The organism is Caballeronia sp. A2-2 (assembly GCF_057612605.2).
This window is the reverse complement of sequence record NZ_CM172587.1, coordinates 3,362,357-3,455,682: the sequence shown is the minus strand read 5'-3', so window position 1 is coordinate 3,455,682 and position 93,326 is coordinate 3,362,357. Positions and strand designations below refer to the sequence as shown.

Genomic DNA, 93,326 nt, shown 5'->3' with positions numbered 1-93,326 from the left:
AAACAAAAACCCCACCTGAACAGGTGGGGTTTTTGCATTGGGCGACAAGAAAACGAAGTCAAAGCGCCAGAAATCTTTCCGCCAAACGTACCCAATACGTCGAGCCCACGGACAACAACGCGTCATTGAAGTCATAGTTCGAGTTATGGAGCATGCAGGGCCCCGCGCCATGCCCGTGTTCGCGATGCCCTCCATCACCGTTACCGAGGAACGCGTAGCAGCCCGGTTTTTCGAGCAACATGAACGAGAAATCCTCGGCGCCCATGGTTGGCTCGACCGAGCTATCGACTTTTTCTACACCCACGACTTCCGCCATCACCTTGGCTGCAAAAGCTACTTGCGACGCATCGTTGATTGTCGGCAGATAGTTGCGGTCAAGTTGAAGCACGGCTTCGCAGTCATACGCTGCCGCTGTCGCTTCGACAATTCTGCGCATGCGCGATTCAATTAAATCAAGCGTCTCAACGGTGAACGTACGCACCGTGCCGCCCAGCCATGCACGATCCAGCACGACGTTCGGAGCATCGCCAGCGTGGATCTGCGTGATCGAGAGCACCGCCGTATCGATCGGTTTCTTGCTGCGCGTGATAATGCTCTGAAGCCCATTCGCAATTTGCGCGGCCGCGAACACCGGATCACGTCCGTTATGCGGCAACGCCGCGTGCGACCCGGTGCCCTTCAAGTCAATGCGAAAGACATTGCTCGACGCCATAATCGGCCCGTCGGTTACCCCAAAGTGGCCTGCGGGCATACCCGGCCAGTTGTGGATACCGAAAACCGCATCGACGGGAAAGCGAGTGAAGAGCCCGTCCTCGATCATGGCTTTCGCGCCCGCGCCACCTTTCTCGGCAGGCTGGAAAATGAACACGACGGTGCCATCGAAATGTCCGTGTTCTGCAGGATGTTTCGCGGCGCCGAACAGCATCGCCGTATGGCCGTCGTGGCCGCAGGCGTGCATGCTGCCTGCGTGCGTCGAACGATGTTCAAAGGAGTTGAGCTCTTGAATGGGCAACGCGTCCATATCTGCACGCAGGCCGATGCATTGTCCGCCGGAGCCCCGCTTCAAAACGCCGACCACACCCGTCTTCCCCACAGCCCGATGCACTTCAATACCCCATCGTTCGAGACTGTCGGCGACTAGCCTCGCCGTGCCCACCTCCTCATAACGCAACTCCGGATGAGCATGGATCGTTCGTCGCAGCGCTTTGATTTCGTCGTGTGATGCTTCGATTTCAGGGATCAGGTGCATTTGAACTGCGCTCTCGTCTCAATTCGGATCGCGCGCATTGACAATGCGCTAAGTCATTACATTCCACGCCGCGAGTATTTAGCGGATCGAACGGTTGGGCAGGTGGCGCACGTAATAGAATTTCGTCATCTGCCGCCATTATCTGGACTGACCGGACCGCCCCATGAACGCCCCCGCCGAATTTGCACGAGCCGTTTGCCCGCACGATTGTCCCGATACTTGCGCGATGCGCGTCACGGTGAAAGACGGCAAGGCGGTGAAGATCAGCGGCGACCCGGACCATCCGCCGACGCAGGGAGTTCTCTGTACAAAAGTCACGCGCTACGCCGAACGCACGCATCACAAGGATCGGTTGTTGACGCCGATGCGACGCGTCGGCCGAAAAGGCGAGGGCCGTTTCGAGCCGATCGGCTGGGACGAGGCGTTGCAACTCGCTGCCGACCGCCTCGCGCCGATTGCCAAACGCGCGCCCGAAGCGATCGTCCCGTACAGCTATGCGGGCACGATGGGTCTGATCCAGGGCGAAAGCATCGCGGCGCGATTTTGCAACGTGCTCGGCGCGTCGCGGCTGGATCGCACGATTTGCGCGGCGGCCGGAGCAGCCGGGCTTCGCTATACCTATGGCGCGAGTCTCGGCATGCACGTCGAGTTTTTCGAGGAAAGCGAGCTGATTCTGATCTGGGGCGCGAATCCGATCGCATCGAGCCTGCATTTCTGGACTCGCGCGCAAGAGGCGAAGCGGCGCGGTGCGAAACTCATCGCGATCGATCCTTATAAGTCGTTGACCGCTGAGAAGTGTCATCAGCATATCGCGTTGAAACCCGGCACCGATGCAGCGCTCGCGCTCGGCATGATCCACGTGCTGATTAACGAAAACTTGATCGACCGCGCGTATATCGACGCCCACACGCTCGGCTTCGATCAACTGGCGACGCGCGCGGCACAGTATCCGCCGGCGCGCGCCGCGCAGATTTGCGGCATCGACGAACAAACCATAGTCGAACTGGCGCGAGCGTTTGGTTCGACGAAGAAAGCATCGATCCGCTTGAACTACGGCATGCAAAGAACACGCGGCGGCGGCAACGCCGTGCGCGCGGTTGCGTGTCTGCCGTCGCTGACCGGCGCGTGGCGCGATCGCGCGGGCGGATTGCTGTTGTCGTCGTCGGGCTGGGCACCCATCGACAACGCCGCGCTCGAACGCCCGGACTTGCTGCCGGGCTGGCCGACGAAACTACCGCGCATCATCAATATGAACGCCATCGGCGATGCGCTCCTTCATCCCGGCGACGAAGCCTTCGGCCCGAAGGTCGAAGCGCTGATCGTCTACAACTCGAATCCGGTGGCGGTGGCGCCGGACTCCGAGAAGGTCGCAGCAGGATTCGCGCGCGAAGATCTGTTCACCATCGTTCTCGAACACTTCCAGACAGACACCGCCGACTATGCCGATCTGATTCTTCCGGCCACCACACAGCTCGAACACCTCGACGTACACAAGTCCTACGGGCACACGCACGTGATGGCGAATCTTCCAGCGATCCCGCCCGTCGGCGAAGCGCGGTCGAACACGGAGATTTTTCGCGGCATGGCGCACGCGATGGGCCTCACCGAACCGGCGCTGTTCGAAAGCGACGAACAACTCGCGTCCAACTCGCTGCGCTGGAACGACCCGGCGCTGGCCGGACGCGACTGGGAAGCGCTGAAAACATCCGGCTGGCTTCAACTCGATGTCGCGCAGGCACCGCTTGCCGAAGGCGGTTTTCGCACGCCGTCCGGCAAATGCGAGTTCTACAGTGAGCGTCTCGAACGCGAAGGCCTCGATCCGCTGCCGGACTATCTTCCACCTTACGAGTCCTTAGATGGCGCGCCCGATCTGGCAAAGCGCTATCCGCTCGCCATGATCTCGCCGCCCGCCCGCAATTTCCTGAACAGCAGTTTCGTCAATGTCGAGAGTTTGCGTTCGACGGAAGGCCAGCCGCATCTCGACATTCATCCGGCAGATGCCGGAACGCGCGGCATCATCGAAGGCATGTTGGTGCGTATCTTCAACGATCGCGGTTCCATGCAAGCGCGTGCTCGCGTGACCGAGCGTGCGCGCGAAGGCGTGGTGGTCGGCCTGTCGATCTGGTGGAAAAAGCTCTCTCCCGATGGCCGCAACGCGAACCAGGTCACGAGCCAGGCGCTGACAGATCTCGGAGGATCGGCGACGTTCTATGACTGCCTGGTCGAAGTGGAGCCAATGCATTGATGATCGAAGGCAAAACGCCTGCTTGGTGGCGTCTAACCCAGTTGTCGGAAACAGAGCAAGCAGCTAGCATCTCGTTTTCGCACGACCATTCTAAAATCCTATAAAGGAGACGCCCTATGGATAAACCGTGGGTGAAGTCTTATCCGGCGGGTGTGCCGGCGGAAATCGATGCATCGGAATATCGGTCCGTTTCTGCGCTGCTCGAAGACAGTTTCCGCAAGAACCGCGACCGGCGCGCGTTTCTTTGCATGGGCCAGTCGATCACGTATGCCGAACTCGACGAGAAATCGAAAAATCTCGCCGCGTTTCTACAGAACAAGGGCCTCAAGCCTGGCGCGCGCGTCGCGCTGATGATGCCCAACGTGCTGCAATATCCCATCGCGATTGCGGCGGTGTTGCGCGCGGGGTTCATCGTCGTCAATGTGAATCCGCTTTATACGCCGCGCGAGCTGGAGCATCAGATCAGGGACAGCGGCGCGGAAGCCATCGTCATTCTCGAAAACTTCGCGCATACCTTGCAGGCGGTGATTGCGAACACGGCGATCAAGCATGTGGTCGTCGGCGCGATGGGCGATCTCATGGGCCTCAAAGGCCTGCTCGTGAATTTTGTCGTGCGTCGCGTGAAGAAGATGGTGCCCGAATGGCACCTGTCCACGTACACGCGTTTCAACGATGCACTCGCCGAAGGCGCGCGTCACACGCTCACGCCGGTCGATCAAAAACCGGATGACGTCGCGTTCCTGCAATACACCGGCGGCACGACGGGCGTGGCCAAGGGCGCGACGCTCACGCACCGCAATCTGATCGCGAACGTGCTGCAGTCCGAAGTGTGGCTCGATCCGGCGCGCAAACGCCGGCCCGACATCGACCAGTTCGTTTGCGTGGTCGCGCTGCCGCTGTATCACATCTTCGCGTTGACGGTGTGCGGCATGCTCACCATCCGCACGGGCGGTTTGGGCGTGCTGATTCCGAATCCGCGCGACATCGCGGGAACGATTGCGCAGCTCAAGGGCGTTCAGATCAACACGTTCCCGGCGGTGAATACGCTCTACAACGCGCTGCTGAATCACCCGGATTTCGCCAAGCTCGATGTATCGAAGCTCATCGCGGCCAATGGTGGCGGCATGGCGGTGCAGGAAGTCGTCGCCAAGCGTTGGTTCGCGGCGACGGGCGTGCCGATCATCGAAGGATACGGCCTGTCGGAAACGTCGCCGTGCGTGACGTGCAATCCCGTGACCGCCAGCGAATACACCGGCACCATCGGGCTGCCGTTGCCATCGACGGAAATCTCGATTCGCGACGATGAAGACAACGAAGTACCGCTCGGCCAGCCGGGCGAAATCTGCATTCGCGGACCGCAAGTCATGGCTGGCTACTGGAACCGTCCCGACGAAACGGCCAAGGTCATGACGCCGGACGGTTTCTTCCGTTCGGGCGACATCGGCGTGCTGGACGCGCGCGGCTTCGTGAAGATCGTCGATCGCAAGAAGGACATGATTCTCGTGTCCGGCTTCAACGTGTATCCGAACGAAATCGAAGATGTCGTCGCCATGCTTCCGGGCGTGTTCGAAGTCGCCGCCGTCGGCGTGCAGGATCAGAATTCGGGCGAGGCGGTGAAGCTGTTCATCGTGCGCAAGGATCAGAGTCTGACCGAGGCGGATGTCATCGCGTATTGCAAGGAGCGGCTCACGGGTTACAAACGTCCGCGCGCGATCGAGTTCCGTAATGATCTGCCGAAGAGCAACGTCGGCAAGATTCTGCGACGGGAACTGCGCGACGGCGCGGCCTCACCTTTGAAAAGCTAAGAACGAAAAAAAGGCGCCCGAAGGCGCCTTTAATCGATACCGCGTTTTTACGACTTATTAGAACTTGTGGCGGATGCCGACCAGCGCAGCCACTTGATTCGACGTCGTCGACGGCGCGAGACCGTTGATGTTCGCGACAGCCGTGCGGTTCGTCGAGTCCGTGCCGCTGGCGTGTTGGTACAGGCCATCGACATAAACGTCGGTGCGCTTCGACAGGAAGTAGTCCACGCCAACCGTGCCTTGATGGTACTTGGCGTTGCCGAGGCTGTAGCCCTTCGTGTAGTCGTACGCCGCGCCGAGCAACAGCGCCGGGGTCAACTGATACTTGAAGTTGACTTCGGCGTTGTGGAACTTGCCCGTGCCGCCCGTGAAGCCGCCTGCCGGGATCAGGCCAGCGCCTGCGTCCTGACCGACATCCTTGAACTGCGTGTTGCTGTAGGTCGCGCCGACAGTCGCCGCGCCGAACGTGTAAGCGCCGCCTGCCGAGATCACTTGCAGCGTGTGAGCCGAGGCGTAGCCCGAGATCACGCGGCTGTTCGGCAGGTTGTTTGCCGACGGCGTCGTTGCTGCGGTACGCGAGGTGGCGTTGTTGCCCCAGAACGAGAAGTTCGGGTCCTTGACGTTCAAGTACGCCGCGCCCAACTGCAACGGACCTTGCGAGTAGCCCACGCCCGCCGACCAGATCTGGTTGCGGTTGAACTGGCCTGCGTTGCCGCCGAGGCTATACAAACCGCCGAACGTGAAGCCTGCGTAGTTCGCGCTCGTGAACTTGATCGAGTTGTTCACGCGGTTCGAGTTGTTCATGTTGTCGAGGTCGCCGGGGTGCGCACCGTAGAACGTGCCCCACTGGCTACCGACTTCGAACGCGCCGGTGTAGTCGACCACGGAGTCGTACTGACGACCCAACGTGACCGTGCCGAACTGCGCCGTCGACAGACCGACGTATGCCTGACGGCCGAACTCGTCGCCGCCTTGACCCAGCGTGCCGTTGAACACGTTGAAGCCGTTTTCCAACACGAAGATGGCCTTCAGACCGCCACCGAGATCTTCCGTACCACGCAGGCCCCAGCGGCTGCCCTGCACGTTACCGCTGCTGGTGAAGAAGTTGTGATGACCGCCAACGTTGTTCGCGTAAGCGATACCTGCGTCGATGATGCCGTACAGCGTCACGCTGCTCTGCGCATGTGCGGCGCCAGCGAAGACGCCCAATGCAGCCAGAGCGAGAAGCGACTTTTTCATTAATGGATCTCCAAGGAGTGTTTGCGACTTGCGGCAAGGTCACTGTTCTAGCGCCAGTGTGTTGACGGTCCTTGCCTTACTTCGTAACGAAGTTGAGACGTAATGTAACAAAGAGGTCTTGACGCACAAAGGAAAAGGGGGCGGTGTGCGCGGCTCGTGTGACGTTTACGCAACATGCGCTAAAATCTTGGTTTTGCAGGATTTTCGCGACTCGCGTTTGCCCTAATTACCAAAAACGCGTTCGTTGCCGGGCGAAAAGTCGCATTTTCAGCGCCGAGCATAGGGATTGCTAACTATCGGCAAGCGTCCGTTTGCAAGCGCATGAACCACGTCTGAGAGGGAAGAACATGACACTCGATGAAGTCATCAGCGAGTTCGACCGGGGCCTTCGTTCCATGGCTGGCATCAGTCGCATGTCGCGGCCGGTTCCGGAGTCGGACATCGCGGGCAATCTTCAGGAAGACGGCCTGCTCATGAACGAAGCGCAACTCAGCGAAGAAGAACGCGCGCATTCGGCGGGACTCATGCGCGTGAATCACGTCGGCGAGGTTTGCGCGCAGGCGCTTTATCAGGCGCAAAAACTCGCGACACAATCGCCGGAACTCAAGGCGAGTTTCGAGCACGCCGCGCGCGAAGAAGAAGATCATCTCGCGTGGACTTCGCGGCGTCTGAGAGATCTGGATTCGCGTCCGAGTTTGTTGAATCCGATCTGGTATGCGGGCGCGCTCGCCATTGGTTTCGCGGCGGGTCGGCTGGGAGATCGTGCGAGCCTCGGCTTCATGGCCGAAACCGAACGTCAGGTGGAGCAGCATCTCGACGGCCACATGAAGACGCTGCCTGCGAACGATCACGCATCGCGCGCGATCGTCGAACAGATGCGCCATGACGAAGCCTCGCATGCGGCGGCGGCCATCGGCGCGGGCGCGAGCGAAATGCCGTTTCCCGTTCGCATGCTGATGCGCGCGGCATCGAAGGTCATGACGCGCACGGCTTATTACATATAGAGCAATCGCGCTTCACCATTATCCGAACGACGCGCTTTGCATCTGAGAGATCGGCCTGAAAAACGGTTACATTTACGCCGTTAGCCGGGCCGATTTCATCTTTTACCTTCACATCCCGCACTAGCTTCATAATTCATATAGCTTTTCTTCTTTTACGACACTTCAAGCCCGCTCGCTAAGTCCTTGTTCTAGCGGATAAAAACACGTTGAAAAAATCTTACGCGTCTTGACCGACCAATAGGCTTCCTCTAAAGTGGGAATTGGTGTGAGAAAGTGGTCTTTTGTGTGATGCGGAGGTCATTTTCAACCCAAATCGCGGCGGGACGGACGCCATCGTGGGCGTCGAAGTTTGCAACGGGGAGAAGGGCGAGTGTTCCAAGGAGCGTCGGCGCTGACGCTCGATGCGAAAGGCCGGCTGTCGGTTCCTTCTCGCCATCGGGATGCGCTGCAAATTCAGGCAGAAGGCCGGGTGACGCTCACAAAGAGCCCGGATGGATGCCTGTTGCTCTTTCCCCGCCCCGAGTGGGAACGCTTTCGCGAAAAGGTCGCCGCGCTTCCCATGGACGCCATGATGTGGCGGCGCATCTTCCTTGGCAATGCAATGGACATGGAGCTGGACGGCTCCGGGCGCGTGCTGGTCTCGCCCGAGCTTCGTTCGTTCGCCGTCATGGAAAAGGACGTAATGCTGCTCGGAATGGGCGCGCACTTCGAGTTATGGGATTCAAAGCTGTACGCGGCGAAGGAAGCTGAAGCCATGGCGCAGGGCATGCCCGAGTCGCTCAAGAACTTCACCTTCTGACGCGGTGGCTTAACAAATGGCACCTGCGATGAGAAACGAACTGCAGCATCGCACGGTGTTGCTGAAGGAAGCGGTAGACGGACTGATCACGCGCACGGACGGCATCTATATGGATGGCACCTTCGGGCGCGGCGGTCACAGCCGGGCAATCCTGCAGCGGTTGGGCGAAGCGGGGCAACTCATCGCTTTCGACAAAGACCCGCTGGCCATTGCCACGGCGCAACAGATTCAGGATTCGCGCTTTTCGATCGTGCACGACAGCTTCGCGTCCATGCGCGAAGCCGCGGCCGAACGTGGAGTGCAAAAGGTGTCGGGCGTATTGCTGGACCTTGGCGTGTCGTCGCCGCAAGTGGACGACCCGGAGCGCGGCTTCAGCTTCCGCGCGCAAGGACCGCTCGATATGCGGATGGACCCGACTCGCGGCGAGTCGGCGGCTGAGTGGCTCGCCCGGGCCACGGTGCAGGAAATGACGGAGGTGATCAGAGATTATGGGGAAGAACGGTTTGCTTTTCAGATTGCAAAGGCGCTTGCTGCTCGCAGGGCAGAGTCCGACCGTCTTGGGCCTCTCGACAGCACGCGCGAGCTTGCCGAAATCGTGGGTCACGTCGTCAAAACCCGTGAGAAGGGCAAGGATCCGGCAACCCGCACCTTTCAGGCTATACGGATTCACATCAATCAAGAGCTTGCGGAGCTGCAAGTAGTTCTCGAATCGGCATTATCGATGTTGGAGCAAGGGGGGCGGCTGGTCGTGATCAGCTTTCATTCGCTCGAAGACCGGATCGTCAAACGGTTCATGCAGGCGCAGTCCAGCGCGCCGGCCTTGGACCGGCGTTTGCCGATCCGCGCGGTCGATATTCCCAGCGCGCCGTTGCGCGTGGTGGGCCGCGTGTTTCCGAGCGATGCTGAAGTGGCCGACAACCCCCGCGCCCGTTCCGCCGTGATGCGCGTCGCCGAGCGGGTCGCGGCATGAACCGGCTCAACATCCTTTTGCTGATCGTCGTGCTGGGGTGCGCGCTGTCGGTCGTCAGCGCCACCAACAAGCAGCGGCAGGTTTTCATCGACGTGCAGCGGGCGCAGTCGCAGGAACGCCAGCTTCAGCAGGATTACGCACAGTTGCAGTATCAGCAGAGCGCGTTGTCGAAGACTTCGCGCATCGAGCAGTTGGCCACTAACTCATTGAAGATGCAGCCCGTGACCACCGGCCGCACGCAATACCTCACCTACGACCCGGCGACCGCCAAGGCCGCCGATGCACCCATGCCGCCGCCGCTCCCGGCGTCGGCGCCGCCTGCACGCGGAGTGAAGCGATGAAAAAATCCGCGAAGCAAAAAGACATCGCTCACACGCCGAATCCGCTGCTCGCCGTGCGCCTGCCCATGTGGCGCTCGAAGTTCGTCGTGTTCCTGTTGTTCATGGCGTTCGTCGCGCTCGCGGGCCGCGCCTTCTGGATTCAGGGTCCGGGCAACGCGTTCTTCAAGAAGCAGGGCGAAAGCCGCTATCAGCGCACGCTCGAAATGCCCGCCACGCGCGGGCAGATTCGCGACCGCAACGGCCTCGTGCTGGCAACGAGTTTGCCGGTGAAAGCCATCTGGGCCATTCCCGAAGCCGTGCCGAACGACCTCGACGCCGACAAGTTCGCGCAACTCGCGAAGCTGCTCGACATGCCGCCCAAAGAGTTGCACGCCAAGCTCTCGATGGACAAGACCTTCGTCTACGTGAAACGTCAGGTGCCGGTCGAAGTCGCGCAGAAAGTCGCGGCGCTCGATATTCCCGGCATCTATGCACGCGGCGAATACAAACGCTTCTATCCCGAAGGCGAAATCACCGCGCATCTGATCGGCTTTACTAATATTGAGGACAGGGGTCAGGAAGGCGTCGAACTGGGCGACCAGAACGTGCTCGCCGGAACGCCGGGCATGCGTCGCGTCATCAAGGACCGCATGGGCCATATCGTCGAGGATGTCGACGAACAGGTCGTGCCGCACAACGGCTCGGACGTCGAGCTCTCGATCGACAGCAAGATTCAGTACATCGCGTACACGAACCTCAAGGCCGCCGTCGAGAAGTCGAAGGCGAAGGCGGGCGCGGCGATCGTCATCGATACGAAAACCGGCGAAGTGCTCGCGCTCGTCAACTATCCGACCTACAACCCGAACGACCGCTCGCGCATGACCGGCGAGCAACTGCGTAACCGCATTCTCACGGACACCTTCGAGCCGGGCTCGATCATGAAGCCGTTCACCGTTTCACTCGCGCTGGATCTGCACCGCGTGACGCCCAATACGCTCGTCGAAACAGGCGGTGGCGTTTTTGTGCTCGACGGCGCGCGCATCACGGACGATTCTGGCTTCGGTACGTTGACGGTTGGCGGCGTCATTCAGAAGTCGAGCAACATCGGCGCGACCAAGATCGCCATGCAGTTGCGCGCCGAGGAAATGTGGAACATGTACACGAGTCTGGGTTTGGGTCAGGCGCCGAAGGTGGGCTTTCCGGGTGCGGTGACAGGCCGTTTGCGGCCTTGGAAAAGCTGGCGGCGCATCGAGCAGGCGACCATGTCGTATGGCTATGGTTTGTCGGCGTCGCTGTTCCAGCTTGCGCGCGCGTACACGGCCATCGCGAACGACGGCACCATCCTGCCGGTTTCGATTTTCCGCACGCCGGGCGATCAGCCGCCGCTCGGTCAGCAAGTGTTCTCGCCGACTACCGCGCGTGAAGTGCGCACCATGCTCGAAGCGGTCGTGTCGAAGCAGGGCACGTCGCCGGATGCCGCGGTGCCGGGTTATCGCGTCGGCGGCAAATCGGGCACGGCGTACAAGCACGCGGGCCGTGGCTACGATCATTCGAAGTACCGCGCGTCGTTCGTGGGCATGGCGCCGATGCCGAATCCGCGCATCGTCGTGGCCGTGTCGGTCGATGAACCCACGGCGGGCAGCCACTTCGGCGGACAGGTTTCGGGACCGGTGTTTTCGAGCATTGCGGGCGATACGTTGCGCGCGCTGAATGTGCCGCCCGATATGCCGGTGAAGCAAATGGTCGTGAACGACGATTCGAACTCCGCAACGCAGCCGGGCAACACGAACGGCGCGAACGGCGCGAACGCCACGAACGGCAACAACAACACGAACACGGCGAAGAAAGTCGCTGTGTCGGGCAATGCGGCCACGGCGAAGAAAGTGGCCGTATCGAGCAACACGAAGACGCACCCGGGAGTCGTGCGATGAGCGCGCGTCCCGGTCAGGACGAGATGCAGAAAGACGTTTCAGACGCCGTGGACTGGCTGCGCGTGCACGCGCCGCCCGAGGCGCAATTGCACGCGGACACGCGCTCGCTGAAAAGCGGCGACGTGTTTCTCGCGTATGCCGTCGATGGCGCGGACAACCGTCCGTACCTCGAAGCCGCGCTCGCGAGCGGCGCGGCATGCGCGCTCTATCAGCCGGAAAATTTCGCAGCGCAGCCGGATGCCACGAAGGCACGCGCGGTCAAGTCGCTCAACGAACTCGCTGGTCCAATTGCCGCCGCGTGGTACGGCGAGCCCACGGCATCGATGCTGACCATCGGCGTGACCGGCACGAACGGCAAGACTTCGTGCAGCACGTGGATCGCGACCGCGCTTTCGGCGTTGGGCCGTCCGTGCGCGATCGTCGGGACGCTCGGCATCGGCATGCCGGGCAAGCTCATGCATAGCGGCTTCACCACGCCGGACGCACCGCAACTCCAGCGCAATCTCGCGCAGTTGAAGGCACAAGGCGCGGAAGGCGTGGTTATGGAAGTTTCGTCGCACGCGCTGCATCAGGGGCGCGTGAACGGCGTGGATTTCGACATCGCCGTGTTCACGAATCTCACGCAGGATCATCTGGATTATCACGGCACGTTCGAAGCCTACGAAGCCGCGAAAGCGCGCTTATTCGCGTGGCCGACGCTCAAGACCGCCATCGTCAATCGTGACGATCCGGCCGGTCAGCGTTTGATCGAATCGCTGCGCGGCAAGATGCGAACGATTGCGTTCGGCGTCGAAATGCCCGTTAACGTCACGCCCAGCGCGGATGCCATGCTGCTCGCCACGCAGGTTCGCGCGACCGCGACCGGCACGGCGTTTCATCTGTCGTCGGATTGGGGCGAAGCGGAAGTCGAAGTGAGCACGCTCGGCAGCTTCAACGTGAGCAATCTGCTCGCGGTGCTCGGCGTGTTGCTCGAAGTCGGCGTGCCGTTCGAGACTGCCATCGCGCGTATCGAAAAACTCGAATCGGTCAATGGCCGCATGGAGCGTCTCGGCGGGCGTCTTGCGAACGACGAACCGCTCGTCGTGATCGACTACGCGCACACGCCCGACGCGCTCGACAAGACCCTTGCCGCGCTGCGCCCGATGGCGACCGCACGCGGTGGCGCCCTCATCTGCATGTTCGGTTGCGGCGGTGATCGTGATGCCACCAAGCGTCCGCTCATGGGCGCAATTGCCGAACGCGTCGCCGATCAAGTGGTCATCACCAGCGACAACCCGCGCAGCGAAGAACCGATGTCGATCATCGATCAGATCGCGCTCGGCATGACAGATTCCGCGAAGGCGCGCCGTATCGAAGATCGTGCGAGCGCCATTTTGCAGGCCATCCGTTGCGCGGCGCGTGAAGACGTCGTCGTGCTGGCGGGAAAGGGCCACGAAGCCACGCAGGAAATCATGGGCAAGAAGCGCGCGTTCTCGGATCAGGATCACGCGCGTCTCGCCCTTGCCGCGCGCGCCACGCAGCCCGTGCAACACGCTCGCGGAGGCGGCGAATGACCATGTTCACTTTGCGCGAAGCCAGCGCGCTCATCCCCGGCGCCACATTCAGCGGCGACGGCGAGATCGAGATCGAACGCATCGTGACGGACAGCCGCGGCATACAGGCCGGCGATCTGTTCGTCGCGGTGAAGGGCGATCGTTTCGACGCGCATGACTTCCTCGATCAAGTTGCGAAAAGCGGCGCGGCCGCAGCGCTCGTGTCCCGTGAACCGAGCAACGGCAATGCCTGGCCGCTGCCGGTCATCAAGGTAAAGGACACGCGCGCGGGTCTCGGTGCGTTGGCGCACGGCTGGCGCAAGCGTTTCGGCATGCCGATCGTTGCCGTGACGGGCAGCAACGGCAAGACCACCGTCAAGGAAATGATCGCGTCGATCTTTGCTGCTGCGGTTGGCGAAAGCGCGCGGCTCGCGACGGCGGGCAACTTCAACAATGACATCGGCTTGCCGCTCACGCTGTTTCGTCTGAGCGCCGCGCACAAGCTCGCGGTCGTCGAACTCGGCATGAATCATCCGGGCGAAACGGAAGTGCTCGGCAAGATCGCCGCGCCCACGGTTTCGGTCGTGAACAACGCGCAGCGCGAGCATCAGGAATTCATGGCGACGGTCGAAGCGGTCGCGCTCGAACACGCGTCGGTCATTCACGCGCTGGGCGACACCGGCACCGCCGTTTTCCCCGCCGACGATCACTACGCGAGCATCTGGCGCGTCGCTGCCACGGGCAATCCGATCATGGATTTCGCCCTCACCGACGACCCCACGAAAGCCGCCGTCACCGGCACATTGCAAGGCACGACGGTCCACATGCACACGCCGCAAGGCCAGGTCGATGTCGCGCTGAACGTGCTCGGCGAGCACAACGCGCGCAATGCGCTGGCGGCGGCATCGGCGGCGCTGGCAGCGGGTGTTTCGCTCGACGCCATCAAGCGCGGTCTCGAAGCGTTCCAGCCAGTGAAGGGCCGCCTGCAAGTGAAGCGCGCGCTGCTCGGCACGCTGAACGGCGCGACCGTCATCGACGACACGTACAACTCGAATCCCGATTCCATGCGCGCGGCCATCGATGTGCTCGCCTCGCAACCGCAACCGCGCGTGCTCGTGATGGGCGACATGGGCGAAGTCGGCGAGGAAGGTCCGGCGTTTCATCGCGAAGTGGGCGCGTATGCAGCGGAGCGCGGCATCGATGCGCTGTTCGCCCTGGGCGATGCCAGCGCCGATTCCGTGAACGCATTCAACGCGAAGTCATCGAAGCAGGCCGGCGTGCATTTCGCCGATGTCGGCACATTGATCGCAGCACTCGATAACGCGGCTTATGGAAACCGCGCCACGTATCTCGCAAAAGGTTCGCGCTTCATGAAGATGGAGCGCGTGGTGGACGCCTTGACGAGTCCACAACCAACCGCTGCGGGCGCATCGCCCGCCGCACACTGAAGACGAAAGAGAAGGACCAGCATGCTACTCGCACTCGCGCAATGGCTCCAGAATGACGCCAGCTTCATGCGCGTGTTTACCTACATCACGTTCCGCGCCGTGGGCGCCACGGCGACGGCGCTGTTCATCGGCCTCGTCTGCGGACCGTGGGTCATTCGCAAACTGACGCTGTTGAAGGTCGGTCAGGCCGTGCGCAAGGACGGCCCGCAGACGCACCTCGTCAAATCCGGCACGCCGACCATGGGCGGCGTCCTCATTCTGATCGGCATCGCGGTGTCCACGTTGTTGTGGGCCGATCTGAGCAATCGTTTCGTGTGGATCGTCATGCTCGTGACGTTCGGCTTCGGCGTGATCGGCTGGGTCGACGATTACCGCAAGGTGGTCTACAAGGACCCGCGCGGCATGTCGTCGCGCGAGAAGTATTTCTGGCAATCGGTGATCGGTCTGTTCGCGGCGGTGTATCTCGCGTTCAGCGTGTCGGAAGCGAGCAATACGCGCGTGTTCGACCTGTTCATGGCGTGGGTGCGCAGCGGCTTGTCGATGGGCCTGCCCGCGCGCGCCGACCTGATGCTGCCGTTCCTCAAGTCGATCAGCTATCCGCTCGGCGTGTGGGGTTTCATCGCGCTGACCTATCTGGTGATCGTGGGCGCGAGCAACGCGGTGAATCTCACCGATGGTCTCGATGGCCTCGTCATCATGCCGGTGGTGCTGGTGGGTGCGTCGCTCGGCGCGTTTGCCTATGTCATGGGCAGTTCTGTGTATTCGAAGTATCTGCTGTTCCCGCATATCGCCGGTGCGGGCGAGCTTTTGATCTTTTGTTCCGCAATGGGGGGCGCGGGACTCGCGTTCCTCTGGTACAACACGCACCCCGCGCAAGTCTTCATGGGCGATGTCGGCGCGCTGGCGCTCGGCGGCGCGCTCGGGACCATCGCGGTGATCGTTAGGCAGGAAGTGGTGCTGTTCATCATGGGCGGTGTGTTCGTCGCGGAAACGCTGTCGGTCATGCTCCAGGTGTTCTGGTTCAAGTTCACCAAGCGGCGTTACGGCGAAGGCCGGCGCTTCTTCAAGATGGCGCCGCTGCATCACCACTACGAGTTGTCTGGGTGGACCGAGACGCAAGTGGTGGTGCGCTTCTGGATCATCACGTTGATGCTGTGCCTGTTCGGTTTGTCGACGCTCAAGTTGCGTTGATTCTCGTAGGTCTGCTCCGCAGTTTTTTTGGGTTTAGGGAAAGGTAAAGCGATGTTCGGCGAGAAGTTTTCCGGTCGGCAAAGTCCGATGGTGCTGGTGCTTGGACTGGGTGAATCCGGTCTGGCGATGGCGCGCTGGTGCGCCAGGCACGGCTGCCGCCTGCGCATCGCCGATACGCGCGAGACTCCGCCGAATCTGTCCGAACTCGCCATCCACAAGATCGATGCGGATTTCGTCGGCGGCGCGTTTTCGCCTGCGTTGCTGGATGATGGAATCGAACTCGTGGCGATCAGTCCGGGTTTGTCGCCGCTCGCGCCGGAACTGGCACCGCTGATTGCATCGGCGAAAGAACGCGGCATTCCGGTTTGGGGCGAACTCGAACTGTTCGCGCAGGCGCTCGCGGGGCTCGGCGCGAACGGTTACATGCCGAAGGTCATCGCGATCACCGGCACGAACGGCAAGACCACGACGACCGCGCTCACCGGCTTGCTTTGCGAACGCGCGGGCAAGACGGTGGCGGTCGCGGGCAACATCAGCCCGGCCATGCTCGACAAGCTCACCGAAGCCATCGATCAAACCGCGCTGCCGGATGTCTGGGTGCTCGAACTTTCCAGCTTCCAGCTCGAAACCGCGCACAGCTTCGCGCCGGATGCAGCCGCGGTGCTGAACATCACGCAGGATCATCTCGACTGGCACGGCGGACTGGATGCCTACGCCGCCGCGAAGGGCCGCATCTTCGGGCCGCGTACCGCGCGCGTCGTGAACCGCGACGACAACCGCACGATGAAACTCGCGCAAAACGTCGCGCAGGATCGCGTCGTGACGTTCGGGCTGAACGAGCCGCTGCATGTCGGCGATTACGGCCTGCTGCGCGACAACGGCATGCAATGGCTGGTCGAAGGCATCGATCAGGATGCGTCGCACGAACCCGCACCTTCGCGTCGCCGCAAAGTGGAAGTGGGTGAACCGAACGTCGTGTCGAAGCGCCTGATGCCCGTCGATGCCTTGCGCATCCGTGGCCTGCACAACGCGGCGAACGCGCTGGCGGCGCTCGCGCTTTCGCGTGCCATCGGGCTGCCGCTGGCGGCATTGCTGCACGGTTTGCGCGAGTATCGCGGCGAGCCGCATCGCGTGGAAGTGATCGCGCAGATCGAAGGCGTGGACTACGTGGATGACAGCAAGGGCACGAATGTCGGCGCGACCGTCGCCGCACTCGATGGCCTCGCGCAACGCGTCGTGCTGATCGCCGGTGGCGATGGCAAAGGTCAGGACTTCTCGCCGCTCGCCGCGCCTGTTTCGCGTTGGGCGCGCGCGGTCATGCTGATCGGCCGCGACGCAGCGCGCATTCGCGAGACGCTGGCATCGACGGGCGTCGCGCTCGAAGACCACGCCACGCTCGAAGAAGCCACGAGCGCCGCCGCCCGTATCGCCGAACCGGGCGATGCCGTGTTGCTCTCGCCCGCGTGCGCGAGTCTCGACATGTTCAAGAACTATGCACATCGCGCCGACGTGTTTCGCGGCGCGGTCGAAGAAATCGCCGCCGCGCGGGGAGTGATGCTATGAGCTGGCTGGATCGCATGGGATCGAAGCTGACCGGGAAGCAGAACATCGTGCCGCACGACTCGCTCGCCGGCCGCACCGATGCCAACGCGCGCATGCGTCGCGGGGAACGCGCGGGCGGCATTTCGAGCGCGGTGAACGGCGTGCGTCCGGCGCGCTCGCGCATGCTCGATTACGACTATTCGCTGCTGTGGGTGACCGTCGCGCTGCTGGGTCTGGGCGTGGTGATGGTGTATTCCGCGTCCATCGCCATGCCGGATTCGCCGAAGTACGCGTCGTATCGCGATTACCACTTTCTGGTGCGTCATCTTATTTCCATCGCCACCGCGCTGGTTGGCGCGGTCATCGCGTTCAAGATTCCGATCAAGACGTGGGAGAAGTGGGCGCCAAAGCTCTTTCTCGCGGCGCTTCTGTTGCTGATCGTGGTGCTGATTCCGCATATCGGCAAGGGCGTGAACGGCGCGCGGCGCTGGATTCCGCTTGGCATCACGAACATGCAGCCGTCGGAAATCATGAAGCTCGCGGTGACCATCTACGCGGCGAACTACACCGTGCGCAAGCAGGAATTCATGCACAGCTTCGGCAAGGGCTTTCTGCCGATGGCGGTCGCGGTCGGCGCGGTCGGCGCGCTCTTGCTGCTCGAACCGGACATGGGCGCGTTCATGGTGATCGCGGCTATCGCCATGGGCGTGCTGTTCCTCGGCGGCGTGAACGGCAAGCTGTTCGGCGGGCTGGTGGCGACGGCGGTCGGCACCTTCGCGCTGCTCGTGTGGGCGTCGCCGTGGCGTCGTGAGCGGATCTTCGCTTACCTTGATCCGTGGGACGACCGTTACGCGCAGGGCAAGGCGTATCAGTTGACGCACTCGCTGATCGCGTTCGGGCGCGGCGAGTGGTTCGGCGTCGGGCTCGGTGGCAGCGTCGAGAAGCTTAACTATTTGCCGGAAGCGCATACCGACTTCATCCTCGCGGTGATCGGCGAGGAACTCGGTTTCGTCGGCGTGATCTGCGTGATTTTGCTGTTTTACTGGATCGTGCGCCGCGCGTTCGAGATCGGCCGTCAGGCGCTCGCGCTCGATCGCACGTTCGCGGGGTTGATGGCGAAGGGCGTGGGCATTTGGTTTGGCGCGCAGACTTTTATCAACATGGGCGTGAATCTCGGGCTGTTGCCGACCAAGGGTCTTACGTTGCCGCTGGTCAGTTATGGCGGCTCGGGCATCTTGCTGAATTGTGTCGCGCTGGCCGTGTTGCTGCGCGTGGATTATGAGAATCGCGTCTTGATGCGCGGAGGAAAAGTATGAGCGCGCAAGGCAACCGCACGCTGATGGTCATGGCGGGAGGCACCGGAGGGCATGTCTTTCCGGGGCTGGCGGTCGCCCATTGGATGCAGGCGCGCGGCTGGCGCGTGGTGTGGCTCGGCAACGCGGCGGGCATGGAAGCCACGCTCGTGCCGAAGCACGGCATTCCGATGGAGTACGTACGCTTCGGCGGCGTGCGCGGCAAGGGCATCAAAACCAAGCTGATGCTGCCGGTCAACTTGCTGCGCGCGTGCTCGCAAAGTCTCGCCGCGTTGCGTCGCGTGAAGCCGGACGTGGTGCTCGGCATGGGCGGATACATCACGTTTCCGGCGGGCATCATGACGAAGCTGGCGGGTTGCCCGCTCGTGCTGCACGAACAGAATTCGATTGCGGGACTCGCGAACAAGGTGCTCGCGCATCTCGCGAAGCGTGTGTTGGTCGCGTTCCCGAATGCTCTGCCGAATGCCGAATGGACCGGCAATCCGATTCGTGCGGAACTAACCAGCGCATTGCCACCCAAAGAACGCTACGCCGCGCGCATGGGCAAGTTGAACGTGCTCGTGGTCGGCGGCAGTCTGGGCGCGGCGGCGTTGAACGAAACCGTGCCGAAGGCGCTTGCCATGCTCTCGATGGATGAGCGGCCGCGCATCGTGCATCAGGCGGGCGCGAAGCATATCGATGCGCTTCAGGCGAATTACGCGGCGGCGGGTCTCAACGTCGGCGATGACTTGCAACTCGTGCCGTTCATCGACGACATGGCGAAAGCGTACGCCGCCGCCGATCTCGTCATTTGCCGCTCGGGCGCGATGACCGTCTCGGAAATCGCGGCGGTCGGCGTGGCCGCGCTTTTCGTGCCGTTTCCGTTCGCCGTCGACGATCACCAGACGACCAACGGCGCGTTCCTCGCGAAGAACGGCGCGGCTGAATTGATACAACAAAAGGATCTATCGGCGCCAAAGCTCGCCGACTGGTTGCGCGCTCAGTCGCGCGCGTCGCTCGCCGAGATGGCCGAGCGTTCGCGCGCACTCGCGAAGCCGGACGCAACGGAACGCGTTGCGAGCATTTGCGCCGATGTGGCCGGCGCGCGTTTCGATGCGCAAGCCAGGGAGGCACATTAATCATGAAACACATCGTCAAGCATATTCATTTCGTCGGGATCGGCGGCGCGGGCATGAGCGGCATCGCCGAAGTGCTGTTGAATCTCGGCTATCACGTGAGCGGTTCGGACCTCGCCAACAACGCGGTCACGGAGCGCCTCAAGGCGCTCGGGGCGCGCGTGGAGGTCGGGCATCACGAGCACAACATCGAAGGCGCGAACGCGGTGGTGGTTTCGACCGCCGTGCGTCCGGATAACCCCGAAGTGCTGGCCGCGCGTCAACGGCGTGTGCCGATCGTGCCGCGCGCGGTCATGCTCGCGGAACTCATGCGGCTCAAGCAGGGCATCGCCATTGCAGGGACGCACGGCAAGACCACGACGACTTCGCTCGTCGCGAGCGTGCTGGCGGCGGGCGGGCTCGATCCGACCTTCGTGATCGGCGGACGGCTGAACAGCGCGGGCGCGAATGCGCGGCTCGGCACGGGCGATTTCATCGTCGCGGAAGCGGATGAATCGGATGCGTCGTTCCTCAATCTGTTTCCGGTGATCGAAGTCATCACGAACATCGATGCCGATCACATGGACACCTACGGCCACGACTTCGCGCGGCTCAAGCAGGCGTTCATCGAGTTCACGCATCGGTTGCCGTTCTATGGCATCGCGGTGCTGTGCGTGGACGATCCGAACGTGCGCGAAATCCTGCCGTTCGTGTCGAAGCCGATCATCCGCTACGGGCTGGGCGCGGAAGCGCAAGTCCGCGCGGTGAACGTCGAACCGCGCAACGGCCGCATGCACTTCACGACGCTGCGTGAAGATGCGCCGCCGCTCGATATCGTGCTGAACCTGCCGGGCACGCACAACGTGCAGAACGCGCTCGCGGCAATCGCGATTGCCACCGAACTTGAAGTGGCCGATGCCGATATTCAACGCGCGCTCGCCGAATTCAACGGCGTGGGCCGCCGCTTCCAGCGTTATGGCGAAGTCACGCCGGGCAATGGCGATGGCGCGTACACGCTGATCGACGATTACGGGCATCACCCGGTGGAAATGGCGGCGACCATCGCGGCGGCGCGTGGCGCGTTTCCGGACCGTCGGCTTGTGCTGGCGTTCCAGCCGCATCGCTTCACGCGCACGCGCGACTGCTTCGAAGATTTCGTGAAGGTGCTGTCCACGGTCGATGCGCTCGTCCTCACCGAAGTCTATGCAGCGGGCGAAGCGCCCATCGTCGCGGCAGATGGCCGGGCGCTGGCACGCGCGATCCGCGTGGCGGGCAAGGTCGAGCCGGTGTTCGTCGAAACGGTCGATGAAGTCCCCGAAGCCGTCACCACGCTTGCGCGCAATGGCGATGTGGTGATCGCGATGGGCGCAGGTTCCATTGGCGGCGTATGCGGAAAGCTGGCGAACAGCCAGCCTCAGTAAGAGCAGAACATGAGCAATCAGGTGAAACAAATCGATCCTAAAGTCTTCGGCAAGGTCGCGGTGCTGCTGGGCGGTCATTCCGCCGAGCGCGAGGTGTCGCTCAATTCCGGGCGGCTCGTGCTCGAAGGTCTGCGCGAAGCGGGCATCGACGCGCATCCGTTCGATCCGGCCGAGCGGCCGTTGTCGGATCTGAAGGCGGAAGGGTATGAGCGCGTGTTCATCGCGCTGCATGGCGGGTATGGCGAGAACGGGCAATTGCAAGGCGCGCTCGATTTCTACGGCATTCGTTATACGGGCAGCGGTGTGCTCGGCTCGGCGCTCGGCATGGACAAGCTGCGCACCAAGCTCGTGTGGCAGCAGACCGGCATTCCGACGCCGCCGTTCGAGACCGTCTATCGCGGCGAGGATTACGACGCGCGGGCGCAGGGCATCGTGGCGAAGCTCGGGTTGCCGTTGTTCGTGAAACCGGCGACGGAAGGATCGAGCGTCGCGGTCATCAAGGTGAAAAGCGCGGATGCACTCGTGCCCGCGCTCGAAGAAGCGGCGAAGTTCGACAAGATCGTGATCGTCGAGAAAAGCATCGAAGGCGGCGGAGAGTACACGTGCTGTATCGCGGGCGAGCTTGATTTGCCGGTCATCAAGATCGTGCCGGCGGGCGAGTTCTACGACTACCACGCGAAGTACGTCGCCAACGACACGCAATACCTGATTCCGTGCGGCCTGCCGGCAGCCGAAGAAGCGCGCCTGAAGCAACTGACGCAACGCGCGTTCGACATGCTCGGCTGCACCGATTGGGGCCGCGCCGATTTCATGATGGACGCAGACGGCAACCCGTACTTCCTCGAAGTGAACACGGCGCCGGGCATGACGGATCACTCGCTGCCGCCGAAGGCCGCGCGGGCGGTGGGCATCAGCTACAAGGACTTGGTAGTGCAAGTGTTGGCGCTGACGCTGAAAGACCAGGGCAAGAACTAACGCAAGCACGTCACAACAGGACACGACGATACGATCTATGTGGAACAACGTTCGCCAGATGAACCTCGCCTCGAGCGCGCTGCACGCCATCTTCGTGCTGGCGCTCCTCGGCGCCGCAGGTGTCTATGCGATCCAGCGTCCCGAGTTTCGTCTGCGTCAGATTCAGATCGACGGCGACACGCAACACATCAACACGCCGACGGTGCGCGCGGGCGTCGTCGGACATTTGAAGGGCAACTTCTTCACGGTCGATCTCGACGCGGCGCGCGCCTCGTTCGAGCAGATGCCGTGGGTGCGTCATGCGAGCGTGCGCCGCGTCTGGCCGAACGCGCTGGCGGTCACGCTCGAAGAGTACAAACCGCTCGGCACGTGGGGCAACGATCAACTGGTGAGCGTGGAAGGCGAACTGTTCACGGCCAATCAAGGCGAACTGGACGACGACCTGCCCGCGTTCGACGGCCCTGAAGGCACCGCGAAGGAAGTCGTCGCGCGTTATCACGATTTCGAGAAATGGTTCGCGCCGCTCGACGCGAAGCCGGAGGAAGTCACGTTGTCGCCACGTTTCGCGTGGACCGTGAAGCTTTCCAACGGCACGCAGATCGAACTGGGCCGCGACCGCGATCAGGACACGCTTTTCGACCGGACCAAACGCTTCGTCGCGTCATGGCCGTCGGTCACCGGGCGGTGGGGGAAAGACATCGAATATGCGGATTTGCGTTACCCGAACGGCTTTGCCATACGAGCCGCGAACATGCGGTTCATCAACGACACCGATAAGGCCAAGAAGTAAGCAGACATCACGGGCATGAGCACGCTATGAGCAAAGACTACAAAGACCTGCTGGTTTCCCTCGACATCGGAACGTCGAAGGTGGTCGCGATCGTCGCCGAACTGAAGGGCGAGGGCCACTACGAGGTGATCGGACTCGGTCAGGCCGATTCGAAGGGGCTTAAGAAAGGCGTCGTGGTGAATATCGAGGCCACGGTGCAGTCCATCCAGCGCGCGCTCGAGGAAGCCGAGCTGATGGCGGACTGCAAGATCACGAACGTCTTCACGGGCATCGCGGGCAGCCATATCCGCAGCTTCAATTCGAGCGGGATGGTCGCGATCAAGGACAAGGAAGTCACGCAGACGGACGTGGCGCGCGTGATCGAGACCGCGAAGGCGATCAACATTCCGACCGATCAGCAAGTGCTGCATATCCTGACGCAGGAATTCATCATCGACGGTCAGGAGGATGTGCGCGAGCCGATCGGCATGAGCGGTATCCGGCTGGAAGTGAAGGTGCATATCGTCACGGGCGCGGTGAGCGCGGCGCAGAACATCGTCAAGTGCGTGCGGCGCTGCGGGCTCGAAGTGAACGATCTGATTCTGCAACCGCTGGCGTCGTCGCTGGCGGTGCTCACGGAAGACGAGAAGGAACTCGGCGTGGTGCTCGTCGATATCGGCGGCGGCACGACGGACATCGCCATCTTCAGCGAAGGCGCGATTCGTCACACGGCCGTGATCCCGATTGCCGGCGATCAGATCACGAGCGATGTCGCCATGGCGCTGCGCACGCCAACGCCGGATGCGGAAGACATCAAGGTGAGTTATGGCATCGCCAAGCAAGGGTTGGCCGATCCGGACGAGATGATCGAAGTGCCGGGGCTCGGCGAACGCGGTCCGCGCACGTTGTCTCGGCAAGCGTTGGCGGCGGTGATCGAGCCGCGCGTGGAAGAACTGTTTTCGCTGGTGCAGCAGGTCGTGCGCGAGTCGGGCTACGAAGAACTGCTGTCGAGCGGCGTCGTGCTCACCGGGGGCGCGGCGATGATGCCCGGCATGGTCGAACTGGGGGAGGACATCTTCTTGAAGCCGGTGCGCATTGGCGTGCCGGAGTATGCAGGCGGTCTCGCGGACGTAGTACGTAACCCGCGCTATTCGACTGCAATGGGACTGCTTGCAGAAGGGCGGTCCCAAAGAATGCGCGGCCGAAAGGTCGCCGTGCAGAACGGTTCCATGGGACAAGTTTTTTCTCGCATGAAAGACTGGTTTCTTGGAAACTTCTGAAGCAGCAAAGTGACACAAGCAGTACGAACTAAAAAAACAACGCGCTCAAATATAATTCGCACCGGTAACGGCGGCTGGTGGGCGATGAGGGGTTGCCCGATCTTTCATCGAATAACGCCGATCTTCATTCTTGACGGAGGCAACATGGATTTCGAAATGCTGGAAACGGAAACCAACGGCACGATCATCAAGGTCGTGGGTGTTGGTGGCGCAGGCGGTAACGCTGTTCAGCACATGATCAACCGGGGGGTGCAGGGTGTCGACTTCATCGTGATGAACACGGACGCGCAAGCGCTCGCCCGTTCACGCGCGCCGGCAGTTCTGCAGTTGGGGATGAGCGGTCTTGGTGCTGGTGCCAAGCCGGAGAAGGGTAAGGAAGCAGCGGAAGATGCGCGCGAGCGTATTGCCGATGCATTGCGTGGCGCGCACATGGTGTTCATCACCGCGGGCATGGGCGGCGGCACGGGCACGGGCGCGGCGCCGGTGGTCGCGCAGATTGCCAAGGAAATGGGCATTCTCACGGTCGGCGTGGTGAGCAAGCCGTTCGAGTTCGAAGGCGGCCGCCGCATGCGCGTGGCCGAAGCCGGTTCGCAACAACTGGAAGATCATGTCGATTCGCTGATCGTCGTGCTGAACGACAAGCTGTTCGACGTGATGGGCGACGACGCCGAGATGGACAAGTGTTTCCAGTGCGCGGACGACGTGCTGAACAACGCTGTCGCGGGCATCGCTGAAATCATCAATGTGGATGGTCTGGTCAACGTCGACTTCGAAGACGTGAAGACCGTGATGGGCGAGCAAGGCAAGGCGATGATGGGCACGGCGACGGTGGCCGGTGTCGATCGCGCGCGTCTGGCGGCTGAACAGGCGGTGGCAAGTCCGTTGCTCGAAGGCGTGGATCTGTCGGGTGCGCGTGGCGTGCTGGTGAACATCACGTCGAGCCGTTCGCTGCGTCTGTCGGAAACGCGTGAAGTGATGAACACCATCAAGTCGTATGCAGCCGACGATGCAACCGTGATCTTCGGCGCCGTGTACGACGACGCAATGGGCGATGCCCTGCGCGTGACGGTGGTGGCAACGGGTCTGGGCCGCGCGGCGAAGAAGCAGCAGCAAACGCCGATGACTCTGCTGCGCACGGGCACCGACAATCAGCCGGTTGCACACGCGCATGCACACGCTCATCACGCGTCGCACAATACGTATGCTTCGCAGCATGGTCAGGCGACCACGGACTACAACCAGCTCGATACGCCGGCAGTGTGGCGCTCGACGCGCGAGACCGCGGCATCGCATGTGCAGGCGTTGCAAGAGAAGGGCGTGGATACGTATGACATTCCGGCGTTCCTGCGCAAGCAAGCGGACTGAGGGCATCGCGCGCTATTTGGTGTTGAAATAGCGACAGGCGATGCTCACCGTGAGCGAACGCTGAACGCCTGACGCGACGAACCAGGTTTCGCGTGGGGCGACTGTCCAAGGCCGCGTCCGATGAAGTCGAAGAACGGACGCCAGGCCGTGGCCAGCCGACCCCCACGAATTTGCTCCTGACGTCGAGGAAGGCAAAGTGAAACCAGCTCGTCGGGTTGCGCGCCGTGAAGTTCACGGGACAATGCAATCGCAAGGATGCCGCGAGCGCTGACAGGGAAGGACCGAGCATGATCAAAGTGGGTGACACGTTGCCGGACGTGCGTCTCTTCGAGTTCATCGAAGAGGCCACCGAAGGCTGCGCCGTGGGACCGAACGGGTTCTCGGCGCGCGAGCGAACAGCAGGCAAGCGCGTGGTGATCTTCGGATTGCCGGGCGCGTTCACGCCGACCTGTTCCGCCAGACACGTGCCGGGCTTTGTCGAGGCGGCAGCGGATTTGTCCGCCGCCGGCATCGATGAAGTCTGGTGCGTTTCCGTCAACGACGCGTTCGTCATGAGCGCGTGGGGACGCGATCTTCAAACCGCGGGCAAGGTGAAGATGATCGCGGATGGCAGCGCGCGTTTCGCCCAGGCACTCGGACTGGATCAGGATTTGACCGAGCGCGGCATGGGAATCCGTTCCCAGCGCTACGCGATGGTGGTCGATAACGGCGTGGTCAAGACGCTGAACGTCGAAGCACCCGGCAAGTTCGAAGTCAGCGATGCGCGAAGTATTCTGGCGACGTTGAGCTGATTGCAGCGGCGTTCCGTTGCCTCGTTGCAACGGTTCAGGCGCCCTCGTTTTCAGCGGCAACTTTGGGCCGATGACCGGAAATGCCTCCATTCCGGCCATCGGCCCGTTCTGCTTCATTTTTCTGTCACGGCCGCGTAACACCGGGAAACAGTTGATACGTCCCGGTTCACGACGTGCTGCAACGAATGGAGTATACTTTGGCCTATTAGGATATATTGCACGATTGATTTCCTTTATAGGGAAGCTTAATCGGAAAAACAAAATCATGTTGAAGCAGCGAACAATCAAGACCATCGTCAAAACCGTGGGAATCGGGCTCCACTCAGGCCGCAAGGTCGAGTTGACGCTGCGTCCTGCGCCGGCGGGCACGGGCATCGTGTTTTCGCGTGTCGATCTGCCGACGCCGGTGGATATCCCCGCATCGGCCATGGCGATCGGCGATACGCGGCTCGCATCCGTCCTGCAGAAGGACGGCGCGCGCGTGTCCACCATCGAGCACTTGATGTCGGCTTGCGCTGGCCTGGGCGTCGACAATCTGTATGTCGATGTAACGGCCGAAGAAATCCCCATCATGGATGGCAGCGCGGCTTCGTTCGTGTTTCTGATTCAATCGGCGGGTATCGAAGAGCAGAACGCGCCGAAGAAATTCATCAAGGTGACGAAGCCGGTCGAAGTGCGCGATGGCGACAAGTTCGCGCGGCTCGATCCGTATTTCGGCTTCAAACTTAGTTTCACCATCGATTTCCGTCATCCGGCGGTCGACAAGACCGGCCAGGCGCTGGAAGTCGATTTCGCGTCCACGTCGTATGTGCGTGACATCGCGCGTGCGCGCACGTTCGGTTTTGCGCATGAAGTCGAGATGATGCGTGAACTGGGTCTCGCGCGCGGCGGCAGCATGGATAACGCCATCGTGCTGGACGAATACCGCATTCTGAACAACGACGGCCTGCGCTACGACGACGAATTCGTGAAGCACAAAATGCTCGACGCAATCGGCGATCTTTACGTCGTCGGTCATCCGCTGCTGGCGTCGTACAAGGCGTACAAGGGCGGCCACGCGATGAACAACATGCTTCTGCGCGAGTTGTTGGCGCATGAAGAATCGTACGAGATCGTCACGTTCGACGACACGCAGAAAGCGCCACGCGGTTTTGGTTTCGACACGCAGACGGCGTTTGCCTGATTGCTGAAAAGCGATACGCAGTAAAAAATGAGCGGCCCGCGCCGCTCATTTTTTTTGCGTCTTCGTTTGATGACGCGCAGCCATTTTTGCAAGCGCTTCCTGAAGCGGCGATGGCGCGAGCGTTTCCGCCAGATCGTGCAGCGCCGATGCACCCGCCGCCGACATGCGCGCCTGTTTGGGCGGCAGTTCTTCCTTCATCGGCTGCGGCCGCACGCGGATTCTCAGCGAATCCACAGCCCAGCCGCGCTGCTGAAGATCGGCAAGCAGGCGCGGCTCGATATGCCGCAAACGCGCCGCGAGCGCGTTATGCGCGGCGAACAGCGCCAGTACGCCGTCCTTGATGAACCCCGGCTCCACGTTCGTCGCCAGATAATCCGGCAGCAGCTTGTTCAGATCGCGCTGCAACGCCGCCACTTGCTCCACGCCCGAACGCAACGCCTGATACGCGTCCGTCCGATCGAGCACGTCCGCGACGGCCTGCGGGCGGCGCGGATCGAACTTCTGCGGCGAGTATCTTGAATTAGAGAAAAAGCGGCTCATTTTTTTACGTGGCGAACGCCTGACGTGACCGGCCGATTGTATCGCGCGCTCGCTGCATTCCGAGCGGAGAAACGCTTTCCTTTCAACCGTTTGACTGTCGCGCTGCGCCGACGCGCTCGGGCCCATGACGACGTAAGGCCTGCCGGGCTTGCGTGCTAAAATTCCCGATTCGATTTCACCCAAATGGACTTAAGTCGCCGAGGTTCTCCGACTGCGGTTGCATCGAAAAATGCACCCCGCCGAAGCCGCGACGCAGACACTGATCCGATGACGACCGGTTTCCTTCAGAAGATTTTTGGCAGCCGCAATCAGCGGCTGGTCAAGCAGTACCAAAAGACCGTTGTGGCGATCAACGCCCTCGAGCCGACCGTCGAGAAGTACTCGGACGATCAGTTGCGCGCGAAGACGGATGAGTTCCGTCAGCGCGTCGCCGGCGGCGAATCGCTCGACGTGATCCTGCCTGAGGCTTTCGCCGTCTGCCGCGAAGCAAGCAAGCGCGTCTTGAAAATGCGTCACTTCGACGTGCAGCTAATCGGCGGCATGGTGCTGCATTACGGGAAGATCGCGGAAATGCGCACGGGCGAGGGCAAGACCCTCGTCGCCACGCTCGCCGCGTATCTGAACGCGCTGTCGGGCCGCGGCGTGCATGTGGTCACGGTGAACGATTACCTTGCGCAGCGCGATGCCGAATGGATGGCGCGTCTCTACAACTTCCTGGGTCTGTCCTGCGGCGTGAATCTCTCGCAGATGGGCCACGAGCAGAAGCAGGAAGCCTACGCTGCCGACATCACCTACGGCACGAACAACGAGTTCGGCTTCGACTATCTGCGCGACAACATGGTCTACGAGCCGACCGCGCGCGTGCAGCGGCCGCTCAACTTCGCGGTCGTCGACGAGGTGGACTCCATTCTTATCGACGAAGCGCGTACGCCGCTCATCATCTCCGGTCAGGCCGAGGATCACACCGATCTCTACGTGCGCATGAACGCGCTGCCGCCGCTGCTCGAACAGCAGATCGGCGAGGAAAAGGCGGACGGCACGGGCGTCGAAAAGCCGGGCGATTACACGCTGGACGAGAAAGCGCGTCAGGTGTTTCTCACCGAATCGGGTCACGAGAAGGCCGAGCGTTTGCTCGCCGAGTGGGGCTTGATCGGCGAGGGCGAAAGTCTTTACGCGCCGCAAAACATCACGCTGATGCACCACGTGTATGCCGCGCTGCGCGGGCATACGTTGTTCCATCGCGATCAGCATTACGTCGTGCAGAACGGCGAAGTCGTCATCGTCGATGAATTCACGGGCCGCATGATGACCGGCCGCCGCTGGTCGGATGGCTTGCATCAGGCCGTCGAAGCGAAAGAGCACGTGCAGATTCAGAGCGAGAATCAGACGCTCGCTTCCATCACGCTGCAAAACTATTTCCGCATGTACGCGAAGCTGTCCGGCATGACCGGCACGGCGGATACCGAAGCCTACGAATTCAACGAAATTTACGGGCTGGAAACGGTCGTTATTCCGACCAACCGGCCGCCGAAGCGCGTGGACAAGCAGGATCAGATCTACAAGACGTCGAAGGAACGGTATGACGCGGTGATCCGCGATATCCGCGAATGCGTGGAACGCGGCCAGCCGACGCTCGTCGGCACGACATCGATCGAAGCGTCCGAACTGCTGTCGGGCTTGTTGACGAAAGAAGGCGTGCGTCACGAAGTGCTGAACGCGAAACAGCACGCGCGCGAAGCGGCCATCGTCGCCGAAGCGGGACGGCCGAGCGCCGTGACCATCGCGACGAACATGGCCGGTCGCGGCACGGACATCGTGCTCGGCGGCAACGTCGAGAAGCAGGCGTCGTTCATCGAAGCGGACACGGCGCTGTCGGATGCCGACAAGGCCACGCGCATCCAGAAGCTGCACGACGAATGGCAGACGCTGCACGATCACGTCAAGGCGGCGGGCGGGCTGCATATCATCGGCACCGAACGGCACGAGTCGCGCCGGATCGACAACCAGTTGCGTGGACGCGCGGGCCGTCAGGGCGATCCGGGTTCGTCGCGTTTCTATCTGTCGCTGGACGATCCTTTGCTGCGCATTTTCGCGGGCGATCGCGTGCGCGCGATCATGGACCGTCTGCGCATGCCGGAAGGCGAGCCGATCGAAGCGGGCATGGTCACGCGTTCGATCGAAGGCGCGCAACGCAAGGTGGAAGCGCGCAACTTCGATATTCGTAAGCAATTGCTCGAATACGACGATGTCTCCAACGATCAGCGTCGCGTGATCTATCAGCAGCGCAACGAGTTGCTGGAAGCGAACGACGTGCAGGAAACCATCGCGGCGATGCGCCAGAGCGTGATCGGCGACGTGGTGCGCACGTTCGTGCCGGCGGGCAGCATCGAGGAGCAGTGGGAAGCGCCGGAGCTTGAAGAAGTGCTGCGTAACGACTGGTCGCTCGATCTCGCCGTGCAGGAGATGATCAACGAGTCGAACTCCATCGACGCCGAGGAAATTTGCGAAGCCGTGCTTGCCGCCGCCGACGAAGCGTACGAGGCGAAGGTCGCGCTCGTGGGCCGCGATTCGTTCAGCGCATTCGAGCGCTCGATCATGCTGCAAACGCTCGACACGCGCTGGCGCGAGCATTTGGCCGCGCTGGATCATTTGCGTCAGGGCATCCATTTGCGCGGCTATGCGCAGAAGAATCCGAAGCAGGAATACAAGCGTGAAGCGTTCGAACTGTTCGCTGCCATGCTCGATTCGATCAAGCAGGAAGTCACGCGCGTCGTGATGAACGTGCAGATCCAGTCGCCGGAACAGCTCGAACAGGCCGCCGAGGAGTACGAGGAAAAGGGCAGTCACCTCGAAAACGTCTCCTTCACGCACGCGGACTTCAGCGCGCCAGCCGCCGCGCCCACGCCGCAAGTCGCGGCCGCCACCGCCGCCGCGCAGATGGTCAGTCAGGCGATGGCCACGGCAGGCGACGATATCGGCGTCGCCACGCACGCCGGCGAAGACGTGCCGAAGGTCGGCCGCAACGACCCGTGCCCGTGCGGCAGCGGGAAGAAGTACAAAAACTGTCACGGCAAGCTGTCTTAATACGTATGCCGGCATGAACGACGAGCGACGCAGCAATGCGTCGTTTGTCTTTGCAGGTCTCATTTCCACGATGTGCCGGCCCGTCCGGCACGCGCCACCTCTAGCTGAGTCGCTACCATGGCCGTCAATTTTCCCTCCATCGATCCCGCGAAACTCCATCCCGTTGCCGGCGTCACGCTGGGCTGGGCCGAGGCGAACATCCGCAAGCCGAACCGCAAAGACGTGCTCGTGATTCGCGTCGATGAAGGCGCGACGGTCGCGGGCGTGTTCACGCAAAACCGTTTTTGCGCCGCGCCGGTCACGGTCTGCCGCGAGCATCTCGCGGCGGCGGGCAGGGGCGGGAAGGGCATCCGCGCGCTCGTCGTGAATACGGGTAACGCGAACGCGGGCACCGGCGAGCCGGGCATGGCGCACGCGCGTGAAACGTGCGTGGAACTGGCGCGTCTCATGAGTTTGGATGCGCAGCAAATCCTGCCGTTTTCGACCGGCGTGATTCTCGAACCGTTGCCGGTCGATCGTCTGAAAGCGGGTTTGCCTGCCGCGCTCGCAAATCAGCAGGCTGCGCACTGGTTCGACGCCGCGCAGGCCATCATGACCACGGATACGCTGCCTAAAGCCGTGTCGCGTCAGGTGACCATTGACGGGCACGTCGTCACGATGTCCGGCATCAGCAAAGGCGCGGGCATGATCCGCCCGAACATGGCGACCATGCTCGGCTTCCTCGCCTTCGATGCGAAGGTCGCGCAACCGGTGCTCGACGAACTGGTAAAACACGTCGCGGACCGCTCGTTCAACTGCATCACCATCGATGGCGATACGTCGACGAACGATTCATTCATCCTGATCGCGTCGGGCAAATCCAGCCTGCCCGCGATCACTTCGACGGATTCGCCCGGCTACACCGCATTGCGCGATGCCGTCACCGAAGCCGCGCAAGAACTCGCCCAACTGATCGTGCGCGACGGCGAAGGCGCGACCAAGTTTATGACCGTGACGGTAGAAGGCGGCAAGAACGCGGCGGAATGCCGTCAGATCGCGTATGCAATCGGTCATTCGCCGCTCGTGAAGACGGCGTTCTACGCTTCGGACCCGAACCTCGGGCGCATTCTCGCGGCAATCGGCTATGCGGGCGTGACGGACCTCGACGTCAACAAGATCGATCTCTATCTCGACGATGTGCTGGTCGCGAAAGCGGGCGGGCGCAACCCCGACTACAAGGAAGAAGACGGCCAGCGCGTGATGAAGAAAAGCGAAATCGCGATCCGCGTGCTGCTCGGACGCGGCGACGCGCAAGCGACCATCTGGACCTGCGACCTCTCGCACGACTACGTGAGCATCAACGCCGACTATCGTTCGTGATGGCGGCGCGCATCGGAATGGACATGGATAAGCTCGAACAATTTCTTACGCGCGCCGAAGCGGTGCTCGCGCGCGTCGAAGGTATGTTGCCGCCCGCTGCGCCGGAAATCGACTGGAACGCGGCCGTTGCGTTTCGCTGGCGCAAGCGTCAGGGGCGCGGCTTTCTTCAGCCGGTGCCGGCCATTTCGCAGATTGGGCTGGACGATCTGCAGAACATCGAGCGGCAGAAGGGTTTGATCGAACAGAACACGAAGCAATTCGTAAGGAAGCTGCCCGCGAACAATGTTCTGTTGACGGGTGCTCGCGGCACGGGCAAGTCGTCGCTCATCAAGGCGTGTCTGAACGCGTATGCGAAGGATGGCCTGCGGCTCATCGAAGTCGATAAGGACGATCTTCACGACCTCGGCGATATCGTCGATCTCATTTCGGCGCGGCCGGAACGCTTCATCGTGTTTTGCGACGATCTTTCCTTCGAGGAAGGCGAGTCGGGCTACAAGGCGCTGAAGGTCGCGCTCGATGGTTCCGTCGCGGCGCAGTCGGACAACGTGCTGATTTACGCGACATCGAACCGGCGTCATCTTTTGCCGGAATACATGAGCGACAACGAAACCTACAAACACACGTCCGATGGCGAGATTCATCCGGGCGAAGTGGTTGAGGAAAAGATTTCGCTGTCCGAACGCTTCGGTCTGTGGGTGAGCTTCTATCCGTTCAAGCAGGACGATTATTTGTCGATCGTCGGCCACTGGCTCAAGCATTTCGGCTGCGATCAGGCCGAAATCGAAGGCGCGCGCGGCGATGCGCTCGTCTGGGCGCTGGAGCGCGGTTCGCGTTCGGGGCGGGTTGCGTGGCAGTTCGCGCGTGACTGGTCGGGCCGCAAAACGGGACCGGCAGCATGACGGACGCCAAAACCGACCGCGCGCCCGATGGCCGCAAAGTAACCGAAGTGGCCGTCGGCGTGATGGTGCAGAACGATGGCCGATATCTGCTCGCGCAGCGTCCCGATGGCAAGCCGTACGAAGGTTATTGGGAGTTTCCGGGCGGCAAGCTGGAAGCGGGCGAGAGCGTCGATGCCGCGTTGTCGCGCGAGTTGCACGAGGAACTCGGCATCGATGTCGTGTCGTGCGCACTGTGGCGCACGCTCGAACACGATTATCCGCACGCCTACGTACGGCTGTTCTTCTGCAAGGTAACCGAGTGGCGCGGCGAGCCTGTGGGCCGCGAAGGTCAGGCGATCGCCTGGCAAACGCTGCCGGTGGAAGTCGCGCCGCTGTTGCCCGCGGCCATTCCGGTGCTGGAATGGCTCGAAGAAGAAACGCGCGAATAACCCACGCCCGCGGTTAATTCAAACTGCCGCGCGTGTCGTCATCGGGCGGCGTTTCCTGAGAATTGCCCGCTATCTTGTACTTTTCAGCCGCCCACGCGCCGAGATCGGTCTGCTTGCAGCGCTCGGAACAGAATGGGCGAAAACGACTTTCGGGAACCCACGGGACAGACTTCCCGCAGGTCGGACATTTGACAGTGGTCATGGCAGTGACGAAGTGAGCCGGTTTCGAAACGGTATTTGACCGTATTTGACCATATACGGCCAAATCGTTTCGATTCAAAGGCTGCAAAGCGTCAGATGAAAGGGCACATCGACATCTACGGCGCGCGGTTTCAGATCGCCGTCCTGCACGGTGAAGCGCACCCACAGCATGTATTTGTTGGCGCTTGCTTCCGGAATCACGCGTGTGTCCGGCGAGACGCGCACCTGCATCAGTTGATACGTGCGGCCGGAGAGCATCTGCTGGTAGCTGCCTTGCATGGCCATGACCTTCGACGCCTGACCCGATTCGCGCGCGAGACGCAGCACGATGGCGGCGGCATCGCGCAGGGCGAGCATCGGCATGACCCATTTGGCGATGTCCTGACGCCGTTCCTCGACCGGCAACTGCTGCCACGCGAAATACGAAGGCAGATCGAACTTGCATGTGCCACCCGGGATGATCGTGCGGCTGCGAATGCTCGCAAGCCATTCGTTGTCCGCAAGATGCTGCCCGGTTTTGCCGTGCATGTCGGCCAGACCAGCAAGCGTCTGTTCGATCTCGCCGAGCACGGCTTCAAGCGCTTCCTGCTCGATGCCCGGATTGCCGCGAAACGGCGCGAGCGTCTGACGCTGGCGCTCCAGTTCCTTCATGAGATCGGCTTTGAGGTCCGTGCGGCCCGCGACTTCGGCGATTTCGAAGAGCGTGGTGAGCGCGACGTGATGTTCGCGCGCGTCTTCCTGAGTCAGGAAGAAGGTGAAGCGCTCGAACAGATCTTCGAGTCGCAACAGCGTCCGGATACGCTCGTTGAAGGGGTACTCGTAAAGGATCAAGCGCGCTCGCCTCGGCGTCGGTCGGTTGCTTCCATATCGGAAGTCAGCACATTCTAATGCCGCATGCCTACCCTAGCAAATCGGGCCAATTTCACGTACGAAATGAGCGGAAACACCATCGGAAAGGGAACTTTTCGAGTGTTGGGGCAATCGCGCATCTTTTGAAATCTTCATACAGAAGCCAGAGAGAGATAGCGTTCGTGGAGCGTGGCGACCTCGTGCATGAGCCTGTTGAGCGTGGTGGTTTCGTCGTTCACGACGATATCGTTCGCCGCATGAAGGCGAGCTTCGCGCGATGCCTGTTTCGCGATGATCGCCAGCACTTGCTCACGCGTGAAGCCGTTGCGCTGCATGACGCGCGCGATCTGCGTTTCGACCGCGCAATCCACTACAAGCACGCGTGAGACACGCGTCGCCCAGTCGCCCGATTCCACCAGCAGCGGCACCACGACGATGTGATATACGCCGCCCGCCGCTTGCCGCTGACGTTCGGTTTCCGCGCGTATAAGCGGATGCACGATGCCTTCGAGCCGCGCCTTCGCGGTGTCGTCGGAGAAGACGAGCGTGCGCATTTTCGCGCGATCGAGCGAGCCGTCCTGCGCGATGAAATCACCACCGAACTCGCTCGCGATGAGCGGCATGGCGACGCCGCCTGCCGCCGTTACCTGATGCGCGATCAGGTCCGTATCGACCAGCGGCACGCCGCGCGCGGCGAACAAATCCGCCACCGTGCTCTTGCCGCTGCCAATGCCGCCCGTCAGGCCGATGCTGAACATCCGTAGTTCCTCTTCCGTTATCCGAACAATCCGTAAAGCGGCGTGCCAACGAAAAGCGTGATCGCGCCACCCGCCGCAAGGAACGGGCCGAATGGCAGCGGTTCTTCATAGCGCATGCGTCCGCGCCAGGTCGAGACGATGCCGAAGATCGCGCCTGCCAACGCCGACACGAGCAGCACTTGCGCGAGCGCGGCCCAGCCGAGCCATGCGCCGAGCGCGGCGAGCAGTTTGAAGTCGCCGTAACCCATGCCTTCGACGCCGCGCACCAACTTGAACAGCCAGTACACGCACCAAAGAAACAGATAGCCGATGATCGCGCCCGCGACGGCATCGCGTAGCGGGACGAAGCCGGCATCGCCGAAATTCACGATCAGGCCAGCCCAGAGCAGGGGCAGCGTCAGCACATCGGGCAGATAGCGCGTGTCGTAATCGATGAGACCGGCGGCGAGCAGCGTCGCGCACAGGCCGAACGCGGCGAGTGCGAGCCAGTCGGGACCGAAGGCATAGAGCGAGAGCGCGGCGAACGCGCCCGTCGCGAGTTCGATGAGCGGATAACGCGCACTCACGCGCGCTCCGCACGACGAACACTTGCCGCGCAACGCGAGATAGCTGAGCACGGGAACGTTTTCCCACGCGCGCAGGACGTGTCCGCAATGCGGGCATGCACTTCGCGGTACGGCCAGATTGAAGCGTGGCGGATAACCGTCGCCGTCCGGTTTGATCGCGTCGGGCGCGGCTTCTTCGACTTCCGAGCGCCACGCACGTTCGAGCATGACCGGCAGCCGATGCACGACGACCGACAGAAAGCTGCCGATCACCAGCCCGAAGACGACGGCGAACGCGTATTGCGCGGCGATGGGCAGCGCCGCGAACGCCAGCCCGTAACGGCTCGCGACATGCACGGCGGAGAGATCGAACGAAGGCTGCATGATTGTCGAACTATGGCTTTGGCCCGCGATGCTACACCACGTTGCCGAGCTGGATGATGGGAAGATACATCGCGATGACAAGTCCGCCCACGAGCGCGCCGAGCACGGCGATCACGACCGGCTCGCACAGGCTCGCGAAGGTGCCGATGCGTTCGTCCACCTGACGGTCGGCCAAGGTGGCGAGATCGAGCAGCATGGCGTCGAGCGATCCGGATTCTTCGGCCACCGCGATGGGTTGCACGACTTCGGGCGGGAAGCAGCCGGACGCGCGCATCGCAGCGGCGAGGCGTTCGCCGTTGTTCAATCGCGCCGCGATATCGACGGTGGCGTTATCGAACACGCGGTTGCCGGTGGCGTTGCCGAGCGAGTCGAACGCGTCCGACAAAGGCGTGCCCGCGGCGAGCAAAGTGCCGAGTGCCCGGCTCCAGCGCGCGACCGCGAGCGAGCGCAACAGCTTTCCCACGAGCGGAAGCCGTAACGCCGCGCGGTCGGCGCTTTCACGCGCCTCCGGCGAACGCTTCAACTGATGCGCGGCAACAAGCGCCACGCCAACGACCACGGAAACGAACGTGAGCGCGTATCGCATGACGCCATCGGACAAGGCGAGCACGAAGCGCGTCGGGGCGGGAAGCGCGGCGCCGAAGCCATCGAAGATCGTCTTGAAGGTCGGCACCACGCCGATCAGAAGCCCCGCCGTGATCGCGAGCGAGAGCAGCAACACCATGACCGGATACGTGAGCGCGGCGCGCAGCTTCGCCCTTTGCGATGAAGCACGTTCGCGATCATCCGCGATTCGCGCGAGCACGCCGGGCAGCGCGCCCGCCACTTCGCCGACCTCGACGAGTTGGCAATAAAGCGCATCGAACGCGGAAGGATGATGCGCGAGCGCCATCGAAAACGGCATGCCGCCGGTGATGTCGCGCGCGACGTTTCGAACGATGCGCGGAAGTCCGCCGCGCGTGGCGGCATCCGCGAGCAGATCGAGCGCGCCCGCGAGCGGCAGCCCTGCGCGTAGCAGCGAAGCGAGTTGGCGCGTGAACACGGTCACTTCGGTTTTGGAAGCCTTGGGACGCGGCGCGTTTCCGAGCGAATCGAGTTCGAGCACGATCACGCCCGTGCGCCGCAGCGATGCACGCGCGGACGTCGCATCGGTCGCGATCAGTTTGCCTTGGCGGCGCGCGCCGTCCGCATCGACACCGCGCCATGCAAAACGCGTTTCCGTCGATGCCTGCATCATGCGTCTTCCGTGATTTCGGCGGCTTCGGCAACGCTCGTGATGCCTTCGCGCACGCACTCGGCCGCAGCATCGCGCAATGAAGACATGCCTTCGGCCTGAGCGAGTCGCGCGATGTCGTGTGTCGCCGCGCGTCGGACGATCAGTTCACGCAACGCGTCCGAAACCGGCATCACCTGATGCACGCCCACGCGCCCGCGATATCCGATGCCGTGACACGCCGGACAACCGCGCGCCTCGAACGGATGAAAACCGTCGCTCAAAGCAATCGACGACCGCACGCGACACGCTTCGCACAACTTGCGCACGAGCCGCTGCGCCGTGACAAGCCGCAGCGCGGAAGCAAGGTTATAAGGCGCGACACCAATATCGATGAGCCGCGCAATCGCCGATGGCGCGTCGTTCGTGTGCAGCGTCGAGAGCACGAGATGGCCGGTTTGCGCTGCTTTCACTGCGACGTCGGCGGTCTCGGCATCGCGGATTTCTCCGACCATGATGACGTCCGGGTCCTGTCGCATGAACGCACGCAGCGCCACCGCGAAGCTCAGGCCCGCCTTCTCGCGCACGCTCACCTGATTGATGCCTGCCAACTGAATTTCAGCGGGATCCTCGACCGAGCACACGTTGCGCGCGTCGGCGTTGAGCATTTGAAGGAAGCAATAGAGCGAGAGCGTTTTGCCGCTGCCGGTCGGCCCGGTGACGAGCACGAGCCCATGCGGCGCGCGTATCGCCGATTCGACGACGCGACTTTGCGGCGCATTAAGCCCGAGCGCGGCGAGCGACAGATCAGGCGGCAGCGCATCCAGACGCCGCAGCACGAGCTTTTCGCCGAACAGCGTCGGTAGTGAATTCACGCGATAGTCGCCGGTCTGGCCGCCCGGCAAGGTCAGCCGCAGCCGGCCATCCTGCGGCACGCGGCGTTCCGCGATATCCATTCGCGAAAGCACCTTGATACGCGTGACGAAGGCATCGCGCAGATGCGGCGGCGGACGGCGCAACGCATGCAGCGCGCCATCCACGCGCAGACGAATGCGCCAGTGATGCTCGGACGGCTCCACGTGAATATCCGATGCACCGCGCGCGGCGGCATCGCGCAGGACATCGGCGAGTAGGGAGACGGCGGGCGCGTCGTGCTCGGTGAGGGCTTCGAAAACGGGAGCGGCGGTGTTCATGGCAGAGCAAGCGGAGTCGGGATGCGTCGATCATCCCGGCTTTGCGCGCACTTGCCTATTCGGCCGAATGGCTAACGCGCCGCGCGTTTGGCGGGCGTTTGGGGGCGGAAGATTTTTACAGTGCGGATCGCCTGATCGTCACTGCGCAGGACTTCGAAATGCACGCCCGCGATGCGGATCGACACATCGCCATCAGGAATTTCTTCGAGCGCTTCGAGGATGAGACCGTTGAGCGTCTTGGGTCCATCCGTCGGCAAGCTCAGATGCAGCCAGCGATTCAATTCGCGCAAAGGCATGCTCCCCGCGACGATGCATTCGCCGTTGTCGTCCCAGCCATCACGCGATGCCGCGCCGCGCGGAATCGACGTGGTGAATTCGCCGATCAATTCCTCGATGATGTCTTCCGGCGTGACGAGCCCTTGCAACTCGCCGTATTCATCGACCACGATCGCGATGCGGTTGGCGCTCTCCTGAAAGAACTGCAACTGCTGAAACACGGGCGTGCCCGCCGGCACGAAATACGGCTCGGCGAGCAATTCGCGCAGCGTCTCGCGTTCGAGTTCCTGGTTATGCAGCGCCGACAAAGTCTTGCGCACGTGAAGAATGCCCAACACGCGATCGATGTCGCCCTGATAGACGAGCAGCTTGTTGTGATAGCAGGTTTCGAGCTGATGCAGGATCTGGTCGAACGGCGCATCGAAATCGAGCGCTTCGATGCGGCGGCGCGGGATCATCACGTCATCCACCGTGATGTTCTCCAGATCGAACAGATTCAACAGGATGCTGCGGTGCTTGGTCGGCATGAAGCTGCCGGTTTCCAGCACGATGGTGCGCAATTCCTCGGGCGAAATGCGTTGATCGCGCTTGTTCTTCGTGTTGATGTGGAGCGCCGCGAGTATCGCGTTGGCGAACAGGTTGACGAACCAGATCAGCGGCCGCCCGATGCGCATGAGCGGCGCGAGCACCAGACTCGCGGGCAGCGCCACTTTCTCGGGATACGTCGCCCCGACGATCTTCGGCGCGATCTCCGCGAACACGATGATCAGAAACGCGACGACGCCCGTGGTGATCGACAGCACGAGATTGTTGTGACCGAACGTGCGCAGCGCGACGGCGGTCGTGAAGACCGGGATGATCGTGTTGATCAGATTGTTGCCGATCAGGATGACGGACAGCAGTTGATCGGTGCGGGCGAGCAGGCCTTGCGTCGTGCGTGCGCGCAGCGATCCCTGACCGGCGAGATATTTGAGGCGATGGCGGTTGAGCGCCATCATCGATGTTTCGGAGATGGAGAAGAAACCGGAAAGAACGAGGAGCAGAAAAATGGCGCAGATTTGCGCCCATAAGGGGAGGTTGTCCACGCGATTGATCGAGTTGGGCGGCGATGGGGGGAATATAGCAGAAGGGGGGACGCGAAGCCTCGGGGCGCGCCGGGGCTTCGGTGGTGGCGGCGAATGTCGAAGGGCGCGAAGGACGACTATCTGTTGAACATGTCTATCAATATCCCAGTTATTTCTATGGCCCCCATCACACCGAGGGTTCCCAACATCCAGAAGGCGACCCGATTGAAGTTCTCGGGCGATTGCGCGAAGCGTATGAGTCTGTCCATGTACTGCTCCATCGATTCGAGCGTGTCTGCTCGTTGGGTTGCTCTAGGTAATCCAGCTGTGAACGAATGCGGCTAACATTGCCGAGAACGCTATGACAAAGATCGATGCGCCAAGCACATGATTGGATCGATGCGTTGGCGAACTGGTCCAGCTCAGGGCGGTCGTTGTGACGAATCTCTGATCGGCAGCGTGCGCCTTGATCGAAGCCATCATCACAAGTACAGAGCTTGCCACGATGACGCCGACAAAGATAAGGATGCCAAACTGTACCAAACTCCACTTCGCTTGAACAAGTGGGCTCGCGTGATCGAACGCGTTGATGAGTTCGTAAATACTTGCCGCCGAAACGGCGATCGCTGACCAGAACAACTGTCCGTCCTTGACCGATTCAACGATCATGTCGCGCGCAACGGAGCGACCATAAGAAACAGCGACGAGCGAGAGAACGAATATCGGGCCGAAGATCGGCACACCGAGATTGAGTGACAGCCAGAATAGATAGTTCATCGAATCAGCGACGGTTGAGTTTCGCGTTCGATGTTAGCGGGGAATTCTATGGACAGGAGGGAGTAGCAACGCAGTTGGCCGTTCGGCTGATGGTAGTGGAGCCGCATTCTGCGAATGCCAAAAAGAAAAAACCCGCGTGGCGAACCATGCGGGTTTTTCGAATCTGGTCGGGGTGAGAGGATTCGAACCTCCGGCCTCTACGTCCCGAACGTAGCGCTCTACCAGGCTAAGCTACACCCCGAAATTTTGGACTGCAACGCCGTTTAGGTCTCATTTAAGACTGTCTCGACGTCGAGTAAGAACATAATTCTAGCAGGCTCTCTTTGAAAATGGAATCGGGAAATGAAAATATCGCGTCGGCAGCAGCCTGTGCTTCCTTGCGCGCGCATTCCAAAGTGTGATCCAGCGCGCCGGAGGTCGTGATCGCGTTGAAGATCGTTTCGAAGCGATCCGTGCCGCCCTGCTCGATGGCCTCGCGAGCGAGCGTCGCTTGTTCGGGCGTGCCGTGCTCCATCAGATAGATGAGCGGCAGCGTCGGCTTGCCTTCGCGCAGATCGTCGCCGGCGTTCTTGCCCATCGATTCGGGCGTGCCGGTGTAGTCGAGCCAGTCATCCATGATCTGAAAGGCCGTGCCAATGCGCCGACCGAACTCCGCCGCCGCCGCTTCCGTGCGGGCGTCCGAGCCTGCCAGCACCGCGCCAAGTTGCGCCGCCGCCTCGAACAGCTTGGCCGTCTTGTAGCGGATCACCTGCATGTAGCGCGCTTCGTCCACATCCGGGTCGTGCATGTTCAACAGTTGCAGCACTTCCCCTTCGGAGATGACGTTGGTCGCGACGGAAAGAATCTCCATCACGCGCATCTTGCCGACGCTCACCATCATCTCGAACGAACGCGAGTACAGAAAGTCGCCGACCAGCACGCTCGCCGCGTTGCCGAACAGCGCGTTGGCCGTCTTGCGCCCACGCCGGAGATCGGATTCGTCGACGACGTCATCGTGCAAAAGCGTCGCCGTGTGGATGAACTCCACCACCGCCGCCAGTTCGTGCCGATGCCCGGTCGTATCCCCGAGCGCGCCCGAGACGAGCAGCAGCAGCGCCGGACGCAGCCGCTTGCCGCCCGCGCCGATGATGTACTCGGAAATCTGGTTGATGAGCATCACTTCTGATGCCAGGCGCTGCCGGATGACGCGATTGACCTGCTGCATGTCCTCGGCGATCGGGGCGAGCAGCGCGGCGGCGTTGGGGGAGGAAGTGGCGGTGGACGACATGATCGGCATTTAGGGTAATGCGGCGGATTATAAGGCGAATCCGACGGGTGCCGGAGTTCGGAGCGCCAGATCGGCGGCGCGGACCAGAAAATCGACGCCTTTTCGCCGATGATCGGGCACCGTTTGCGTGCTTGAGACCACGCGCCGGAAAGGTCAACAGACTTTGACGCCGATCCTAACTCTATGTATAATCGCGTGTTTTCCTCGCGTGGTGCGTGGGAAAAGATTTTCAGTGAGGTTTCTCAATGTACGCGGTCATAAAAACCGGCGGCAAGCAGTACAAAGTTGCCGTTGGCGAAAAACTTAAAGTAGAACAGATACCGGCAGACATTGACGCAGAAATCACGCTCGACCAGGTTCTCGCAGTAGGCGAAGGCGAATCGATTAAGTTCGGTACGCCGCTGGTGGGTGGGGCTTCCGTCAAGGCTACCGTGGTGTCTCAAGGTCGTCACAAGAAAGTGACCATCTTCAAGATGCGTCGCCGGAAGCACTACCAAAAGCACGCTGGCCATCGCCAGAACTACACCGAACTGCGCATCGACGCGATCAACGCCTAAGGCGTGATCGTTCCGCACAGAAATCGGTTAAGGAGCTAATGAAATGGCACACAAAAAAGCAGGCGGGTCTTCCCGCAACGGCCGCGACTCCGAGTCGAAACGCCTCGGCGTGAAGGTGTACGGCGGCCAGGCAATCAACGCGGGCGGCATCATCGTTCGCCAGCGCGGCACGCGCATGCACCCGGGTGAGAATGTCGGCATCGGCAAGGATCACACGCTGTTCGCGCTGGCCGACGGTCACGTCAAGTTCGTGACCAAGGGCGCAGCCAGGAAGCATACGGTCGTCGTGGTCCCGGCAGCAGCGTAAGTTCACTGCACGGGCTTCAGGACCGGAAAAGGCCCCGCGAAGTTCGCGGGGCCTTTTTCATTGGTGCGCCGAAAACGCGCGCATCGATGAAAACAAGGTTATCGGTGACCGGCACGCGCCGGTCGCGGCAAAATAGGGTTGTTGGCCGAAGCGGCGCATACGCGCTCGCGCATCGGCGTTACGCAGCAAAAACGGGACGGAGCAACGCATGAAGTTCATTGACGAAGCGAGGATTGAAGTCATCGCCGGCGACGGAGGGGATGGCAGCGCGTCGATGCGCCGCGAAAAGTTCGTTCCGTTCGGCGGTCCGGATGGCGGCGACGGCGGGCGAGGCGGCAGCGTCTACGCGGTCGCGGATCGCAATATCAACACATTGATCGACTACCGGTTCGCGAAGAAGCATCAGGCGCGCAACGGCGAAAACGGTCGCGGCGCGGACTGCTACGGCAAGGGCGGCGACGACATCACGTTGCGCATGCCGGTGGGCACCATCATCGCGGATCAGGAAACGGGCGAACTGATCGCCGATCTGACCGAGCACAATCAGGAAGTTTTGATCGCGCAGGGCGGCGCGGGCGGTCTCGGCAACCTGCATTTCAAGTCGAGCACGAACCGCGCGCCGCGTCAGAAGACCGAAGGCAAGCCGGGCGAACGCCGCATGCTGCGCCTCGAACTGAAAGTGCTTGCCGATGTCGGCTTGCTCGGCATGCCGAACGCGGGCAAGTCCACGTTCATCTCGGCGGTGTCGAACGCGCGGCCGAAGATCGCGGATTATCCGTTCACCACGCTCGCGCCGAATCTCGGCGTGGTGCGCGTCGGACCGAGCAAGAGCTTCGTGATCGCGGACATTCCGGGGCTGATCGAAGGCGCGGCGGAAGGCGCGGGGCTCGGGCATCGGTTCCTGCGGCATCTGGCGCGCACGGGCGTGCTGCTGCATCTCGTCGATCTCGCTCCGTTCGATGAAAACGTCGATCCCGTCGCGGAAGCGCGCGCCATCGTCAACGAACTGCGCAAGTACGACGAAGCGCTGTACGAGAAGCCGCGCTGGCTCGTGCTGAACAAGCTCGACATGATTCCGGACGACGAACGCGCCGCGCGCGTGCAAGACTTCCTGGATCGCTACGAGTGGGACGGCCCCGTCTACGAGATTTCCGCGCTCACCGGTCAAGGTTGCGAAGCGCTGACCTACGCGATCTACGACTACATCTCGAAAAACTCGGATGCCTCGCGCGCGGCGGAAGCGGAAGATCTCGCCGCCGATGTGCGTTTCCGCGACGAAGCAGCGGGCAAGCAAGCCGAATAACAACGACCTCCGAGGAGAAAGCGCACGATGCGTTCGGTCATCGCCGCGGCGAAGCGAATCGTAGTGAAAGTCGGGTCTAGCCTCGTCACCAACGACGGACGCGGGCTCGACCATGCGGCCATCAATCGCTGGGCGTCGCAGATCGCGGCGTTGCGCGAGCAGGGCAAGGAAGTCGTGCTCGTGAGTTCGGGCGCGATTGCGGAGGGAATTCATCGGCTGGGCTGGACGAAGCGGCCAAAGGAAATCGATGAATTGCAGGCCGCCGCCGCAGTCGGGCAAATGGGATTGGCGCAGGTCTACGAAAGCAGCTTCGGCGCGCACGGCATCCGTACCGCGCAGATTTTGCTGACGCACGCCGATCTCGCCGACCGCGAGCGTTACCTGAACGCGCGTTCGACGCTGCTCACCTTGCTGCGTCTGGGCGCGGTGCCGATCATCAACGAGAACGACACGGTCATCACCGACGAAATCAAGTTCGGCGACAACGACACGCTCGGCGCGCTCGTGGCGAATCTGATCGAAGGCGATGCACTCGTCATCCTCACCGACCAACGCGGTCTTTTCACCGCCGATCCGCGTAGGGACCCGTCCGCGACGCTCGTCGAGCAAGCCGATGCCGGCACGCCCGAACTCGAAGTGATGGCCGGCGGCGCGGGTTCGAGCCTCGGGCGCGGCGGCATGCTCACCAAGATTCTCGCGGCGAAGCGCGCGGCATCGAGCGGGGCGAACACGGTGATCGCCAGCGGCCGCGAAGCCGATGTGCTCACGCGTTTGGCATCGGGCGAACTGATCGGCACGCAACTGATCGCGCGCACGGCGCGTATCGCGGCGCGCAAGCAATGGATGGCGGATCATCTGCAAGTGCGCGGGCATGTCGTCATCGATAACGGCGCGGTGCAAAAGCTCACTGCCGATGGCAAGAGTCTGCTGCCCATCGGCGTGATCGATGTGAAAGGCGCGTTCGGCCGTGGCGAAGTGATCGCGTGCGTGAACGGCGAAGGGCAGGAAGTCGCGCGCGGCATCACGAATTACAGCAGTTCGGAAGCGCGGTTGATACACCGGCGGCCGAGCGGCGAGATCGAAAGCGTGCTCGGCTACATGCTGGAGCCGGAACTGATCCACCGCGACAATCTGGTGCTCGTGTAAAAGAAAAAGCCCGCTGAACCGAAAGGTCAGCGGGCTTTTTGCAAAACAAAAGCGCCGATCAATGCGTGTTGAGCACGCTCTGCGTACGCTGATACTGCATGTTCGACACGATCTGCTTCGCTGTGCCCACCGGCAGCTTGCTGGCGCAGAAATAATCCTGATACAACGCCGCCTGATACGCGTTCAGTTCGCCATTCTCGATGCGCCTGAACTCGAACGCGCTGCCGCGATCCCAACCCGTGCCGTCATCGTTGATGCTCGCATAGCGGCGCCATTCGTAGGTATCGCAGCGAATGCCTTCGTAGTTCACGTTGCGCGCGCCGCTCTTGCTCGATGCGACGACGGTATATCGCACCACGCCATCATCCCCAACGGTGAGCGACGTTTTATCGACCGAAAACGTGAGCGGCGTGTTCTGCGAAACCGTGAACGGCACGAGGTCGCCGTCCTTAGGCAACGGCGGAAGCGTATCGACCTTGTTCTCGGTCCACGTCGATTTGCGGTCGAGCAGATAGGTGAACACGCCGTCGTCCTTGTTGCTGGGTTGCTGCGAGCTTCCGCAGCCGGCGAGCACGGCCAGCACCGCCGCCGATGCCGCGATTACCGCGATTGAGGCATTCACTTTCAATTGGTCTTTCCCGGAGAACGAAGCAGAACGACACGGCGAATCTGAATCTTCGCCGTGCCGCTGCCAGAAAAAAAGGAGAGTCGAAGCGGGCGAAAAAGCGCACCGTTCAGTCGCACGGCGGAGGCCGCACGATGATCCGCACTTCTTCGCTGACCGTGCATTCTGCCTGAATCGCATTGCCGGATGCGGAAACGACAGGTGCTTCGATCGTCATGGTCTGCACCATGCGCGGATAGCGCGGGCCATGCAGCGCGGCGCGCTCGCCGCGTTCCCCGCGCGCGTTGGTACGCCGCAGGAAGCGGGACAGCTCCGAAAGAGCCATTTGATAAACGTCGCGCTTGAACTCGATGACCGCATCGAGCGGCACCCAGTACTCATTCCAGCGCCATGCATCGAATTCCGGATGGTCCGTCGCGCGCAGGCAGATGTCACAGTCGCGGCCCACCATGCGCAGCAGAAACCAGATCTGTTTCTGACCGCGATAATGCCCGCGCACCTCGCGCTTGATGAACTTGTCCGGCACCTCATAACGCAGCCAGTCGCGCGTGCGACCGACAACTTTCACGTGCTCAGGCAGCAGCCCGGTTTCTTCGTGTAACTCCCGATACATCGCTTGCACAGGGGTCTCACCGTATTTGATGCCCCCTTGCGGAAACTGCCAGGAATGTTCACGCAGCCGCTTGCCCCAAAACACTTCGTTGCGCGCGTTCAAGAGGATGATGCCGACGTTCGGGCGAAAGCCTTCACGATCCAGCATACAGCCACCTTCAAATCCTTTAAAATTGCTTTGATTATAAACACTTATTGGGCCTGACGCACTGGCACGAACCCCAATTCGGGGCACGCGTGAGAATATCTTTGCCAGCGCATCCGGCAAACGGCAAAATCTTCTTTTCTGCCGTCCATCCGTCGTTCACCTTGATTTGCCCGCTTTTTCGGCGCCCTGATGCGCCGGGGCGCGCGTCGCATCTGGAAAATTTGAATGAAAGCATCCCGTTTCTTCATCAGCACCCTGAAGGAAGCTCCCGCCGACGCCGAGATCGTCAGCCATAAGCTCATGATGCGCGCCGGCATGATCCGCCGCGTCGCGGGCGGCATCTACGATTATTTGCCGATCGGTTTGCGTTCGGTGCGCAAGGTCGAAGCCATCGTGCGTGAAGAGATGAACCGCGCGGGCGCGCTCGAATTGCTGATGCCCGCCGTGCAGCCCGCCGAGTTGTGGCAGGAATCCGCGCGCTGGGAACAGTACGGCCCGGAACTGCTGCGCTTCAAGGACCGTCACGACCGCGATTTCGTCATGGGTCCGACGCACGAGGAAGTGGTGACCGACATCGCGCGTCGCGAGATCAAGAGTTATCGCCAGTTGCCGGTGAACTTCTACCAGATTCAAACCAAGTTCCGCGATGAAATCCGCCCGCGTTTCGGCGTCATGCGCGGTCGCGAATTCATCATGAAAGACGCGTATTCCTTCGATAAGGACACGGCGGGTCTGGCCGAGTCGTATCGCAAGATGTACGACGCTTATGTGCGCATCTTCACGCGCATCGGGTTGGAGTTTCGCGCGGTGGCGGCGGACAACGGTTCCATCGGCGGAAGCGGCTCGCACGAGTTTCATGTGATCGCGGATACGGGCGAGGACGACATCGCGTATTGCCCGACGTCCGACTTCGCGGCGAACGTGGAAGCGGCCGAAGGTTTGCCGCTCGTCGCGCAACGCGCCGCGCCCGCGCAGGAACTCAAGAAGACGCCGACGCCCGGCAAGGCCAAGTGCGAAGCGGTGGCCGAGTATCTGAACATTCCGCTGGAAAGCACGATCAAGTCGATCATTCTCGCCACCGACAACGACGGCGCGGAACCGACCATCTGGTTGTTGATGCTGCGCGGCGATCATTCGCTCAACGACATCAAGGCAAGCAAGCTGCCGGGTCTGAAGGGCTATCGTTTCGCGACGGAAGCCGAGATCGTCGAATGGTTCGGCACGCCGCCGGGCTATCTCGGTCCCATCGGCACGAAGAAACCCGTGCGCGTGATCGCGGATCGCACGGTCGCGAACATGAGCGATTTCGTCGTCGGCACGAACGAGGTGGATTTCCACACGACCGGCGTGAACTGGGGCCGCGATCTGCCGGAACCGGAAGTGGCGGATATTCGCAATGTCGTCGCGGGCGATCCTTCGCCGGATGGCAAAGGCGTGCTCGAAATTTGCCGCGGTATCGAAGTGGGTCACGTGTTCCAGTTGGGCACGAAGTACTCCGAGTCGATGGGCGCGAATTTCCTCGATGAAAACGGCAAGCCCGCGCCCATGCAAATGGGTTGCTACGGCATCGGCGTGACGCGCGTGCTGGGTGCGGCGATCGAACAGAATTTCGATGATCGTGGCATCATCTGGCCGGAAGCCATCGCGCCGTTCGAAGTCGTGATCTGCCCGATGGGCTACGACCGCAGCGACGCCGTGCGCGAGCAGGCCGACAAGCTGTACGCATCACTGAGCGATGCGGGCATCGACGTGATTCTCGACGATCGCGGCGAGCGTCCCGGCGTGATGTTCGCGGACTGGGAGCTGATCGGCGTGCCGCATCGCGTGGTGATCGGCGATCGCGGGCTCAAGGAAGGCAAGGTGGAGTATCAGGGCCGCCGCGACACGGAAGCCACGCTGCTGCCGGTGGACGATGCCGCGAAGGCCGTGACGGACAAGGTGCGAGCGGCGCTCGGAAAGTAAATGCAGTACGACTTTCTGTCGGCGACCGTGCTGCTGATTCTGATCACGGACCCGCTCGGCAATATCCCGATCTTCATCAACGCGCTGCGCGGCGTCGCGAAGGAGCGGCGTCGCGTGGTGATTCTGCGCGAAATCGCGATCGCCTTTTTCATTCTGCTGCTGTTCATGCTGGCGGGCGATCGTTTCTTGCGCGCGATGAATCTCACCGATCTGTCGTTGCGCATCGGCGGCGGGATCGTGCTGTTTCTCATTGCGCTGCGGATGATCTTTCCGCATCCCGATGGCGCGATGGGCGGCGATGCGCGCGGCGGCGAACCGCTCATCGTGCCATTGGCGATTCCCGCGATTGCCGGGCCTTCCGCGCTTGCAACGGTCATGCTGCTGACCTCGCAAGCGCCCGGCAAGATGTTCGAATGGATCGGCGCGCTGACGGTCACGATGGTCGTCTGCGCGATCGTGCTGATTCTCGCGGAGAGAATTCAGCAATGGCTCGGCGAACGCGCGGTGATGGCGTTCGAGCGCCTGATGGGACTGGTGCTCGTCGCCATTTCCGTCGAGATGATTCTCACGGGCATTCGGACCTTCGTGCATCAGTTGTAGGTTGGTTCGCCCGGCGAATCATTGACCTTCCATTGCTTCTCCTTCTCGCTATGAGCGCAGGGCTTCATCGTCTATAAAAGACGAAGCCGCCTCCAAAGGACCGACGACGCGGCACGTTTTCAAACGGCCGCGCATCGTCGCGTGCCGATCCGCTGGACGGGCAAGTCCGCAAGCTATCAGCGTGTGTCATCAGCGTTCGGTTCCATGCCAAGCCCCAAGGGGAAGGCATGGAGTTGCTATGCAGGACGCGTCGCTCAGAACCGCCGTTTTTTCCGCCGCGCTGGCGGCGTTTTTATGTCGCGTCGGCGCGCCACGGCTCGCGCAGGCTCAACAGGTGCTCGCCAACGCAACGACTGTGACCGCGAGCGGCGCGGTCAATACGGGCGTGATCGCATCCACGGCGGGCTATGCGTTGTCCGCGGTCAATGGCGGTGTCATTCAGAGTTTCGGGCCGCTTACTCTGATCACGGGCGGCATGAATGCGATCGCGGTCAGCGCCAACAGTCGCGGGCAGATCACACTGTTCGACGGTTCGTCGGTGCGCGTGACGGGCAGCGGTGCATCCGGGCTGCTTGCGACCGGAGCCGGAAGCGCGATCACCGCCACGAACACGGTCGTCAACGTGCCGAACGGAGGCGGGGGTTTCGCCGTCGAGGTCATGAACGGCGCGGTGATCTCGTTGACGGGCGGTGCCGTCACCAGCGTGAACAGCGCCTTGCGCACGCAGGGCGGCGGCACGATCAACGCGACCAATGTCGATGTGAAAGCGACCGGCGCGAACGCGATCGGCGTCAATGCGAACAACGGCACCATCAACATGAAGGGCGGCACGATCACGGCGTTGGTCGGTGCGGTCGATCCTGGCATGAACGCCGGGAGCAGCACGAGCCATGTTCTCGCCGATGGCACCACGTTGAAGGCAACCGGCGACGGCGTGCATGTGAGCAACGGCGGCACGGGCACGTTTCAGAACGGCTCGATCACGGCGGGCGCGTTCGGTATCGATGCACTCAGCGGCGGCAAGGCGACCGTCACCAACAGCACGATCACGACGAGCGCCATCGGCTTGCATGCTGGCGATGCGGGTTCGATTGTCACTGCCGATCATGTCAGCGTGAATGCATCCGGCGCGGGTGTCGATGCGGTCAACGCCGGAACGGTGAACGTATCTAATAGCGCGGTGGTCAGCGCAGGAACCGGTGTGCAGGCTTCGTCAGCAGGCTCTGTATCGGTGAGCAACAGCAGCGTTGCGACGAGCGTCGCGGGCGCATCGGCGATTGTTGCAAATGGGGCAGACAGCACGGTCGCTGCAAGCAACGCCACAAGAATAACTACCTCGGGCGATCAGGCTTCCGGCGCGGTCGCCACAACTGGCGGCACGGTGAATCTGCTTTCCGGCTCGTCAGTCGCGACAAGCGGAAACAATGCGCCCGCGTTGTTCGCAACCGGCGCGGCATCGGCGATCGACGCCGTCAGCGCGACGATTTCGACATCGGGTGCCGGTTCCGTCGGCGCGTGGTCCACGGCGGGCGGCGCGATCTCGTTCGATACCGTCTCGATTGCAAGTTCCGGCGGCGGACTGCAGGCAGACGGCGCTTCGTCGCTCGGTGCCATCAATACGACGATCTCGACTTCCGGCGCGAATGCGGCTGGCGCGCTGGCCAACGGTGGCGTCGTTCGTCTCGATGGCGGCTCGGTCGTGACCAGCGGGGCTTCCGCGCCCGGCTTGCAGGCGATGGCGGGATCGAATGCGCTGATCGTCGCGGATGGCGTCACGGTCAACGCGACGGGAAGCGGGTTGGTCGTCGGCGATGGCAGCGCGGCGATATTCCGCACCGGCTCGATTGCCAGCGCCGGAACCGGCGTTCAGGTCGCGTCCGCCGGTTCGGCGATGCTAGCCGACAGCGTGCTTGCTACCTCGGGCAGTGGCGGCATCGGCTTGCTTGTGAGCGATGCCGGAAGTTCGATCAGCGCGAGCGGAATGAGCATTGGCACAAGTGGCCCCGCCGCTCACGGCGTGGTCGCGCAAAACGGTGGGGCGGTGACGCTTTCGGATCAGAACAGCATCGTCACGCGCGGCGCGGGCAGCATCGGACTCCTCGCCGACGGCGCGGGTTCCAGCGTGACGGACACCGGCAATCTGACTATCGAAACAGTGAGCGGCGGTGTCGGCGTCGAGGCGAACAACGGTGGTGCGGTGAGTGTGCAGAACGTGAGCGTCAACGTCGGCGGCAATCATGCGTTGGCTTCGTTTGGCAGCAACTCGACGCTGTCGGCATCGGGATTCGATATCACCACGACAGGCGTCGATGCCTTCGGAACCTGCGCCTGCGACACAGGCACGATGCAGCTACAGACTGGCTCGATCCATACGACAGGAGAGAGTTCGTTCGGGCTCTATGCTGGCGGCCCATCCGTGGGACTCGGCCAGTTGAACGCGAGCAATATCGACGTAACAACCAATGCCGTTTCCGCGCACGGTGCGGCGGTCTCTGCGGGCGGTCGTTTGATGCTCGACGGCGGTTCTGTCGTCACGCAAGGATCACAGGCGTTTGGTTTAGTCGCGTGGGGCGCGGGTTCGTTGATCGCGAACGGATCGACCGTATCGACCAGTGGCAACGAAGCGCGCGGACTCGCGGCGATGGACGGTGCCACAGCCGAATTGCACGGCGTGACGCTGCACACGACCGGCGCTGCATCGAACGCGCTTTACAGCTACGCGTTCGGCGCGAATCGCGCGGTCAGCCTGCTGGTGGACGGCGGCGCGTTGAGCGCGGACCAATCGGCGGCGATACGTGTTTCCGGCGCAAGTGCGGACATCACGATTCAGAACGGCGCTCGCATCACGTCCGGACTCAACCGGCTGATGGATGTGCTGACGCTGAACGGCATGCCGGGGCAAGCAACGCTCACCGCAAACGCCGAAACCCTGAACGGCGATGTTTTCGTCGATGCCGCGCATGGCAGCCGGGCCGATATCACGCTGCAAAACGGCACGGTGCTGACCGGCGCGGTGGTGGGCGCAAGCAGCATGGCGATCGATCCGAGCAAGTGGAACGTGACGGGTTCTTCGATCATAAACGGGACGCTTACGAATGCCGGAGTGGTCCAGTTTTCATCGCCTTTGATGGCGAGCGCATCGGGTTCGGACAGCATCGCGGCGGGAACTGCCAGCACATCGACGTTTCTTCCCGATGTACCGAATGGCGCGAACGATACGGCGCTCGCGCCCTCGCTCGGCAGCACGGGCTTCAAGACGCTTACCGTGCAGAACTATGTCGGCATCGATGCCGCGCTGGGCCTGAATGCGCAGTTGGGCGCGGATGCATCGCCAAGCGACAAGCTGGTGATTGCGCGCGGAACGGGCTCGGGCGATACATCGATCGGCGTGACGAACGTAAGTGGCGCGGGCGGGCTTACGGTGAACGACGGCATCATGGTCGTTCAGGCGATCAACGGAGCGACTACGACGGCGAACGCGTTCGCGTTGTCGTCGCAGATAGCGGCCGGGGCGTACACGTATTACTTGTTCAAAGGCGGCGTGAACGCCGGGACTGCGGATGACTGGTATTTGCGGTCGAGCGTTGCGGCTACGCCCACGCCCACGCCAACACCAATCGCAATCCCCATCGCCGCAGCCGGCACACCACCCCTTCCGCCACCCCCGCCCGCAGGCTCGCCGCCAACACCGCTCTACCGCATGGAAGTGCCCGTCTACGCCGATGTGCCCATCATCGCGCGCGAACTCAACATCGCGCAGATCGGCACGTTTCACGACCGGCAAGGCGAGCAATCGCTGCTAAGCGAAACCGGCGCGCTGCCATCGACATGGAAGCGCATCTGGGGAGAGCAAACGACGCAGCGCAACAGCGGAACCGTCGATCCCGAATTCAGCGGCGCGATGGGCGGCATCCAGATCGGTCAGGACGTGTACGCCGATGCCACGTCGAGCGGGCATCGCAATCACTACGGCTTCTTTCTCGGCTTCGCGCGGGCAAATGGCGACGTGAGCGGATTCGCGCTCGGTTTCCCCGGCTACGCGGCGGGGCATCTGTCGATCGACTCATACAGCGTCGGCGGCTACTGGACGCACATCGGCCCCGGCGGCTGGTACACCGACATCGTGATGACCGGCAGCACGCTCACCATCGATCCGGTATCGAACGAGGGAATCGGCGCGACCACGCATGGACACGCGATGGCGGCATCGTTCGAAGCGGGTTTGCCGATTCCGCTCGCCGCCGATGTCAGCGTCGAGCCGCAAGCGCAACTCATCTGGCAGCACGTTTCAGTCAACGAACTCAACGACGGCGTATCGACCGTTTCATTTCATGGTGCGAGCGGTCTGATCGGGCGTCTCGGCCTGCGCGCGCTGGGCCGCTTCGAAAGCGTGGGCGTGTCGTGGCAACCGACCATGCGCGCCGATCTCTGGCGTTACTTCGGCGGCACCGACAGCGCGACCTTCGCAGGCGCCACCGTGATTCCGACCAGCGTGCAAGCGACGTCGGCGCAATTCGGCGCGGGCGTGATCGTGCGCGTGGGCAAGCACGGCAGTGTGTACGCAAGCGGCGGTTACACGACGAATGTCGGAGGCATGCATCGCCGCACCGTCGGCGGCGATGCCGGTATGCGCTGGAGTTGGTGATACCGACGTGAAAAAGGCCGCAGCGCGGCCTTCAGGATACGGAGATGCGCGACAATCAAGCGCCTTCGGTCAGCGCACGAATGGTCGGCAAGTTCCGCCAGTATCCCTTCGCATCCATTCCGCAGCCGAACACATACCGGTCCGGCACTTCGAACCCGCAGAAGTCCGGACGCAGCGGCTTCGCCTTCGGGATGATCTTCTCGCACAGCACCGCCGACAGAAACGTCTTCGCGCCCATCGCCATGATGCGGTCGCGAATGGCCGCCATGGTTTCGCCTTCGTCGAGGATATCGTCGAGCACGAGCACCACGCGATCCTTCACCGACTCCGCCGGGGCCACGCGCCATTGCATCTCGCTGCCGCCCTTGATGGCGTTCCGGTAACGCGTCAGATGGATGTAATCGAACTCCAGCGGAAAATTCAGATGCGGCAACAGCATGCCGGTGAACACCGCCGCGCCGCCCATGACCGACAGCACGAGCGGAAAGTCCTCGCTCGTCGCGGCCTTGATGGACGACGCCATCTTGCCGATCGATGCGTTGACCTCATCGGCGGTCACGATTTCTTCGGAGTGGCTGAAAATGTGGAGAGCTTCTTCGCGATTCATAGAGGCGGGCGGGAAAGGCTGACTACTCAGTGTGGAAAAAAACTGCGGCAAGCGCCATATGATAAACCCGCGTTTCCTTCCCCTTCCTACAGCGACGAAAGAAAACGCGGGCCGTTGATGCCGTCAATCAGCGCATGCCGGGCAGCATGCCCTTCATGCCGCGCATCATCTTTTGCAGGTTGCCGCCCTTGAGCTTTTTCATCATGCCGCGCATCTGCTCGTATTGATTCAGCATGCGGTTCACCTCCTGCACATGCACGCCCGCGCCCGCTGCAATCCGCCGTTTGCGCGCAGCCTTGATGAGTTCGGGCTTCGCGCGCTCCTGTAGCGTCATGGAATTGATGATGCCTTCCATGCGGCGCATCTGCTTTTCGGCGTTGTTCATGTCCGCGCCCTGCGCCGCCTGCTGGAACTGCGCGGGCAGCTTGTCCATGAGCGAGGACAGGCCGCCCATTTTCTTCATCTGCGAAAGCTGCGCCTTGAAGTCGTTCAGATCGAAGTCGCCGCCTTTCTTGACCTTGTCGGCGAGCTTTTGCGCGGCGACGGAATCCACGCCGCGCTGCGCTTCCTCGACGAGCGCGAGAATGTCGCCCATGCCGAGAATCCGGTTCGCCATGCGGTCCGGGTGAAACACTTCGAGACCGTCGAGCTTCTCCGCGACGCCGACGAACTTGATCGGCTTGCCGGTGACATGGCGCACGGACAGCGCCGCGCCGCCGCGCGAATCGCCATCGAGCTTGGTGAGCACGACGCCGGTGAGCGGCAGGGCATCGTTGAACGCCTTGGCGGTGTTGACGGCATCCTGACCGAGCATGGCATCGACGACGAACAGCGTTTCGGCGGGCTTGAGCAGCGCGTGAAGCTCGCTGATCTCGTTCATCATCGCTTCGTCGATACCGAGACGGCCGGCGGTATCGACGATCACGACATCGTGATAATGACGCTTCGCCCAGTCGATGGCGGCGCGCGCGATATCGGCGGGCTTCTGGTTCGCTTCCGACGGGAAGAAGTCCGCGCCGACCTGCTCCGTCACCGTCTGCAACTGGCGAATTGCGGCGGGGCGATACACGTCGACGGAAACCGTCAGCACCTTCTTTTTGTGCTTCTCGCGCAGGAGCTTGGCGAGCTTGCCGGTGGTCGTGGTCTTGCCCGCGCCCTGCAAACCGGCCATGAGAATGATGGCGGGCGGCGCGACGGCCAGATTGATTTCGGCGGCCTTACCTTCGTAATCGCCGCCGATCACGGCCGTCAGTTCTCGCTGCACGACGCCGACCAGCGCCTGACCCGGCGAAAGGCTCGACACGACTTCCTCGCCGAGCGCCTTTTCCTTCACCTTCGCGATGAACTCGCGCACGACCGGCAGCGCCACGTCCGCTTCGAGCAGCGCGAGACGCACTTCGCGCAGCATCTCCTGCGTGTTGGCTTCGGTGAGGCGGGCCTCGCCGCGCAGCGTCTTTACGACGCGCGCCATCCGTTGAGTGAGGTTATCGAGCATGGGGGATACGATGGATGCGGCCGTTGAATTTTCCGCTGCGAAGCCGCCTTCAGCGCACCGCGCACTATGTTGGCGCAATGGAGAAGACGTCGCGGAATCAGGGCCTAGTGTAAACTTCGAACATGGATATTGTACTGTATGCCCTCACTGCGCTTCTCTACGGCGGACTGGCCGTGGCGGGCTGGCGCGCGCATCGCCACACGGCTGTCGAGCCGATGCTGGCGGGCGTCGCCGCGGGCGGATTGCCGCCGTCGGCGCAAGTGACTTCGAGGGCGTCCGGCATGAACGGCGCGACGCGCACACTATTATTAATAGCGTTGCTCGTGCATGGCCTCCTGCTGCACACCACCATCTTCCCGCAGAACGCGATGATCTTCGGCTTCGCGTTCGCGCTCTCGGCCATGTTCTGGCTGGGCGCGGGCATCTACTGGATCGAAAGTTTCTTCTTCACGCTCGATGGTTTGCGGCTGCTCGTGCTGCCGCTCGCGTGCGTGGCGTCGTTGCTGCCGCTCATGTTCGGCGGCGTGCGCGTGCTGTCGTATTCCGCCGCGCCCATGTTCAAGCTGCATTTTTTGATCGCGAATATCGCGTATGGGTTGTTTGCGATTGCCGCGCTGCATGCCATTCTGATGTTGCTGCTCGAACGAAGGCTGCAACGCATGCGCGGCATGGTGACGCGGCATGCCGACAACGGCTGGCTGACGAGTTGGCTCGACGCATTGCCGCCGCTGCTCACGCTGGAAAAGCTGCTGTTCAGGCTGATCGGCGCGGGGTTCGTGTTGCTCACGCTGACGCTGATTTCGGGCATCGCGTTCAACGAACAACTGGTGGATCGCGCGTTGCGGCTCGATCACAAGACCGTGTTCGCGTTCCTGTCGTGGGTGATGTTCGGCGCGCTGCTCACTGCGCGACGCATTTCCGGCTGGCGTGGACGCGCGGCGTTGCGCTGGGTGCTGGCTTCGTTCGTCGCGCTGCTGCTGGCGTATGTGGGCAGTCGCTTTGTGTTCGAAGTGCTGCTGCATCGCGCGGTCGTTTGAATCCGTGCGGCAATCTTTCATTGCATAACCGATGCGAAACTTCATTCTCCTGATCGCGTTGTTCTTTGTGACGCAGTGGCTGCTCAAGAAGCTGCGTCGTGCGAATACGCGTGCGCCGGCGGATGCGCCGGGTAGCGCTCGTAGTACCGCGACGGGCAATACGCGTGGGCGTGGTGGCGCTTCCGGCGAGAGCGCGCCGCCGCAACTGGCCGATCCGCTTATTCGATGTGCGCAATGCGGGGTGCATACGCCTCGGAGTGAGGCGGTTGTGCTTGCGGGGGAGCGGTTCTGTTGCGCTGATCATGCGAGGCGTTATGCGGGTCGGCCTACTGGGCGTGATGCACGTTAGCGCTTGCATTTGGGGGTAGGTTTTTGTCGTGCAAAGCGCCGCTCTTGTCTGGGTTTTTTATTCAGTAGCCGCCTCCCCGGCGGGGGGGTAACTTTCTTTGCTGCTGCAAAGAAAGTCACCAAAGAAAGCAGCTTTTTACCCCATGCACGATGGCTGGAGAGGGTGGCCTGAATTAATCATGCAGTGGCCGCAATAGGACGTCCCGCGCATAACGAGCCGCTTAGGCAACCTAGCGATTCTGCGCTCGAAGACTCACGTGCTAGTGGACCGCAGTCATTCTTTCGGCCATGCGCTACGCGCGCCGAGAACGTCAGAACGGAATCCCGCAGCGTATGAGCGCCCAGCCACATCACGCCACATCGCACCCATCCCATTGGGCACTACCTTGGTTAGCACTTCCGTAAAGCGGCATACGCCGGCTTTGGCCTTTTGCTCGAAGTGCTGACCGAGGTAGGGCCGAATAGCAATCTTGCGGGGAGGCGTGAGGTGGCTGGGCGCATATAGGCTGCGGGATTCCGTTCTAAAGCTCTCGGCGCGCGCAGCGCATGGCCGAACGAATGAATGCGGTCCACTAAGCCAAGGATATTCGAGTGCGGAATCGTGAGTTTGCCCATACGCGTAATCAAACGAAGGAAGTCCTATTGCGGCCACTGCATCGTTAAACCAGACCACACTTTCCAGCCAGCGTGCATGGGGGTAGAAGCTGCTTTCTTTGGTGACTTTCTTTGCAGCAGCAAAGAAAGTTACCCCCCCCGCCGGGGAGGCGGCTACTGCAATAAAAGCCCAAACAACGGAAGCCCCTTGCACGCCAAAACAACCCACCCCCAACCTCGACCGCGCCAGCAATAACCTCGTCCTCGCTGCACCGCAGCAACCCCTTACCATCCCTCGCATAAGCAAAAGTCAACCCCACCAGCGCATCCCAAAAGCAAATAAAACTTTTTGAGACTGTGCGGATGTCCACTATACTTGGTGCCACCAGACGTACTTTGCACTAGATCTTGTGTTGTTAAGGCGGCGCCCGCTCCCACGAGCCGGCGCCGTCGGCTTTCCGGCGTAAGAGCAGTCTGCTGGCCCGGGGCGGTGTGTGCGGTGTCTCTTTGCGAGGAGAGTGCGCCGGATTCACCGGGCGTCAGCGAGCAGCACCCGTGAAGAATGCATGCAAGTGAAGCGAATTGCGTCGCCCGATACCGCGCGCCAACGCGGGCACCGCATGAGACGCCAGAACAATGCGGGCCGACAGCGCCGCGATTCGCGTTCCAAGCCTGCCGGCTTCACAGCCAGACAAACGCGTGATCCTGCGAGGCAACTCGCACACGCGACACAACTGATAAATCCGCGGACCCTCCGCATCATCGAACACTTGGAGTTTTGCACATGCAAACCACCGACAACGCCACGACTTCCTTCGAAGGCGCAACCGCACAGTCGCATGGCGGCGCGCAGGCCGTGAACGCCGAACAGGCGCTCGCGCCCAACACGACGTTTGCCGATTACAAAGTCATCCGTCGCAACGGAAGCGTGGTGTCGTTCGAGCCGTCGAAGATCGCGATCGCCGTGACGAAGGCGTTCATCGCCGTCAATGGCGGGCAGGGCGCGGCGTCGGCGCGTGTGCGCGAACTCGTCGAGCAACTCACGCAAGCGGTCGTGCGTGCGCTGGTGCGCAGCCGTCCGCATGGCGGCACGTTTCACATCGAAGATATTCAGGATCAGGTCGAACTCGCGTTGATGCGCGGCGGCGAGCACAACGTCGCGCGCGCCTACGTGCTGTACCGCGAGAAGCGCACGCAGCAGCGTTCGCAGGAACGCACGCAGTCGCAGGAAGCGCAGTCGCACGCGGGCGTCATCAACGTCGTGGACAATGGCGTGACGCATCCGCTGGACATGGACGCGCTCAAGGGGCTGATCGTCTCCGCGTGCGCCAATCTGGGCGATGCCGTGTCCGCCGAGCCGATCGTCGCCGAGACGGTGAAGAACCTGTACGACGGCGTGCCGATGTCGCAGGTCTACGACTCCGCCATCCTCGCCGCGCGCACGATGATCGAAAAAGACCCGGCGTACAGCCAGGTCACCGCGCGCATTCTGCTGCACACGATTCGCCGCGAAATTCTCGAAGGCGAAGTCACGCAAGCCGAGATGGGCGAGCAATACGCCGAATACTTCCCGCTGTTCATCAAGCGCGGCATCGAAGCCGGCCTGCTCGATGAAAAGCTGCAACAGTTCGACCTGAAGCGTCTGGGCGCCGCGCTCGACGCCGACCGCGATCTGCAATTCGGTTACCTCGGCCTCCAGACGCTGTATGACCGCTACTTCCTGCACGTGCAGGGCACGCGCATCGAACTGCCGCAGGCGTTCTTCATGCGCGTCGCGATGGGTCTGTCGCTCAACGAAATCGATCGTGAAGCGCGCGCCATCGAGTTCTACAACGTGCTGTCGTCGTTCGATTTCATGTCGTCCACGCCGACGCTGTTCAACTCGGGCACGCATCGCTCGCAATTGTCGTCGTGCTATCTGACGACGGTCGCCGACGATCTCGACGGCATCTACGAGGCGCTCAAGGAAAACGCGCTGCTCTCGAAATTCGCGGGCGGTCTGGGCAACGACTGGACGCGCGTGCGTGCGCTCGGCTCGCACATCAAGGGCACGAATGGCAAGTCGCAGGGCGTGGTGCCGTTCCTCAAGGTGGTGAACGACACGGCGGTCGCCGTGAATCAGGGCGGCAAGCGCAAGGGCGCGGTGTGCGCGTACCTGGAGTCGTGGCATCTGGACATGGAAGAATTCCTGGAGCTGCGCAAGAACACGGGCGATGACCGTCGCCGCACGCACGACATGAACACGGCGAACTGGATTCCCGACCTGTTCATGAAGCGCGTGATGGAAGGCGGCGACTGGACGCTGTTCTCGCCGTCAACGTGCCCGGACCTGCACGATCTGTACGGCGCGGACTTCGAGAAGGCGTACACGGCTTACGAAGAGAAAGCCGCGCGCGGCGAGATCAAGCTGTTCAAGAAGCTCCCTGCGGCGCAACTCTGGCGCAAGATGCTCGGCATGCTGTTCGAGACGGGCCATCCGTGGATCACGTTCAAGGACCCGTGCAACATCCGTTCGCCGCAGCAGCATATCGGTGTCGTGCATTCGTCGAACCTGTGCACGGAAATCACGCTGAACACGAGCGACACGGAAATCGCCGTGTGCAATCTCGGCTCCGTGAACCTCGTTGCGCACATGATCAAGCGCGATGACGGCACGTACGCGCTGGATCACGCCAAGCTCAAGCGCACCATCAGCGTCGCGATGCGCATGCTCGATAACGTGATCGACATCAATTACTACGCGGTGGCGAAGGCGCGCAATTCGAACCTGAAGCATCGTCCGGTGGGCATGGGCATCATGGGCTTCCAGGACTGTCTGCATCTGCTGCGCACGCCGTATGCGTCGGATGATGCAGTCGAATTCGCCGATCGTTCGATGGAAGCGGTGTGCTACTACGCGTACTACGCATCGACGGAACTGGCCGAGGAGCGCGGCCGTTATGCGACGTATCGCGGTTCGCTGTGGGATCGCGGCATTCTTCCGCAGGATTCGCTCAAGCTGCTGGCCGAGGCGCGTGGTGGTTACGTCGAGGTCGATACGTCCGAGTCGATGGACTGGGCGACGCTGCGTTCGCGTATCTCGACGCATGGCATGCGCAATTCGAACTGCGTGGCGATTGCGCCGACGGCGACGATTTCCAACATCATCGGGGTGTCGGCGTGTATCGAGCCGACGTTCCAGAATTTGTATGTGAAGTCGAATCTTTCCGGTGAATTCACGGTGGTGAACGATTACCTCGTGCGTGATTTGAAGACGCGTGGGTTGTGGGACGAGGTGATGGTGTCCGACCTGAAGTACTTCGATGGCACCTTGTCGCGGATCGACCGGATTCCTGCGGATCTGCGCGCGATTTACGCGACGGCGTTCGAAGTGGATCCGAAGTGGCTGGTCGAGGCGGCTTCGCGTCGGCAGAAGTGGATCGATCAGGCGCAATCGCTGAATATTTATATGGCTGGCGCGTCGGGGAAGAAACTCGATGAGGTTTATAAGCTGGCTTGGGTTCGTGGTCTCAAGACGACTTATTACCTTCGTACCATGGCGGCTACGCATGTGGAGAAATCTACCGTGGCGCACGGGGCGTTGAATTCTGTGCCTTCTGGGGATGGTGGCGGCGGGTTTGGCGGCGGGGCTAAGGGTGGTGGTGCTTCTGCTTCGGGGTCTTCGGCTGGTGGCGGTTTTAATGCTGCCGCTGTGGCGCCGGTCGCTGCTCCGCTCGAAGCCGATGGGCCGGTTTGTACTATGCGGCCCGGCGATGCCGGGTTTGATGAGTGTGAGGCATGTCAGTAACGGGTGGTTGTGTCCTGCTGACGGCTTTTGAGTGAGGGCAGGTTGGTCGCGGAGGGTTTTTTCTCTCGGGGCCAGCCTGCTTTTTTTCGTGCAAGGGGCTTCCGTTGTTTGGGCTTTTATTGCAGTAGCCGCCTCCCCGGCGGGGGGGTAACTTTCTTTGCTGCTGCAAAGAAAGTCACCAAAGAAAGCAGCTTTTACCCCCATGCACGCTGGCTGGAAAGTGTGGTCTGGTTTAACGATGCAGTGACCGCAATAGGACTTTCCACGAATAACAAGGCGCTTAGGCAACCTCGCGATTACGCACTCAAACAATCAACGCTCAGTGGCCCGCGTTCATCCTTTCGGCCATGCGCTGCGCGCGCCGAGAACGTAAGAACGGAATCCCGCAGCCTATAAGCGCCCAGCCACCCCAAGCTTCCCCGCAAGATTGCTATTCGGCCCTACCTCGGTCAACACTTCAAGCAAAAGGCCAAAGCCGGCGTGTGCCGCTTTACGGAAGTGCTAACCAAGGTAGTGCCTAATGGGAGAGGTGCGATGTGGCGTGATGTGGCTGGGCGCTTATGCGCTGCGGGGTTCCGTTCTTAGGTTCTCGGCGCGCGAAGCGCATGGCCGAAAGAATGAGCGCGGTCCACTAAAGGGTGATTAATCGAGCGCGCGATCGCCAGGTTGCCCACACGCTTAGCAAAACGTGGATAGTCCTATTGCGGCCACTGCATCAGTTAATCCAGACCAACCCTCTCCAGCCAGCGAGCATGGGGGTAAAAGCTGCTTTCTTTGGTGACTTTCTTTGCAGCAGCAAAGAAAGTTACCCCCCGCCGGGGAGGCGGCTACTGCAATAAAGACACAAACAGAAGCAGCCCCTTGCACGACAAACAACCCAACCTCTACCCCCGCGAGCCGCGCGAAATCTCCACCCCCGCATCCCTCGACAACCTCGCCGTAACCGGCATGGAAAAAAACGAAAACATCCCCACCACCAAAAACGCTGGCCAAAAATCCGACCATCTGACACTCGCATGACCGTTCAGATACTGCGAAAGCTCGAGCGTAATCCCGGCGATCGTCACCCCAAGCCCCAACGAAACCTGCTGGACAAAACTGGCAAGACTAGTAGCCCGCCCGACATCGCGAGTCTCGATCTCCGCATAAGCGAGCGAGTTAAGGCTAGTGAACTGCAACGCAGGAAAGAACCCACCCAAAAGCACAATCGCCCAGATCACCCAAGACGGCGTCCCCGGATAAAACGTCCCGCAGGCAGCAATAGCAATCCCCGAAAGCGCAGCGTTAAAGAACAGCGTCTGCCGAAATCCGAACCGATGCAGAACCCGCGAAGCAAGCGACCGCATGAACATCCCGCCGAAGGCCGAGGCACACGTGATCGCACCGGACTTGAACGCAGTCATCCCAAGCCCTTCCTGAAGCGCGAGCGGCAGCAGAAACGGAACCGCCCCGAGCCCGATGCGAAACATCGACCCACCGAGCACGCTGGCCTGAAACGTCGGCACCCGAAAGAACCGCAGATCGAGCAACGGCCGCTCAGCACGCCGCGCATGCAGGCAGTAAAGCGCCGTCATGATCGCGCCGACGACGATCATCGCGAACGCGACACCTTGCGACACCAACTCGCCGCCCACGAGCGACAGCCCGAGCAACAGCAACACGCCCGCGCTCGCCGAAAGAAAGAAGCCGAACCAGTCGAGCCGCCCCGGATGCTCCTCGCGCGTATCGGCGATATAACGGTTGGTCAGATAGATGCCGACAATGCCAATCGGCACGTTGATGAAGAAGATCAGCCGCCAGTGCAGATACGTCGTGATGAAGCCGCCGAGCAGCGGACCGACCGCAGGCCCGAGCATCGCGGGAAGCGAAAGGTAGTTCATCGCGCGAATGAACTCGGAACGACGCACCGAGCGGAAAATGATGATGCGCCCGACCGGCACCATCATCGCGCCGCCGACGCCCTGAATGAAGCGCGCGACGGTGAACGGCCCGAGCGACGTGGACGCCGCGCACAACAGCGAGCCGACCACGAACACGCCGATGGCCGTACGGAACACGGTGCGCGCGCCGAAGCGGTCGGCGACCCATCCGCAGATGGGAATGAACACGCCAAGCCCGAGCACGTAACTGGTGACGGCGATCTTGAGTGTGACGGGATCGCGTCCGAAGGCACGCGCCATTTCGGGAATCGCAGTGACGATGACGTTGGCATCGACCGCTTCCATGAACATCGCGCATGCGACGATGAGAGGGGCAACGAAAGCTTTGACGGCAAGCGGCATGGCGACGCGATCAACTCTTGGCGGCAAGAGCGGCGATTATGGCACCGATATGGCGCGAGCGACGAGCGCTCACCGCACATCCCGCTTTGTAAATCATGGAACAGGATTGAACGAACGATGAACCCGGAAGACCTGCAACGTCTCGTGACGATGAAGATGCCCTACGGCAAATACAAGGATCGCGTGCTCGCGGACTTGCCCGCTCACTATCTCGCGTGGTTCGCGCGTGAGGGTTTTCCACAGGGCAAGCTCGGCGCGTTGCTCGCACTCATGCACGAGATCGACCACAACAACCTGCGCTCGCTGCTCGATCCGCTGCGCGGGCGGTGATCTGCATGACCGTTTTGCCATCTTCTATGAGTCGCTATAGGTTGTATCGGAAGGAATTGCAAGCACAAGATATTGTGGTAATGCGCCGCCACGGATGCTAAACTTCGGCAACGAAACGCGGAGTGCGCGACGGGCTTCGAGGCGCGAATCACAGCGTCTTCGAGTGCCTTCGCAATGAAGTCGAACGTGGTCGATGACACCTCATCGAACGTGTTCGAAGTGCTTCGATCGACACGCATCGAAAGTGTCGTTCGCATCGCGCGACTCGCATCGTGCGATGTTCGAAGCAAGAGATCGACAAGTGATCGAAGCGCGAGATCGCACACCGCGTTCGACACATCACTCGCACGTTGCATGCTCATCTCGACGAGCAACGAACACATGCTGCGAAGCGCTCGCACGCACTCAATCAGGACCGCTTCACACATGCTTGATGACTCATCGCATCACGCTTCAAACTCGATGCAATGAGCCAAGTGTTGTATGCAGGTAGCAACGTCGAAACCAAATCGCATGAAAACGAGAATTTTCATGAGCAAACACTTTTATCGCTCATGAAAAGATGGTACAAACCGAACTAAATTGATGGTGAGAATTTATGCTCAACTGGGATGACGAGACCACTGCCGTAGCTCCCGCGAGCGCTTCGCAACAGAACCCGTTGCGCAACGCTCAAGACACGGCGCAATTCGCGCAAGCTCATCAAGCGACCCATCAGACTGCAACGGCGACCTCGACGAACATCTTCTCCGATGGCTTCGTTCCGCCCGCAGCCGCAACACCGTCGGCCAGCGTCATCGCCGCGCAGAGCGCCGAGCGCGTCAACGTCGCCGACAAGCGCATCATCAACGGCAAGACCGACGTGAATCAACTGGTGCCGTTCAAGTACAAGTGGGCGTGGGAGAAGTACCTCGCCGGTTGTGCGAACCACTGGATGCCGCAGGAAGTGAACATGTCGCGCGACATCGCCCTGTGGAAAGACCCGAACGGTCTGTCGGACGACGAGCGCCGCATCGTGAAGCGCAACCTCGGCTTCTTCGTCACGGCGGATTCGCTGGCCGCGAACAACATCGTGCTCGGCACGTACCGTCACATCACCGCTCCCGAGTGCCGCCAGTTCTTGCTGCGCCAGGCGTTCGAAGAGGCGATCCACACGCACGCGTATCAGTACATCGTCGAATCGCTCGGGCTGGACGAAAGCGAGATCTTCAACGCCTATCACGAGGTCAAGTCGATCCGTGACAAGGACGAGTTCCTCATTCCCTTCATCAATACGCTGACCGACCCGGCCTTCACCACAGGCACGCTGGAAGCGGACCAGAAATTGCTGAAGTCGTTGATCGTGTTTGCCTGCATCATGGAAGGGCTGTTCTTCTATGTCGGCTTCACGCAAATTCTGGCGCTGGGTCGTCAGAACAAGATGACGGGGGCGGCTGAGCAGTATCAGTACATCCTCCGCGATGAATCGATGCACTGCAATTTCGGCATCGACCTCATCAACCAGATCAAGCTGGAAGAGCCGCAACTGTGGACCGCCGATTTCAAGGCCGATATCCGCGAGCTCTTCAAGCAGGCGGTCGATCTTGAATATCGCTACGCCGAAGACACCATGCCGCGTGGGGTGCTCGGACTGAACGCTTCGATGTTCAAGAGCTACCTGCGGTTCATCTGCAACCGGCGTTGCCAGCAGATCGGACTGGACCCGCTCTTCCCGAACGAGGAAAACCCGTTCCCGTGGATGAGCGAAATGATCGACCTGAAGAAGGAACGCAACTTCTTCGAAACACGCGTGATTGAGTATCAAACCGGCGGCGCGCTGACCTGGGAATAACAAAAACTCCAGGACGTGTTGCAGACGAAATCGATGGAACGGCCAGGCCGCTGCGTGTCGCTCACGCGCGCCTGACCGACAAGGTTTAGGAGAACGGTCGCCTGATGCAAAGTGCGCCTACTGACTTGGCGAGCCGACAATCGGCTCGAACTGAAGACAGGCGTTTTGCGATCCCTTCAATGGGATGGGCAAACTTCCCCCCGGAAAATGCCAGCGGCAAGCTCGCTGGCTCGATCAAGCGATGGCTGGCGCGGCGATTACGCCGTGCCGACTCAATTTGGCGCGCGGTGCCTCGGGGCACGGCGCGCCTTGCCGTATTCATTAGCGTAAGCAGGTGGGATCAGCGTACGCCGATGAATAATCCGCTTCGTAGCGTGCGCTACCGAGAAGGCGACACGCGGGAAGCGGGTTTTGACGAAGGGTGATGTTTGAACTGACTCTCATCTGAAAACCTGAAGGAGAAAAACCATGGCAGTTGCCAAGAAGAAACCCGCAGCCAAGAAGGCTGCAGCGAAGAAGGTCACCGCGAAGAAAGCCGCTCCGGCCAAGAAGGTCGCAGCGAAGAAGGTTGCGGTGAAGAAGGTCGCGGCGAAGAAAGTAGCGACGAAGAAGGTCGCTGCAAAGAAGGTCGCAGCCAAGAAGGTAGCAGCGAAGAAGGCGCCGGCGAAGAAAGCCGCAGCGAAGAAAGTAGCGGCGAAGAAGGTCGCAACCAAGAAGGTTGCAGCCAAGAAGGCGCCTGCTAAAAAGGCCGCTGCGAAGAAGGCCGCAGCGAAAAAGGCCCCCGCGAAAAAGGCGGCGGCGAAGAAGGCCGCGGCAAAGAAGGCGCCTGCGAAAAAGGCGGCCGCGAAGAAGGCCCCTGCGAAGAAGGCTGCTGCGAAGAAGGCGCCTGCCAAAAGCGCCGCCGCTGCCGCGCCTGCTCCCGCTGCTGCCCCTGCACCCGCTGCAAAAAAGGCCCCGGCCAAGAAAGCCCCGGCCAAGAAAGCTGCTGCCGCGAAGAAGACTGCGGCTGCCGCTCCTGCAACGACGGCAACGACCGTATCGGCGCCTGCTCCGGCTCCGGCCGCAGCGGTCAAGACGGCGTTGAACCCGGCCGCAGCCTGGCCGTTCCCGACGGGCAGCCGTCCGTAAGCGGGCAGGGTGTATCGGAAGCAGTACGCAGGACCACGGCACACGTCGATGTGCCTTCAGACCGGGTAGGCCTACCCGGCCACACCCGTCGTCGGGGTAACCCGGCGACGGGTTTTTCGTTGGGCGAACGAAGTTTTTAGTTCGTACGTCTCGTTAGTCATGGCGAACAGGCAAAGAAAAAGCGCATGCCTCTTTCGAGACATGCGCTTTGTTCTGAACGATGAGCCGTTGTCAGTGCGTGACGCGCGTCACGCCACCGCTCGACAGCAGACGCACCCGCTCGCCCGCCTGAAACACTTCGCCATTCGACGTCTGCGTAATTGCGCGCATGTCGCCATTGTCCAGACGCACGGTGATTTCCAGGCCGTTCTTGGTCGAGACGTTGTTCTCGACCGCGTTGCCCGCGACCGCGCCCGCCAACCCGCCGATGATCCCCGCGATGATCGACCCGTTGCCGCCGCCGATGGCGCTCGCCGCCGCGACACCGCCCAGCGCGCCGCCGCCGATCGCGCCGAGCCCGGTCGGCTGACCGTTGTTCGAGCTGATCTTCACGCCGCGCACGCTTTCGACGGTCGCCATGCGCACCGTTTCTTCACGCTGAGCCTGCGACGCCGTGTAGACGTCGGGCGAACTGCTGTTGTACGCGCAGCCTGTCATGGCTACCGAGCCGATGAGTGCTGCCGCCAGCACGATGCGACTTACCGTTTTCATACTATTACTCCAGATCAATCATGACAGGCTGCTTCCGAAAGCCTGCTGGTAACGCTGTTCAATGTCGGCGCGCGTCGGCGCGTAGGTTTGCGGACCCTGATGTTCGATTTTAAGCGCACCCATCAGGCTCGCGAGACGCCCCGTCTTTTCCCAGCCAAGTTTGTTTTCGATGCCGTATAACAAGCCGCCACGAAAGGCGTCGCCGCAGCCGGTGGGATCGACCACTTGCTGCGCCTGAACCACCGGGACTTCCTCCACACCGCCTTCATGATAGATCTGCGCGCCGTGTTCGCCGCGCGTGACGATGAGCGCATCGACCCGGCTCTTGATGTCTTCGATCGACCATCCGGTCTTGTTGCTCAACAACTTGGCTTCGTAATCGTTGACCGCGACGTAGGTGGCGAGTTCAATCATGCGACAAAGTTCGACACCTTCAAGGATGGGCAATCCCTGACCCGGATCGAAGACGAACGGCACGCCCGCCTTCGCGAGCCCTTCGGCGTGTTCGCGCATGCCCTGCGCGCCGTCCGGCGCCACGATGCCAAGCGTGATGCCGCGCGCTTCGTCCGCGCGGTTCAGGTGCGACTCCATCATCGCGCCGGGGTGGAAGGCGGTGATCTGATTGTTCGCGAGATCGGTCGTGATGAAGCATTGCGCCGAGTGCTGGTCCGGCAGCACGCGCACGTAATCCTTCGACAGCCCGAGCGTGTCGAGCCGGTCGATGTACAACTGCGCATCCGCCGCGCCCAGCGTCGCCATGATCTTCGGTTCGCCGCCGAGCAGCTTCAGCGCATACGCGATGTTCCCCGCGCAGCCGCCGAAGTTGCGGCGCATCGTCGGCACCAGGAAGCTGATGTTCAGCATGTGCACCTGATCCGGCAGGATGTGGTCGCCGAAGCGGCCCTGGAAGGTCATGATGTTGTCGTAGGCAAGCGAGCCGCAGATAAGCGTAGCCAAGGCAAACGTCCTTAGAAATTGAGAGGCGCGGCGAGGGAGCGCCGCGCGTTGATAGATCGCTTACTTCAGCGCAGCCAAGGCCGCATCGTAGTTCGGCTCGTTCTTGATTTCCGGCACCAGTTCCGCGTGCAGCACCTTGTTGTTTTCATCGAGCACGACGACCGCGCGCGCCGTCAGCCCCTTGAGCGGGCCGCTCGTCACGTCCACGCCATACGACTGCGCGAACTCGTGTCCGCGAAACGTCGATGCCGTCACCACGTTTTCGATACCTTCCGTCGTGCAGAAACGCTTCGCCGCGAACGGCAGATCGCCGGACACGACCACGACCACCGTGTTGTTCAGCTTGGCGGCGGCTTCGTTGAACTTGCGCGTGGAGGTGGCGCAGGTCGGCGTGTCGAGACTCGGCACGATGTTCAGCACCTTGCGCTTGCCCGCGAAACTGTCCAGCTTGAGATCGCCCAGATCCGCGCCGACGAGCGTGAAATCCGGTGCCTGCTGACCGTTGCCCACGAACGTGCCGCCGAGTTCGATGGGATTGCCGCCGAGGGTGACTTGACTCATGTTGCGCTCCGAAGAATGTGTCAGATGCTGACAGGATGGGCGCGCGCCGCGCTCTTGTAGCCGTGCGGGCGCGCGAAGTGCGGAACAGGTGTCGCGCTCAGGCGCGCGCAATGATCGACGATCAAGGATAAAACACCTGAACCCGGTAATTCGCGGCGACTGCATCGCCGGTATCGAGCCGGATGACGACCGGCTGCGCGCTCTGCGGCGGCAGGCCGATGGCGAATATCGTACCCGGTCGCGCATAATCCTGCGGCCACAGCACGCGGCGCGTCGCGACGTTGTTCTTGTCGTCGAGCAGCGTGAGTTCGAGCGCGGGCCACGCGAGCGCCACGTCCATGCGGTTGCGCAGCGAGAGTTTCAGTTCGAGCTTGTGTGGTCCGTCCACCTGACGCAGTCCGGAACTTTCGATCTGCAAACCGTCGATATCGCGCGGCGGCGTGATGGTGCAGCCGAGTTCGTCGCAGACTTCGGCGTAGATCGTGTGCGTGCCGGGGATCGTGACCATCACCGTTTCGCGCTCCCACCACGCGATCTGCGCGATCAGCATCAGCACGAGCAGCACGGCGAACACGATGCCCGCGATGCGCCATCCACGGCGTTTCGTGATCGATGCCTGCGGCTGCGCTTCACGTGGTTCGAGCGGCTCGCGCATGACGGGAAAGGCTTCGTTCGCGCTGGCTGTTCGTGCGCCGAAGGCGGGTTCCGAGTCGTCGCGCCAGTCGGGCGTGGGCGGCGGAGCGGGAACTGGACGTACGGGCGGGACGTTTGCATCGTTGCGCGTCGGACCGATGAACGGCTCCGCGCGATCGCTTCCGGCGTTGGGTTCCGTGGCGCGAAAGGGCGGTTCGGGCGTGCGGTTCACCGCTTCGGGCGGCGGCGCATTCACGCGCACGAATTGAGCGCGGTCTGTTACAGGCGGCGATGGCTCGCGCGGTGCGTACACGGTGCGCTCGTCGTCGTCCGGCGTGGGAGTGGGCGATGGCCGGGCCATCTTCGGCGGAAGCACCGAAGGCTTCGCCGGTCTTCCGGCCAGCGACGCACCGACATCCAGCGTGCGCGGCGCAGCGACGCGCGGACGTATGACTGGCGGTACAGGAGCAGGAGCAGGAGCAGGAGCAGGAGCAGGAGCAGGAGTAGGTTCAGGCGCAGAAACCGAAGTCGGCCCAACCGCGACATCATCGTCGATGATCGCCGCGTGCTGCGTCTCGTGATGCGAGGCATGTTCCTCCGGCATCTCGAAGCGGTGATGCGCGGCGTCGAACACTTCCTGGCAATGACCGCAGCGCACGCGGCCGTCGTGGGGCGCGAGCAGATGCGGGTCCAGCTTGAATACGGTTTCGCAGTGTGGGCAGCGGGTTGCCAGCGCCATGGGAGTGCCAGTGGCCTCGCGGCCGAATCGTGAAGGATGGCGCTATTCTAAAGGCTTTCGCGCCGTGTTCCCGCAAGGCAAACCCAGCCTTCGTGCTCGCGCCAGACGCCGATATCGATCCACTTCGAATAAGCTCCGGCGACGTCCTCCGCCTGACGCGCAAGCACGCCCGAAAGCGCGATTTTGCCGCCCGGTCTCACCTTCGAGGCAAGCATCGACGCCATGAGTTTGAGCGGATTCGAGAGGATATTGGCGACCACGATATCGAACTCGCCCGCAGGACAATCGTCGGGCAAGCCGTACGTGACATCGGCGTGATTGCGCTCGCTGTTGTGACGCGCCGATTCCACCGCCTGCGGATCGATATCGATACCGACGACCGGCTGCGCGCCGCACTTCTTCGCAAGAATCGCGAGGATGCCGGAGCCGCATCCGTAATCGAGCAAGGACTCGCCCGGCTTCACCGATTGTTCGAGCCATTCCATGCACAGACGCGTGGTCGGATGGCTGCCGGTGCCGAACGCCAGACCCGGATCGAGTTCGAGCACGAGCGCATTCGGGTCCGGTGCGTCGTGCCACGACGGCACCACCCAAATGCGCTCGCCGATGGAAATCGGATCGAACTGCGACTGCGTGAGCCGCACCCAATCCTGCTCTTCGACCGTGCGCACCGAAAACACGGGCGCTGCGTCCAGACCGATTTCATTCGCGGCGGCGGTCAGCAGCACGGCGGGATCGGCGTCCTCGGCCAGCAACGCCACCACGCGCGAGCGATTCCACGCGCTCTTGTCCGGCACGAGACCGGGCTCGCCGAAAAGCGGTTGCTCGTCGGGCGTGTCGGCATCGGCATCCTCGACGGACACCGACAGCGCGCCGACTTCCAACAGCGCATCCGACAGCGCTTCCGCGTGCTCGCGGTCCAGTTCGGCGATCAGTTCCCGGTAACTCATGTTCGACTCGTTAAGCCTCAGCGCGCCTGCGTTTCTTCGGCCACGGCGGCCTGACGCGCGGCCAGTTTGTTTTCGAGGTAATGAATGCTCGTGCCGCCTTCGACGAACTTCGCGTCGATCATCAGCTCACGATGTAGCGGGATGTTGGTCTGAATCCCTTCCACGACCATTTCCGACAGCGCGATGCGCATGCGGTTAATGGCCTGCTCGCGCGTCGCACCGTACGCGATCAGCTTGCCGATCATCGAATCGTAATTCGGCGGGACGAAGTAGTTGGCGTAAGCATGCGAATCCACGCGAATACCGGGACCGCCCGGCGCGTGCCACGACGTGATGCGCCCCGGCGACGGCGTGAACTTGAAGGCATCTTCCGCGTTGATACGGCATTCGATGGCATGTCCGCGGAACTGGATATCCTTCTGGCGGAACGAGAGCTTCTCGCCCGCCGCGATGCGAATCTGCTCCTGCACGATATCCACGCCCGTGATGAGTTCCGTCACCGGATGCTCCACCTGCACGCGCGTGTTCATCTCGATGAAGTAGAACTCGTTGTCCTCATACAGGAATTCGAACGTGCCCGCGCCGAGATAGCCCATTTTCTTGCAGGCATCGGCGCAGCGGTCGCCAATGCGCTCGATCAGCCGACGCGGAATGTGCGGCGCGGGCGCTTCCTCGATCACCTTCTGATGGCGGCGCTGCATGGAGCAATCGCGCTCGCCGAGCCACACGGCATTGCGAAACGAGTCCGACAACACCTGAATTTCGATGTGACGCGGATGTTCGAGGAATTTCTCCATGTACACCTGCGGATTGCCAAACGCGCGGCCCGCTTCCTCGCGGGTCATGTTCACCGCGTTGACGAGCGCCGCTTCCGTGTGCACCACGCGCATGCCGCGTCCGCCACCGCCGCCCGCCGCCTTGATGATGACCGGATACCCGACCACGCGCGCAATTCGCACGATCTCCTTCGGATCGTCCGGCAACGCGCCTTCCGAGCCCGGCACGCACGGCACGCCGGTCTTGATCATGGTCTGCTTGGCGGTGACCTTGTCGCCCATCATGCGGATGGTTTCGGGACGCGGACCGATGAAGGTGAAGCCCGATTGCTCGACGCGCTCGGCGAAGTCCGCGTTCTCGGAGAGAAAGCCGTAGCCGGGATGGATGGCTTCGGCGTCGGTGACTTCGGCGGCGCTGATGAGCGCCGGCATGTTCAGATACGAGAGATTCGAAGGCGCGGGACCGATGCAAACGGCTTCGTCGGCCAGCTTCACATACTTCGCTTCCTTGTCCGCCTCGGAATACACGACGACGGTCTTGACGCCCAGCTCGCGGCAGGCGCGCTGAATGCGAAGCGCGATTTCGCCGCGGTTCGCAATGAGAATTTTTTCAAACATGGCTTTGGGTCGGCTCATCAACGGGCGCGCGCGGGCGGCCCTCGGGAATCGGATCGGCGGCGCGCGGGGTTCGGGCGTGGAGCAGGCGAACCGGTGCGCGCCGAAGCGTGGCAGCCGGGCGATGCCAGTGCGTGGGCATCCGGCGCACGGCCTGAGCGCCTCAGTCGCCGATCACGAAAAGCGGCTGGCCGTACTCGACCGCCTGACCGTTGTCGACGAGGATTTCCTTCACGACGCCGGACTTGTCCGCTTCGATTTCGTTCAACAGCTTCATCGCTTCGATGATGCAAAGCGTCTGGCCTTCCTTGACCGTGTCGCCGACCTGAACGAACGGGTCCGCGCCCGGCGACGGCGCGCGATAGAACGAGCCGACCATCGGCGAGGTCACGACATGGCCTTGCACGGCGGCGGCGGGCGCGGCGGCAGCCGGTGCGGCTGCGGCATCGCCGGCAGGCGCGAAGCCGGGTGCTGCGGGCGCCTGCATTTGCGGCGCGTACTGCTGCGGTGCCGACATGTAGACCGGCGCCGCATTCTTGACGATGCGAACCTTGCCTTCGCCTTCCGTCACTTCGAGTTCCGAGATGCCGGATTCCGAGACGAGGTCGATCAGCGTTTTCAGTTTACGAAGGTCCATCGAGAGTTCCCCTTTCAATGCTTGGAGACCGGGCTGCCCGGCGTTTGACTTTGGCTTATGCGTTCTGACGGCCCAACCGGAAGCTCGCGCGTCCTGTTCGGCCCAACGTTGCCTTGCGGCGCGGATTCAAAGGTCATGGTCGCTTCGGGTTGTGCGGAATTCGGCGCACTTTAGCGCCATTTAGAGAATTTTGTCTAGTTTTACTCGGCAGCCACGCGGGACGCGGCACGACAATTTACCGCATGGAGAGCAGGAATAGGGCGAAGTTCATGCAAGTTTCGCCAAAGCTGCGTTATTTCGCTGCCTATTGACGGTAAGCGAAACGACAGGCGTCGCGAATTTTTACAGGGCGTCGAGCGTCTTTCGCAGTTCGGTTGCGTTCACTTCGCCGAGTTTTGTCGAACGAACGACGCCTTTTGCATCGATAACGACGGTAAACGGTAGCCCGCCCGCGTTATTGCCGAAACTGCGCGCGAGATCCGCGCCGCCGAAGCCGGTGACGTAAACGGGATAGGCAACGGGCACTTTCTTCAGGAAATCGTTGACGTTCTTTTCACTGTCCACACCCAATCCGATGAACGTGATGCCTTTCTTCTCATACTCGCGCTGCATGGCGGACAACTCGGGCATCTCCTTCACGCACGGTCCGCACCACGACGCCCAGAAGTTGACGACGACCGGCTTGCCCTTGAACGAGTCGAGCTTCTGCGACGTGCCATCCGCGCCCGGTGCGGACGTGTTCCAAAGCTGCGCGACCGCGTTGCCGCTGGTGGAGGTCGCGGCAACCGAATCCGTGCCGGTGAAGAGATGGCCCGCATAGAAGCCGCCCGCCGTCGCGGCGATCGCGACCACGAGAGCCGCCAGGATGCGTGTGGTTTTCATGAGCGTCTAAATACAGAGAGAGAATCAGCCGCCGATGTCGAGCGGCGGGGCATCGGGATGATCGACCAGCGCGCGCACCGCGGCGGCGTTCCCGCGCGCGAGGCGTCCGCGGCCATCGGCGCGCACGGCGCCGCGCAGGTCATCGGTTACATACAGCGCGATATGCACGCCGACCGGCTCCTCGCCGCGCACGCGATGCAAAAAGCTCAGCGTCTCCACATATCCGCGTCCGGCGAAGTGCCGCGTCTCGGACACGTCGTACTGGATATTCGCGTTCAGCAAGTAAATGGCGACTTCCTTCGGGTTATCGCAAAAGCATTGCAGATGGATGTCCGAATGCTCGCCCGCCGTGCCGTTGAGCACCGCGCCGGTGAGATACGGATCGAACTCGGCCAGCCGCTCCATCCAGTCGAGCGCGTGTTCGCGCATGCGGCGCAAGACCGCCGGCTGGCTGTCGCCCTGAAAAATCGCCTGATACGTGCGGATTTCGTGTTCGATCTGATCGTTATCGGGCAGGAATTCGCCGCCGATTTTCGACTCGCCGACCACCTGCCGCGCAGCCTTGCGCTTGGCCGTGGCGTAGTCGAGTCCGTCCTCGGCGATCATCCTCGCTGCCGCGATGGCGATTTCCTCGCGCACGCGCAACGGATCGAAATGTGTTTTGCGAACCATCTCGGAATGATACTAGATTGAGCCAAAAGGGCCGGGACGCCTTCCGCCGTGCGGCTCGCGAGCCTGACGCAGCGTAAGCGAGCCTCCGCGCTCGGTTACAATATGACGCTTCAGGCGCCCCGCGCACGAGTTCGCGCGAACGGCGCCGTTTCCTGTTTTCCGCCTCTCTGACGCCTGCGCGGCGCGACACGCTTTATGCACATCCATATCCTCGGCATCTGCGGCACGTTCATGGGCGGTCTGGCCGTCCTGGCGCGCGAAGCAGGCCACAAGGTCACCGGTTGCGATGCCGGCGTCTATCCGCCGATGAGCACGCAGCTCGAAGCGCAGGGCATCGAACTGATCGAGGGTTACGGCGCGGAGCAACTCGCGCTGGAGCCCGATCTCTTCGTGATCGGCAACGTGGTCACGCGCGGCAATCCGCTCATGGAAGAAATTCTGAATCGCGGGCTGCCTTATACCTCCGGTCCGCAATGGCTCGGCGAGCACGTTCTGAACGGCAAATGGGTGCTCGCGGTCGCGGGCACGCACGGCAAGACCACGACCAGTTCCATGCTTGCGTGGCTGCTCGAAGATGCGGGCATGAACCCCGGCTTTCTAATCGGCGGCGTGCCGCTCAATTTCGGCATCTCGGCGCGGCTGACGGACTCGAGCTTCTTCGTGATCGAAGCCGACGAGTACGACACCGCGTTCTTCGACAAGCGTTCGAAGTTCGTGCATTACCGTCCGCGCACGGCGTTGCTCAACAATCTCGAATTCGATCATGCGGATATCTTCCCGGATCTCGCTGCCATCGAAACGCAATTCCATCATCTCGTGCGCACGGTGCCGGGCATCGGGCGCATTGTGACGAACGGGCGCGAGGCGGCGCTGGAACGTGTGCTGACGCGCGGCTGCTGGTCGGGCGTCGAACGCTTCGGCGTGGAAGGCGGCTGGCAGGCGTTGCCCGCAACTGAAGGCGCGACCGTCGATGAGCAATTCGCCGTGTATTGGGAAGGCGAGCGCCAGGGCGTGGTGGACTGGCTCGTGCAGGGCGAGCACAACCGCATGAACGCGCTCGCGGCCATCGCGGCGGCGCGTTCGGTCGGCGTGCCGACGGCGCAGTCGGTCAAGTCGCTGGCGAGCTTTCGCAACGTCAAGCGGCGCATGGAAGTGAAGGGCAGCGTCGATGGCGTCACCGTCTACGATGACTTCGCGCATCATCCGACCGCGATCGAAACCACGGTCGCGGGTTTGCGCACGCGCATCGGCGATGGCGCGCACACGCGCATCCTCGCAGTGCTCGAACCGCGCTCCAACACGATGAAGCTCGGCACCATGAAAGCGCAGCTTCCCGCGAGCCTCGCCGATGCCGATCTCGTCTTCGGCTACGGCGCGCGCGAAGGCCGCGACAAGCTCGGCTGGGATCTGGCCGAAGCACTCGCGCCGCTCGGCGAAAAAGCGCACGCCTTCAACGAAATCGATCCGCTGGTGAAGGCGGTCGTCGCCGCCGCGCGTCCCGGCGACCACGTGCTCGTGATGAGCAACGGCGGCTTCGGCGGCGTCCATCAAAAGCTGCTCGATGCACTGTCCGCACGGCCCGTCGCGGCCACCCAAAAAGGAACGACGTGATTCTCTACCTGCACGGCTTTCGCTCATCGCCTCAATCGTTCAAGGCGCGCGTCATGCGTGCGCGCCTCGCCGAACTTGGAAGGCTGGGCGAATGGCAGTGTCCGGTGTTGCCGGTCTCGCCGCGCGAGGCGATCGAACTGGCGGAATCGCTGGCGCAAGGCAAGCGGGTGGATCAGGTGACGGTGGTCGGCAGTTCGCTCGGCGGCTTTTACGCCACGCATCTCGCCGAGAAACACGGCTGGCGCGCGGTGCTGCTCAACCCGGCGGTCGTGCCGCAAAGAGACCTCAGCGCGTATCTTGGCGAACAGCCGTTGTGGCATGGCGGCGGCAGCATCACCGTGTTGCCGCGTCATCTGGATGAACTGCGCGCGCTCGCGGTCGATACCATCACGCGTCCCGAGCGCTATTTCCTGATCGCCGCGACCGGCGACGAAGTGCTGGACTACCGCGCGATGCTCGCTCATTACCCCGGCGCGCGCACGACGCTGATTCAGGGCGGCGATCACGCCATCAGCGACTTTGCGGATTATCTGGACGATGTGCTCGCGTTCTGCGGCCGCGAACCGCCGCCCGCGGTCACGCCTGCAGCCGCGTGATCCGAGAAACAAGCATCGTCTGAATCGCATTCTTTCGCCGGCGTCGTCGATGCCGCCGGTAACCGTCTTACGAGAGTATTGAGTGAACGTTTTCTTCGAGGAATCGGGTAGTTTCAAGGCCGGATCGGTGCTGTCCAAACAAGGCGATGCGTTTCAGGTCGAATTGCCGGGCGGCCGCCGCGCGAAGGTGCGCGCGAAAGATGTGCTGATCGAATTCGACAAGCCCGCAGCAGGCGAACTGATGCAGGAAGCCGACGCCATCGCGCAGGAAATCGATCTCGATTTTCTGTGGGAATGCGCGCCCGAGGAGGAGTTCCCGTTCGCGACGCTCGGCGCGGATTACTTCGGCGACAAGTTCGGCCCAACCGAACGCGCGGCGCTCGTGTTGCGCATGCATGGATCGCCCGTGTATTTCCGCCGCAAGGGGCGTGGGCAATATCAGCGCGCGCCGCAGGAACAGTTGCAGATGGCGCTTGCATCGCTCGAACGCAAGCGTCAGCAGGCGCTCGTGCAGCAGGGCTACGAAGAAGAACTGAAGGCGGGCAAGCTGCCGGAAGCGCTCAAGGGCAAGGCCATCGGCTTGCTCACGAAGCCGGACAAGAACACGATCGAATACAAGGCGCTCGAAGCCGCTGCCGCCGCGCGCGGTATTTCGCAGGCTCGGCTCATGCTCGAATGCGGCGGGATTGCGTCGGCGCGGCAGTTGCATGAAGCGCGGTTCTTGTCGGAGTTCTTCCCGCATGGCATCGGTTTTCCGTCGGTGCAGCCTGCGCCCTTGCCCGAGGAATTGCCGGAAGCCAACGTCGAAGCGTTCTCCATCGACGATGTAACCACAACCGAAATCGACGACGCCTTCTCCGTCGAGCATCTCGCGGATGGCCGCGTGCGCGTGGGCATCCACATTGCCGCGCCGGCGCTGGGCATCGCGCGGGGCGATGGTATCGATGCGATTGCGCGCGGGCGCTTGTCCACCGTCTACATGCCCGGCGACAAGATCACCATGATGCCGGACAACGTGGTCGAGGCGTTCACGCTCGCGGAAGGCGGGCTGCGTCCGGCGTTGTCGCTGTACATCATCGTGAATCGGGAAACGCAGGAGATCGTCGCGACGGAAACGCGCGCCGAACGCGTGTTCGTGAAGAACAACCTGCGTCACAACCATCTCGATGAGCACGTCACCGAGGAAACGTTGGCAGCGGGAACGGGCGAGTATCCGCACAAGGAAGACATTGCGGTGCTGTGGCCGCTCGCGCAGGCGCTGTTCGAAAAGCGTCAGCAGGCGCGCGCGACTTACGGGCTTCGGCGCGAGGTCCAGCGCAACAACGACTTCAACTTCTACGTCGAAGGCGAGCACATCACCATCACGCCGCGCCGGCGCGGTTCGCCGCTGGATCTGATCGTCGCGGAACTGGCGATTCTCGCGAATTCGTCGTGGGGCGCGTTCCTGAACGATCACGGCGTGCCGGGCATCTATCGTTCGCAGCGCGGTTTCGGCGGACCGGGACCGAAGCGCACGCGCATGCAGACCACGCCCGCGCCGCACGAAGGGCTGGGCGTTGCGCAGTACGCGTGGAGCACGTCGCCGCTGCGGCGTTATGTCGATCTGGTCAATCAATGGCAGTTGCTCGCGTGCGTGCAGCATGGCGTGACGGCCAAGCTCGCCGCGCCGTTCAAGCCGAAGGACGCGGACCTGTTCGCCGTGGTGCAGGGTTTCGACGATACGTACACCGCCTACGCCGATCATCAGCGGCGCATGGAGTATTTCTGGTGTCTGCGTTGGCTCAAGCAGGAAGGCAAGCGGCAAGTGCCTGCGTCGGTCATCAAGGACGATCTCGTGCGGCTGGAAGAGATTCCGCTCGTGTTGCATGTGCCGGGATTGGGCGTGCATCAACGCGGCACGCGGGTGATGCTCGAAGTCGCGTCCATCGATGAACTGACGGTCGAGGCATCGTGCCGTTTGCTGCATGTGATCGATGCGCCTTCCGCCAGCGCGCCCGTCGAAGAGGAAGAACCGGAAGAAGAGATCGTCGATGCCGAGGATCTCTCGGCCGAAAGCGAAGCGGAAGCGCAGGCGGAAGCATCCGCCGAACCGCCTTCTGAATCGACCGGCGACGCGCAACCCTCCACGGAGCCGACGCCATGAGCGCGCGCGATCAATACGCGGTGATCGGCAATCCGATCGAACACAGCAAGTCGCCGTGGATCCACGCGAAGTTTGCCGAGCAAACCGGCGAGCCGATCGAATACGGCCGCATTCTCGGTCCGCTCGGCGGGTTCGATGAAGTCGTGAAGCAGTTCGTCGATGCAGGCGGGCGCGGCATGAACGTGACCGTGCCATTCAAGCTCGACGCTCACGCGTTCGCCACGACGCTTTCCCCGCGCGCGGCGGCAGCGGGCGCGGTGAATACGCTTTCGTTCGATGCAGACGGCGTGCGCGGCGACAACACCGACGGCGTCGGCCTCGTGCGCGATATCGAAGCGAATCTCGGCGTGAGTCTGCAAGGCGCGCGCATTCTGCTGCTGGGCGCGGGCGGCGCGGCGCGCGGCGTCGTCCTGCCGATGTTCGACCGCAAACCGTCGGCGCTGGCTATCGTGAATCGCACGGCTTCGAAGGCGCAGCAGTTGATCGATCAGTTCGCCCAAAGCGCGCACGACGCAGGCGTGCGTTTCGCAGGCGGCGCGGCGAGCGACATCGATGCAGGCCAATACGATGTCATCGTCAACGCAACCGCAGGCAGCCTCGACGCCGCCTTGCCCGACTGCGACGACCGGGCGTTCGGTCCCGGCACGCTCGCCTACGACATGATGTACAGCGCCAAGCCCACCGTCTTCATGCAACACGCGAAAGCGCTCGGCGCGGATGTCGCGGACGGTCTCGGCATGCTGGTCGAACAGGCCGCCGAATCGTTCTTCATCTGGCGCGGCGTGCGTCCGGACGGCGGCGCGGTGCTGCGCGAATTGCGCGGCGTGTTGGCTGCCCACGCCCGAACCTGATGACGACCGCGCCAATCGGCGGCCGCCATTCATCGGATGCGCCGCGTGGACGCAAGGCCGTGCGGCTCGGCCCGGCGCGCTGGATGCTCTACGGCGTGTCCGTGTTCTTCATCGCCGCACTCGCGACGCAGCTCTATTTTTTCGTGCAGATCGGCATCTGGACGACGACAAACCCCGGCGAAACCGCCTTCATGCGCGCCGATGCGTGGACACTCGCGAAGTCGCATCCCGGTATCACGCTGCAACGGACGTGGGTGCCCTACGACCAGATTTCGCGCAATTTGAAGCGCGCGATCATCGCGTCCGAGGATGCGAACTTCGTCACCAATAACGGCTTCGAAACCGACGCCATTCTGCAGGCGTGGGAAAAGAACAAGGCGCGCGGCAAGCTCGCGTTCGGCGGTTCGACCATCACGCAGCAGCTTGCGCGCAACCTGTTTTTGTCGCGCGAGAAAAGCTATGTGCGCAAGGCGCAGGAGCTGGTCATCACCGCCATGCTCGAATTCTGGATGGACAAGGAACGCATCTTCGAGATCTATCTGAACTCGGTGGAGTGGGGCAACGGCGTGTATGGCGCGGAAGCCGCCGCGCAGTATTACTACAAGACGACGGCGGCCAAACTCACGCCGTGGCAAAGCGCGCGGCTGGCGGTCATGTTGCCGAGACCGAAGTACTTCGACGACCATCGGAATGCTCCGTATCTTTCTCAACGAGCGGGCGTGATCGCGCGAAGAATGGGCGCGGCGGCGCTGCCGCAATGAAATTTAGCTACGCTTGATAAACACCGTAAAGCCCTGATTCGTCAGGGCTTTTTTGTTTTTGACGAGCTTTCGGCTGTCAGCTTCGCTCCCATTATGTGAACCGAGCGATCACATATTGAATTTTTGAGATAGGCCGTCCTACAATCCGCCCATAGGCAAAAGACGTCCGCGAATCGCTGCCGGAAGCATCGAGAGGCAAACGCGGAACGTCAGACAAAAAAACTTTCGGAGACACGTCATGCATACGATCGCTCGTCCGCGCTCGCGGGTCGCATCGCGCGAAATTTTCGCCGCACAGGATGCCGTCGCGCTCCATTCGTCGCGCCATGCAGGCCGCGCATCGCACCGTGCCTGACACGGGCCAGTCCATCGAGGAACGAGCGCCATGACCCAGAACACTTCTTTCGAAACACACGACGCCCACGACACGCACGAAAGCGATGAAGTGCGCCACGACCATCATCCGGCGTCGAGCCGCGTGCATCACGGCAATGGCAACGCCAACGCCAGCCGCGATCCGGATGCCATCGCATTGCCGAGCGCATTGGTCGATATCACGCCGCAGCAAGCCGGCACGCAAACGCTGCTGCGCGGCCTCGCGATTCTCGAAGCCGCCGCGAACGGCGCGCGCGATCTGCGCTCGTTCGGCGCGGCGCTCGGCACCACGCGCAGCACGACGCATCGGCTCGTGAGTTCGCTGGTGCAGGCGCGCTATCTTCGGCAAGTGCAGGGCGGCTATCTGCTCGGGCCGAAGCTGATCGAACTCGGCACCATCGCGCTGGAACAGATGCCGCTTACGGCGGTCGCGCGTCCGCATTTGCAAGCGCTGGCCGATCACACGCAGGACACCATTCACCTCGGCGTGCGCGATGGCGACGACGTGCTCTATATCGACAAGATTCCCGGCACGCGCGGGCTGGAGATGCGCTCGCGCGTGGGGCATCGCATGCCGCTGGCATCGACGGGAATCGGCAAGGCGATGATGCTCGACCTCGAAGCAGGCACGTGGAAGCGGCTGCTCGAAGTGTCGCTGAAGGCGTTGGAAAAGAAGAGCTTCAAGCCGGAGACGCGGCCCGACATCGACACATTCCTGCAACGCATGACGCGCTATTCGCATGGCGGCTTCACCTTCGATCTCGAAGAAAACGAAGCGTCGATCCGCTGCGTGGCCGCGCCCGTGCGCGATGCGTCCGGCGCGATCGTCGCCGCGTTGTCGGTCGCGAGCACGATTCCCTACATGCCGCACGAACGCATGGAAGAACTGATTCCGGTGATTCAACGCGAAGCTCGCGCGATCTCGGAAGAACTCGGCTGGCGCGCCCCGCAGGCATCCCGCAGGATCAAACGATGAGCGCACCCGCATTGATCGCGCTGGACTGGGGCACGACGTCGCTGCGCGCGTATCTGCTCGATGCGAACGGCGCGGCGCTCGACACGCGCGCTTCGTCGGCGGGCATCATGAAGCTGCCTGCGGGCGGCTTCGATCAGGCGTTCGAAGAAACGTGCGGCGCGTGGCTCGATTCGCACACGCAACTACCCGTCATCGCGGCGGGCATGGTCGGCAGCGCGCAGGGTTGGGTGGAAGCGCCCTACGTCGAAGCGCCCGCCGATGCGGATGCATTGGTCGCAGGCATCGTCACGGTGAAGACAGCGCGTGGCGTCACGGTGCATGTGGTGCCGGGCGTGCTGGAGCGCGGCAAGCTGCCCAATGTGATGCGCGGCGAGGAAACGCAGATCTTCGGCGCGCTCGCCAACGATGCATCGCTCGGCGCACCGGGCGGCGCGTTGATCGGTCTGCCAGGCACGCACGCCAAATGGGCGTTCGTGGAAGAAGGGCGCATCGAACGTTTCTACACCTTCATGACGGGCGAGACCTTCGGCGCGCTGCGCGATCACACCATTCTTGGCCGCACGATGCAGCCGAATGCATCGTCCGATGCCGCCGCTTTCGAGCGCGGCGTGGACACCGCGCGCGATTCGGGTCATCCCGGCATGCTCGCCACGATTTTCACGACGCGCACGCTCGGCCTCACCGGACAACTCACGCCGGAACAGCAGCCGGACTATCTCTCGGGCCTGTTGATCGGCCACGAACTGCGCGGCCTGAACGAAGTGCTGGCGCTCGATGGTTCGACGCTGGCCGGACGCACGCTGCGCCTGATCGGCAACGATGCGCTGTGCGACCGTTATCGCGCCGCACTCGCGCGCTTCGGTTGTCACGATGCGCCCACGGTCGCGCACGCCACCGAGCGCGGCCTTCACCGGATTGCCGTGCAGGCCGGACTCGCGAACGCGTCCGTGCGCGCGGCCTAAAGGAAGGAGCAAAAAGATGCAGCCTCCCATCAATCTGCCCGCGCCCTACGGCATGCACGGCGGTTTGTCCAAAGCGTTCGCGGCGTGTCCGCTGGTCGCGATTCTGCGTGGCATCGAACCGGCGCATGCGGCCGAACATGGCCGTGCGCTGTATGAGGCGGGCTTTCGCATCATCGAAGTGCCGCTGAATTCGCCGCAGCCGTTCGACAGCATCGCGGCGATCCGTCAGGCATTGCCCGCCGATGCGATCGTCGGTGCGGGAACGGTGCTGCATCCGAGTTACGTCGAGAGCGTCAAGAGCGCGGGCGGCGAACTGATCGTGATGCCGCACAGCGACAGCGACGTGATCCGCGCGGCGAAAACGCTCGGCCTTGCATGCGCGCCGGGCGTCGCCACGCCGACCGAAGCGTTCACCGCGCTCAAGCACGGCGCGGACGTGCTGAAGATGTTCCCCGCCGAGCAGCTCGATCCGGTCGTCGTCAAGGCGTGGCGCGCGGTGATCGCGAAGGAAGTGCCGCTCGTGCCGGTCGGCGGCATCGCGCCGGACAACATGGGGCCGTTTCTGACGGCGGGCGCGAACGGCTTCGGGCTCGGTTCGGCGCTCTACAAGCCGGGTCAGGATGTCGAGACGACCGCGCGTCACGCGAAGGCGTTCATCGACGGACTGGCCATCGCAAAAGGTGACATGCGATGAACCGGCTCGCCGGCAAAGTCGCGATGGTGACGGGCGCAGGGCGCGGCATTGGCGCGTCCATCGCGCTGGCGTTCGCGCGCGAAGGCGCGGCCGTGGCGCTGGCGGAACTCGACATCGAAATCGCGCAGGCGACGGCGGCGCGCATCGCGTCCGAGGCGGGAACGGAGCGCGTCTTCGCGGTGAAGACGGACGTGACGCAAAGCGCATCGGTGAAGGACGCCGTGCAGGAAACCGAAGCGCGCTTCGGCCCGCTGGACGTGCTGGTGAACAACGCGGGCATCAACGTGTTCTGCGATCCGCTCACCATGACCGACGACGACTGGAAGCGCTGCTTCGCGGTCGATCTCGACGGCGTGTGGAACGGTTGCCGTGCCGCGCTGCCGGGCATGGTGGAACGCGAGCGCGGCTGCATCGTGAATATCGCTTCGACGCATTCCTTCAAGATCATTCCGGGCTGCTTTCCGTATCCGGTGGCCAAGCACGGCGTGATCGGACTGACGCGCGCGCTGGGCATCGAGTACGCGCCGAACAACGTGCGCGTGAATGCCATCGCGCCGGGTTACATCGAAACGCAATTGACGCATGACTGGTGGAACACGCAAAGCGACCCGCAGGCGGCGCGTCAGGCCACGCTCGATCTTCAGCCGATGAAGCGAATCGGCCAGCCGCAGGAAGTGGCGATGACGGCGGTGTTCCTCGCATCGGACGAAGCGCCGTTCATCAATGCGAGTTGCATCACCGTGGATGGCGGGCGTAGCGCGCTGTATCACGACTGACACGCGAAACATGAGAAATGACGCACTGGCCGCGGTGCGGCATCACGACTAATAAACGCGGCCACACACCTTGTAGCGCCCGCACGCGGGCATCTTTGAGACAACGGAAAAAGTCGGGAGACAAAAGATGAAACGCAGACTGTTCCTTACCCTGATCGCCGCCGCCACGGCCACGAGCGCCAGCATGATCGCCGCGCCCGTCGCGCAGGCCGCCGACGACGTGAAGATCGGCTTCCTCGTGAAGCAGCCGGAAGAACCGTGGTTCCAGGACGAGTGGAAGTTCGCGGAAACCGCCGCCAAGGAAAAGGGTTTCACGCTGGTGAAGATCGGCGCGCCGTCCGGCGAAAAGGTCATGAGCGCGATCGATAACCTCGCCGCGCAGAAGGCGCAGGGCTTCATCATCTGCACGCCGGATGTGAAGCTCGGGCCGGGCATCGTCGCGAAGGCGAAGGCCGACAAGCTCAAGATGATGACGGTCGATGACCGCCTCGTCGACGGTTCCGGCAAGCCGATCGAATCCGTGCCGCACATGGGCATTTCGGCTTACAACATCGGCAAGCAAGTGGGCGATGGCATCGCCGCCGAAATCAAGAAGCGCGGCTGGGACATGAAGGATGTCGGCGCGATCGACGTGACCTACGAGCAGTTGCCGACCGCGCATGACCGCACCAGCGGCGCGACGGATGCGCTCGTGGCCGCGGGCTTTCCGAAGTCGAACATCGTGATGGCGCCGCAGGCCAAGACCGACACCGAGAACGCGTTCAATGCCGCGAACATCGCGCTGACGAAGAACCCGCAATACAAGCACTGGGTGGCCTACGCGCTGAACGACGAAGGCGTGCTCGGCGCGGTGCGCGCGGCGGAAGGGCGCGGCTTCAAGGCGGACAACATGATCGGTATCGGCATTGGCGGATCGGACTCGGCGATCAACGAGTTCAAGAAGCCGAACCCGACGGGCTTCTACGGCACCGTCATCATCAGCCCGAAGCGTCACGGCGAAGAAACGTCCGATCTGATGTACGCGTGGATCAAGGACGGCAAGGAGCCGCCGATGCTCACGCTCACGACCGGCATGCTCGCCACGCGTGAAAACGTGGCGTCGGTGCGTCAGCAGATGGGTCTGGCGTCGAACTAAACGTGTGATGTTCAGCGGGCCGCCTTCGAAAGCGGCCCGCGCTGAAATAGGAGGCGCTGTGTCAGCCACGCTGCGTTTTGACAATATCGGCAAGGTGTTTCCAGGCGTGCGCGCGCTCGACGGCGTGTCGTTCGACGTCAATGCCGGCGAGGTTCACGGCTTGATGGGCGAGAACGGCGCGGGTAAATCGACCTTGCTCAAGGTGCTGGGCGGCGAGTATCAGCCCGATTCGGGGCGCGTGCTCATCGATGGAAACGAAGTGCGGTTTGCGAATGCGGGCGCGTCGATCGCGTCGGGCATCGCGGTGATTCACCAGGAATTGCAGTACGTGCCGGATCTGACCGTGTCCGAGAATCTGCTGCTCGGCGCGCTGCCGAACCGGCTCGGCTGGGTCAACAAGCGCGAGGCGAAGAAGCACGTGCGCGAACGCCTCACGGCGATGGGCGTCGATCTCGATCCGAACGCGAAGCTGCGCAAGCTGTCCATCGCGCAGCGGCAGATGGTGGAAATCTGCAAGGCGTTGCTGCGCAATGCGCGCGTGATCGCGCTCGATGAACCGACTTCCTCGCTGTCGCATCGCGAGACCGAAGTGCTGTTCAAGCTCGTGCGCGATCTGAAGGCGGACAACCGCGCGTTGATCTACATCTCGCATCGCATGGACGAGATTTACGAACTGTGCGATGCCTGCACGATCTTTCGCGATGGTCGCAAGATCGCCTCGCACATGGCGCTGGCCGATGTGCCGCGCGACACGCTCGTGCAGGAGATGGTCGGGCGCGAGATCAGCGACATCTATAACTATCGCGCGCGCCCGCTCGGCGATGTGCGCTTCGCCGTGAACAACATTCAGGGCGATGCGTTGAGCGCGCCCGTGAGTTTCGAAGTGAAGCGCGGCGAGATCGTGGGCTTTTTCGGTCTGGTGGGCGCGGGCCGCAGCGAACTCATGCATCTCGTGTATGGCGCGGACAAGAAGAAGGATGGCGATATCAAGCTCGACGGCCAGCCGATCAAGGTGCGCAGCACGGGCGAGGCGATTCGTCACGGCATCGTGCTGTGTCCGGAGGATCGCAAGGAAGAAGGCATCGTCGCGATGGCGACGGTCGCGGAGAACATCAATATCTCGTGCCGCCGGCATTACCTGCGCGCGGGTTTGTTCCTCGATCGCAAGAAGGAAGCGGCGACGGCGGACCGGTTTATTCAACTGCTCAAGATAAAAACGCCGAGCCGCAGGCAGCGCATTCGTTTTCTGTCGGGCGGCAATCAACAGAAGGCGATTCTGTCGCGATGGCTTGCCGAGCCCGACCTCAAGGTCGTGATTCTCGATGAACCGACGCGCGGCATCGACGTGGGTGCGAAGCACGAGATTTACAACGTGATCTATCAGTTGGCCGAGCGCGGCTGCGCGATCGTGATGATTTCATCCGAGTTGCCGGAAGTGCTGGGCGTGTCGGACCGCATCGTGGTGATGCGGCAGGGGCGCATCGCGGGCGAACTGCCGCGCGGTCAGGCGAGTGAACAATCAGTGTTGAGCCTTGCGCTGCCGCAGGCGGACACCGTGGCGAAAGCAGCGTAAAGAGGAGCGAGTCATGGAAGCAAGAGAAAACATCGTGAGTCAGGCGGGCGAGCAGGTCGCCAGCACGCTGATTCCGTCGAAGAACGACAAACAGAAGTGGTGGCAGCAGGTCACGGAGTACAGCCTGATCGTGATCTTCATCGTCATGTTCGTGACGATGTCGCTGACCGTCGATCACTTTTTTTCGATCGAGAATATGTTGGGGTTGGCGCTGTCGATCTCGCAGATCGGCATGGTCGCCTGCACGATGATGTTCTGTCTCGCGTCGCGAGATTTCGATTTGTCGGTGGGGTCGACGATTGCCTTCGCGGGGGTGCTTTGTGCGATGGTGTTGAATGCCACCGGGAATACGTTTATAGCAATCGTTGCTGCTGTCGTCGCCGGGTCGGTGATTGGGTTTGTGAATGGGGCTGTGATTGCTTATCTGCGGATCAATGCTCTTATCACGACGCTTGCGACTATGGAGATTGTGCGCGGGCTTGGGTTCATCGTGTCGCACGGGCAGGCGGTGGGGGTTTCGTCGGATACGTTCATCGCGCTCGGCGGTTTGACGATGCTCGGGATTTCGCTGCCTATCTGGGTTACGTTGGCTTGTTTTGTGGTGTTTGGGGTGCTGCTTAATCAGACGGTTTATGGGCGAAATACTTTGGCCATTGGCGGGAATCCTGAAGCGTCGCGGTTGGCGGGGATTAATGTCGAGCGGACGCGGGTTTGGATCTTTCTCGTGCAAGGGGCGGTGACTGCGCTCGCCGGGGTTATTCTCGCTTCGCGGATTACTTCGGGGCAGCCTAATGCGGCTGAAGGCTTCGAACTTAATGTGATTTCGGCTTGTGTGCTTGGTGGGGTTTCTCTTCTTGGTGGGCGGGCTACGATTTCTGGGGTCGTGATTGGGGTGCTCATTATGGGTACCGTCGAGAATGTCATGAACCTGCTTAATATCGATGCGTTTTATCAGTATCTCGTTCGTGGGGCTATTCTTCTGGCGGCGGTTTTGTTGGATCAGTTGAAGAATCGAGGTGGGCGGGATTGAGGGTTGTTTTTTCGGGCAAGGGGCTGCTTCTGTTTGTGTCTTTATTGCAGTAGCCGCCTCCCCGGCGGGGGGGTAACTTTCTTTGCTGCTGCAAAGAAAGTCACCAAAGAAAGCAGCTTTTTACCCCATGCACGATGGCTGGAAAGGGTGGTCTGGATTAATCAATACAGTGGCCGCGTTAGAACTTCCTTCGGTCGGTTAAGCGCATTGGCAACCTAACGATTCCGCGCTCGAATGTTCATGGCTTAGTGGACCGCACTCATTCTTTCGGCCATGCGCTTCGCGCGCCGAGAGCTTTAGAACGGAATCCCGCAGCCTATAAGTGCCCAGCCACCCTCACGCTTCTCCGCAAGATTGCTATTCGGCCCTACCTTGGTTAGCACTTCGAGCGAAGGGCTAAAGCCGGCGTGTGCCGCTTTACGGAAGTGCTAACCAAGGTACGGCCCAATGGGAGGGGTGCGATGCGGCTTGATGAGGCTGGGCGCTTATACGCTGCGGGATTCCGTTCTAAAGCTCTCGGCGCGCGCAGCGCATGGCCGAAAGAATGAATGCGGTCCACTGAGGGTTGGTTATTCGAGCGCGTAATCGCCAGGTTGCCTAAGCGGCGGGTTATGCGCGTGACGTCCTAACGCGGCCACTGCATTGTTAATCCAGACCAACACTTTCCAGCCAGCGAGCCTGGGGGTAAAAGCTGCTTTCTTTGGTGACTTTCTTTGCAGCAGCAAAGAAAGTTACCCCCCGCCGGGGAGGCGGCTACTGAAAAAGAAGCCCAAACAGAAGTAGCCCTTTGCACGACAAAAAAAGCAGCCCCTTGCACGAAAAAAACCCAAAAAACCAAGGGCCCCCGCTAATAGACCACAAACAAAACAGCCCCCACGATAACCCCCGACCGGAGAAAACCCGATGACCCTATCCGCGCAATTATTGATCGACAGCAAATGCACCTTAGGCGAAGGCGCCACCTGGGACGCGCGCAGCGGCCTTTTCTACTGGACCGACATAGAAGGCAAGGCCCTCTGGCGCCACGACCCCCGCGAAAATAAAAGCCAAAAATTCGAAATGCCCGAACGCCTCGCAACATTCGCGATTTGCGGCGACGCCCACACCTTACTGCTAGGCCTCGCATCAAAACTCGCATTCTTCGACCTGAAAACCGCCGCAATAACAACCATCACCGAAGTAGAAGCAAACCTGAAAACCCGCCTGAACGATGGCCGCTGCGACCGCGATGGCCGCTTCGTCTTCGGCACGAAACACGACGTAGAGGATGCCGAACCGCTCGGCGCGTTCTACCGCCTGAACCTCGACCTCACCCTCGAGCGCCTGCCGCTCGGACATTGCGCGATCTCGAATAGCATCGGCTTCAGCCCTGACGGCGACAAAATGTACTACTGCGATTCGCCGACGCGCCACATCCGCGTGTGCGACTATGCGGACTTCGCGAACGACCGCGTGTTCGTCGAACTAAGCGATGCCGATGGCGTCCCCGACGGCTCCACGGTCGATGCCGACGGCGGCCTGTGGAACGCGCAATGGGGCGGCCGGCGCGTCGTGCGCTACGGCCCGGACGGACGCGAAACCGCGCGCATCGAAGTGCCGACCGCGCAGCCGAGTTGCGCCGCGTTCGGCGGCGTGGCGCTCGATGAGCTGTACATCACGAGCGCGCGCATCGGACAGGAAAACGATGCGCACGCAGGCGGCGTGTTCATCGCGCGGCCCGGCGCACGCGGCATCGCGGAACCTTTTTTCGCCGGAAAGGTTTAAAGCAAAGACAACACGCATAACACGAACAACACGAGGCAGCGCGCAACGACGCGCCGCCCATTCGGCCCGGCGGTGCCGGGATCGTCGCCTCTCGATGGAGCACGAGTCATGGCCGCTGCGCGCACGGAGCAACGAACGGAATCCCAGACAGCTTCAACCGCACAGGCGAACGCGCGACGATCGCGACTCGCCGCCGCATCCGAGCCGCCGATCCGGCCTGGTCCGGCAACCGCCGTGGTCGCCATCGGCGGGGCGGCGAAGGCGGGCTGCATCACGCTGGCGAATGCGAAGTTGAGACTCGAAGTGATGCCCTCGCTGGGCGGCGGCATCACGCGCTTCGACTGGCGGCATGAAGGCGTGCTGACGCCGATCTTCCGGCCTTGTCACGCGCCCGGTCCGGGCACCGATCCCAATCAACTCGCGTGTTATCCGCTGCTGCCGTATTCGAACCGCATCGGTAACGGGCAGTTCGAGTTTTCCGGACGCGCCATCGACGTGCCGTGCAATCGCGCGGGCGAACCGCTGCCGCTTCACGGCGATGGCTGGCTCGGCGCGTGGAACGTCGAGGAAGAAGAGGCGACACACGTACGCCTGTCGCTCGATTGCCGCGCGGGCAAGCCGTATTCGTTCCGCGCGTCGCAGACTTATCGGCTTGAGGATGCCACGCTCGTGGTCGCGCTCGATGTGGAGAACACAGGCAACGAGGCGCTACCGTTCGGACTCGGACTGCATCCGTTCCTGATGCGCGAAGCCGATACCGAGCTTTCCGCCGCCGCTGGCGGACTCTGGCTCTGCGGCGACGACTGGCTGCCGGTGCGGCATGTTCCCGCGCCGCCTGCGTGGCAATTCGGCGTCGCGTATCCGATGCCCGCATCGATGGTGAACAACGCGTTCACCGGCTGGAGCGGCCGCACGAGCGTGCTGTGGCCGAAGCGGCGGCTGTCGCTGACCATCGCGGCGGACACGGATTACTACGTGCTCTACGCGCCGCCCGACGAAAACTTCTTTTGTTTCGAGCCGGTCGATCATCCGATCAACGCGGTGAATCTGCCGGGCGGCGGCGAGGCACACGGCATGACGGCGCTCGCGCCCGGCGAGCGTTTGTCGCGCGAATTCCGTTTCACCGTGGAGCGCACCGGCGAGTCCGCGCGCCGTTCGAGGCCACGCACACGCGCAGGAACAAAAGCGAAGGCGCGGGCGGCGCGCTGATCGCCGCAAGCACGCGAGAACGGCACGTTAAAATGCGTGCCATCGACGTCTCTCGTGAAAGAAAGCCCACCATGTCCTTCATCCAGTCTCTCGACGCCGCGTGGTCGCGCACGCAATCGCTGCTGTGCGTCGGTCTCGATCCCGAGCCGTCCAAATTCCCCGGCGCGCTCAAGGGCCGCGCCGATTCCATCTTCGAATTCTGCAAGACCATCGCGGATGCCACCGCGCCGTTCGTCTCGTCATTCAAGCCGCAGATCGCGTACTTCGCGGCGCATCGCGCGGAAGATCAGCTCGAAGCGTTGATCGCGCATATCCACGAAAAGCATCCCGGTATTCCGGTCATTCTCGATGCCAAGCGCGGCGATATTGGCAGCACGGCCGAGCAATACGCAAAGGAAGCGTTCGAGCGTTATCGCGCGGATGCCGTCACGGTGAATCCGTACATGGGTTTCGATTCGATCGAGCCGTATCTCGCGCATGAAGGCAAGGGCGTGATCGTGTTGTGCCGCACGTCGAATGCGGGCGGCTCGGACCTTCAATTTCTCACGACGGACGGGCAACCGCTCTATCAGGTCGTGGCGAGACTCGCGGCGCAGAAGTGGAACGCGAGCGGCCAACTCGGGCTGGTCGTCGGCGCGACGTTTCCGAAGGAGATCGAAACGGTGCGGAGTATCGTCGGTGAGATGCCGCTGCTGATTCCGGGCATCGGCGCGCAAGGCGGCGATGTCGAAGCCACCGTGCGCGCGGGGCGTACCGCGAACGGCACGGGCATGCTCATCAACTCGTCGCGCGCGATCATCTACGCCGGAAAGGATGACGACTACGCGCAAGCTGCGGCCATCGCAGCGAAGAAAACGCGCGACGCCATCAATCAGGTTCGTTGACGGCGCGCGGCGCGCTTCGTTTCCTTCGCGGTTTCGGGCATCGGGGCGAGCAGCGCTTCGATGTCTTCTTCGGAGAACTTCACGCTCGCCGCCGCATCTTCCGACAGAATGCCCGCCGCCAGCGCGGCCTTGCGCTCCTGCATCGCCACGATTTTCTCTTCGATGCTCCCCGCCACGATCAGCTTGTACACGAACACGGGCTTGTC

The 93,326-nt window shown here is 62.1% G+C and carries 80 protein-coding genes and 1 tRNA gene (1 of these 81 cut by a window edge); 53 read left to right on the top strand and 28 right to left on the bottom strand.

From position 1 onward, the window contains the following. Window positions 1-58: 58 nt before the first annotated feature. The gene (locus tag ACZCWR_RS16300; RefSeq protein ID WP_487301752.1) at window positions 59-1,249 is read right to left on the bottom strand and encodes a M20 aminoacylase family protein; all 1,191 of its coding nucleotides are present in this window, start codon (window positions 1,247-1,249) and stop codon (window positions 59-61) included. Window positions 1,250-1,412: 163 nt separating this feature from the next. On the opposite strand from ACZCWR_RS16300, the gene ACZCWR_RS16295 reads away from it, so the two are divergent. Next, window positions 1,413-3,494: a molybdopterin-containing oxidoreductase family protein gene (locus tag ACZCWR_RS16295; protein WP_487301751.1), complete on the top strand. Its 2,082-nt coding sequence runs from the start codon at window positions 1,413-1,415 to the stop codon at window positions 3,492-3,494. A 116-nt stretch (window positions 3,495-3,610) separates the two neighbouring features. Further along, the gene (locus ACZCWR_RS16290; RefSeq protein ID WP_487301750.1) at window positions 3,611-5,299 is read left to right on the top strand and encodes a long-chain-fatty-acid--CoA ligase; all 1,689 of its coding nucleotides are present in this window, start codon (window positions 3,611-3,613) and stop codon (window positions 5,297-5,299) included. A 57-nt stretch (window positions 5,300-5,356) separates the two neighbouring features. Here the strand turns inward: ACZCWR_RS16290 and ACZCWR_RS16285 are convergent, their stop codons facing one another. Beyond that, window positions 5,357-6,538, bottom strand: coding sequence for a porin (locus ACZCWR_RS16285; RefSeq protein WP_487301749.1), 1,182 nt, complete (start codon window positions 6,536-6,538; stop codon window positions 5,357-5,359). Between the two features lie 347 nt (window positions 6,539-6,885). Between ACZCWR_RS16285 and coq7 the strand changes: the two genes are divergently transcribed. The 18 genes from coq7 (at window position 6,886) to lpxC (ending at window position 27,466) form a co-directional block, all read left to right on the top strand. Continuing rightward, a complete protein-coding gene (gene coq7, locus ACZCWR_RS16280; RefSeq protein WP_487301748.1) occupies window positions 6,886-7,542 on the top strand; it encodes a 2-polyprenyl-3-methyl-6-methoxy-1,4-benzoquinone monooxygenase in 657 nt (218 codons plus the stop codon). Window positions 7,543-7,912: 370 nt separating this feature from the next. Then, window positions 7,913-8,341: a division/cell wall cluster transcriptional repressor MraZ gene (gene mraZ / locus ACZCWR_RS16275; RefSeq protein ID WP_487303354.1), complete on the top strand. Its 429-nt coding sequence runs from the start codon at window positions 7,913-7,915 to the stop codon at window positions 8,339-8,341. Window positions 8,342-8,357: 16 nt separating this feature from the next. Next, the gene (gene rsmH / locus ACZCWR_RS16270; protein WP_487301747.1) at window positions 8,358-9,311 is read left to right on the top strand and encodes a 16S rRNA (cytosine(1402)-N(4))-methyltransferase RsmH; all 954 of its coding nucleotides are present in this window, start codon (window positions 8,358-8,360) and stop codon (window positions 9,309-9,311) included. After that, window positions 9,308-9,652, top strand: coding sequence for a cell division protein FtsL (gene ftsL, locus ACZCWR_RS16265; protein ID WP_487301746.1), 345 nt, complete (start codon window positions 9,308-9,310; stop codon window positions 9,650-9,652). Before rsmH ends, ftsL begins: the two co-directional genes overlap by 4 nt. Then, the gene (locus tag ACZCWR_RS16260) at window positions 9,649-11,562 is read left to right on the top strand and encodes a peptidoglycan D,D-transpeptidase FtsI family protein (protein WP_487301745.1); all 1,914 of its coding nucleotides are present in this window, start codon (window positions 9,649-9,651) and stop codon (window positions 11,560-11,562) included. The genes ftsL and ACZCWR_RS16260 overlap by 4 nt, the downstream gene beginning before the upstream one ends. Next, entirely contained in the window at window positions 11,559-13,115 is a 1,557-nt protein-coding gene (locus ACZCWR_RS16255) for a UDP-N-acetylmuramoyl-L-alanyl-D-glutamate--2,6-diaminopimelate ligase (RefSeq protein ID WP_487301744.1), read from the top strand. Before ACZCWR_RS16260 ends, ACZCWR_RS16255 begins: the two co-directional genes overlap by 4 nt. Continuing rightward, window positions 13,112-14,542 (top strand): UDP-N-acetylmuramoyl-tripeptide--D-alanyl-D-alanine ligase, encoded by a 1,431-nt coding sequence (locus ACZCWR_RS16250; protein WP_487301743.1) that lies wholly within the window; start codon window positions 13,112-13,114, stop codon window positions 14,540-14,542. The genes ACZCWR_RS16255 and ACZCWR_RS16250 overlap by 4 nt, the downstream gene beginning before the upstream one ends. Before the next feature lie 21 nt (window positions 14,543-14,563). After that, entirely contained in the window at window positions 14,564-15,733 is a 1,170-nt protein-coding gene (gene mraY / locus ACZCWR_RS16245) for a phospho-N-acetylmuramoyl-pentapeptide-transferase (RefSeq protein WP_487301742.1), read from the top strand. 51 nt (window positions 15,734-15,784) lie between these two features. After that, window positions 15,785-17,296, top strand: a complete 1,512-nt coding sequence (gene murD, locus ACZCWR_RS16240; protein ID WP_487301741.1) for a UDP-N-acetylmuramoyl-L-alanine--D-glutamate ligase — start codon at window positions 15,785-15,787, stop codon at window positions 17,294-17,296. Beyond that, window positions 17,293-18,591 carry a putative lipid II flippase FtsW gene (gene ftsW, locus ACZCWR_RS16235; RefSeq protein ID WP_487301740.1) on the top strand — a complete coding sequence of 433 codons (1,299 nt, stop codon included), beginning with the start codon at window positions 17,293-17,295 and terminating at the stop codon, window positions 18,589-18,591. The genes murD and ftsW overlap by 4 nt, the downstream gene beginning before the upstream one ends. Continuing rightward, window positions 18,588-19,706 carry an undecaprenyldiphospho-muramoylpentapeptide beta-N-acetylglucosaminyltransferase gene (gene murG / locus ACZCWR_RS16230; RefSeq protein ID WP_487301739.1) on the top strand — a complete coding sequence of 373 codons (1,119 nt, stop codon included), beginning with the start codon at window positions 18,588-18,590 and terminating at the stop codon, window positions 19,704-19,706. The genes ftsW and murG overlap by 4 nt, the downstream gene beginning before the upstream one ends. A 2-nt stretch (window positions 19,707-19,708) precedes the next feature. Then, on the top strand, window positions 19,709-21,103 hold the full coding sequence (gene murC, locus ACZCWR_RS16225; protein ID WP_487301738.1) for a UDP-N-acetylmuramate--L-alanine ligase: 1,395 nt from the start codon (window positions 19,709-19,711) through the stop codon (window positions 21,101-21,103). 21 nt (window positions 21,104-21,124) lie between these two features. Next, window positions 21,125-22,078, top strand: coding sequence for a D-alanine--D-alanine ligase (locus tag ACZCWR_RS16220; protein ID WP_487303353.1), 954 nt, complete (start codon window positions 21,125-21,127; stop codon window positions 22,076-22,078). 37 nt (window positions 22,079-22,115) lie between these two features. After that, window positions 22,116-22,868 carry a cell division protein FtsQ/DivIB gene (locus tag ACZCWR_RS16215; protein WP_487301737.1) on the top strand — a complete coding sequence of 251 codons (753 nt, stop codon included), beginning with the start codon at window positions 22,116-22,118 and terminating at the stop codon, window positions 22,866-22,868. A gap of 26 nt (window positions 22,869-22,894) precedes the next feature. Next, window positions 22,895-24,127 (top strand): cell division protein FtsA, encoded by a 1,233-nt coding sequence (ftsA, locus tag ACZCWR_RS16210; protein WP_487301736.1) that lies wholly within the window; start codon window positions 22,895-22,897, stop codon window positions 24,125-24,127. 144 nt (window positions 24,128-24,271) lie between these two features. Continuing rightward, complete coding sequence (ftsZ, locus tag ACZCWR_RS16205) at window positions 24,272-25,492, top strand: cell division protein FtsZ (protein WP_487301735.1); 1,221 nt, start codon at window positions 24,272-24,274, stop codon at window positions 25,490-25,492. A 287-nt stretch (window positions 25,493-25,779) separates the two neighbouring features. Further along, window positions 25,780-26,283, top strand: a complete 504-nt coding sequence (locus ACZCWR_RS16200) for a redoxin family protein (RefSeq protein WP_487301734.1) — start codon at window positions 25,780-25,782, stop codon at window positions 26,281-26,283. Window positions 26,284-26,548: 265 nt separating this feature from the next. Next, window positions 26,549-27,466, top strand: a complete 918-nt coding sequence (gene lpxC, locus ACZCWR_RS16195) for a UDP-3-O-acyl-N-acetylglucosamine deacetylase (RefSeq protein ID WP_487301733.1) — start codon at window positions 26,549-26,551, stop codon at window positions 27,464-27,466. A 45-nt stretch (window positions 27,467-27,511) separates the two neighbouring features. Here lpxC and ACZCWR_RS16190 read toward each other — a convergent pair whose 3' ends face one another. After that, window positions 27,512-28,006 (bottom strand): DciA family protein, encoded by a 495-nt coding sequence (locus tag ACZCWR_RS16190; protein ID WP_487301732.1) that lies wholly within the window; start codon window positions 28,004-28,006, stop codon window positions 27,512-27,514. Window positions 28,007-28,273: 267 nt separating this feature from the next. Between ACZCWR_RS16190 and secA the strand changes: the two genes are divergently transcribed. The 4 genes from secA (at window position 28,274) to ACZCWR_RS16170 (ending at window position 33,776) form a co-directional block, all read left to right on the top strand. Continuing rightward, window positions 28,274-31,090, top strand: a complete 2,817-nt coding sequence (gene secA / locus ACZCWR_RS16185; RefSeq protein WP_487301731.1) for a preprotein translocase subunit SecA — start codon at window positions 28,274-28,276, stop codon at window positions 31,088-31,090. A gap of 117 nt (window positions 31,091-31,207) precedes the next feature. Further along, window positions 31,208-32,449 carry a bifunctional glutamate N-acetyltransferase/amino-acid acetyltransferase ArgJ gene (argJ, locus tag ACZCWR_RS16180; RefSeq protein ID WP_487301730.1) on the top strand — a complete coding sequence of 414 codons (1,242 nt, stop codon included), beginning with the start codon at window positions 31,208-31,210 and terminating at the stop codon, window positions 32,447-32,449. Between the two features lie 23 nt (window positions 32,450-32,472). After that, window positions 32,473-33,348: an ATP-binding protein gene (locus tag ACZCWR_RS16175; RefSeq protein ID WP_487301729.1), complete on the top strand. Its 876-nt coding sequence runs from the start codon at window positions 32,473-32,475 to the stop codon at window positions 33,346-33,348. Further along, a complete protein-coding gene (locus ACZCWR_RS16170; protein WP_487301728.1) occupies window positions 33,345-33,776 on the top strand; it encodes an NUDIX domain-containing protein in 432 nt (143 codons plus the stop codon). Before ACZCWR_RS16175 ends, ACZCWR_RS16170 begins: the two co-directional genes overlap by 4 nt. Window positions 33,777-33,789: 13 nt before the next feature. Here ACZCWR_RS16170 and ACZCWR_RS16165 read toward each other — a convergent pair whose 3' ends face one another. The 10 genes from ACZCWR_RS16165 to ACZCWR_RS16120 form a co-directional block, all read right to left on the bottom strand. Further along, window positions 33,790-33,978 (bottom strand): DNA gyrase inhibitor YacG, encoded by a 189-nt coding sequence (locus tag ACZCWR_RS16165; protein ID WP_487301727.1) that lies wholly within the window; start codon window positions 33,976-33,978, stop codon window positions 33,790-33,792. Window positions 33,979-34,052: 74 nt separating this feature from the next. Beyond that, window positions 34,053-34,808 (bottom strand): cell division protein ZapD, encoded by a 756-nt coding sequence (gene zapD, locus ACZCWR_RS16160; RefSeq protein ID WP_487301726.1) that lies wholly within the window; start codon window positions 34,806-34,808, stop codon window positions 34,053-34,055. Window positions 34,809-34,978: 170 nt separating this feature from the next. Continuing rightward, window positions 34,979-35,584, bottom strand: coding sequence for a dephospho-CoA kinase (gene coaE / locus ACZCWR_RS16155; RefSeq protein WP_487301725.1), 606 nt, complete (start codon window positions 35,582-35,584; stop codon window positions 34,979-34,981). A 17-nt stretch (window positions 35,585-35,601) separates the two neighbouring features. Beyond that, on the bottom strand, window positions 35,602-36,513 hold the full coding sequence (locus ACZCWR_RS16150) for a prepilin peptidase (RefSeq protein WP_487301724.1): 912 nt from the start codon (window positions 36,511-36,513) through the stop codon (window positions 35,602-35,604). 31 nt (window positions 36,514-36,544) lie between these two features. Then, entirely contained in the window at window positions 36,545-37,750 is a 1,206-nt protein-coding gene (locus tag ACZCWR_RS16145) for a type II secretion system F family protein (protein ID WP_487301723.1), read from the bottom strand. Then, window positions 37,747-38,919 (bottom strand): GspE/PulE family protein, encoded by a 1,173-nt coding sequence (locus tag ACZCWR_RS16140; protein WP_487301722.1) that lies wholly within the window; start codon window positions 38,917-38,919, stop codon window positions 37,747-37,749. Before ACZCWR_RS16140 ends, ACZCWR_RS16145 begins: the two co-directional genes overlap by 4 nt. Window positions 38,920-38,990: 71 nt before the next feature. Further along, entirely contained in the window at window positions 38,991-40,280 is a 1,290-nt protein-coding gene (locus tag ACZCWR_RS16135; RefSeq protein WP_487301721.1) for an HlyC/CorC family transporter, read from the bottom strand. Between the two features lie 291 nt (window positions 40,281-40,571). Continuing rightward, window positions 40,572-41,036 (bottom strand): hypothetical protein, encoded by a 465-nt coding sequence (locus ACZCWR_RS16130; protein WP_487301720.1) that lies wholly within the window; start codon window positions 41,034-41,036, stop codon window positions 40,572-40,574. A 164-nt stretch (window positions 41,037-41,200) separates the two neighbouring features. After that, window positions 41,201-41,277: transfer RNA gene (locus ACZCWR_RS16125), tRNA-Pro, on the bottom strand. Between the two features lie 33 nt (window positions 41,278-41,310). After that, complete coding sequence (locus ACZCWR_RS16120) at window positions 41,311-42,303, bottom strand: polyprenyl synthetase family protein (RefSeq protein ID WP_487303352.1); 993 nt, start codon at window positions 42,301-42,303, stop codon at window positions 41,311-41,313. Window positions 42,304-42,548: 245 nt separating this feature from the next. Here ACZCWR_RS16120 and rplU point away from each other — a divergent pair, with 245 nt between their 5' ends. From rplU to proB, 4 genes are all read left to right on the top strand, one after another. Continuing rightward, window positions 42,549-42,860 (top strand): 50S ribosomal protein L21, encoded by a 312-nt coding sequence (gene rplU, locus ACZCWR_RS16115; RefSeq protein ID WP_035511298.1) that lies wholly within the window; start codon window positions 42,549-42,551, stop codon window positions 42,858-42,860. Window positions 42,861-42,903: 43 nt separating this feature from the next. After that, window positions 42,904-43,167: a 50S ribosomal protein L27 gene (rpmA, locus tag ACZCWR_RS16110; protein ID WP_487301719.1), complete on the top strand. Its 264-nt coding sequence runs from the start codon at window positions 42,904-42,906 to the stop codon at window positions 43,165-43,167. 208 nt (window positions 43,168-43,375) lie between these two features. Beyond that, window positions 43,376-44,470: an Obg family GTPase CgtA gene (gene cgtA, locus ACZCWR_RS16105; RefSeq protein ID WP_487301718.1), complete on the top strand. Its 1,095-nt coding sequence runs from the start codon at window positions 43,376-43,378 to the stop codon at window positions 44,468-44,470. Between the two features lie 27 nt (window positions 44,471-44,497). Continuing rightward, complete coding sequence (gene proB / locus ACZCWR_RS16100) at window positions 44,498-45,616, top strand: glutamate 5-kinase (protein WP_487301717.1); 1,119 nt, start codon at window positions 44,498-44,500, stop codon at window positions 45,614-45,616. Window positions 45,617-45,674: 58 nt separating this feature from the next. Here proB and ACZCWR_RS16095 read toward each other — a convergent pair whose 3' ends face one another. Further along, complete coding sequence (locus ACZCWR_RS16095) at window positions 45,675-46,238, bottom strand: CNP1-like family protein (protein ID WP_487301716.1); 564 nt, start codon at window positions 46,236-46,238, stop codon at window positions 45,675-45,677. A gap of 112 nt (window positions 46,239-46,350) precedes the next feature. After that, window positions 46,351-47,001 carry an RNA pyrophosphohydrolase gene (locus ACZCWR_RS16090; protein ID WP_487303351.1) on the bottom strand — a complete coding sequence of 217 codons (651 nt, stop codon included), beginning with the start codon at window positions 46,999-47,001 and terminating at the stop codon, window positions 46,351-46,353. Window positions 47,002-47,226: 225 nt separating this feature from the next. On the opposite strand from ACZCWR_RS16090, the gene ACZCWR_RS16085 reads away from it, so the two are divergent. The 3 genes from ACZCWR_RS16085 (at window position 47,227) to ACZCWR_RS16075 (ending at window position 54,208) form a co-directional block, all read left to right on the top strand. After that, window positions 47,227-48,963 carry a proline--tRNA ligase gene (locus tag ACZCWR_RS16085; RefSeq protein WP_487301715.1) on the top strand — a complete coding sequence of 579 codons (1,737 nt, stop codon included), beginning with the start codon at window positions 47,227-47,229 and terminating at the stop codon, window positions 48,961-48,963. After that, window positions 48,964-49,563 carry a MarC family protein gene (locus ACZCWR_RS16080; RefSeq protein WP_487301714.1) on the top strand — a complete coding sequence of 200 codons (600 nt, stop codon included), beginning with the start codon at window positions 48,964-48,966 and terminating at the stop codon, window positions 49,561-49,563. A 238-nt stretch (window positions 49,564-49,801) separates the two neighbouring features. Continuing rightward, complete coding sequence (locus ACZCWR_RS16075; protein ID WP_487301713.1) at window positions 49,802-54,208, top strand: autotransporter outer membrane beta-barrel domain-containing protein; 4,407 nt, start codon at window positions 49,802-49,804, stop codon at window positions 54,206-54,208. 55 nt (window positions 54,209-54,263) lie between these two features. Here ACZCWR_RS16075 and ACZCWR_RS16070 read toward each other — a convergent pair whose 3' ends face one another. Together ACZCWR_RS16070 and ffh are read right to left on the bottom strand one after the other, a co-directional pair. Then, window positions 54,264-54,815, bottom strand: coding sequence for a hypoxanthine-guanine phosphoribosyltransferase (locus tag ACZCWR_RS16070; protein WP_487301712.1), 552 nt, complete (start codon window positions 54,813-54,815; stop codon window positions 54,264-54,266). A 127-nt stretch (window positions 54,816-54,942) separates the two neighbouring features. Then, on the bottom strand, window positions 54,943-56,310 hold the full coding sequence (gene ffh / locus ACZCWR_RS16065) for a signal recognition particle protein (protein WP_487301711.1): 1,368 nt from the start codon (window positions 56,308-56,310) through the stop codon (window positions 54,943-54,945). 122 nt (window positions 56,311-56,432) lie between these two features. Here ffh and ACZCWR_RS16060 point away from each other — a divergent pair, with 122 nt between their 5' ends. The 3 genes from ACZCWR_RS16060 to ACZCWR_RS16050 all read left to right on the top strand — a co-directional run bounded on the left by ACZCWR_RS16060 (window position 56,433) and on the right by ACZCWR_RS16050 (window position 62,076). Next, on the top strand, window positions 56,433-57,347 hold the full coding sequence (locus ACZCWR_RS16060; protein WP_487301710.1) for a cytochrome C assembly family protein: 915 nt from the start codon (window positions 56,433-56,435) through the stop codon (window positions 57,345-57,347). 31 nt (window positions 57,348-57,378) lie between these two features. Then, complete coding sequence (locus ACZCWR_RS16055) at window positions 57,379-57,696, top strand: PP0621 family protein (RefSeq protein ID WP_487301709.1); 318 nt, start codon at window positions 57,379-57,381, stop codon at window positions 57,694-57,696. Between the two features lie 1,377 nt (window positions 57,697-59,073). Next, window positions 59,074-62,076, top strand: a complete 3,003-nt coding sequence (locus ACZCWR_RS16050; RefSeq protein WP_487301708.1) for a ribonucleoside-diphosphate reductase subunit alpha — start codon at window positions 59,074-59,076, stop codon at window positions 62,074-62,076. Window positions 62,077-62,960: 884 nt separating this feature from the next. Here the strand turns inward: ACZCWR_RS16050 and ACZCWR_RS16045 are convergent. Continuing rightward, a complete protein-coding gene (locus tag ACZCWR_RS16045; protein WP_487301707.1) occupies window positions 62,961-64,358 on the bottom strand; it encodes an MFS transporter in 1,398 nt (465 codons plus the stop codon). Between the two features lie 117 nt (window positions 64,359-64,475). Between ACZCWR_RS16045 and ACZCWR_RS16040 the strand changes: the two genes are divergently transcribed. The 4 genes from ACZCWR_RS16040 to ACZCWR_RS16025 all read left to right on the top strand — a co-directional run bounded on the left by ACZCWR_RS16040 (window position 64,476) and on the right by ACZCWR_RS16025 (window position 67,647). After that, on the top strand, window positions 64,476-64,688 hold the full coding sequence (locus tag ACZCWR_RS16040) for a DUF3820 family protein (protein WP_487301706.1): 213 nt from the start codon (window positions 64,476-64,478) through the stop codon (window positions 64,686-64,688). A 598-nt stretch (window positions 64,689-65,286) separates the two neighbouring features. Further along, entirely contained in the window at window positions 65,287-66,519 is a 1,233-nt protein-coding gene (locus tag ACZCWR_RS16035) for a ribonucleotide-diphosphate reductase subunit beta (RefSeq protein ID WP_487301705.1), read from the top strand. A gap of 104 nt (window positions 66,520-66,623) precedes the next feature. After that, window positions 66,624-66,944, top strand: a complete 321-nt coding sequence (locus ACZCWR_RS16030; RefSeq protein ID WP_487301704.1) for a hypothetical protein — start codon at window positions 66,624-66,626, stop codon at window positions 66,942-66,944. Window positions 66,945-66,987: 43 nt separating this feature from the next. Beyond that, a complete protein-coding gene (locus tag ACZCWR_RS16025) occupies window positions 66,988-67,647 on the top strand; it encodes a histone H1-like DNA-binding protein (RefSeq protein WP_487301703.1) in 660 nt (219 codons plus the stop codon). Window positions 67,648-67,878: 231 nt separating this feature from the next. Here the strand turns inward: ACZCWR_RS16025 and ACZCWR_RS16020 are convergent, their stop codons facing one another. The 9 genes from ACZCWR_RS16020 to ACZCWR_RS15980 form a co-directional block, all read right to left on the bottom strand. Then, entirely contained in the window at window positions 67,879-68,358 is a 480-nt protein-coding gene (locus tag ACZCWR_RS16020; protein WP_487301702.1) for an outer membrane lipoprotein, read from the bottom strand. Between the two features lie 18 nt (window positions 68,359-68,376). Continuing rightward, window positions 68,377-69,315, bottom strand: a complete 939-nt coding sequence (locus tag ACZCWR_RS16015) for a carbohydrate kinase family protein (protein WP_487301701.1) — start codon at window positions 69,313-69,315, stop codon at window positions 68,377-68,379. A gap of 60 nt (window positions 69,316-69,375) precedes the next feature. Further along, the gene (gene tpx, locus ACZCWR_RS16010) at window positions 69,376-69,876 is read right to left on the bottom strand and encodes a thiol peroxidase (RefSeq protein ID WP_487301700.1); all 501 of its coding nucleotides are present in this window, start codon (window positions 69,874-69,876) and stop codon (window positions 69,376-69,378) included. 121 nt (window positions 69,877-69,997) lie between these two features. After that, on the bottom strand, window positions 69,998-71,248 hold the full coding sequence (locus ACZCWR_RS16005; protein WP_487301699.1) for a zinc-ribbon and DUF3426 domain-containing protein: 1,251 nt from the start codon (window positions 71,246-71,248) through the stop codon (window positions 69,998-70,000). A 47-nt stretch (window positions 71,249-71,295) separates the two neighbouring features. Then, window positions 71,296-72,198 carry a 50S ribosomal protein L11 methyltransferase gene (prmA, locus tag ACZCWR_RS16000; RefSeq protein ID WP_487301698.1) on the bottom strand — a complete coding sequence of 301 codons (903 nt, stop codon included), beginning with the start codon at window positions 72,196-72,198 and terminating at the stop codon, window positions 71,296-71,298. Window positions 72,199-72,215: 17 nt separating this feature from the next. Beyond that, window positions 72,216-73,592, bottom strand: a complete 1,377-nt coding sequence (gene accC / locus ACZCWR_RS15995; RefSeq protein WP_487301697.1) for an acetyl-CoA carboxylase biotin carboxylase subunit — start codon at window positions 73,590-73,592, stop codon at window positions 72,216-72,218. Between the two features lie 160 nt (window positions 73,593-73,752). Next, complete coding sequence (gene accB / locus ACZCWR_RS15990; RefSeq protein WP_487301696.1) at window positions 73,753-74,226, bottom strand: acetyl-CoA carboxylase biotin carboxyl carrier protein; 474 nt, start codon at window positions 74,224-74,226, stop codon at window positions 73,753-73,755. A 342-nt stretch (window positions 74,227-74,568) separates the two neighbouring features. After that, complete coding sequence (locus ACZCWR_RS15985) at window positions 74,569-75,108, bottom strand: TlpA family protein disulfide reductase (protein WP_487301695.1); 540 nt, start codon at window positions 75,106-75,108, stop codon at window positions 74,569-74,571. A gap of 24 nt (window positions 75,109-75,132) precedes the next feature. Further along, window positions 75,133-75,780 carry a UDP-N-acetylmuramate--alanine ligase gene (locus tag ACZCWR_RS15980; protein WP_487301694.1) on the bottom strand — a complete coding sequence of 216 codons (648 nt, stop codon included), beginning with the start codon at window positions 75,778-75,780 and terminating at the stop codon, window positions 75,133-75,135. 195 nt (window positions 75,781-75,975) lie between these two features. Between ACZCWR_RS15980 and mpl the strand changes: the two genes are divergently transcribed. The 15 genes from mpl (at window position 75,976) to pyrF (ending at window position 93,120) form a co-directional block, all read left to right on the top strand. Further along, window positions 75,976-77,391, top strand: coding sequence for a UDP-N-acetylmuramate:L-alanyl-gamma-D-glutamyl-meso-diaminopimelate ligase (mpl, locus tag ACZCWR_RS15975; RefSeq protein ID WP_487301693.1), 1,416 nt, complete (start codon window positions 75,976-75,978; stop codon window positions 77,389-77,391). After that, window positions 77,388-77,987 (top strand): YqiA/YcfP family alpha/beta fold hydrolase, encoded by a 600-nt coding sequence (locus ACZCWR_RS15970; protein WP_487301692.1) that lies wholly within the window; start codon window positions 77,388-77,390, stop codon window positions 77,985-77,987. Before mpl ends, ACZCWR_RS15970 begins: the two co-directional genes overlap by 4 nt. An 82-nt stretch (window positions 77,988-78,069) precedes the next feature. Further along, a complete protein-coding gene (locus ACZCWR_RS15965) occupies window positions 78,070-80,130 on the top strand; it encodes a ribonuclease catalytic domain-containing protein (protein WP_487301691.1) in 2,061 nt (686 codons plus the stop codon). Then, a complete protein-coding gene (gene aroE / locus ACZCWR_RS15960; RefSeq protein WP_487301690.1) occupies window positions 80,127-80,981 on the top strand; it encodes a shikimate dehydrogenase in 855 nt (284 codons plus the stop codon). The genes ACZCWR_RS15965 and aroE overlap by 4 nt, the downstream gene beginning before the upstream one ends. Beyond that, a complete protein-coding gene (mtgA, locus tag ACZCWR_RS15955; RefSeq protein WP_487301689.1) occupies window positions 80,981-81,742 on the top strand; it encodes a monofunctional biosynthetic peptidoglycan transglycosylase in 762 nt (253 codons plus the stop codon). Before aroE ends, mtgA begins: the two co-directional genes overlap by 1 nt. Window positions 81,743-82,127: 385 nt before the next feature. Beyond that, window positions 82,128-83,093 (top strand): IclR family transcriptional regulator, encoded by a 966-nt coding sequence (locus ACZCWR_RS15950; RefSeq protein WP_487301688.1) that lies wholly within the window; start codon window positions 82,128-82,130, stop codon window positions 83,091-83,093. Next, the gene (locus ACZCWR_RS15945) at window positions 83,090-84,055 is read left to right on the top strand and encodes a 2-dehydro-3-deoxygalactonokinase (protein ID WP_487301687.1); all 966 of its coding nucleotides are present in this window, start codon (window positions 83,090-83,092) and stop codon (window positions 84,053-84,055) included. The genes ACZCWR_RS15950 and ACZCWR_RS15945 overlap by 4 nt, the downstream gene beginning before the upstream one ends. A gap of 16 nt (window positions 84,056-84,071) precedes the next feature. Then, entirely contained in the window at window positions 84,072-84,749 is a 678-nt protein-coding gene (locus ACZCWR_RS15940; protein ID WP_487301686.1) for a 2-dehydro-3-deoxy-6-phosphogalactonate aldolase, read from the top strand. After that, on the top strand, window positions 84,746-85,525 hold the full coding sequence (locus ACZCWR_RS15935) for an SDR family oxidoreductase (protein WP_487301685.1): 780 nt from the start codon (window positions 84,746-84,748) through the stop codon (window positions 85,523-85,525). The genes ACZCWR_RS15940 and ACZCWR_RS15935 overlap by 4 nt, the downstream gene beginning before the upstream one ends. Window positions 85,526-85,652: 127 nt before the next feature. Then, on the top strand, window positions 85,653-86,660 hold the full coding sequence (locus ACZCWR_RS15930) for an arabinose ABC transporter substrate-binding protein (RefSeq protein WP_487301684.1): 1,008 nt from the start codon (window positions 85,653-85,655) through the stop codon (window positions 86,658-86,660). Between the two features lie 58 nt (window positions 86,661-86,718). Further along, a complete protein-coding gene (araG, locus tag ACZCWR_RS15925) occupies window positions 86,719-88,233 on the top strand; it encodes an L-arabinose ABC transporter ATP-binding protein AraG (RefSeq protein WP_487301683.1) in 1,515 nt (504 codons plus the stop codon). A gap of 13 nt (window positions 88,234-88,246) precedes the next feature. After that, window positions 88,247-89,263: an L-arabinose ABC transporter permease AraH gene (gene araH, locus ACZCWR_RS15920; protein ID WP_487301682.1), complete on the top strand. Its 1,017-nt coding sequence runs from the start codon at window positions 88,247-88,249 to the stop codon at window positions 89,261-89,263. A 903-nt stretch (window positions 89,264-90,166) separates the two neighbouring features. After that, window positions 90,167-91,027, top strand: coding sequence for an SMP-30/gluconolactonase/LRE family protein (locus ACZCWR_RS15915; protein ID WP_487301681.1), 861 nt, complete (start codon window positions 90,167-90,169; stop codon window positions 91,025-91,027). A 108-nt stretch (window positions 91,028-91,135) separates the two neighbouring features. Continuing rightward, window positions 91,136-92,236, top strand: coding sequence for an aldose 1-epimerase (locus ACZCWR_RS15910; RefSeq protein WP_487301680.1), 1,101 nt, complete (start codon window positions 91,136-91,138; stop codon window positions 92,234-92,236). A 71-nt stretch (window positions 92,237-92,307) separates the two neighbouring features. Further along, window positions 92,308-93,120: an orotidine-5'-phosphate decarboxylase gene (gene pyrF, locus ACZCWR_RS15905; RefSeq protein WP_487301679.1), complete on the top strand. Its 813-nt coding sequence runs from the start codon at window positions 92,308-92,310 to the stop codon at window positions 93,118-93,120. On the opposite strand, the gene ACZCWR_RS15900 is transcribed toward pyrF, so the two are convergent. Further along, a protein-coding gene (locus ACZCWR_RS15900; RefSeq protein ID WP_487301678.1) for a DEAD/DEAH box helicase crosses the window boundary here: on the bottom strand, window positions 93,108-93,326 show its 3' portion. Its footprint extends 3,138 nt past the window's final position; only the last 219 of its 3,357 coding nucleotides appear in the window; the start codon falls outside the window, past its right edge; the stop codon is at window positions 93,108-93,110. The two genes, pyrF and ACZCWR_RS15900, sit on opposite strands and share 13 nt — an antisense overlap.

Excerpts from the sequence above, each read along its gene's own strand:
- ACZCWR_RS16300 (WP_487301752.1), bottom strand. The coding sequence starts at position 1,249 with ATGCACCTGATCCCTGAAATCGAAGCATCACACGACGAAATCAAAGCG.
- mtgA (WP_487301689.1), top strand. The coding sequence starts at position 80,981 with ATGACGACCGCGCCAATCGGCGGCCGCCATTCATCGGATGCGCCGCGT.
- argJ (WP_487301730.1), top strand. The coding sequence starts at position 31,208 with ATGGCCGTCAATTTTCCCTCCATCGATCCCGCGAAACTCCATCCCGTT.
- rsmH (WP_487301747.1), top strand. The coding sequence starts at position 8,358 with ATGGCACCTGCGATGAGAAACGAACTGCAGCATCGCACGGTGTTGCTG.
- ftsW (WP_487301740.1), top strand. The coding sequence starts at position 17,293 with ATGAGCTGGCTGGATCGCATGGGATCGAAGCTGACCGGGAAGCAGAAC.
- ACZCWR_RS16255 (WP_487301744.1), top strand. The coding sequence starts at position 11,559 with ATGAGCGCGCGTCCCGGTCAGGACGAGATGCAGAAAGACGTTTCAGAC.
- ACZCWR_RS16005 (WP_487301699.1), bottom strand. The coding sequence starts at position 71,248 with ATGGCGCTGGCAACCCGCTGCCCACACTGCGAAACCGTATTCAAGCTG.
- rplU (WP_035511298.1), top strand. The coding sequence starts at position 42,549 with ATGTACGCGGTCATAAAAACCGGCGGCAAGCAGTACAAAGTTGCCGTT.
- prmA (WP_487301698.1), bottom strand. The coding sequence starts at position 72,198 with ATGAGTTACCGGGAACTGATCGCCGAACTGGACCGCGAGCACGCGGAA.
- ACZCWR_RS16085 (WP_487301715.1), top strand. The coding sequence starts at position 47,227 with ATGAAAGCATCCCGTTTCTTCATCAGCACCCTGAAGGAAGCTCCCGCC.
- rpmA (WP_487301719.1), top strand. The coding sequence starts at position 42,904 with ATGGCACACAAAAAAGCAGGCGGGTCTTCCCGCAACGGCCGCGACTCC.
- ACZCWR_RS16260 (WP_487301745.1), top strand. The coding sequence starts at position 9,649 with ATGAAAAAATCCGCGAAGCAAAAAGACATCGCTCACACGCCGAATCCG.
- ftsL (WP_487301746.1), top strand. The coding sequence starts at position 9,308 with ATGAACCGGCTCAACATCCTTTTGCTGATCGTCGTGCTGGGGTGCGCG.
- proB (WP_487301717.1), top strand. The coding sequence starts at position 44,498 with ATGCGTTCGGTCATCGCCGCGGCGAAGCGAATCGTAGTGAAAGTCGGG.
- ACZCWR_RS16145 (WP_487301723.1), bottom strand. The coding sequence starts at position 37,750 with ATGATGCAGGCATCGACGGAAACGCGTTTTGCATGGCGCGGTGTCGAT.
- ACZCWR_RS15915 (WP_487301681.1), top strand. The coding sequence starts at position 90,167 with ATGACCCTATCCGCGCAATTATTGATCGACAGCAAATGCACCTTAGGC.
- ACZCWR_RS16130 (WP_487301720.1), bottom strand. The coding sequence starts at position 41,036 with ATGAACTATCTATTCTGGCTGTCACTCAATCTCGGTGTGCCGATCTTC.
- ACZCWR_RS16120 (WP_487303352.1), bottom strand. The coding sequence starts at position 42,303 with ATGTCGTCCACCGCCACTTCCTCCCCCAACGCCGCCGCGCTGCTCGCC.
- ACZCWR_RS16055 (WP_487301709.1), top strand. The coding sequence starts at position 57,379 with ATGCGAAACTTCATTCTCCTGATCGCGTTGTTCTTTGTGACGCAGTGG.
- accC (WP_487301697.1), bottom strand. The coding sequence starts at position 73,592 with ATGTTTGAAAAAATTCTCATTGCGAACCGCGGCGAAATCGCGCTTCGC.
- ACZCWR_RS16150 (WP_487301724.1), bottom strand. The coding sequence starts at position 36,513 with ATGCAGCCTTCGTTCGATCTCTCCGCCGTGCATGTCGCGAGCCGTTAC.
- coq7 (WP_487301748.1), top strand. The coding sequence starts at position 6,886 with ATGACACTCGATGAAGTCATCAGCGAGTTCGACCGGGGCCTTCGTTCC.
- ACZCWR_RS16040 (WP_487301706.1), top strand. The coding sequence starts at position 64,476 with ATGAACCCGGAAGACCTGCAACGTCTCGTGACGATGAAGATGCCCTAC.
- ACZCWR_RS16295 (WP_487301751.1), top strand. The coding sequence starts at position 1,413 with ATGAACGCCCCCGCCGAATTTGCACGAGCCGTTTGCCCGCACGATTGT.
- ACZCWR_RS16190 (WP_487301732.1), bottom strand. The coding sequence starts at position 28,006 with ATGAGCCGCTTTTTCTCTAATTCAAGATACTCGCCGCAGAAGTTCGAT.
- murG (WP_487301739.1), top strand. The coding sequence starts at position 18,588 with ATGAGCGCGCAAGGCAACCGCACGCTGATGGTCATGGCGGGAGGCACC.
- ACZCWR_RS15930 (WP_487301684.1), top strand. The coding sequence starts at position 85,653 with ATGAAACGCAGACTGTTCCTTACCCTGATCGCCGCCGCCACGGCCACG.
- ACZCWR_RS15980 (WP_487301694.1), bottom strand. The coding sequence starts at position 75,780 with ATGGTTCGCAAAACACATTTCGATCCGTTGCGCGTGCGCGAGGAAATC.
- ACZCWR_RS16175 (WP_487301729.1), top strand. The coding sequence starts at position 32,473 with ATGGATAAGCTCGAACAATTTCTTACGCGCGCCGAAGCGGTGCTCGCG.
- ACZCWR_RS16290 (WP_487301750.1), top strand. The coding sequence starts at position 3,611 with ATGGATAAACCGTGGGTGAAGTCTTATCCGGCGGGTGTGCCGGCGGAA.
- ftsA (WP_487301736.1), top strand. The coding sequence starts at position 22,895 with ATGAGCAAAGACTACAAAGACCTGCTGGTTTCCCTCGACATCGGAACG.
- aroE (WP_487301690.1), top strand. The coding sequence starts at position 80,127 with ATGAGCGCGCGCGATCAATACGCGGTGATCGGCAATCCGATCGAACAC.
- ACZCWR_RS15985 (WP_487301695.1), bottom strand. The coding sequence starts at position 75,108 with ATGAAAACCACACGCATCCTGGCGGCTCTCGTGGTCGCGATCGCCGCG.
- lpxC (WP_487301733.1), top strand. The coding sequence starts at position 26,549 with ATGTTGAAGCAGCGAACAATCAAGACCATCGTCAAAACCGTGGGAATC.
- accB (WP_487301696.1), bottom strand. The coding sequence starts at position 74,226 with ATGGACCTTCGTAAACTGAAAACGCTGATCGACCTCGTCTCGGAATCC.
- ACZCWR_RS16020 (WP_487301702.1), bottom strand. The coding sequence starts at position 68,358 with ATGAAAACGGTAAGTCGCATCGTGCTGGCGGCAGCACTCATCGGCTCG.
- cgtA (WP_487301718.1), top strand. The coding sequence starts at position 43,376 with ATGAAGTTCATTGACGAAGCGAGGATTGAAGTCATCGCCGGCGACGGA.
- mraY (WP_487301742.1), top strand. The coding sequence starts at position 14,564 with ATGCTACTCGCACTCGCGCAATGGCTCCAGAATGACGCCAGCTTCATG.
- pyrF (WP_487301679.1), top strand. The coding sequence starts at position 92,308 with ATGTCCTTCATCCAGTCTCTCGACGCCGCGTGGTCGCGCACGCAATCG.
- secA (WP_487301731.1), top strand. The coding sequence starts at position 28,274 with ATGACGACCGGTTTCCTTCAGAAGATTTTTGGCAGCCGCAATCAGCGG.
- ACZCWR_RS16070 (WP_487301712.1), bottom strand. The coding sequence starts at position 54,815 with ATGAATCGCGAAGAAGCTCTCCACATTTTCAGCCACTCCGAAGAAATC.
- ACZCWR_RS16140 (WP_487301722.1), bottom strand. The coding sequence starts at position 38,919 with ATGAACACCGCCGCTCCCGTTTTCGAAGCCCTCACCGAGCACGACGCG.
- tpx (WP_487301700.1), bottom strand. The coding sequence starts at position 69,876 with ATGAGTCAAGTCACCCTCGGCGGCAATCCCATCGAACTCGGCGGCACG.
- ftsZ (WP_487301735.1), top strand. The coding sequence starts at position 24,272 with ATGGATTTCGAAATGCTGGAAACGGAAACCAACGGCACGATCATCAAG.
- murD (WP_487301741.1), top strand. The coding sequence starts at position 15,785 with ATGTTCGGCGAGAAGTTTTCCGGTCGGCAAAGTCCGATGGTGCTGGTG.
- ACZCWR_RS16050 (WP_487301708.1), top strand. The coding sequence starts at position 59,074 with ATGCAAACCACCGACAACGCCACGACTTCCTTCGAAGGCGCAACCGCA.
- ACZCWR_RS16200 (WP_487301734.1), top strand. The coding sequence starts at position 25,780 with ATGATCAAAGTGGGTGACACGTTGCCGGACGTGCGTCTCTTCGAGTTC.
- ACZCWR_RS15950 (WP_487301688.1), top strand. The coding sequence starts at position 82,128 with ATGACCCAGAACACTTCTTTCGAAACACACGACGCCCACGACACGCAC.
- coaE (WP_487301725.1), bottom strand. The coding sequence starts at position 35,584 with ATGTTCAGCATCGGCCTGACGGGCGGCATTGGCAGCGGCAAGAGCACG.
- ACZCWR_RS16285 (WP_487301749.1), bottom strand. The coding sequence starts at position 6,538 with ATGAAAAAGTCGCTTCTCGCTCTGGCTGCATTGGGCGTCTTCGCTGGC.
- ACZCWR_RS16075 (WP_487301713.1), top strand. The coding sequence starts at position 49,802 with ATGCAGGACGCGTCGCTCAGAACCGCCGTTTTTTCCGCCGCGCTGGCG.
- mpl (WP_487301693.1), top strand. The coding sequence starts at position 75,976 with ATGCACATCCATATCCTCGGCATCTGCGGCACGTTCATGGGCGGTCTG.
- murC (WP_487301738.1), top strand. The coding sequence starts at position 19,709 with ATGAAACACATCGTCAAGCATATTCATTTCGTCGGGATCGGCGGCGCG.
- ACZCWR_RS16090 (WP_487303351.1), bottom strand. The coding sequence starts at position 47,001 with ATGCTGGATCGTGAAGGCTTTCGCCCGAACGTCGGCATCATCCTCTTG.
- ACZCWR_RS16215 (WP_487301737.1), top strand. The coding sequence starts at position 22,116 with ATGTGGAACAACGTTCGCCAGATGAACCTCGCCTCGAGCGCGCTGCAC.
- ACZCWR_RS16170 (WP_487301728.1), top strand. The coding sequence starts at position 33,345 with ATGACGGACGCCAAAACCGACCGCGCGCCCGATGGCCGCAAAGTAACC.
- ACZCWR_RS15945 (WP_487301687.1), top strand. The coding sequence starts at position 83,090 with ATGAGCGCACCCGCATTGATCGCGCTGGACTGGGGCACGACGTCGCTG.
- ACZCWR_RS16080 (WP_487301714.1), top strand. The coding sequence starts at position 48,964 with ATGCAGTACGACTTTCTGTCGGCGACCGTGCTGCTGATTCTGATCACG.
- ACZCWR_RS16165 (WP_487301727.1), bottom strand. The coding sequence starts at position 33,978 with ATGACCACTGTCAAATGTCCGACCTGCGGGAAGTCTGTCCCGTGGGTT.
- ffh (WP_487301711.1), bottom strand. The coding sequence starts at position 56,310 with ATGCTCGATAACCTCACTCAACGGATGGCGCGCGTCGTAAAGACGCTG.
- ACZCWR_RS16060 (WP_487301710.1), top strand. The coding sequence starts at position 56,433 with ATGGATATTGTACTGTATGCCCTCACTGCGCTTCTCTACGGCGGACTG.
- ACZCWR_RS15935 (WP_487301685.1), top strand. The coding sequence starts at position 84,746 with ATGAACCGGCTCGCCGGCAAAGTCGCGATGGTGACGGGCGCAGGGCGC.
- ACZCWR_RS16025 (WP_487301703.1), top strand. The coding sequence starts at position 66,988 with ATGGCAGTTGCCAAGAAGAAACCCGCAGCCAAGAAGGCTGCAGCGAAG.
- ACZCWR_RS16030 (WP_487301704.1), top strand. The coding sequence starts at position 66,624 with ATGCAAAGTGCGCCTACTGACTTGGCGAGCCGACAATCGGCTCGAACT.
- ACZCWR_RS16045 (WP_487301707.1), bottom strand. The coding sequence starts at position 64,358 with ATGCCGCTTGCCGTCAAAGCTTTCGTTGCCCCTCTCATCGTCGCATGC.
- araH (WP_487301682.1), top strand. The coding sequence starts at position 88,247 with ATGGAAGCAAGAGAAAACATCGTGAGTCAGGCGGGCGAGCAGGTCGCC.
- ACZCWR_RS16250 (WP_487301743.1), top strand. The coding sequence starts at position 13,112 with ATGACCATGTTCACTTTGCGCGAAGCCAGCGCGCTCATCCCCGGCGCC.
- ACZCWR_RS15910 (WP_487301680.1), top strand. The coding sequence starts at position 91,136 with ATGGCCGCTGCGCGCACGGAGCAACGAACGGAATCCCAGACAGCTTCA.
- ACZCWR_RS15940 (WP_487301686.1), top strand. The coding sequence starts at position 84,072 with ATGCAGCCTCCCATCAATCTGCCCGCGCCCTACGGCATGCACGGCGGT.
- ACZCWR_RS16035 (WP_487301705.1), top strand. The coding sequence starts at position 65,287 with ATGCTCAACTGGGATGACGAGACCACTGCCGTAGCTCCCGCGAGCGCT.